This window comes from Acetobacter conturbans, from assembly GCF_011516755.1.
In the GTDB taxonomy this organism is placed as follows: Bacteria; Pseudomonadota; Alphaproteobacteria; order Acetobacterales; family Acetobacteraceae; genus Acetobacter; species Acetobacter conturbans.
Map to the genome: position 1 here is coordinate 57,672 of NZ_WOSY01000001.1, position 113,683 is coordinate 171,354.

Genomic DNA, 113,683 nt, shown 5'->3' on the forward strand with positions numbered 1-113,683 from the left:
AGCACTTCATCCGCCGCGTTCACAACCGCAGCATTTTTGCCAGTCCGCAGGTGATTGTCTGTGTTCCTTCGGGTTCGACGGCGGTTGAGCGGCGTGCGATTCAGGAGAGTGCCGAGAGCGCCGGGGCGCGTCGTGTGTTCCTGATCGAGGAGCCGATGGCGGCGGCGATCGGTGCGGGTCTTCCGGTGACGGAGCCTTCGGGCAGCATGATCGTGGACATTGGCGGTGGCACGACCGAGGTTGCGGTCATTTCGCTGGGTGGCATTGTCTATGCGCGTTCGGTGCGTGTCGGCGGTGACAAGATGGATGAGGCGATCATCTCCTACATCCGCCGCATGCACAGCCTTCTGATTGGCGAGAGTTCGGCGGAGCGGATCAAGATGTCGATCGGCTCTGCGATGATGCCGTCGGACGATCCGAATGATTTCGGGCCTCTTCAGCATGTGAAGGGTCGTGATCTGATCACGGGTGCGCCGCGCGAGGTTATTGTGTCGCAGGCGCAGATTGCGGACAGTCTGGCCGAGCCGATCATGCAGATCATCGAGGCGGTGAAGCTGACTCTGGAGAACACGCCTCCGGAGCTGGCGGCGGACATTGTGGACAAGGGCATTGTGCTGACGGGTGGCGGGGCGCTGCTGCATCGTCTGGACGAAGTTCTGCGGATTGCGACGGGTCTGCCGGTGACGGTCGGGGAAGATCCGCTGTCCTGCGTGGCGCTTGGCACGGGGCGTGCGCTTGAGGAAATGAAGCGTCTGCGCAATGTGCTGACGACAATGTACTAACGAAAAATAACCCTGCAAGAGCTGCAACTTTTTGCCTATATACCAGAAGAAGCCGCGGGCCTTATGAGGCTGGCGAAATAGACTGGGGACGAGGCCCCCGGGAAATTGGGGGTTTTCTTGTTGGGTGGTTACGGGGTGAGATCTGGCCGGCATCCCCGGGGCGGGCTGCTGGCGGATAAGGGCTGGCGGGTTCGGGGGTCGTTGATGCTGCGATCGGTGCGGACCTGATGATTCCTGTTTCCATTCAGCTCAGGCAGGCTCTGGACCGGCTTCTGCTTCCGGCGATGCTGCTTCTGTCGATTGCGGTGATGCTGCTTGGCTGGGCGAACCAGCGTTTCACGACGACGGCGCGGATGGCGACGGCGGATGTTCTGTCGCCGCTGTGGTCGCTGGTGGCGCTTCCCGGCACCGAGATTTCCGCGACTTTTTCCGAGTTACGCAGCATTGGGCATCTGGCGCGTGAGAATGCGCGTCTGCGGTCCGAGAACGAGACGTTGCGCGGCTGGTATGATGTTGCGGTTTCGCTGACGCAGGAGAATGCGTCCCTCAAGGAAAACCTGCACTGGATTCCGGACCCCCTGCCCTCTTTTGTGACGGGTCGGGTTGTTGGTGATGTGGGTGGTCTTTATTCCCATGCCGTTCTGCTCAATGCGGGACCGTCGAGTGGTGTGCATGTTGGTGACGTGGCGCTGGCGGCGGATGGTTTTGTTGGTCGCGTGACGGAGACGGGCGTTCATTCGGCGCGGATTCTGCTGATTGACGATGTGGCGAGCCGCATTCCGGTTTTACTTGAAGCGAGCCATGGAACGGCCATCATGACGGGCGACAACAGCACGATGCCGCGTCTGATGTTTTATGCGCAGGACAATCATCCTGTTGAGGGCGAGCGTGTTGTGACGTCCGGGCAGGCTGATCTGTTGCCTGCGGGTCTGCCCATCGGGGTGGTTCACTATCTGCATGCGGGGACGCCTGTTGTTGTGCCGTATGCCCGACTGGATCATCTGAAGATCCTGCGGGTGTTCAATTTCGACACGGGGGCCATCGAGTCGCCGGATGCGCCGGGGCGTGTGCCTGTGACGGCGGCGCGGGCTCGCGGGGGCGAGGACCGCAAGGGCAATCCGCTGGACGGCATGACGTTGGGTGGTGTGATTGAAGGCAGTGTCGGGCGTTCGGGAGCTGCTTCGGATGGTCAGGGGCGGAGTCAGAGCCAGATTCCGGGCCAGATGCCGGGCCAGTCTTCTGGCGGCCAGACCTTCGGGCAACCTTCCGGGCAGACCCCGGGGCATGAGCAGGGCCACGAACAGGGACAGCATCAGGATGAGCCTGACGAGGGTGAAGAGGCGGATCATGGTGCGCAGGAGCGGTCTTCGCCAGCGGGAGGCGATGGCTCTTCCCGGACGCCCAAGGACCCGGAGCAGTCGGGGTCCATTGATGAACCGTCTTTCTCTGATCACGGGCTGTCGGGTCGCGGATGAAGGACGTCTTCATGTCACCTGAGCCGTTTTCCCACTGGCAGCCGGAGCAGCGTTCCTCTCCGGCGCTTGCGCAGCGGCTTGACCGGCTGGCCATGCGGCTTCTGCCGGGTGCGCTGACGGCTGTGGGCGTTGTGCTTCTGGCTGCGCCTTCGGGGATTCCGGGGGTATCGGCGTTGATTCCGGGCGTGACGATGGCGTCGGTGTTCTTTTGGTCGGTGTGGCGTCCGGCGTCGATGTCGGTGGGGATGGTGTTCTGTCTGGGGCTGTTGCTGGACCTGATTGGTTTTGCGCCGCTGGGGGTGGAAGCGTTTGTCTTTCTGCTGCTGCACGGGATTGCGGGGCACGCACGGTTCGGTTTCATGCGGCTCAACTTTCTGGCGCTCTGGATTGTCTTCGTGTTGCTTGAGGCCGGTGCCTGCTGGCTGGTGTGGTTTCTCGTGTCCGCCCTCTCCTTCCGGCTGATGCCGACGGCGCCGGTCATATTCGAGGGTATGCTGGCGGCCGGGCTGTATCCGCCTTTCGCGGCTGTGGGCACGTGGGCGCATCGGCGTCTCTCCAATCCGGAGCAGCATCTGTGATGGCGTTTGTGGTTTCTGCTCCGGTTTCTGTTTCAGCGTCTGTCTCAGTTTCCGGCCCTGTTTGTGTCGACCGCGCTTGTGTCGGCAGCCTTTGTTGCGCTGGCCTTCGGGTTGGCGGGCTGCGTTCGGGCGGTCTGTTTGCTGCTGTTGGCTGCTCTGGCGCTGGAGTGTGGGGCTGATGGTGTTCCGGCGTCGGAAAAAGGAGCGGCTGAACCGGCTGATGCCGGTGCAGGATCAGAAAGATCCGGGCAAGGGCGTGTTCACGCGGCGGGCGTTGCTGCTGATGGCGGTGCAGACGGCGGCGCTTGGGGAGCTTGGGCGTCGGCTTTATGATCTTCAGGTCAATAGTGGCGATCATTTTGCGAAGCTGGCGGACAAGAACCGGACCAGCAAGCGTCTGCTTGCGCCGCCGCGGGGTCTGATTGCCGATCGTTTCGGCACGATTGTTGCGGCGAACAAGACGAACTGGCGTGCTCTGCTTCTGGCGGAAGAGACGACGGACATTGACGGGACCATTGCGCGATTCACGCAGATTGTGCCGCTTGATGAGCGGGACCAGTCGCGTGTGGGGCGTGAGATCCGGCACAAGCGCAAGTTCGTTCCTGTGGTGCTGCGAGAGTTTCTGTCGTGGGATGACATGGCGCGGATCGAGCTGAACGCGCCGTCTCTGCCGGGTGTTCTGATTGATGTCGGCACGACGCGTTCCTATCCGTTCGGTCCGTTGCTGGCGCACACGGTTGGCTATGTTGCGCCGCCGAATGAGCAGGACGTGGCGCGATCGGGGCTTCTGGCGCTGCCGGGGATGCGCATTGGTCGTGCGGGCATCGAGCAGAACGAGGATGATGTTCTGCGTGGGCAGGCGGGCTCCGTGGAGATGGAGGTCAACGCGGTCGGGCGTGTCATTCGTGAGCTGGACCGCCGGGACGGCACGCCGGGGGATGAGCTGGCGCTGACTCTGGATGTTGGTTTGCAGCAGATGATCCAGAACCGGATCAGCGACATGGCGGCGTCATCGGTGGTGATGGACTGTCGCAATGGCGAGGTTCTGGCGATGTGCAGCACGCCGTCCTTTGATCCGTCGCTGTTCGACAGCGGTGTGAGCCGGGCGCAGTGGGCGGAGTGGACCAGCGACCAGCGGACGCCGCTGATCGACAAGACGGTTTCGGGTGTTTATCCGCCCGGTTCGACGTTCAAGCCTGCGGTGGCTATGGCGGCTCTGGATGCTGGTGCCATCACGCCGACGGACCGGTTTTTCTGTCCGGGTCATTTCGATCTGGGCGGGGCGCGGTTCCATTGCTGGGCGAAGCATGGTCATGGTTCGGTCGATCTGCATCTGGCGCTGAAATATTCCTGCGACGTGTATTTCTACGAGGTGGCGCGGCGTGTCGGGATGGAGAAGATTGCGGAGATTTCGCATGATCTCGGGCTGGGCACGGAGCTTGGGATTGAGTTGCCGCATCAGCGTGTGGGGCTGATTCCGACACCGGCCTGGCGGCAGAAGCACAAGCATCACTGGAATGGTGGCGACACGGTTGTGAGCGGCATTGGTCAGGGGTTTGTTCAGGTCACGCCGTTGCAGCTTGCGACCTATGCGTCACGCATTGCGACGGGTCGGAAGGTTGAGCCGCATCTGGTGCGGGGCGTGAATGGTGAGATTGGCGGGCAGGTCGATCCGCAGCACTGGCCTCAGCTTGCGATGAATGACAGCTATTTCGGGGCGATCCGTGCGGGCATGTTTGCTGTTGTGAACGAGGCTCACGGGACGGCTCCGAAGGCGCGGCTTCCCATTCCGGGTGTGATGATGGCGGGCAAGACGGGTTCGGCGCAGGTGCGGCGTGTGTCTCGGGCGATGCGTGAGAGTGGTCACTTCAACTCGGCGACGCTGCCGTGGGAGTTCCGGCCTCATGCGCTGTTCATCTGTTTCGCGCCGTATGACGATCCGCGTTATGCTGTGTCGGTGGTGATTGAGCATGGCAACACGGGTGCTGATGCGGCGGCGCCTCTGGCGCGGGACATCATGACGGACACGTTACGCCGCGACCCGGTCAATCACCGGACGGCGCCGGGCCAGACTGTGGCGGATGCCGGCTGACGGCGGCTCGTCTTTTCTTTATTTTCCCTGTTGTAACCTGACCCGGAGGAGGCTGCGTCTTGGACTCGCGGATGCCGATGAGGCGTTTTCGTAAGCGGCTGCTTCGGGCGGAGCCGAATTTCCGCATGCTGTCGAAGCTGTTGCGGGTGAGTTGGCTGTATGTGCTGCTGATCTGCGCGCTGGCGGGTGTCGGGTATATTGCGCTGTATTCGGCGGGCGGGGGTTCGGCGCATCCGTTTGCCGGGCCGCAGGCGGCGCGTTTCGGGTTTGGCGTTGTTCTGATGCTGACGGTTGCGATGTTGCCGCCGAAGGTTCTCGTGCGTTTGTCGGTTCCGCTTTACGGGGTGTCGCTACTGCTTCTGGTGCTGGTGTTGCGGGCGGGGCATGTCGGCAAGGGGGCTGAGCGGTGGATCATGCTGGGGGGCACGCAGGTTCAGCCTTCCGAGTATGCCAAGGTTGCTCTGGTTCTGATGCTGGCGACGTGGTTTGCGCGTGTGCCTTACTCCAAGATGGGCAATCCGCTGCGTTTGATCATTCCATGTGCGATGGTTCTGGTGCCTGTGGGTCTGGTTCTGAAGGAGCCGAATCTCGGCACGGCGGTGATCATCGGCGGGATTGGCGCGGCGATGTTTTTCGCGGCGGGGATGCGTCTGTGGCAGATCGCGCTTCTGGTCGTGCCGATGCCGCTCCTGCTGAAGGTGGCGTATGCGCATCTGCATGATTATCAGCGGGCGCGTATCACGACGTTCCTGCATCCGGAGAGTGATCCGCTTGGGGCGGGCTACAACATCATCCAGTCGAAGATTGCGCTGGGATCTGGTGGGATGTGGGGTCAGGGCTATCTGCATGGCACGCAGGGTCAGCTGAACTTTCTGCCGGAGAAGCAGACGGACTTCATCTTCACGACGATTGCGGAGGAATGGGGCTATGCGGGAGGCGTGCTTGTCCTTGGGCTGCTGCTGACGCTTATTCTGGGTGGGATGCTGATGTCGATCCGGAGCCGCAACCGGTTTGGCCGTCTTCTGGCGCTTGGGATTTCGGTGAATTTCTTTCTCTACTGCCTGGTGAACCTGTCGATGGTGATGGGGGCCATTCCGGTGGGAGGGGTGCCGTTGCCTCTGGTGTCCTATGGCGGCTCGGCGATGATCAATGTGATGCTGGGCTTCGGCCTGCTGATGTCGGTCTGGGTGCATCGGGATTCGCGTTTCGGTGAAGAGACGGACGAGGAAGAAGGCTGAGCAGGCTTCCCTGTCCGTGATGATGAGGGTTCTGAGGGCGTGACGGCATGTTTCTTCGACAACTGAATTACCTCGTCGCGCTTGACCAGTTTCGTCATTTTTCGCGCGCGGCGGAGCATTGCGGGGTGTCGCAGCCGGCTCTTTCGACGGCGATCCGCCAGCTTGAGCATGAGCTTGGTGTGACCATTGTGCGGCGTCGGCAGCGGATGCTGGGTCTGACGCCGGAGGGTGAGCGTGTTGTGGCCTGGGCGCGGCAGAGTCTGGCGGCGCTTGATGGGTTGAAGCAGGATGCGGGCTTTGCGCATGAGATTGCGGGGGGCCGTCTGACGGTTGGGGTCATGCCTCCGGCGATGCAGATTGCGTCGCTTCTGGTGGAGAGTTTGCGTGCGGGGATTCCGGCGTTACGGCTGGAAGTGACGGTGGCGACCAGTGCCGAGGTGTTGCGGGGTCTTGCAGAGCAGCAGTTCAATCTGGGGATTGTCTATCTCGATCAGTTGCCTGCGGCGGGTGATTTCGAGGCGCACCAGCTTTATGCGGAGCAGCATGTTCTGGTGGCGGCGCCGGGGATGGCGTTGCCCAGCGGGAAGCGGTGTTCGTGGGCGGCGGCGGCGGTTTTTCCGCTGTGTCTTCTGGACCGTTCGATGCGGAGCCGTCAGATCGTGGATTCCTGTTTCGAGGCGGCGAAGGTTCAGCCGGAGGTTCTCTATGAGACCAACGCGCTGGAGCTTCTGCATGCGGAACTTCGGACGGGGCGGCTTGCGTCCATTCTTCCTGTCGCGGCGCTTCCGGCGCGCAATGAGGGGCTGCCGCTCCAGTTGCGGCGTCTTGATCCCTCCCCTGTCGCCTCGGTTGGGCTTGTGCGGATGCGGCACCCGATGGAGAGCGGGCTGATGACGCGGTGCTGGGCTGTGGGCAAGGCGCTGGATCTGACGGCGGCGCTTGCGCTGTAGTGGCGCGATTATAAGCGCTGCTTATGACTTAATCATTAGAAAGACTTGGACCTTGATTGCGGGTCCGGCCAGCTTGCGCCGCCTGAGGGAGGCGGAAGAGCGCGATGAGGTCGGGAGCGTTGAGGGTGGCGGCCCGGGACTGGGGTCGCTTCCGGGACTGGAGTGGTTTCGGAGAGTGGGGCCGCTTCGAGCACTGGGCGTGGCTTCTCGCGCCTTCCGCGGCGAATGTCGGGTTTGCGGTCAGGACGTCCTGCGCGGCGATTTTCTCGCTTATGGTTGCGATGTGGATGGAGCTGGGCAGTCCGCAATGGGCGCCGCTGACGGTCTGGGTCGTGGCGACGACGTCACGTGGCGAGTCCATATCCAAATCCCGCTGGCGGCTGGTTGGCACGATTACTGGCTGTTGCGTGGGGGTTGCGCTGATTGCGGCGTTTCCCCAGCAGGCGGCTCTGTTCTTCCTTGCTTTGGCGGTGTGGACGGGGACCTGCTGCGGTCTTGCGACCTTTTTTGACGGATTTCGCAGCTATGGCTTTCTGGTGGCGGGGTTCACCACGGCCATTGTGGCGACGGATGGCATTCCGGACCCTGACGGCGCTTTTTCCGTTGCCATGGCGCGCGGGACCTACATCATTCTCGGCATTATCTGCGAAGCGGTGGCGACGGGGCTGTTCGCGCCCAATCTGGAGAAAGGCGCGCGTGAGCGGCTGGTGCAGCGGTTGCGGGATGTTTCGGCGCTGACGGCCAGCACGCTGGGGTCGTGGCAGCGGAGCACGCTGACGCCGGAGCCGGGGCATCGGGCGGAGAGCGAGTTGCTGGCGGCGATCATGGCGGCGGGCACGCGGATTGAGTTCGACGTGCTGGAGATGGGGCCTGCGGCGGGGCGAGCTGCCGATCACGCCCGTGCGGCGCTGGCCGCACTTCTGGCGGGAGTGGTGAGGATCAGGGCCGGGACGGAGTGGCCTGCGGTGGAGCGCGGTCTCGATGCGGGCCGGGCTCATATCGCGGCCATCGTCTCGCCGGTTGCGCATGACCGGTTCCGCTTTGCCTCCCGTTCCGTGCGGCAGGGGACGGAGGGTGTCAGGAACGGGTTGCGTTCGGCGGCTGGCATTGTCGTGGCATGGCTGCTCTGGGAGGTGACGGCGTGGCCGTCCGGCGTGACGTTTCTGTCTTATGTCGTGCTGGTTTACGGGCTTCTGGCGACGCGCGAGACACCGGCGCTGGCTTCGGGCGGGTTCACGCGCGGGGCGTTGTGGTGTGCGGCGGTGTCGGCTGTTTTCGTGATGCTGGTGGTTCCGGCCGTGACGTCACCGGAGGTTCTGGCGCTTGCTCTGATGGTTCCGATGGTGGTGGGCGGTCTGGCGGCGCGGACGCCTCGGCTGCTGAACCATGCCTTTTCCTTCAACATGTTTTTCCCGGTGCTGATCGGGCCGTCGAACATGGGACGTTATGACGAGGTGTCTTTTCTGAACGGGACCTCGGCGTTTCTGGGGGCGGTTTTCTTTGCCAGCATCATGTTCCGGGTGGTTCTGACGTTCCGGCCTGACGATCATCTGCGGCGGACGATTATCTGGGCGCGGCGGAGCCTGCGGGGTGTGGCGCAGGCCGGGAACCGGATGTCGGTGCAGGGCTGGTTGCTCATGCATGCGGACAGCATGGTGCGGACGGTGCGGACATCGCGTCATGTTCCGCAGGCTCTGCTGTTCGACAGTTTTGTGGAGCACATGGCGATCACGACTCTTGGGATGTGTGTGATCGAGGTGCGTGAGGCGGCGCGGGATCCGCATCTGTCGCCGTTGCTGGCGCGTCAGTTACGGGTATTTCTCCGGCTGTGGATGCGGGATCAGGCGCGGGCGGTGCGTCTGGTTCCGGTGCTGTTGCGGCATCTGGCGGGAACCGGGGCGGAGCGTGGCGATGTGGTGGTGGCGTTGCGTGGGATTGAGCGGATTATGAGTGGTGAGGCGTAGCGCGGGCGATTTGGCCGTGGTGGGGCTGGTTTGGCATTGAGACTGGCGGGTTCCGTCTCGGGGAAAATGGTCCTGAGATCGTTCGCCTTCGGCTCTTCCTCCAGCGGTGTGGGGGATGCGGGTTGGTGAAACTTCTCGTGCCGGGAATAAGGGTGCCCTTCAGCAGGCATATCACATCATGAAGCCGAAACGTATTGTTTTGCTCTTGGAAGATCAGGAATCGCTTGTCTTTGGTTCCGGTCAGGGCGTGGAGGGTGTTGCGATCTTTTCGGGGGCGCAGGCGCATGTCCTGAAGGGGCGGATTGCGGTAGAGCCTGCGGCCATTCCGAGCACCAGAGCGGTATAGATCAGGGTCATGTCGCGTTTGCTGAACAGGAGTTCCCATCCGGGGGTGAAGCGTTTTGGGGTCGCGCCGTAATCCGCGACGATTGCGACGGGGCCGAGGGCGGCGGTTGCGGCCAGAAACCGGCCGAAGGAGAGTTTTCCTGTTCCGAGGGCGGCTTCGTAGAGGGCGGCCCAGAAGACGATAGCGCCCGCGCTGGTCGCGAAGCCTGTGCCGGTGTGGACGAGGTCCGGTGTGGGGACGAGCGCGGCCTTGTCCCCTTTCAGCCAGTGGGCGGTGCAGTTCAGGCCGGGCCATGGGCTGCCGGTGCGTTTTGCTGACAGCATCATCAGGGCGGCGGTGGATGTGAGGGTGCCGCCGATGGCGGAGGCGGTCATGCGGGTGAGAAAGCGTGGTGTGGCGTGTGGGGTGGTCATGCGGGATATCTCCTTTGGGGAGCCTGCTGTCAGTAGAGGATCAGGCTTATCAGGCCACCGGTGATGACCATGGCTCCGAATATGGCGAGGACGATGCGGTGCCGGATGGTTCTGAGGCCGAGGAGGCGCATCAGCGGGTCGGGTTCTTCTGGGGAGCGGCTTGTGGGGATGGCGGCGAGGCGCGTTGTGCGATCCTTATCGGCGACGCGGACGGTGGCGAGCCAGACCTGACGGAAGAGGGAGATGTCTTCACGACGCCAGAGGGTTTTCGAGCGGATTTTCAGGGAGGGCGGTGCGCTGCGCAGGACGATGAGGGCGAGCATCATGCGGTTGCTGACCCCGAGTTCGCGTGCGGCTTCCTGCCGGTCGAGCAGTGATTTTTCGGGGAACAGGAATACGCTGTTGCCGTCGGTGTTCTGGAAAACGTCATTCATCGCTGTCTGTCCTGGCGGGTGGCTTGTTGCGGCGGGGAATGGGGGTGCAGGGCTCGGAATGTCTGGTGGGGGGTGATGGGCGTCGGCGGAGGTTGGTGGGGGCGGCGCTAGGATTCCTGCTTTTGAGAGGCTTGCATGGACATGGGTGTTCCCCGCTCCGGGCTATGGTTTGCGGAGGTGCAACGGTTGAGGGAGTGGTTTCGTTCCGGGGTGCGTGTCGGTGAGGGGCTGGTTTGCGTGGCGGGCGCGGGTGGGCTTCGGTGCGTGGGGAGCCGCTGGCATTGGTCGCGAAGGGTAGTTGTCGAAGGGGGATTATACCCTGTGCTCATGGGGGGCTTGCTGTTGGACGTTGTGAGGGGATCGACGGGCTCAAAAAGCGGATATTCCGTCATTCAAGAAAATCCAGACTGCTCTTACTGGGTGGCTTCTTTTTGGTGCACGCTAGATTTTTGGTATTTATTACGAATTGGTTCAGAGGCGTGTGTTTGTGCGCAATTTAATCATCAGTGAAAGCGTAATACATGCCCGTTACTGCACTCTGATCCATTAGTGCGGGGGTGTTTTGGCCCCTTTTCTCGGGTGGCGGCTTTCCATGCTTAAATTGCTGGAGTTTTTTGCGTCGTTTTGCTCGTCTGATTTGATCTCCACGGGCGGGAGATGCGGTGATGATATAAATGCCTGATCCTCGTTCTTCGGGTGGGTTCCTCCATGCGGAGGGGGCTTTTTCTTCACGTCCGGCGGGATCGAGTTCTGTTGCGGCGGCATTTATTGGGAAAAACGGCTCATAGGGGCGATATGAGAGGGGATTTCACCTCGTATCGCCTGTCGAGGGATATTACGGCCGTGTCTTCCTGCTGACCATTTTTGGTTTCATGTCAGATCGTGCAGTGCTTTTCCGAGAGGGGCACTTAATTGCCAGTCGGAGAACTGAACTTTCAGTCCTTCTCGCTCTGGTGTGCAGCACATGGGGCCGACCAGATAGGACTCTGCTTTTGGGAAGGGAGCCAGCCGGACAAGAGGCCATGTCTTTCCATCGGCGGAGACCTGAAGGCGCAGAATGCCATTATCAACAGTGGCGCGCATCCAGAAATCTTTTGGATCATCGCTATAGGGTGATGTGGCCCAGTCGGATTGCCCGTCTGTCAACACGCTGCTCAGCATGGCGCGGCCATCGGACAGTTCGATGCCGGCTTTCACCCAGTGGCTTTCGTCAATCCGGACCATAATTCCGGCCTGATCGTAAAGCTCTTCGTACTGGGCGCGAATTTTCAGTTGTGCGGTGAAGCGGGAGGGTGCGGGCATTCCGAAAAAATGGCCATTGTCTCGCGTGAAGCCGTAATATGTTTCACGCCAGAAATCCGATCCCTTATCGGTTGTCACTTCAAAGATGCCGTTCCTGATTTCGGCGGCATGCGGCGTGTTCAGCCAGCGTCCGCCTTGCCAGGGCCAAGCTGTTTCTGCGGAAGCGTGACCGTGAGGACCGACGCTTGCTGCGAGTGTGTCAGCCACGATTGTTCGTTTTATCATTCTATGGCGCTCCTTTTTCGACCCGGTCGCTTACTGTCAGCTTTCCAGGTCAATCAAGTCTTTTCCTTAGCCTGCCGTGAGAGGCTGTTTCAAAAGCTCTCTGCTGAGCGCAACTGCCTCTGAGAGTGTGTGCGACCGACGTGGGTTTTGAGCACAGAAGCGAAGTGAGCCGTGAGCGTCGGATCGCGGGAAACACGCGTCGGATCACCAGCAAAGAGCTTTTGAAGCAGCCTCTGAATAGCCGGTTCGGTCCTGTTGTCGTTTGGTGGCGGGCAGCTTTCTGGGTGCTGAACAGGTTCGTTTGCCATCTGCGATGGTCATAAAAAAAAGGAGGGCGAAACCGCCCTCCCCTCTTTTGCAACAGAGTGTGCAGGAATGGATGGATTAGAAATCCATGCCGTCCATGCCACCCATGCCGCCGCCACCCGGCATCTGGGGGGCCTTCTTTTCCGGACGCTCGGCGACCATCACTTCCGTCGTGATGAGCAGACCGGCGACGGATGCCGCGTCCTGCAGAGCCGTGCGAACGACCTTCATCGGATCGATGATACCAGCCTCGACGAGGTCCTTGTATTCACCGGCCTGTGCGTCGAAACCGAAGGTGTAGCTCGGGTTCTCGAGCACCTTGCCTGCGATGACGGCGCCGTCTTCACCTGCATTGTGCGCGATCTGACGCAGCGGAGCCTGAAGGGCCTTGCGAATGATTTCGCCGCCGACCTTCTGGTCTTCGTTGTGGTAGTGCAGGTGGCCGAGGGCCACGGATGCACGTGCCAGCGCGGTGCCACCACCCGGAACGATGCCTTCTTCGACAGCGGCGCGGGTTGCGTGCAGGGCGTCATCGACGCGATCCTTGCGCTCCTTCACCTCGATCTCGGTGGAACCACCGACGCGGATGACGGCGACGCCACCGGCGAGCTTCGCGAGACGCTCCTGCAGCTTCTCACGGTCGTAGTCCGAGGTTGTTTCCTCGACCTGCGCGCGGATCTGGGTGCAACGGCCCTTGATGTCGTCCTTGTTGCCTGCGCCTTCGACGATGGTGGTGTTCTCTTTCGAGATGTGCACCTTCTTCGCCGTTCCGAGCATTGGCAGCGTGACGTTTTCGAGCTTGATGCCGATGTCTTCGCTGATGACCTGACCACCGGTGAGGATGGCGATGTCTTCCAGCATGGCCTTACGACGATCACCGAAGCCCGGTGCCTTGACGGCAGCGATTTTCAGGCCGCCACGCAGCTTGTTGACGACGAGCGTGGCCAGAGCCTCGCCATCGACATCTTCTGCGATGATGACCAGCGGACGACCGGACTGCACGACGGACTCAAGCAGCGGGAGGATCGGCTGCAGGGAGGACAGCTTCTTCTCGTGGATGAGGATGTACGGGCTATCGAGATCAGCCGTCATCTTCTCTGCGTTGGTCACGAAGTACGGGGAGATGTAGCCGCGATCGAACTGCATGCCCTCGACGACGTCGAGTTCGGTCTGGATGCCCTTGGCTTCCTCGACCGTGATCACGCCCTCGGAGCCGACCTTCTGCATGGCGAGCGAGATCATCTCGCCGATCTCTTTCTCGCCATTGGCGGAGATCGTGCCGACCTGTGCGGTCTCGGCCGGAGAAGTCACCTTCTTGGTGTTCTTCTTCAGCTCTTCGACGACGGCGGTGACAGCCTTGTCGATGCCGCGCTTCAGGTCCATCGGGTTCATGCCAGCGGCAACAGCCTTGGCGCCTTCACGGACGATAGACTGAGCCAGCACGGTTGCCGTGGTGGTGCCGTCGCCAGCCGTGTCGTTGGTCTTCGACGCAACTTCACGCACCATCTGGGCGCCCATGTTTTCGAACCTGTCGGCAAGTTCGATTTCTTTTGCGACCGACACACCGTCTTTGGTGATACGGGGCGCGCCGAAGCTCTTTTCGAGCACGACGTTACGGCCTTTCGGGCCGAGGGTTACTTTTACGGCATCGGCAAGAATATCGACACCGCGCAGCATGCGCTGACGCGCTTCACCGCCGAACTTTACGTCCTTGGCAGCCATATTGAATTCTCCTTGAAAATGAAAACGGACTTCAAAGGGGGATCAGGAGCCGGTGATCAACCGGCGATCACGCCCATGATGTCGCTTTCCTTCATGATGAGCAGCTCTTCGCCACCGATCTTAACTTCGGTGCCGGACCATTTGCCGAACAGCACGCGGTCACCGGCCTTCACGTCGAGAGCCACGATCTGGCCCTGTTCGTTACGTGCGCCAGCGCCGACGGACACGATCTCGCCTTCCATCGGCTTTTCTTTCGCCGTGTCAGGAATGATGATGCCACCAACGGTCTTTTCTTCGCCAGTGAGGCGACGGACCACCACACGGTCGTGCAGGGGACGGAATTTCGTCATTATGGATTGCTCCACATTTCTATCTAGGGCGACGCCCTCGTTTATAAAGCAACGTCGCCGCGTGCCACGCGCTCTACGCCGCGGTGCGTTAGCACTCCCACCCCGGGAGTGCCACGTATGGAGATAGGTGTGCTCAGGGGGAGTGTCAAGGAGTAGCTGCGCTTTTACGCCACAACGAATATCTCTTTTACTGACAACACGTTTTCTTGATTTTAACGTTTTTCGTCATCAGAATTTCTTTTAAAACAGGCCGGCAGTGAGGGTGAGCCTCATCACAGGTTCGGGAGGTGGCCGGAGCTTATGGCGTTCTTCTCGTGATGATGGTCTCACAACGGCTGAAATTCTCCACCCGACGTCAGGCGGCGCTGCCCTGCTTCACCGTTATGGCTGGCTGGAGTGGGGGCTTTTTCGGGCTGGGATGCTGGTTTGGGTGTTCATGTGGGGAGCGTGCTGTCTCTTTTGGGCGGCGGACGCATGGTTCCGTGAGGGTTGGGTGTCGTGTCCGGCCCGGCGGCGCAGGTGTGCGGTGTGCGGTGTGCGGTGTGCGGTGTGCGGTGGAACCGCCGTCCGTATGGGCTGTGGGAGGGAACCCGGCTGGGCACGGGCGACGGCGGGATGTGTTTCACTTTCCCGTGAGGCTGATGCGGACGAGGATATAGGGACGTTCCTGCATGTCTTTTCCGTCGTGGAAGGCCGGGAGGCGTGACCACTGGCCGACGGTGAGGAACAGGCTGTCGAGCCTGTCGGTCGCCGGACTGGCGGGAGCGATGCTGTCGGGGGCGATGAGGCGGGGATCGTGCGCGACGAGGGTGAGCGTGCCGTCGGGCGCGCGGCGGGTTATGCCGTGGCGCTCTTCGTCGGCCATGTAGAGGCTGTCGTCGGGGCCGGTGAAGATGCCGTCCACGACGCCGACTTCGCCTTCGTCATGGATGGCCTTTCGGATGGTCGCATCGGTGGCTGCGGGATCGGCCAGCGTGGTGGTCGGGGCGCTGTAGAGGCGGCGCGAGGAAAAGGGCGACCAGTAGAGGCGGCTGGAATCGCGGCTGAGACCGATACCGTTGACGCCGCCCTGCGGCATGGCGGCGTGGTCTGGGTTGTAGCGGAAGAGTTTGCCGTCGAATTCCGTGACATGGCCGGGGGCGGCGCTGACGGTGGGGTCGTCGGCCAGCAGGCGGCGTGCTTCTCCGCTGGCGATATCCAGCGCGATCAGGGCCGGGTGCGTTGTCTGGGAGGTATCGGAGATGAAGGCCGTCCCTGCCCTGCCGTGGGTGAGATCGACGCGGATATCGTTGAGGTGGCTGTCGGGCCTGACGGCGGGGGCGGCGAAAGTGAAGCGGCGCAGGATGCGGTTGCTGGCGGGGTCGATCAGCAGGATGGCCGGGGTCTGCGGTTCGGTCTGGCCAGCGGTCGCGCCTTCGTCGATGACCCAGAGATGTCCGGCGGCATCGACGGTCATGCCGAGGGGGGATTTCATCAGCTTCTGGCTGGGGGCGTCCGGAAAGGGGGTCAATGTCGTTCCACCGTGCCAGATGGCGAGCACCGGACCGGGGTGGGTCTGGGCGCTGGTGGGGAACGAGAGGACGATGCGCCCGTCAGGCAGGCGGGCGATGCCGGAGGGCTGGGCGCTGGAGAAGCGGGCGACGACGGTGATGTTGCCGGATGGCGCGGCTCCGTGATCGACGCTGTCGGAGGCGTGGATGGGGGTGGTGCCCGCGAGGAGCAGGCCGGACAGGGCGAGCAGGCTGGCCGTCAGGCGAGCGTGTTTTGTCAGGGCGCGCGTGGGCGGCCGGTGAACTGGCATCCGATCGATCTCCCGGATTTCAGGGCTTCTGGAAAGGAGCGCACGAAGCGGGGGATTCGACCGGGTGCGCAGGTGATCTCAGATTTTCTGGAGGTTGGTTGCGGAGGACTTGCCGCGATCTTCGACCACGTCGAAGCTGAGGCGTTCGCCGTCGGCGAGACCCTGCCAGCCGACGGCCTGCACGGCGGTGATGTGCACGAAGACGTCCTTGTCGTCATCGTCAGGCTTGATGAAGCCGTAGCCTTTGGTGGTGTTGAACCATTTCACGGTCCCGGTCGGCATGGCGGACGTCCTTCTCAGATTCTGGTCATTCTGGGCGGGGCTTGGGATGCTCCGCCTGACAATATAAAGCGACGGGAGCACTCTCTTGTCGAGGAACATCTCCATGCAGATCACTCTTTATCACAATGCGCGGTGCAGCACTTCGCGGAATATCCTCGCACTTCTTCGGGAGCGCGGGCTGGATGTGACGATTATTGAGTATCTGAAGACGCCGCCTGACCGGGTGACATTGCAGGGGCTGGCGGAGGCCAGTGGCGTTGGGATTCGGGGGCTGCTGCGGGCGAAGGAGGCTCTGGCGGGTGAGTTGGGGCTGACTGCGCCGGATGTGTCGGAGGACCGCATTCTCGATGCGATGGTAGCGAATCCGGTGCTGCTGAACAGGCCGATTGTGGTGACGCCGCTTGGTGTCCGGCTGTGTCGTCCGCCTGCCTGTGTGGAAGAGGTGCTTCCGGCTGTCTGACGGCGGGAGGGCGGTCTCGGGTGCTGGGTGCTGGGTGCTGGGTGCTGGGTGCTGGGTGCTGGGTGCTGGGTGCTGGGTGCTGGGTGCTGGGTGCTGGGTGCTGGGTGCTGGGTGCTGGGTGCTGGGTGCGTCGGGCATCACAGTAGTTTAGGTGTCAAGAGGATGCTTTAATCGGCTTGGCTGGTGTCAGGATCGGCTTGATAAGCCGGGGGAAAGGCTGTTTCGAAAGTGCTCGGGTGGCGATTTGACGGGCGTTTTCCGTGCTCCGATGTTCACGGCCTGCATGGCTGTTTTACTTCAGTGCTCAGAAACCTACGCTGGTCGTGCGCCTTCTCCGGGGTGGTCGCGCTCAGCGGAGAGCTTTTAAAACCGACTCTTTTAGGTGTCTGGGTGGCCGAGATTTGGGCACCGGGATCAGTTTTGCCGGGCGTCAGGCGCGCCCGTGTCAGGTGCGTCCTGGCAAGTCTGGCTGGGCGTTTTTGTGGGCCGGGATCAAGGGCGTCGGGGCCAGTTTTTCCGTGTGTCAGGTAGGCTCAAGGAGAAGGGTAACGCCGTGTCAGCGTGCCTCTGGTCTGACCTGACGTAAGAGGCTGTTTTAAACAGCTCTCTGTGCGCGTTTTCCGTGCTCAGATGCTCACGGTCTGCACGACTGTTTTGCTTCAGTGCTCAAAAATCTACACGGAACGCGCACCGCCTCAGGCGTGGCCGCGCTCAGCGGAGAGCTTTGGAGACTGTCTCTCAGTCTCCCGGTTTTCAGCTTGGCAGGGACCAGTCGAGCCATGCCATGCCGACGATGAACACGGCGAGGCAGATATGGGAGACGATGAGGATGCGCGTCGTGACGACGGGCACTTCGGTTTTGGGGCGGCAACTGGCCATTGGTGATCCTTCCTGACGCCTTATGACGGCTCGGCGTGCGGCAGATGATGGTATGCGCGGTTGAAGTAGACAAGTGCGGGCACGGCGCCACCGAGCCTTACGGCGCGGACCTGTCCGAAGAGGACGCTGTGGGTTCCGACCTCGACGATGCGGTCGATCTGGCAGTCGAGGGAGGAGATGGCTTCTTCGAGGACGGGGGCGCCGGTGGCGAGTGTGGTCCAGTGTCCGGCGGCGAAGCGTTCGAGGTTTTCGAGCGGGCCTGCGAAGCGGTCCGAGAGGTGTTGCTGGCTGGAGGCGAGCACGTTCACGCACATGGGTGCGCCTTCCTGGAAGGCTGAGCGGACGCGACTCGCGCGTTTCAGGCAGACGAGGATGGTCGGGGGATCGTCGGTGACCGAGCAGACGGCGGACGCGGTGAACCCTGTGGGATTTTCGAGAGTTCCTGTTGTCACCACTGTTACGGCGGCGCCGAGGCGGGCCATTGCCTCTCTGAAAATTTGTCCGTCAACGCTCAAGCTGGTGTCCCTTCATCTCACGCGGTCGTGCTGTCCGTCCTTCATACTGTCTACTTGTTCGAGATTAAAAGAGGTGTGCCAAACGGATATAAACCGGGGATGAACACACCACCTCTCCGTGACCAAGGATTGTGCGCATGACGGAAAGCCAGCCTCCCATCCGCTCTGAGCGCCGGGGCCATATCGGCCGGATCACGCTCGACCGGCCTCGGCAACTGAACGCGATCGATATCGGGATGGCCCGGGCGATCATGTCGCTTCTGGAGACATGGCGCGACGACGATGACGTGCGGCGGATTGTGATCGATTCGGCGTCTGAGCGGGCGTTCTGCGCGGGGGGCGACATCAAGCGGCTGTATGGGCTGATCGGCACGGATGGTGCGGAGGTGGCCTATCGGAACATGGTGGTTCCTTATGAGGCGATGCTGGCTATTGCGCATTATCCGAAACCTGTCGTGACGCTGATGGACGGCATTGCGATGGGCGGCGGGATTGGGGTTGGCGCTCATGCGCGGCATCGGGTGGTGACGGAGCGTTCGGTGCTGGCGATGCCAGAGACCATCATCGGGCTGACGCCGGACGCGGGGGGCTCGTGGTTGCTGGCGCGTGCGCCGTCCGCTTCGGAGGGATTGCGTCATGCTCTGACGGGGCAGCGGATGTCGGGCGCGCAGGCGATGGCGATGGGATTTGCCGATCATCTGGTGTCGTCGGAGCGGCTGGGAGCGGTGCGGGAGGCGCTGGCGGCGTGTGAGGATGGCGAGGAAGAGGCGGTGCTGCGCGGGCTGGCTGAAATGGTTTCCGAGGATGTGGGGGCGTTGTTTCCGGCGGGATCGGCGGCGCTTTACGATATTGCCATTGCTGATCCGCATGAGGGTCTTCCGGAACTGCTGAAGCGTCTGGAAGCTGTTGCTGGGCGGCCGGGATATGAGTGGGCCGAAGCGGATCTGGAGATTTTGCGGCAGGTCTGTCCGTTCTCGCTGTGCGTCACATGGCGGGTGCAGCAGGAGCAGCGCCTGTCGTCACGGTCTCTGGACGAGGCGTTCGCGCTGGAAATGCGGGCGGTGCGATGTCTGGTTGCGCGGCCTGATTTCGCGGAGGGTGTTCGGGCGCGGGTGGTGGACAAGGACAATGCGCCGCGCTGGTCGCCTTCGGTGGTGGCGGAGGTTGATCCGGCGCTTGTGGAGCGTTGTCTTGCCTGACGGCTGTGGGTTTCCTGATTGGGGTTCAGACCTGATCGGTTCAGGCCAAATCGGTTCAGGCAGGGTGTGTCAGGGGCTGTTTACTGGCACTTTTTCACAGGTAATTTGCTGAACGAGAGCGGCCTGATGGCGTGCGACGGGTTGGGTTTTTGAGCATTTCGGTGGAGCGGCCATGCGGGCGGCGCGCATCGGAATGAAGAAAACGCGCATGGGATTGCCCACGGAGAGCTTTTGAAACGGTCTGTCAGTAGCTGTACTGGCTGGATGGCGGGGTATTGGAATACGGCTTGTTCAGGCGCACGGCGTTCTGTTCGGCGGTCAGGCCGGTGGGGCCTTCCGCGACGGAGCGGGCGACGTTGGGCATCAGGTCCGGGCGGCTCCAGCAATCCACGCCGCTCCATCCCTGCGTGCAGTAGGGCTGTGGCGGAGGAGGCGTTTCCGGCGGCGAGCACCAGCCGGTTCCGTTCATCAGTTCGGTGGTTGAACAGGAGCGGCCGGTCGCGAAGGAGCCGATCTGCGGCACCGAGCATCCGGCGAGCAGTGGAATGAGGCCAAGGGCAAGGAGGCGCGTGCTGTGCATGGCGGGTATCCTGCCGTGCACGGGTGAATAAAGCCTTACTTCGCGGGGATGGGCGTGGCCTGTGCATAACGGGTTTGCCGCCGGAGTGGCTCCCCGCTATTGTCCGGACATATTCAGGGGTCGCGGTTGCGCGCCGTTTGCCGGTTTTTGCTGGCGCGGGGTGTTGTGCGGCCTGTCTACAGGGAGAAACAGTTACCCGTGTCCGACGAGATTTTCAGGGAAGTGGACGAGGCCGTGCGGCTGGAGCGCCTGCGCCAGGCTGCCCGTCGATTCGCGGGTCTTGGCCTTGGGGCCATCATTCTTGTCTGCGCGGGCATTGGCGGCTGGGAGTATCGCGAGAGCCAGCGCGCGCGTGCGGATACGGCGCAGTCGGCGACCTATATCAAAGCGCTGCATGATCTGGGTTCGGATGCGTCGGTGGCGGGGCTTAGCGCGCCGCTGAATCCGGAACAGCAGAAGGCTGTTGCGGCGCTGATGGAGACGGGTCGGTCGGCGCGTCCCGATCTGGGGGCACTGGCGCGTCTGCGTGTGGCGTCTTCCGATGCGTCTCATGGCAGGCTGACCGATGCGCTCGCGATCTGGGAGGGCATTCGTCAGGATGCGCATGTTGCGCCGGTGCTGCGCAGCATGGCGTCGCTTCTGTGGTGCGAGTGGCAGCTCGACACAGGTGACATCGCCACGGTGCGTTCGCGTCTGTCTCTTCTGGCGAGTGAGAGCAAGCCTTTCGCGGCGCTGGCGAACGAACAGCTGGCGATGCTGGACATCCGGGCTGGCGATCTGAAGTCCGCGCGCGGGCGTCTGACGGGTCTGGCGCAGGACTACAATGCGCCGAGCGGTGTGCGGATGCGCGCGGGCGGCCTGCTCCAGACGCTGGACCAGCAGGGCTGAGGCCCGGACCAGAGACGAAGCCTTTTCACGTATTCCACGCTCCATCCTGCCCATCGAGAGTGCCTGCATGTTCCAGTCCCCGCTCAAAAGCCGCCGCAGCTTTCTTCGCAAACTGCTGACCGGGGCGGCCGTCGTGCCGCTCGGGGCCTGTCATCTGTTCGACGACGATAAGAAGCCTCTTCTCGTGGGGCATCGGGTGCCTGTGACGCCGTCTCATGGTGGTCTGGTGGTGACGAGGAGCAAGGACGCCCTTGCGACGCCGATCACGATTCCCGCGCCGCTTTCGACGACGGAGTGGCCGATCAGCGGGCGCATTCCGAGCCATATCGGGGCGAACTATGCGTGGGGCGGTCTGAAGCATCGCTGGAGTCATTCCATCGGGCACAGCACGTCCGAGCCTGATCTCCTTGCGTTCGCGGCGCTTGGCTCCAATGGGCAGGGTGTTTTGCAGGCGTCACCGGTCATTCATGACGGGCGCATTTTCACGCTGGACGCGGCGGGCGACGTGCGGGCTTTCACATGGCCTGGCATGGAGCATCGCTGGACGTTCAACCCCAAGCCGCACCGGATGCAGTCGAGCAATCTGGGTGGTGGTCTGGGTGTGGATGGCGACACGCTTTATATTGTGGACGGCATTGCGCAGACGGTGGCTGTCGAGGTTGCGACGGGCAAGGTGAAGTGGCGGGTGAATGTCGGCACGCCGGGCCGTTCGGCGCCGACGATCGAGAAGAACCGTGTGTTCTTCAGCACGCTTGACGATCGTCTTTTCGCGATCGATGCGACGAGCGGGCATCAGCTCTGGTCCTATGACGCCAGCATGTCGTCGACGGTGATGTTTGGCGCACCGGCTCCGGCTGTTGTGGACGGGGTGGTTCTGGCTGGTTTCGGTTCGGGTGATCTTGTGGCGCTTCGCGAGGAGAGTGGCGAGGTGGTCTGGAGCGACACGCTTGGGGCGGGCAATGGCCTGTCCTCGCCTGCGGATCTTGCGTGTGTGCGCAGTCTGCCGGTGATCCGGAACGGCACGGCTTATGCGATGAGTGTGGCGTCGTCGCTGGTGGCCTTCGACATGCGTTCGGGTCGTCGTCTTTGGGAGCGCACTGTGGCGGGTGCGAACCCGCTTCTGGTGGTTGAGGACTGGCTGTTTCTCATCACGCTGGACGGGCAGGTTTCGTGTCTTGACCGTCTGAGCGGCGATGTGCGCTGGATCACGCAGTTGCGTCAGTATCTCCGCGTGGATGCGAAGAAGGACGGCGTGGCGTGGACGGGTCCTGTTCTGGCGGGTGGCAAGCTGCTCTGCGTGAGCACGCTGCCGGAGAACGGCATCGTCACGCTGGACCCGCTCAATGGCAGGATTCTGTCGATTGACGCGCTCCCTGCCCCGACGACGGTCGAGCCTATTTTTTCCGATGGTCAGATGCTGATCATCGACAACCGGGGTGATCTCAATTCCTATGGCTGAACGTAATCGTCCCACGCGGGGGTCTGGCAGATCCGGCAAACGCGGACAGAAACATCCCCTGCGTCCGGAGTCCCCCCTGCCCGCTTCCGGCCTTCCGACCGTGGTGATTGCGGGACGGCCGAATGTCGGCAAATCGACGCTGTTCAACCGTCTGACGGGGCGTCGGAACGCGCTGGTGGCTGACATGCCGGGCGTGACGCGCGATCGCAAGGAAGGCGAGGCGCTGATGCGTGGCCGGACGGTGCGGATGATCGACACGGCGGGTCTGGAAGAGGCTGCGCCGGAGACGCTGTTCGGGCGCATGGGGAGTTCGTCGGCTCTGGCGGTTGAGCAGGCTGACGTTGTTCTGTTCTGTGTGGATGCGCGTGCGGGCATCACGCCTGCGGACAAGCATTTCGCTGTCTGGCTGCGCCGTCAGAACCGCAAGGTTTTGCTGGTGGCCAATAAGGCCGAGGGCAAGTCCGGCGCGGCGGCTGCCATGGAGGCGTTCTCGCTTGGTCTGGGGACGCCGATCGGGGTTTCCGCGGAGCATGGCGAGGGCATTGCCGATCTGATGACGGAGATTGTCGCGGCACTTCCGGCTTTGCCGCCTGCACCGGAGCCGGAAGAGGGCGAGCCTGTCATTGAAGAGGCGCCTCGCCGACGGGGGAAGAAAGAGGAAAAGCCTGTCACCTTTGCGTCTCTCGTGAGTGAAGAGGACGACGAAGAGGGTGTGCCGGAGGAGTTTGCGGACGCGGTTTTCATCGAGGATGAGGCGGCTGAACCGGGGCTTCTGAGGATTGCGTTTGTTGGCCGTCCGAATGCGGGCAAGTCCACGCTGATGAATCGCGTTCTTGGCGAGGAGCGGATGATTACCGGTCCGGAGCCGGGGCTGACGCGGGATTCCATTGCTGTTCTGGCGAAGGACGAGCAGGGCGAGGTTCAGCTTGTCGATACGGCCGGTCTGCGCAGGAAGGCGCGGATTGACGAGCATCTGGAGAAGATGTCGACGTCTGCGACCATTGAGGCACTGAAGCGGGCGGAGATTGTGGTTCTGGTTGTCGATGCGACGCTGGGTCTGCATGAGCAGGATCTTCAGATTGCGCGTCTGATCGAGCGTGAGGGTCGTGGCTGCGTTCTGGCGCTGAACAAGTGGGATGCTGTTGAGGATCGCGTGGCGACACGGCAGGCGATCTATGACCGGCTGGAGACGTCTCTGGCGCAGATGCGCGGGATTGAGGTTGTCTCGTTCTCGGCCAAGACGGGTGCGGGTGTGAACCGGCTTCTGCCTGCGGTGCGTCGCACGGCGGAGGTGTGGAACAGCCGTGTTCCGACGGGCGAGCTGAACCGGTGGTTCGACATGATGCTGGCGCGGCATACGTTGCCGCTGGTGCAGGGGCGTCGTCTGAAGCTGCGTTACATCACGCAGGTGAAGAGTCGTCCGCCGACCTTCGTGGTTTTCGGAACGCGTGCGGAGCAGTTGCCGGAGGATTACCGGCGCTATCTGGTGAATGGCCTGCGCGAGACGTTCAAGCTGAACGGCGTGCCGATCCGGTTGCAGTTGCGCGGGACGACGAACCCGTATGCGAACGAGCGCGACTGAGGGCGTTTACGGGTCGGCGTGGTGTGCATGTCGGCCCGGTCTTTTCGGGGTTTAAGGTTGCTGGGCCGGGGTTGGCGGCTCGGGACATTCATGGGGTGTTGAGGGCTACGGCGTGTCGGTGGGCCCGTCGAGGATCTTGGCGAAGACCTGTTTGACGCGACCGCTGCCGTAGGTGTCGCGCACATGCTTCAGGCCCCAGAAGGACGCCGCGCCGCGTGCGATATCGTTGGTGTAGAGGTGAGTGAGGCGGTCTACGAAGGCGTTGTCATCGGCGGCGACGAGGCGGGCGCGCATTCCCTCCGGCACGCCGGTTCTGTCCGCCACGGCGGGGCTCATGATGCACGGGACGCCCAGTGCGAGGGCGTGCAGAAGACCGGCATTCAGAGAGCGGGCATCGATATCCGATATGACGCAGAGCCGGGACAGGTTTAGCGCCTCATCGAGAGTGTCCTGACCGGGCAGGATTTCGACGTGCGGGCCGGACAGGGCGGCGAAGGCGGTGACCGGGCCTGCTGCGAGGATGCGGCAGGGGATATCGGGAAAGACGGCCCACACGCGCCGCATGATTCTGTTCACGAACCATCGGGCCTGTTCGGCTGAGATGCCGGTGCCCCCTGCCCCCGGCAGGATGATTCCGGTGCGGGTTCCGGTATCGCGGCCGGGCGTTGTCGTGCGGAACGGCTGCGGGAGGCTGAAGACGCGCGCGGTCGGGACGAGTTGCTTGAGTGTTGCGCCGTCGCTGGCTTCGGTGAGCAGGATGCTGTCGGTCTGGCTGGCGATGGCGCATTCGCGCAGGCGCATGACGAGGGCCTGCTGATGGAGTTCGGGGCGTTTTTCCTGTGTGGCGCGTTTGTCCAGCACGGGAAACAGCAGCCTGTCGGCGGCCATCATGATGTGGGCCTGTGGCTGATAATGGCGTGCGAGAGCGATGTAGAAACCTGCGACCTGTTCGCCATCGAGATAGATCACATCGAAGCTGTTCTGTTCTGAGCGAAGTTTGTCTTCGACGGAGAGCGGGGCATCGTTTTCCGGCTGCGTGATCGCGGGTGGGAAGACGGACAGGGAGAAGCCGAGGTCTTGCAGGGCGGTGAGGTGCGCAGGAAGGTTCGTGGTTTTTTCCTGCGTCTCGCTGTTCGGAAGGGTGAGGATGAGGGCTTGCCGCTGTGGTGGCGGGTCGATGGCCGGGGCATCTTTCTGGTTGAGTCTGTCGAGAAAGATGCGGAGTTCGGCGATGTGATCGGCGGCACTTTTTGCGGGGGGAAGCGCCGGGTTGTCCGAGGGGGCGGACGACTCTTTCGGGGGTGGTTCCGTGAGGATGGCGCTCTCTGATTTGCGGTTTTGCGTTTTGCGGAGAAAGTCACCGGCGCGGCGGGCGGTGCGCAGTTGCAGGGCTGCGAGCATCAGGCCCTCGGTGACGGGCTGGAAATGTTCCAGTGGCGCGATGGGAGGTCGATCGGGGCAGAGCGCACGGAAATCGGTGAGATTGTCGAAGATCTGCCGGTTACCGCCGCAGGACACTTCGACGGGCAGGTTTTCCGCGAAGATGATGTCCGGTGTTTCGAGTTCGATGCGGAAATATTCGGCGATGGCGCCTGTTGCGTCGGGTCTGATCGTCGCGCCGTTGATGAGCAGTTCGACGGGGACGAGCAGTGTGTCGACGAGCACGGTCTGTCGGGGGGTGAAGGCGACCTTGCCGCTCGGACACCCGCTGGCGAGTGCATCGGGTTCGAAGATGACGGCGGGTGAGGTTGTGGCGATGGGGCTGGTCTGGTGGCCGATCCAGAGGATGGGGCGGAGGGCGCCGGAGAGGGTGCGGAGGCTGTCGCCGGGGCTCAGCTTTTCTACGGGAATGGCGCCTCGCTCCGTTTCGATGCGGGTGCCCTGGAGGATGCGGCCCGGAATCGTGGCGGGGGATGAGACGATGATCCCGGTGCCGGAGGGCAGGCTGGGAGAGGCGCCGGAGCCTGTCATCCGCGCCCTGCCCTGCGGCTGTTCCTGCTGGTGTTTGGCCGTTTCATCGGGGGGATGGTTACGGGGGAATGATAAAGAAACGATTAGGTGGTTTGGGTCGCCTTTGTCGGAGTGCACAAGCGTCGGACGTTCGCATGCTGGTCGTGACTGGGGGCAAGCTGACGCTGTTCCTTGTATGGATTTGGAACAGGACTGCATGCGCTTCGAATGACCGGCATCACGGCCTTTGCAGTCTGTCTGATGGTCGCGGTCGAACAGAAACTATTGGCGCAATGATGGTGTTCTGGACTGAAGCATCTGTCCCCGGCAGATGAGAAGTGATCGGAAATTGTAGGGGATGCTCCTCTGCGGAACCAGCAATTGCAACATGATGTTGCAGGGGTAGCATGAAGAAAGCGAGACCACCTGCGGCGTCGGGTTCTGGTCCGGAAGAGGTGAGCGGCGAAGGGGCATATTTCGCAGGCAAATGAGCTCTCGCTGGCATGCAACGGCAAAGAGGCTCGAGAGATGACTGAAACCCGGCAGACTGATCCGCATGACGTGGAGGATCGTCCTCTTGCTGGTCATCCGCATCCGGACCGTCCGTTCCACTGGAAGCTTTATGCCTGCGAGATGGTGGCCACGGTGGTCCTGATGGTCTGCGGCATTGTCTCGGTCGCTCTTCTTACGACGCCGCTTACGCCTGTCGGGCGAGCCCTTGCGTCGCATCCTCTGCTGCAGACTGGGTTATGCGGCCTTTTCTTCGGTCTTTCGGGGACGGTTGCGGCCTTCACGCCTTTTGGCCGTGTCAGCGGCGCGCATCTGAGCCCATCCATTTCTCTGGCTTTCAGTCTGGCAGGACGTCTCAGCGCCATCGATTTCTGCGGTTATATGGCGGCTCAGATGACGGGTGCCTGCCTTGCGACATTCTTCCTTGCGGAACTGGGCAGGTTCTGGCCGTTCTGGGGAAGGATGGCGCACGTCTCTTCTTATGCTGCGACGGTGCCGTTCGATGGTGTTGCCATTCTGTGGCCGCTGGTGACGGAAACGCTGCTGACATTGTTTCTCGTTCTGATGGTGTGTCGTCTCGCGGCTCACCCTGGCCTGAAATGGCTTACGCCGTGGGCTGGCGGCCTGTATTTCCTGATTTGCAATCCGATTTCAGCCTGGCTGTCCGGCAACAGTTCCAATCTTGCCCGCAGTTTCGGTCCCGCGCTTTTCAGCGGCCAATGGGGCGGGTTCTGGATTTATGCGGCGGGTCCTTTTATCGGTGCATCGCTGGCCGTGTTGGTGCTCCGTTCCAACCTGCTGGGTCGTATTGATCTTGAGGAAGCGCGGCTGGTGAACTTCGGCCATCACGGTCGCATTCCTTCCCTGTGGCATGCTGGCCGCCGCCGGCCGGAGGGAGGAGACGGACGGGGTGTCCCGCCAGCGTCCTGAAGGAAACGAGTGGTTTCATCAGGCATGATGCGTTTTTCTGCCGGTCAGGGGTGTCGTCGCACCCGGTATCTTCCGCTTGTCATCTGCGAGGTTCGGGATGAAGGAACGGGTGTTCAGGCCGGGACTGGCCCAGCTTCATTTCCCAGCCACTCAATTGTAATCGGTGCGTCTACAGCTAACGCCTTGTGCACTGGGCATGCATCAGCCGCTGCCGTCGGTTTGCGTTTCTGCCGTTCATCAAAAACACCTGGCACCTGTACGGTCACGTCGATCCGGATAATGCGTCCCGGGGTGCCGCCCATTTCCTTGTCCACTATAACGCGCGCGCCCGGTATGGCGGTATCCATGGATCTCGCTGACAGTTCCATGATGGACAGAATGCATCCACCCAGTGAGGCCGACAACAGATCGGTTGGTGAAAATGTCTCGCCTGCACCACCCAATTCCTGAGGTGCATTTGCAATCACCACTGTACCGGTTGGCTCATGCTCCGCTCTGCACCGCAGGCCACCCTCATGAACCACCATCACACTGGCCATAGAACTCTTTCCGATCGATATTGTTTTAAGGGTAGCCCTCTCGTAACTGAGGTCGGAAAACAAGCCTGTGCACAAAGCTGGATTTCAGTTCTGTCGTATTGGAACCGGGCTTGGTCCGGGTATCGGGGATGTATTGGCCATTGAAATTTCTGAGCGCCACACAGATATCGTTGGCTGCAGAAAATGTATCCCGGGTGTCCGCTTTTCGGACCCGGAGAGTGCCCTCACCAGTCTTGTGCTGCGGCGCCTAGGGTTCGTAAGTCGCGTGCTACATCAAAGAGGGAACCGGAATCCGGTCGGGCCCAGATCGTTCTGGGCAGGGTCGGACCAGAACCGTGACACGTCCAGTGCCGAGGGCTCATACCCGCTTTTCTGATCGGAGCTTCATGCTCGCAATGTCCCGAAAGAGGGCATCTACTGACAGGCAGGTCAGGCCGAGAAAGCAGATGGACGGCGGCACAGTTAAAACAGGACGGAAAGCAGCCATTGCTTCAGGAGTCAGTTTGTCTTGCGGCCCTCAAAAGGAGCGAAAAATACACGGTCTGTGAAGTGGAGTTAATCCATGGCCGTATCGTCGATTGTTCCTATATTCTGCACGCCAGGGACGGTGCTGAGAGCGGCGATCAGATGGGATACCGGGCGTTTTCCTTTGACCTGCATCGACAGGGTCACCAGACGATCGTGCCTTTCGTTCCCCCGATCCTCTGGCCATGCAGTCCTTTCCTGATCGGCAGCGTCCTCTGTGGCCTCCTGATGGTCGTCATAATGGCCATTCTGATTAATCTGCACCTGATCAATGATGAAACGTAAGCGTGTGCAGGTCACCAGAATGAGACGGAGCACTCCCTGGCCGTCACGATAGGAAATCTCCATCCGGACGGCACTCCGACCACCCTGAGGAATGGCGCGTGTGATGAACGGGAACCCAAACATGATGATGAAGTAAGCCACGGTTGTCGCTATGGCGAGCATGGTGAGCCCTGCTCCGGCTGCCATACCAAGGGCTGCGGTCAACCAGACGGACGCTGCGGTAGTGAGTCCACGCACGACGTTTCGGCGCATGAAGATCAGTCCTGCACCGATGAACCCGATGCCGGAAACGACCTGTGCAGCCACACGTGAAGGGTCAAGAACGACCTTGTCGGCGGCGATGACATCATTAAAACCGTGTTTCGATACAAGCATGAAAAGTGCTGCGGACAATCCGACTAAAGAATATGTGCGCAAGCCTGCACTTTTCTGCCGATATTCTCTCTCAATCCCGATTAAGGCTGACAGTGAAAAGGCGATAAACAGATCAGAAATCTGCTGTAAGCCTGCTGTCATCACGAATGATTCTCCCTCATATTTTCCTGATAATTCGAAACGATACAGAGAGTTTACGCTTTGAGTAACCTTACGGTTTCAGCTCAGAGCTGCCCAAAGTATCCCGGTTTTAGTCAGACGCAATGTGTAAAATTGCAGGTGCGGCAGGTAAAGCGGCGGTCCGTATGGTCGTCGATTGCGAACGCGCCCGGGAAAGCCCGTCCGCGAAAGTGTCACGGTATCTGGGCGCATTATGTCCGTTTCCGGAGGTAAGACCGGATGAGAGGATCGGGAGCGTGTCGCAATCATCCTGATATCGGGCACGGTCGTATGTGGGAGATGGCGTGTGACATGCTGGTTCGCTAAGCTGTGGCTTATCTGTCTGTCACCGCCTGAAGGAAAGTTTCGCCATGTCGCGTCCGCCTGTTCCACCGTTTGACGCTGAAACGGCTGCTCTCAAGACCCGTATGGCCGAGGATGGCTGGAACAGTCAGGCGCCGGAGAAGGTGGCACTGGCCTATACCCCTGACAGTGTGTGGCGCAATCGGTCTGCGTTCATTCGGGGACGCGCGGAGATTGTTACGTTTCTTGAGCATAAATGGGCGCGTGAGCAGGACTATCGGCTTATCAAGGAGGTCTGGGCGTTTCGGGGCAACCGGATTGCCGTGCGGTTTGCCTATGAGTGGCGTGATGCGGGCGGTCAGTGGTTTCGGTCCTATGGCAATGAGAACTGGGAGTTTGACGAAGCAGGGCTGATGAGCGTGCGGCATGCGTCGATCAACGATCTGGCCATCGACGGGCGTGAGCGGCTGTTTCACTGGGATATGGGACGCCGTCCGGATGGGCATCCGGGGCTTTCCGAACTGGGGCTGTGAGGGCGGTCTGCCGGATGGGGTGACTGTCGGGGATGGCGTTGGATGAGGGACGTCGAAACTTTGCTTTTGCAGTAGGGGCTTGCGGACAGGCGGCATCACCCGGTTAAGTGGGGTCATGGTTTTCTGTGGTGTGAGGGGCTGTCTCCTTCGCACCGGTTCTGCGGAGATGTCTGGCCCATGCCTTCCACCACCCTGCTTCGGAATGCCCATGTTTTGACCATGGATGATGCCGGCACGGAACTTGCCGGCGGCTGGGTTCGTGTGCGCGGGGCTGTGATCGAGGCTGTGGGCGCGGCTTCTGATGATCCCGGTCCTGTTGATGAGAGCATTGATCTGGCGGGGCATGTGTTGCTGCCGGGTCTCGTCAACACGCATCATCATATGTATCAGACGCTCACGCGCGTGATTTCCGGTGCGCAGGATGCTTCCCTGTTTGGCTGGCTGAAGGCGCTTTATCCCATCTGGGCGCGACTGACACCGGAGATGATCCGGGTGTCGACGCGCACGGCGATGGCGGAGCTTCTACTTTCCGGCTGCACGACAAGCAGTGATCATCTCTATCTTTTTCCGAATGGGTCTTCTCTGGACGATCAGTTCGAGGCGGCGGCGGACATGGGGCTGCGCTTTCATGCTGCGCGCGGGGCGATGAGCGTAGGGGAGAGCAAGGGCGGGTTGCCGCCGGACTCTCTTGTCGAGGATGAAGCGGAAATCCTTCGCGATACACAGGCGAAAATTGAACGCTGGCATGATGCGTCGCGTTTTTCCATGCGTCGGGTTGTCGTGGCGCCCTGCTCGCCTTTCTCGGTCAGCACGGATCTGATGCGTGAGTCGGCTCTTCTCGCGCGGGCGACGGGGACCACGCTGCATACGCATCTTGCTGAAAATGACAGCGACGTTGCTTACAGTCGCTCGGTCTTCGGGTGCACGCCGGCGGAGTATGCCGAGGATCTTGGCTGGACGGGTCCGGATGTGTGGCATGCTCATTGCGTGAAGCTGGACGAGGCGGGGATTGCGCGTTTCGGGCGGACCCGCACGGGGGTGGCCCACTGTCCCTGCTCCAACATGCGGCTGGGTTCGGGGATTGCGCCGGTCACGCGGATGCGTGCGGCGGGTATTCGTGTGGGTCTGGGTGTGGATGGCTCGGCTTCGAACGACAGCAGTCACATGCTGGCGGAGGCCCGGCAGGCGATGCTTCTGTCCCGTGTCGGAACGGCCAGTGAGCCGGATGTGGAGAAGCGTCATTTCATGACGGCGCGGGAGGCGCTGGCGCTGGCCACGCGGGGTGGTGCGAAGACGCTGGGTCGGGACGATATCGGGGTTATCGCGCCCGGTTTTGCGGCCGATCTGGCGGCGTTCGACCTGCGTGGCGTGGATCATGCGGGGGCGCAGTCCGATCCGGTGGCGGCGCTTGTCTTCTGCACGCCGTCCCGTGCGGCGCTGACGATGGTTAATGGCAGGCAGTTGGTTCGGGATGGTCGGCTTCTTGGCTCTGACGAGCGCGGGCTTGCGGAGGTTCATAACCGGCTGGCGCGAGAGTTGCTTGTGTCGTGAGGGACTGGCGGGGCTGAGCGTGTGTCCGGGGCGGCGGTCGGGTTTTGTGGCGGAAGGTGGAGGCGGCCCTGTTTTCGGGGCGTTCGTCTTTGGTGGGGTTGTCCGGGATGTTTCCTGAGAGAACGGGCTGATTTTTGAGGTCGGTGGAGTGAGCCGACAGGGTGGAAGGGGCGTTTATTCTTCCATTTTGGTGCGATATCGTTCTGTTTCTGCCGGACCGGTCTTGTTTTCCGGGCGCCCTCTTTCCATGCTTCGCGCAAAAGAGAGCTGTACATATGAGCAATCAGGTCGTGGTCAGAGATCTTTGCGCGTCTGACGAAAGCGCATGGCGGGACTTATGGGCGGGTTACAATCGTTTTTATAAGGCTTCGGTGCCGCCGGAGGTGACGGTGCGCACATGGGAGCGGCTTCTCGATCCGGCTACGGCGCTGTTCTGTCGTGTTGCGGAACTTGATGGCCGGGTCATCGGGTTCAGCAACAGTGTTCTGCATGACGGGACGTGGGTGATTGGGAAAATCTGTTATCTGGAAGATCTGTTTGTCGATTCCGAGAGGCGCGGCAACGGCGTTGGGCGTGCGCTGATCGGGGATCTGGTGACGCTTGGACGGGAGCGCGGGTGGGCTCGGCTATACTGGCATACGGCTCGTGATAATCCGGCACGCGGGCTTTATGACAAGTTTATCGGTGCTGATGATTTCGTCCGATATCAGATGAGTCTGTAAGAGGCTGTTTCGAAAGCGCTCTGCTGGTGATCCGAAGTGTGGTTTCCACGCCCGGATGCTCATGGCCCGCAATGGCTGCTTTGCTTCAGTGCTCCAAAACACATGCTGGTCGGGGGCGCTCTCACTCAGCCGAGCGCTTTTGGAACAGCCTTCAGGTCAGGGCATGGGGTTCCGGAGGTGTCTGTTCTGATTCAGACGAGTGCCGCCTGAGCCTGTCCGAAGCGTGGGTCGAGCAGGAGATTTGTGCGGCCCAGTTCCGTCGAGACGATCATCAGGCATCCGATGGCCATGGTGACGCGGTCTCGTTCGAGGCCGGTCGAGGCGTGTTCGATACGTGTCAGTTCATCAAGCGCCTTATCGACGATGGCTTGCAGGCGCGTGGCGGAGGCTGCGGACGGGCCGAGGGTCCGGAACATGGTTTCCATGACATCCCGAGCGGACGCGGGTAGTCCCTCGTCTTTGATGAGGAGGCGGGCCTGCATGAGGTTTCTTCCCATTGTCATGGCTGAGAATGCACCTTTCAGCAGGCTATCCATGACGGAGGATGCGAGGCGACTGCCGTTGGCGATCAGCAGTTCCATGTTCTGGACGATGAATCCGACCCATATCGGTTCATCGACATGGCTATCCGCGCGGGCGATGCGATGGAGGGCGGTGATCACGCGTGAGCGGAACATGACGAGGAAGGATGGCAGGCTGAAGGGGAGGATGTGGCGGAAGATCAGCACGCCGAACCACAGTCCGGCCAGCAGGGCGAAGCTAGTGTTGAACCACTGGATTTCGTCTGTTCGGAAATGGTTTTCCGGTCCGATCATGTAGGGGAAGAAGTTCACGAAGGAGGCGGCGAGTGCTGCGGTGGCGGGATTGCGTGTTGCGAGGCCACCGATGACCATCGGGATTCCGACGGCGAGGCACAGCACGGGATAATCGGCGGTCAGTGGCAGGACCAGAAAAACGGGAATGATGGACAAAAGCACGGCCCAGACGGCGCCGTAGAGGAAGTTTTTGCTGGCGAGCACTGTATTGCTGAAGGATGCGAAGCGGGCGCAGATGACGGCGACGAACGTGACGAACAGCGCGCCGTATGACCATGCCGTGACTTCCCAGATGAGGGCTCCGATCAGCACGGCGGTGGCGGAGCGGATTCCGTTGGCGATGGTTGCGCGCCAGTCGGGTGGTCTTACCAGTCCGAAGCGCGCGGAGGCTCCGGCTTCGGCGGGGTCGCCTGCATAGCAGCCGAGGAGGCGGTGAAGTTCTTCCAGCAGGAGGGCGGTTCCCTGCAGGATGACCCTGTCTCTCAGGGCTGTGCCGGTGTCCCTGTTCTCGTCGGGACCGATGGTTGTGTCCACGCCGTTCTGGCAGCGGGAGAGCAGTTCCCTCACCTCCTGTCTCAGCTTTTCCAGGGCGTCCGTTTCCGTGAGGCCAGCGGGCAGGCGTTCGAGCAGGTCGGCTGTATCGCGCAGGACCGGCGTGGAAAATCCGTCTGGTATGGTGCCTGCGGCGGCCAGTCGGCTTCGCATTCCCACACCGCGAGAGGCGAAGCGTGTCACCTGCCCCAGTGTCGCGCTGGCGAAACGGACGACGGGTTCATTCGGGCCGGTTTCGATGGCGCTGAACTCCATCCGGTCGCTGAGGGCGAGGGTCAGCGAGAAGATTTCATGCAGGCTGCTTTCGGGGGGTGATTTTCGCAGCAGGATGTCGCGCACGACGTGTGCGGCCTGTGTGATGATCTGCTGCAACTGCGCCTGGATGGCGCGTTTTGCGCCTGTGGCGGCGTCTGGCACGAAGAGGGCTCCCACGGCCATTTCGCACACGACGCCGAGCAGGATGTATGTGCCGCGCGATACGGCGATGCTGAACACCTGATCCTGCGCATCGACGGAGGAAATGGCGACGATGGCGCAGGTATAGGCTGTCAGCACGAAGGCGTAGCTGCGGAAGTTGTGGACCAGAGTGCCGAGGGCGGTGCAGAGCCCGACCCATCCGGCGAGCAGGGGGAAGAACAACCATGGCTGTTGCGGGGTCATGGCCACGAGGGTCATGGCCGAGACCACTCCGGCGAGCGTCCCGACGACGCGCCACCGTCCCTTGGAGATACTTTCGCCACGGGTGCCCTGTGCGACGATCCATGCGGTCATTGCGGCCCATTGGGGCTGCCCGAGTTCCATCCCGAACGCGATGGCGAGCGCGAGCAGGGAGGCGCAGGTGGTTCGGAGTGAAAACCCCAGTGCGGCGAGGCGAGGAGCGAAAAGCCAGCGCAGGGAGGATGGGGAGATGGTCAGGGCGTTGAGGCAGCGTTGCAGGAGCGAAAGGGGAGAAGGTGACATTCTCGCACCTTGCCATGACGGCGTGTTTGCTGCCACCGGGGAAGTGAATGGTAGCGGGGAAAAGGGGTGGGATCAGGTTCTGTCCCTCATGGTCCGCCTTAACGGACGCCACACCTTAAACTGACGGACTGCGATGGCAGATGTCAGCCTTCCGTTAACCATACGCTTCTATTGTCGGCTCATGAGACTCGCCTGTTTTTAGGTAAAGCCATGAAGGTTGTCTGGTCGTCGCGCGCTGCGTTCACGGCATTGTCGAGTATCAGAACGTCGGCCTTTCGCGGTCGGCCGGAAATTGTATCAGGGGTTCAGATCATGATGATGCGCCAGATCCGGATCCTGTCTGCAAGACATGGCCGAAGCTGACATTCACCCGATAAAATCATCTGTATTCACGGAAACAGTATACGACAATGACCCGTAAACCTGCTCTTTCCCGAAAAACGAAAACATCCCCTCCTCTCCCCTCTGACGATGTGGGGATCATAATGCCTGCGGAAAAGAACGATCTTCCTCCTGATTTTGACTGTGAGTTTTACAAGGGGACGAATATCGACCTTGCTCAGTTGAATTTCAACGAGCGGGAACTGATCCAGCATTTCATCGCGTCAGGCGAGAAGGAAGGGAGAGCGGGCTCACCGGGCTGCCTGCGGGGAAATATTCTTCCGTATATCGAAAAAGAGAAAAGCATTCTGGAGATCGGGCCTTTTACGAACCCGATGATCAAGGGAGAGAATGTCAAATATTTTGATGTTCTGAGCACGCCTGATCTGGTCAGACGAGCGGAGCAGATTGGTTTTCCGCTGGTGAATGTCCCGCATATCGACTTTGTTTCGCCGACCGGCGATCTGGATGTCGTGGATGAAGTATTCAGTTGCGTGGTCAGCTCGCATAATATTGAACATCAGATTGATCTGGTCACGCATTTCAAGAAGATTGAAAAAATACTGGCCAAGGGTGGTCGCTATTACCTGATGATTCCCGACAAGCGTTTTTGCTTCGATCATTATGTGCCTGAGTCAAAGATCGACGATGTTCTGAGCGCGTATAATACGCAGAACAGGACACATACGGATGCGAATGTAATTATACATCGCTCTCTGACCACCCATAACGACACTGAACGGCACTGGAAGGGTGATCATGCCGATCCGGGGTTTGTTGAAGGGATGGCGGACCGGATTAGAAGCGCCGTGGCAGAGATTGCAAATTCTGAAAGCTCATACGTGGACGTTCACGCGTGGCAGTTCACGCCGTCCGGTTTCCGTTTGATTATGGATGCAATCAGTTCTCTCAATCTCACGCAGCTTCGGGCGGAGAGGATCTATAATACGCCTCGCGGTCGGAATGAATTTGTTGCTGTTTTATCGAAATAACGCTTTGTGGTGCCGTGAAACTGACCGATAGCAGTTCAATTCTGGCCCATGAAAGTACTGTGGCGTCAGTCTTTCAGGTCATCCGGTCAGATCCGGATGGGTCTATTAATGTGATCTGACGATTTCTGAGGAAGTTCGCATGGATGCTTTGGGCTTTATTTCGAATATTCTGCGAAAGCTGAGAGACTGACTGTTGGCTAGGAAACGGGTGTCCGCTTCTTCGATGGGTAGCCCCTATAGTATGAGATAATCGGGCGCTATCTGTCCGGTTTATGATGGGACAGATAGCGGGCGCGGTTATGCTGTCGCTGATACGTGCTCCCGGATGGCGGGCAAGTCTGGCTGCGTCATCCCGGTGCTTATATTGGGAGAGGTGAGAGAATCAGGTATCAGGATTGACTGTTTAGTCTTTACCGATCTGATCTCTGATGGCGGCTCCAAGTTCTCTTGTGCCTGCGGTTCCTCCGATATCCGGTGTTCGTGGGGTATCGGGGCGGTCGAGGACTGTTTCAATGGCTTTCATGATGAGTTTTGCGGCTTCCGGTTCACCCAGATGCTCCATCATCATGGAGGCGGCCCAGATCTGGCCGATTGGATTGGCGATGAACTGACCGGCGATATCTGGGGCTGAGCCATGAACAGGCTCGAACATGGAAGGATATTTCCGTTCCGGGTTGATGTTGGCTGAGGGTGCGACGGCGATTGTTCCTGTCACGCCCGGTCCGAGGTCTGACAGAATATCGCCGAAGAGATTGCTGCCGACCACGACATCGAAGCGTTCGGGGGACATGACGAAACGCGCGGCGAGAATGTCGATGTGATACTGATCTGTCCGGACTTCAGGGTAGTCTTTGCTGATATCTTCAAAACGGCTGTCCCAGTAGGGCATGGAATGGAACAGACCATTTGATTTTGTGGCGGATGTCACATGCGGTCGGCCGAGTTTCCGGGCATATTCGAATGCGTAACGCAGAATTCTGTCGGTGCCGTAGCGTGTGAATACGGCTGTCTGCATTGCCCCTTCGGAGGGGGTTCCTTCTCCGAAAACGCCGCCGATCTGGGAATATTCCCCTTCGCAGTTCTCACGCACGATCCAGAAATCAATATCGCCGGGCTTCTTGTTGGCGAGTGGACAGGGGATGCCGGGCAGCAGGCGAACCGGGCGGAGATTCACGTACTGATGAAACTCCCGGCGGATGGGAATCAGCAGGCCCCACAATGAGATATGATCGGGAACGGAAGGAAATCCGACGGCGCCGAGCAGGATGGAGTCATGCTGCGAGAGCTGGCTCATGCCGTCATCGGGCATCATTTTCCCTGTTTTGAGCCAGGTTTCGCAACTCCAGTCATAGTTACGAAACTTCATGCCGAAACCGCACACGTCTGCGGTTCTCTCAAGAACGCTGAGGGCCTCCGGCATCACTTCCGTGCCGATACCGTCTCCGGGGATGACGGCGATATCATAGGATTTCATAGGCGAGGTCTCTCCATTTCAGGCATGAAACAGCTTTATTTATCCGGCGACGTTACAGGGCCGTGGCGCAATTCCGGGCAAGCGTGTGCCAGTAGCGAACGCCACGGGGGATGATGGCGTCGTCAAAATCGTAGTCGGGGGCGTGGAGCCGGGCGGAGTCACCATTCCCGATCATGGCGTAGGCGCCTACTTTGCGTTCGAGCATGAAGCCGAAATCTTCCGAGGCCAGACTTGGCACGATATCCAGTTCCGGCACGGGGCCGCCCTCTTCTTCCATGAGCCTGAGCATGGCGGCGCGGGCGAGATCGGTGGCGTCCGGTGCATTGACGGTCACGGGATAGGGCTGGTGAAAATCCACTGAAATGGCTGCGCCGTGGGCTTCCGCGAGACCGGAGCAGAGGCGCGCCAGTCCGGCTTTCAGGTCATTGAGCACCTGCGGATCGAGTGCGCGCAGCGTGCCTGCCAGCGTGGCGGTCTGGGGCAGGATGTTATCTGTTGTGCCAGCCTCGAAAATGCAGAAGGACACGACGGCTGCCACCATCGGGTCTGTCCGGCGTGCGACAAGAAGTTGCGCTTCCTGCACCAGAGCCGCGCCTATTGTCAGGGGATCTGTTCCGAGATGCGGCTGGGCGGCGTGTGACCCTTTTCCGGTGATGACGATCCGGAAGCGCCACCCTCCGGCCATGATCGGTCCTGTGCGGACACCGAGACGGCCTGCTTCGAGACCGGGCCAGTTATGCAGCCCGAAGCAGAACTGTGTTGGAAAGCGCTCGAAGAGACCGTCCTCAATCATCACTTTCGCACCGGCGCCCCCTTCTTCAGCGGGCTGGAAGACGAAATGCACGATGCCGCGCTCCGGCGGCTGGGCGGCGAGGCTTTCCGCTGCGCCGAGAAGCATGACGGTGTGACCGTCGTGCCCGCAGGCGTGCATGACCCCTTCGTTGCGGGAGATCCATGAGGCGGTTCCCGTTTCCCGCACAGGGAGGGCGTCCATATCCGCACGGAGCATGATGGCTGGCCCCGAAAGGCCGGTGTCGAGAGTGGCGACCACGCCGGTTCCTGCGATGCCGGTATGGGGGGCGTAGCCGAGGGTTCTGAGGCGGGATGCGACGAGGGCGGCGGTGCGGTTTTCCTCGAAACGCAGTTCCGGGTGGGCGTGAAGATCGTGTCTCAGTTCTGTGAGAAACGGGATATCGCTCTGAACCGAAAGTGTCATCGGGCGCTCAGCCTGCGGCCATCAGCACGCTTTTGAGGCGCAGATTTGCTTCAAAAGCCTGACGCCCGAGATCTTTTCCGATCCCCGATCCGCCGTAGCCGCCGGTGGGAATGACGAAATCGGATGAGCGTCCGTAGCGGTTGATCCAGACCGTTCCGGCTTTCAGGGTTCGGATCGCGCGCATCACGCGGCTCATGCTTGCGGTGTGGACACCTGCGGCCAGTCCGTAGACGGGGTGCTGCGCCAGAGCGAAGGCTTCATCTTCCTCATCGAACACGCGGACGGACAGGACCGGTCCGAAGATTTCTTCCTGCCAGGCGGGGCACTCCGTATCGGAGACCGAGAGGATGCCGGGAGACAGGAAGGCACCCCCGTTTCCGCTGTCCATCCGTGCGCAGGTGGCGAGGCTTTCCGCCCCGGCGGCCTGGCTGTCGGAAACGATTTTCAGGATGCGATCGGCCTGGGTCGCGGAGATGATGGGGGACCATGCGGCCTCGCCGTTCCACGGGGCGAGCGCACGCGGACGGGTGCATCGTTCGATCAGCGCGTCGGTCAACTGGTCGGCGACGGAACGGTGCACGATCAGGCGGGAGCCGGTGACGCAGACCTGCCCGGCGTTACCCGTGAAGGCGCGGAAGATGCGGTCGGCGACGTCCTCTACGGAGGGGATGTCACCGAAGACGAGCTGCGGGCTTTTGCCGCCCAGTTCCAGTGTGACTGGTTTTGGTCCGCTTTCTGCGGCCGCTTTCATGACTGCGATGCCGGTGCGGGTTGATCCTGTGAAGCTCAGCTTGCCGATTTGCGGGTGGCGGCAGAGGGGGTCTCCCGTGAGCAGGCCTGTTCCCTGAACGACATTGAACAGGCCTGCCGGAAGGCCCGCCTCACAGGCGAGTTCTGCCAGTCGGACGACTGAGAAGGGCGTTATTTCGGAGGGCTTCAGGACCGATCCGTTGCCTGCGGCGAGGGCTGGCACGACTTTCCAGCTTGCCATGACCAGTGGAAAATTCCAGGGCGCGATTGCGCCGGTCACACCGTAGGGTTCGTGGATCGTCATTCCCAGCAGGTCTGAGGATGTTGCAGCGACTTCTCCGCCGGTTTTATCGCAACACTCGGCGAAGAACCTGATTCCTTCAGCGAGGAAAGGGATATCCCAGGCGAGTGTTTCCGCGATCGGGCGGGTTGAGGAGACAGTCTCCAGACGGGCCAGTTCCACTTTATGCTGGTCGACGAGGTCGGCCCAGCGCCGCAGCACGCGCGCCCGTTCACGCGGTGCGCAGGTGCTCCAGCCGCTTTCCTGCTGCACTTTTGCCGCCAGTCGAACGGCCTCGTCGACCAGTCCGGCTCCGGCTTCTGGGAGAGTGGCGATGAGCTGGCCGCTTCCGGGGCTGATGACGGCGATATCTTCTGCGCCTGTGACCAGTCTGCCGCCCAGAAAATGTCCGGATGGGAGCTTAATCTCTGTCGGGCTGAAGCTGATATCCGTCACAACACATTCTCCTGCGGCTGGTCGGAGGCCAGTCTATTTTCTTACGGGATCGTATCTTTTTCCCATTGTCCCGGTCAGCGCAAATGTAAAATGAGGTAAAAAGCGATTTGACGGACCCTTTGGTTGTTGCCGGGCAGAACGGCACAATCTGCTTTTACGTCTGATCATTCCGGTGACATATTCTCCCTACTTCCGCTCATAGCTCAGTGACCAGAACCACAGCGGACTGCAGAGCGCCATGACACCCGAGACTCTTGCCCGACTTGATCGCGCCCATCTCATTCACCCGGTTTCTTCATGGCGTGATCAGGAAGAACACGGACCACGTCTTCTCAGTTCCGGTCAGGGCGTATGGCTGACGGACATGCACGGCCATACACTGCTCGACGGGTTTGCCGGTCTGTGGTGCGTCAATGTCGGATATGGTCAGGACAGCGTTGTCAAAGCCGCCACCGAGCAGATGACAAAGCTGCCGTATGCGACCGGCTATTTCGGCTTTGCGAGTGAGCCGGCCATTACGCTTGCGGCCCGTCTGGCCGAGGTGACGCCTGGCGATCTGAACCGGGTTTTCTTTTCGCAGGGCGGTTCGGACGCGGTGGACAGTGCGCTCCGCTTCATCCGGTTCTACCAGCATGCGCGGGGCATGGCGGGCAAACGCCATGTTATCGGTCTGGCGCGTGGCTATCACGGCTGCACGTATGCGGGCGCTGGCCTGACGGCGCTTTCCGTGTTCCATCGGGATGCCGACGTGCCGCTGGCGTGGCAGCACCACATTCCGAGTCCTGACCCGTATCGTCATCCGGCGGGAGAGGATGGCTCTGCCATTATCGCTGCGTCTGTTGCGTCTCTGCGGGCGAAGGTTGCGGAGCTTGGTGGCCCGGAGCATGTGGCTGCGTTCTTCTGCGAGCCGGTTCAGGGTTCCGGCGGCATTGTTGTTCCTCCCCGTGGCTGGCTGACGGCCATGCGCGAAGCCTGCCGCGAGATGGACATTCTATTTGTCACGGACGAGGTCATCACCGGCTTCGGGCGCACGGGTCCGCTGTTCGCCTGTGAGCATGAAGGCGTGGTTCCGGACATGATGACGGTCGCGAAGGGTCTGACGTCCGGCTATGCGCCGATGGGCGCGGTGTTCATGAGTGAGACCATTTACAGCACGATCCGCGATGGCTCACCTCCGGGTGTTGCGATTGGTCATGGGCAGACTTACAGCGCGCATCCGGTCAGTGCCGCGATCGCGCTGGCTGTGCTGGATCTGTATCAGAACGGTGTTCTGGAAAACGGGGTGAAAGCCGGTGCGCATCTGGCGACGCGTCTGGCGGCGATGAAGGATCATCCGCTGGTTGGCGATGTTCGCTCGGCGGGGATGCTGGCGGGGATCGAACTGGTCACGGACAAGAAGAACAAAACAAAGCCTGCGGCTTCCCTTGGCATTTCGAAGAAGATGGCCAAAGCCGGCTATGAGCAGGGCGTTCTGTTCCGTGCCTTTGGCGATGACATTATCGGACTGGCGCCTCCCCTGACATGTTCCGTAGAAGAAACGGATCTTCTGTGCGATCGTATTGAGGGTGTTCTGAACACACTGATGAACGACAACGAGATTGTTGCCGCCATCGTCTGAACCGGAGACAACCGGGCGCGGCCTGAGGCACATGGCCGCGCTCCAACGCAAGCGAGGAGATTCCGGCGTCTATGACAGGACTTTTCAGACGTGTTGCTGAAACCGGGCGACCGGAAATTGCCATTACGGTGGATGGGCATGCGGTGACGGCGCTGGAGGGAGACACGATTCTCACAGCTCTTCTGGTTGCCGGGGACCGGCTGCGTTTCAACGAATTCGATAAAATGCCGCGGGCAGGCTTCTGTCTGATGGGAGCGTGTCAGGACTGCCGTGTGTGGACGGAGGACGGGCATGAACTCCGCGCCTGTTCGACGTCCGTGACACCGGGCCTGCGCATCGTCACAAAGGAAGTTCCATGGACGCGCCCGTAATCGTCATTATCGGTGCGGGTCCGGCTGGCACCCGTGCTGCGCAGACTGTGGCCTGTGCTGGTCTGCGTCCCATTGTTCTTGATGAAAATCAGCGGCAGGGCGGCCAGATTTATCGTCGTCAGCCTGAAAATTTCACGCGGCCCGCCACTAAGCTGTATGGCGCTTCGGCCGCCTCCGCGACGGCGCTGCATAACGATTTCGAGGCTTTGCGTCCGTCGATAGACTATCGTCCGGAAACGCAGGCATGGGGCGTTTCGGACGATCTGCTGCTGACCGAATGCAGGGGCCATGCGGATGCTCTCCGCTTTGATGGTCTCATCATTGCGTCCGGCGCGACGGACCGGATCATGCCCTGCCCCGGCTGGACATTGCCGGGTGTTTTCTCTCTCGGTGGCTCTCAGATCGCCCTCAAGGCACAGGCCTGCACGATTGGGCAGGCACCGGTGTTCATGGGCACGGGGCCGCTGCTTTATCTGGTGGCCTGGCAGTATTTGCAGGCCGGTGTGAAGCCGCGTGCGGTGCTCGACACGTCTTCGCTGACGACGCGGCTGCGTGGTCTCGGGGGGCTGCGGCGGCGACCTGCCGTTCTGGTGCAGGGCTTGCGCTACATGGCCGATCTGGCACGCGCGGGTGTGAGGCTTCGGTCCGGCATCCGGCCGGTGCGGATTGAAGCACGGCAGGACGGGGAGACGCCCTGTGCCGGGGCGGTGGTCTGGCAGGATGGGCGTGGACGCACGCATCGGACGGACTGCGATGCGGTTGGCATGGGCTATGGGCTTCGGTCCGAGACGCAGCTTGCCGATCTGCTGAAATGCGACTTTGCGTTTGATGCGTTATCGCGCCAGTGGCTGCCGGTGACGGACAGGGATGGCGCGACATCGCGGGCGGGCGTTTATCTTGCGGGCGATGGCGCGGGCATCCGGGGTGCGGATGCGGCTGAAAGTGCCGGGGCTCTGGCGGCATTGCGTTGTTTGCAGGACATGGGTCGTCCGGTGCTGGAGAGTGAGATGACCCGTCTTCGGGCGGCACTGGAGCCGATGAATGCGTTCCGGCATGGGCTTGAGACCGGCTTTCCGTGGCCCTGGCGGCATGCGGCGGCTCTGCCGGACGAGACGGTTGTCTGTCGCTGTGAAAACGTGACGGCCGGGGATATTCGCCGTGCCGCGGGGCCGCTGGACAGTCCGGAAATCAATCGTGCCAAGGCGTTTGTCCGCGTGGGCATGGGCCGGTGTCAGGGTCGCATGTGCGGGCTTGCCGGGGCGGAAATCCTTGCTGCGGCGAGAGGGATTGCGATTGAAGAGGCGGGGCGCATCCGTGGGGCTGCACCGATCAAACCGCTGCCTGCGAAAATCCGGGGTGTCGTGACATGAGTCTTTCCACAGAGATTGCAGGGCGTGCGGACGTCATTATTGCCGGGGGCGGCGTGATGGGTTCGGCTACGGCGTTCTTTGCGCGGCAGCTTGGTCTGTCGGTGATTCTGCTGGAGCGTGATCTCGTGGGCCAGTATGCCAGCGGGACCAATTTCGGGAATGTGCGGCGTCAGGGACGGTTTCTGCCGCAGCTTCCGCTTGCCAATCGCTCCCGCGAACTCTGGGGGCGTCTGCCTCAGCTGCTCGGGGAAGATGTCGAGTTTGTCGCTGGTGGTCATGTCCGCGTCTCCTTTAAGGAAGAGGACAGTCAGCGGCTGGAAAAATATGCTGAGGATTGCAAGCCTTATGGGCTGGATCTGGAGCTTTACAGCGGTCGCCGAGCATCTGAGCGCTTTCCGATGTTGTCGCCGGACGTGAATCTGGCGTCGTTCTCGCCTCTCGACGGGCATGCCAATCCGCGTCTTGCCGCGCCTGCTTTTGCCCGTGCGGCGCGCCGGGCCGGGGCGACGGTTCTGGAACGCACGGAAGTGCTGAACATCAGCAAGAATTCCGAGGATTTTGTTGTCGAAACCACGGGGGGGCAGCGTTTCGTGGCTCCTCAGCTCCAGATTTCGGTCGGCGCGTGGGCCCGCAAGGTTGCCGCATCTTTTGGCGAGGATCTGCCTCTGGTGGCCAGAGCGCCGCAAATGGCGGTCACGGAGCCGGTGCCTTATCGGATTTATCCGGTGATCGGCTATGCTTCATGGGTGGAGGAAGAGGGCGTCTATCTCCGGCAGGTCGAGCGTGGCAACATTGTGTTTGGCGGGGGACGCCGCAGCACGGTTGATCTGGTGGCCAAGCGCGCGCGGCTCGATCCGCTCAACACGTTGCGGCAGATGCCTCATATGGAGCGTCTTCTGCCTGATTTCGCCCGTCTGCGCATTATTCGTACATGGGCGGGCATTGAGAGCTACACGGATGACGATATTCCTGTGATGGGCGCGAGCCGTCTGGTGCCGGGTCTTTTTTATGCATTTGGCTTTTGTGGTGCTGGATTCCAGCTAGGGCCGGGCGTTGGCGCGACGATGGCTGATCTGCTGGCCACGGGACAGACGGAAATACCGCTGGCTCCGTTTAACATTGCCCGTTTTACTCCTGCTGCGGTGGCCTGAGCACGGCGACGGCGTGGATTTCATCTAACTCTTCTGTTTTTGTCTGCGGTTTTTCGGACAAAATTTTCTGCTGCCGCTTTCAGGTCATTCAAAACTCTCTGCTGTAAAAGCGAAAAAAGAAGTGGTATCCGCTTCCCTTAATATGTTGTCATATCGTAACATTAACCAGCACGGACAGGACAGATCATGACGACGTTCAGGCCGAAATACGTAACGTTTGACTGCTACGGCACCCTCACCCGCTTCCGCATGACGGACATGGCGCGGGAGCTTTATGCCGATGTTGTGCCTGCGGAAGGCATGGACCAGTTCTGCAAGGATTTCGCGGGCTATCGTCTGGACGAGGTGCTTGGCCCGTGGCAGCCCTATCGTTATGTCCTGCTCAACGCCATGGAGCGGACCTGCAAGAAATGGAACATTGCGTTCGATCCGGCTCTTGCGAACAGGTTCTATGAGGCGGTTCCCACCTGGGGTCCGTGGGACGATGTTCCGGCTGGTCTTTCCAAAGTTGCGAAAGAGGTGCCGCTGGTCATCCTTTCCAACGCGTCCAACAGCCAGATCCATTCCAACGTGGCGAAGCTCGGCGCTCCGGTTCATGCTGTTTTCACGGCTGAGGACGCGCAGGCCTACAAGCCGCACATGCGCGCTTTTGAATACATGCTGGACAATCTGGGCTGCGGTCCGGAGGACATTCTGCATGTGTCATCCTCGCTGCGCTACGACCTGATGACGGCGCACGATCTGGGCATCCGCAACAAGGTGTTCGTGGCACGCGGGCATGAGCCTTCGACGCCTTATTACGGCTACACCGAGATCAAGGATATTGGCGGTCTTCCGGGCGTTATCGGACTCTGATCCGCGACTGCCCCGGCAGGGTTCGCCTCGCTGAGCCCTGCCTTTTCTGGTCCTGTCGTTTCCAATGATCGGAGTCCGCGCATGCTGAGCCGCCGAGACATGATGAAACAGGGAGCGCTGCTTGTGGCAGCCGGTGGGGGTGCCCTCCGCTCATGTCCCGCACGGGCGGCGCAGCCGCTGCGCGGCGGCCATGTCCGGGTCGCCTCCACGACAGGATCGCTCAGCGACACGCTTGATCCGGCCCGTGAGTCGATGGCGACGGATTATATGCGGGGCGCCATGTTTTACGATGGTCTCGTCACGCTTGACGCGACCCTTGTGCCGCAACCGGCTCTTGCCGAGCGGATTGAAAGTGATGATTTCCGCACCTGGACGTTTCATCTCCGGCCCGGTGTGCAGTTTCATGACGGGGCCACGCTGACATCGGCGGATGTCGTGTATTCGCTACGTCGGCATCTTGATCCGCTGGTAGCTTCTCAGGTGCGGTTTCAGGCCAGGGCGATGCGGTCCGTCCGGGCGGATGGACCGCTCGGTGTCGTCATTGAACTCGATGCACCCAACATTTCGTTTCCGTCGGTTCTTGGTCTGAATAATTTCGCGATCATCCGCGATGGCACAAAGAATTTTGAAACGGCGAACGGGACTGGACCGTTCCGTTGCGCGGCGTTCCAGCCGGGCATTCGGTCTCTCGCCGTCCGCAATCCTGATTTCTGGAAGACCGACGGGGTCTGGATCGACAGTCTGGAACTGATTTCCATCAGCGATGACATGGCGCGTCACAATGCGCTTCTCTCGGGTGACGTGGACATCATCGCGGAGGTCAATCCCCGTCTGGTCGCATTGCTGCGGCAGCGGGGCATGGGAGTGATGGAAAGTCCGACCGGCACTTACACGGATCTGGCCATCCGGCAGGATATCGGTCCCGGCAAGAATCCGGAGTTCGTTCAGGCAATAAAGCATCTTTTCAATCGTGATCAGGTCGCGGATTCCGTCTGGCTCGGTTTCTGTCGGCTGGGGAACGATCAGCCGCTTCCACCCGAAGACCGTTACTACAATCATGATCTGCCGCAGACGGTGTTCGATCCTGATCGTGCAAAATGGCTTCTGAACAAAAACGGTTTTCTGAATCAGGAACTGCCGCCCCTGATCTGCTCGCCTGCGGCGAACGCGTCAGTCGATATTGCCGTCCTGCTACAGAACGAGGCCTCCCGGATCGGCATGAAGCTCGATGTCCGGCGGATGCCTGCGGATGGCTACTGGAGCCAGTCCTGGATGCATTTTCCGCTGGGATTCGGCAACGTCAATGCACGCGGGTCTGCTGACATGACGTTCTCACTGGCTTTTGCGTCCGCGGCTCCGTGGAATGAGTCCCACTGGCGCAGTTCGCGCTTCGATGAACTGCTGGCTCTCAGCCGTCGTGAAGCCGATGAAGCAAAGCGCAAGGCGATCTATTACGAGATGCAGACGCTGATTCATGACGGATCGGGGCTTTGCATTCCGAATTTCATTACCAGTCTGGATGGTTATCATCAGCGGATAAGGGGCCTGCGACCGCATCTGGGCGGCCATCTGATGGGCAATAATTTTTCGCGCTTTATCTGGGTCGATGAAAACGCGGGTGCGCGTGAGACGGAAAGCGCGCCGGCATGACCATGAACGCAGCCCTCATCCGCGCGCTCCTTCGTCTTGTCGGTGCCTCGCTGGTGTCGCTTGTTTTCGTGACCGTTGCGGTGTTTTTCATTACAGCCGTGCTGCCGGGAGATGTTGCGGACGCGCTTCTCGGGCAGGCGGCCACGCCGGATGCGGTCTCGGCCCTGCGTCATTCCCTCAATCTCGACAAGCCTGTTCTGGTCCGGTTCGTCATCTGGGTGACTGGCCTTCTGCATGGCGATTTCGGCGTCTCCCTTGTCAGCCACCGGCCGGTTCTGGCGATGGCGAGCGAGCGGCTGATCCATTCTCTCCTGCTTGCTGGTGTGACAGCACTTTTTGCCGTTCCGGTAGCGCTGCTGCTTGGCACGACGGCAGCGATCTTCCGCAACACCCTGTTCGACCGTGCTGTGTCCCTGCTCACGCTCTGCATTGTTTCCGTTCCCGAATTTCTGGTTGCGACCCTCGCTGTTTTCATTTTTTCCGTTCAGCTTCATCTGCTTCCCGCTCTGGCGAGCATCAGCGACATTCACTCCATCGGCAGCTTTCTGGCCTCGTTTTCCATGCCGGTGACAACGCTTGCCTGTGTGATCGTGGGCCAGATGTCGCGCATGACCCGCGCTGTCATGATTGATGCGCTTGGGTCATCCTGGGTGGAAATGGCGGTTCTGAAGGGAGCGTCGCCCGCGCATATCATCCTGCGCCATGTGATCCCGAACGTTATTGCTCCGCTGTTCAACGTCATTGCGCTCAGCCTGTCCTATCTGCTGGGCGGTGTGGTTATTGTTGAATCGGTGTTCCACTATCCGGGCATTGCCAGTCTGATGGTGGACTCGGTCGCTGCCCGCGACATCCCGCTGGTTCAGATCTGTGCGCTGATTTTCTGTGCGGCTTATCTCTTCCTCACCACACTGGCTGACATCGTCGCCCTTCTGTCCTCACAGCGGAGGCACGCCGCATGACTGTCGCTCCTTTCGCCCGACGGTGGGTTTCGGTGATCCCGCGCATTCCGGGTTCGCTGATCCTGTTCTGGCTTCTGCTCGCGCTTCTTGGTCCCGTACTCGCGCCTTTCGCACCGGGAGAGGTGGTGAGCCGAACGGTTTTCGCCCCGATCTCGGCGCATCATCTTCTGGGCACGGATTATCTGGGGCGTGACGTGCTGAGCCGACTTCTCTGTGGGACCGGCAGCACGGTTCTGCTCTGTGCCGCGACGACGGTTCTGGCCTGTACGGGGGGTGTTTTTCTGGGCATCATTGCAGCCCTGAAGCAGGGGCTGACCGACACGCTTCTGTCGCGTTTCATGGACGGGGTGATTTCCATTCCGTCGCTGCTGAGCGCTCTTGTTGCCGTGGCGGCGTTCGGCTCGTCCGTTCCGGTTCTGGTACTGGCGATGTCGCTCATTTACATGCCGGGTTCCTATCGCACCTGCCGGATGCTGGCTCTTTCCATTGTCCGTCGCGACTTCGTTCTCGCGGCCCAGATGCGTGGGGAAAAATCGGGCTATATTGTTCTGCGTGAGGTTCTGCCCAACATGACGGGTCCGGTCATGGCAGATGTCGGGCTGAGATTCATCTATGCCGTGCGTCTGCTGAGCAATCTGAGCTTTCTGGGTGTCGGGCTTCAGCCGCCGCTGACGGATCTGGGTTCGCTGACACGCGAAAATCTGCTGGGCCTCGTTTATGGCGCGCCTGCCGTTATTGCCCCTGCCCTGACGATCGCGGTGCTGACGGTCGGGCTGAATCTGGCGCTCGACAGCTACAAAGGGAAAGCAGGCTGATGATGGCGCGACACGGCATCATGCAGCCCCCTCCCCTGATTTCCGTACAGAATCTCCAGCTTACGGGACGGCGCGGCCGTGGTCTCGAGACGCCGATTGTCGATGGCGTGAGCTTTGACGTGGCGGAAAAGGAGATGCTTGCGCTGATTGGGGAGTCCGGCTCGGGCAAGACCAGCGTTGCGCTGGCCCTGATGGGCTATGCCCGCCGGGGCTGTCGCATCGCGGGTGGAAAAATCCGTGTTGCAGGCTACGACGTGACGGAGATGCCGCCTGCTGAACTACGGAGTTTCCGTGGCAAAACAATTGCCTATATCGCGCAGAACGCGGGGGCTGCCTTCAATCCGGCGTTGCCGCTGATGGATCAGGTGATCGAACCGGCGCTGCTTCATCACGTCATGCCGCGTCAGGTTGCGATCGAACGGGCGATCTTCCTGTTTGAACTGATGGCGCTTCCCTCTCCCGGCACCATCGGTGCGCGCTATTCGCATGAGCTTTCGGGAGGGCAGCTTCAGCGTCTTATGGCGGCGATGGCGCTGATCACGGGGCCGGAGGTGGTCATTTTCGATGAACCCACCACGGCGCTGGATGTGACGACCCAGATCGAGGTTCTGGAAGCCTTTCGCACGGTCAGGCGCGAAGAGGGGTTCACCGGGGTCTATGTCACGCACGATCTTGCGGTGGTGGCGCAGATGGCTGACCGGGCGGTAGTGCTGAAAAACGGTGTTGTGCAGGAAGAAGGGACGACGGAGCAGATCCTGAGTGCTCCCCGTCATGCCTACACGCAGGCTCTTCTGGCGGCCAATACGCCGCAGGTCAGAAATGCCCCGACGCAGGCTACGGATTCCGGGACCGTTGTTCCGGTTCTGGATGTTCGCGATCTCGTGGTGGGCTATGGGGGGACGGGTCCTGACGGGCGGCCTCGTCATACCATTCTCAGCGATGTGAGCCTGCCTGTCATGCCGGGCGAAACCATGGGTATCATTGGGGAGTCCGGCTGCGGCAAAAGCACGCTCATCCGCGCGATTGCGGGCATTCAGCCTTGGACGAGCGGCGGGATCACGTTTGAAGGGGAAGCACTGGCGCCACGGATCGAAGCGCGAAGCGCTGCCCAGCGGCGTCATCTTCAGCTTGTTGCCCAGAACGCAGACCTTGTTCTCAATCCTGCGATGTCTGTCGGCGACACGCTTCGCCGTGTTCTCACGTTCAATGGCGATGCTGCGAACGGTGCGGAGATCGGGCGTCTTCTGGACATGGTGCGGCTGCCGTCCGCGCTTGCCGATCGTTTTCCGCCGGAGCTTTCGGGGGGGCAGAAGCAGCGTGTCAATCTGGCGCGTGCGCTTGCGGCGCGTCCGCGGCTGGTGCTGTGCGACGAGATCACGGCCGCGCTCGACACGGTTGTTGCGGCGGCGATCCTCGACCTGATGATGGAACTGAAGCGTGAACTCGGCATTGCCTGGCTGTTTGTGACGCATGATCTGCATGCGCTTCGTTCGGTCTGCGATCGGGTCGCCGTGCTTTATGCGGGCCATCGGGTGGAGTTCACGCCGATTTCCGCGCTCGAAGAGGCGCCGCATCATCCTTATACGCGTCGACTGGAGAATTCCGTTCCGGAGATGCGCGCTGACTGGCTGACTGACGTCATCAGCCTGCGCGATCAGGGCTCTGAGCCCGTGCCGGCCCTCTCCTCTTCCCGTGGCGCCGGGTGCTGCTACGCCGCCCGCTGTCCGGTCAGAATTGCTATCTGCGAGGTTGCGACGCCGCCTGTCTGGCGCAGTCCCGCAGGCGCTCTGATCAGTTGCCACCTCACCTCGCAGGACCTGTCCTGACCCATCACATCCGGAGAATAATCATGACCCTTACACTGAACGATTCCTCTCTTTTCCGTCAGGCGGCTTTCATTGCCGGTCAGTGGCGGGATGCGACTGGCGACCAGCGCATCGACGTCGACAATCCGGCGGATGGCAGTCTGGTCGGCCAGGTTCCGGCCTGTTCGGCTCAGGACACGCAGGATGCGATTGAGGCGGCGCGCATCGCTCAGGTGGCGTGGCAGCGCACGACGGGATCCCAGCGCGGGACGGTGCTGATGGAATGGCACCGGCTTATTCTGGAAAATGTCGAGGATCTTGCGCTGATCATGACGGCGGAGCAGGGCAAGGTTCTGGCCGAAGCGCGGGGTGAAGTTCGGTATGCCGCGTCCTTCTTCAAATGGTATGCGGAGGAGGCCACGCGCGCGGAAGGCCAGGTTATGACAACGGCCGATCCGCACCGGCGTGTGCTGGTCCTGAAACAGCCTGTTGGTGTGACGGCTGCGATTACGCCGTGGAATTTCCCGCTCGCCATGATCACGCGCAAATGCGGGCCTGCCATTGCGGCGGGTTGCAGCATGGTGATCAAGCCGTCGGAGCTGACGCCCTTTTCCGCTCTGGCGCTGGCTGCTCTTGGCGAACGTGCCGGTATTCCGGCCGGGTTGCTCAGCGTTGTGACGGGCTGGCCTGCGGATGTGGGCAAGGTTCTGACGGACAGCCCGGTTGTGCGCAAACTGACGTTCACCGGTTCCACGGGCGTTGGAAAGATCCTGATTCGCCAGAGTGCCGATACGGTCAAGAAACTCAGTCTGGAACTGGGGGGCAATGCGCCTGTTCTGGTGTTTGACGATGCGCGTGTGGGTCTGGCTGCTGACGGCATCATGCAAAGCAAATTTCGCAATGCCGGGCAGACCTGTGTGTGTGCCAACCGTGTTCTGATTCAGGACGGCATCTGGGACCGGCTTCTGCCGGAGCTGGCTTCCCGTGTTGAGACTCTGCGTGTCGGGCATGGGATGGATCCGGACAGCACGGTCGGTCCTCTGATCAATGATGCGGCTGTGCAGAAAGTGCGGGGGCATGTTGAGGACGCGCTGGCGAAAGGCGCCCGTTATGTCGGTGCTCCGCTGCGCATTGAGGGGCGCTTTGTGTGGCCGGTTGTGCTGGCGGGGGTTACAACCGACATGCGGGTGGCTCACGAGGAGACGTTCGGCCCGGTTCTGCCGCTCTTTCGTTTCAAAACGGAAGAAGAGGCGGTCAGGATTGCCAATGACACGCCGTTTGGTCTGGCCAGTTATTTCTTCACTGATGACATCCGCCGAATCTGGCGTGTGGGGGAAGCGCTGGAATTCGGCATGATTGGCCACAACACGGGCTCGATTTCGATGGAAAGCGTTCCTTTCGGGGGTGTGAAGGAGTCTGGTCTGGGTCGGGAAGGAGGCCATGCGGGCATGGAAGAATTTCTGGAAATCAAAAGTCTGCATCTGGGCGGCCTTGACGTTTCCTGATCAGAACGTTTCGATTGTTCCTGGCTCAGCCTCGCGGGGAGGCTGAGCGCCCTCGCCCTTCGTTCCGGAGACAGATTTCCTCATGCAGCCCGCCCCCAAGCTGGACCGGATAGATCTGAAAATACTCACTCAGTTGCAACGCAACGGGCGTCTGACCAATGTCGAGCTGGCCAACCGTGTTGGTCTTTCGGCCAGTCCGTGCCTGATCCGCGTCAAGCGACTGGAGGCGGCCAAATATATCACCGGATATGGCGCGCAGATCGACGTCAGGAAAATCACCTCGGTTCTGACGGTTTTCACTGAGATCACGCTCTCCGATCACCGGCGGGACGATTTCTCACGGTTCGAGGCGCAGGTTCGCAAGCTGGATACGGTTGTCGAATGTCATCTCATCAGCGGTGGCTACGATTATCTGATGAAATTCATCACCCGCGATGTTGAGCATTATCAGACCATCATGGAAAACCTTCTCGATCTGAATATCGGCATTGAGAAATACTTCAGTTATATCGTTATCAAATCCCCGATTGTGAAACCGTCTCTTCTGATCGAGGATATCCTTTCGGAGAATGGGACTTGACCCAGACCTTTACCTACAAAGATCAGCAGGATACGCAGATCGGGTTCAGGCCCATGCATCCGGACGACCTTCATCAGGCGGTCCGGTTATCACAGGATCTGGCGTGGCCTCATCGGCAGGAAGACTGGTCGCAGATGCTTAGTCTGGGTCAGGGCACGGTCGCCACGACGCAGGACGGTGCCGTCATCGGGACGATCCTCTGGTGGGAATGGGGTGGAAAGGTTGCCAGTCTGGGGATGATTATCGTCAGTCCCGCGTGGCAGGGGCATGGCATCGGAAAACATCTCATGGCGCTCGCGCGTCAGGCGTTGCCCGGCTATACGCTTTATCTCAACGCCACGTCGGCCGGTGTGCCGCTCTACGAAAAATCAGGTTTCCGTTACACTGATGTTGTCGAACAGCATCAGGGCAATGTCGCCACCGTGCCTCTGCTCCCGTTGCCGGAAGGGTGCCGCATACGCCCCGCCGGGGCAGCTGATCTGGAGGCTCTCTGCGCTCTGGACGCCGCTGCGAAAAAAATGAACAGACAGCACCTGATAGAGGCTCTTCTTGCTGATGCACGCGGCATTGTTGTCGATTCAGAGAGTGGAATTCTGGGGTTTTCCTTCTGCCGGAAATTTGGGTGGGGACAGGTTGCCGGTCCGGTCATGGCCACGTCCGAAAATTTTGCTCTGGCGATGATCGCTTACTGGGCGGGGATCTGTGCCGGTCAGTTCCTGCGTGTGGATATGCCGCAGAATGATATGATCGCCACGGCTATCGACGAATGGGGGCTTCTCCGGGTCGGCACTGTTGTTTCGATGACCACCGATCCCGAGGATGTTGTGCCGCCGCTTCCGGGCGAAGCGGCCTGCTTTGCGTTATGCGGTCAGGCTTTCGGATAAAACGACGCTTCTCTTACTCTTTCTCCTTATGCGGACTTAAAGAATGTCATTCCTTCTGAAATCGACGAAAGAACGCGCGGATGTGTGGGGGGCTCTTTTCCGGAGTGAGCTACCGGATCTGCCCTTTCATGTCTGGCCAGAAACCGGGAACCCGGAGGATGTGCAATTCCTTGCGACATGGGAGCCACCGCCGGATCTGCTGACGACGTTTCCCAATCTTGAAGTGATTTTCTCGGTCGGCGCGGGTGTCGATCAGTTCGATATGACCCGGATTCCTGACCATGTGACGATCATTCGCATGATTGAGTCCGGTCTGACCGATGGCATGGTGGAATACGTCAACTGGGCGGTACTCACGCTTCATCGCGACATTCTCGCCTATGTCAGGCAGCAGCGGCAGCATGAGTGGAAGCCGGTTCATAACAAAATCGCGTCTCAGAGGCGGGTTGGTGTCATGGGCATGGGGACGCTTGGCTCCCCTGTTGCCAGTGCTCTGGCCGGAGCCGGTTTTCTCTGTAGCGGGTGGAGCCGTTCCCGCCATGAGGTGGAGGGGGTCACGTCCTATGCGGGCCCGGACGAACTGGATGCTTTCCTGGCGGCTTCGGAAATTCTGGTGTGTCTGCTGCCACTGACGGATGCAACGCGCGGTATTCTCAATGCCAGCCTGTTCTCCCGTCTGCCCAAGGGGGCACAGATCGTGAATGTGGCGCGTGGGGCGCATCTTGTCGTGCCGGACCTGATTGCCGCGCTCGACAGTGGCCAGCTCAGCGCCGCCATTCTGGATGTGACCAGTCCTGAGCCTCTACCTGCGGACAGTCCGTTATGGGATGATCAGCGTGTTCTGATCACGCCACATGTGGCCAGCGTCAGCCAGACGGAAACGGCCGGGCGCGTTCTTCTCGACACGGTGCGCCGTTATCTCGCGGGAGAACGCAATTTCCACTCTATGGTTGATCGCTCAAAAGGCTACTGAATTAATATGAGGTTTTCGGGCAGGAGGGCTCCCCCTGCCCGCTTCATCTGTGGGCGCACGACAGATGCGTGGGTCTGCTGTTATTCCTTCATTTCCTGCACAAAATCCTTGGCGCGGTAAAAGGCACCCACCAGCGGGAGGAAATGAGACGCCAGGCCATAACAGGGGATTTTCTGCCAGGCTCTGCCAGCCAGAGGATTGGTGTCTTTCATCCCTGCCATCGCTTCCGCCATGCGTTGTCCCATATAGACTGACATCTGGGTTCCATGGCCGCTGTAACCCATCGTGTAGAACACGCCGTTCCACTGTCCTGCGTGGGGCAGGCGATCGACGGTCATGTCGACATCCCCTCCCCAGCAATAGTCTATTTTTACGTCGGGAAGTTTCGGAAATGTGCGACGCATTGCAGCAAGGAGCATGTTTCCGCTGGCAATGTCTGTCGTGGTGCGTGAGCGGGAGAAGCTGGCTCGTCCGCCAAAGATAAGCCTGTGGTCGGCTGTGGCCCGGAAATAGTTGTGGATGTTCTGCATTGTCACGACATTGCGGCCGCCGGGCATGATCTGGCGCATGGCCGCTTCATCCATAGGCTCGGTCGCAACGATGAAACTTCCGACCGGCATGATCCGCTGGCGGAACCAGGAGGGGCTGTTTCGGCTGATTCCGGTGGCCATCAGCACCGATTTTGCGAGAATCTTCCCTTGTGGGGTCGTGACCTCAAAAGCGCTGCCTTTCCGCTTCATGCCGGTCATCGGCATGTTTTCAAAAATCTGGCCACCCGCACGCAGCACGGCATTTGCCAGCCCCACTCCGAAACGCCCCATATGCATCCGGGCGCTGTCCGGATAGAGCAGGCCGCTGCTGAACAGGTCTGATCCAAGTTCCTGCTGGACCTGCGCTCCGTCCAGAAGGCGGGCGGCCGGATCCGCTACGGTCGTCAGTCGGGCATAGTCTGTCGCAAGGGCCGTGGTATGAGCCTGCCGGTTTCCGACTTTCAGCTTGCCGCATCGTGCAAAATCACAATCGATGTCGTTTTCACGCGTGATGGTCTCAACGGCATCGACCGCGCTGTTAAACACTTTATACAGCCGTGTGGCCGTTTCCTCGCCCAACTTCGCGCAGGCGGCTGAAAAACTGCCTGCCAGTCCATTATTGACATGGCCGCCATTCCGGCCCGAGGCTTCACCGATGACGCGGTCCCGCTCCAGCACCGCGACGGACGCTCCGAGCTGCCGGAGACGAAGGGCGGCTGAGAGGCCACTGAATCCTCCTCCTACGATGACCGCGTCCACCTGTCCCGGCACTTCCGCCTGTGGCGTGCCTGTAAAGAGTGGAGCGGTATCGAGCCAGTAGGACGTGAGTTTCATAAGACGACTCCATAACCCTGTCAGGAGAGTGTGATGTGGCTGGCCTCTGCAAGGCTTAGTCCGGACGTCTCAGGCGCCCATCGCCACGAGATAACGGCACCTGCTGCCAGGATTGCACACGCTGCGAAAAGCGTTGTCCTGACACCATAATGCGCCACGCCGAGCGGAAGGAGAAATGTGCCAAGTGCGGCGCCCAGTCGGCTGGCCGAGGATGCGAAACCCACGGCTGTTCCACGGATTTCTGTCGGGAACAGTTCGTTGGGATAGACGAACTGTAGGCCGCTTCCTGCCGCTTCGACCGCTGAATAGATAATGAAGGCCACGACAACGAGCCAGCCGGCCTGACCGGGATATACGGCAATGAACAAAAGTGCAGCCGAGGCCAGTATGAATGAGCCGATCAGCAGGGTACGACGCCCCATGACGTTAATCAGGCCGAATGAGACCGGGAGGATACCCAGAAACGTGAAGCATGTAACCACGCATGCGGCCAGAAGGGGGTTGCTCATATGCATCTGCTCCAGGATCTGCGCCTGAAGAGTATGGATGGAAAATGCTGGTGCGCTCTGGAGAATCCAGAAAGCGCATATGAAAATCAGTGTACCCCGATATCGCGGTGAGAGGAGCATGGACAGGGCGTGGCCTGCACCGGCTCGGGTGTGATTTGTCTTCACGCCTTCGAAGGAGACGTCGGTATGCAGAAATGTTTTTACGATTTGCCGCGCTTCCGCGATCCGTCCGACACCTGCCAGCCACAGCGGTGATTCCGGCATTCCGGCGCGGCAGAGCAGGAGCAGGACGGACGGAACAAAGCTTGAGCCCAGCACCAGTCGCCAGTTTCCCGGATACCACGAGATCAGTACGTACCCCATCACGAAGCTCACGACGTAGCCGAGCCACCAGAAGGTGATGAGTCCGGCCAGTGCGGGCCCACGCCAGCGGCGGGGCATGAACTCCGTCACATAGGCGGTTGCGATCGGATAATCGGCACCGATGGCAATACCGATCAGGAATCGCCAGATGAGCAGGGACGTAAAGCTGTCGCTGAAAAACTGAGCTGCGGAAAAAGCCGCGAACATGATAATGTTGACGGTGTAGAGGAGTTTGCGACCAAAACGGTCGGAAATAATGCCGCCAGCCAGGCCGCCGACGAACACTCCCAGAAGCGAGGCGGCTCCGACAAGTCCTGTTGCATCCGCGCTCAGATGAAAATCGGCTACCAGCAAAGGCAGCACAATGCCGATGAGGCCGAGAATATAGCCATCACAAAATGGGCCGCCTCCTGCGATCAGTGCGAGGCGAAGATGGAAGGCGGAAGGGGGTATTTCGTCAGGGGTCCGGACTTCCATCCTTCTCCCTCCTCAGGACTGCAGCATCAGCAACGCGTCCTCATCTGCAAGATCGGCCAGTTCCTTCAGTGTCGAGAAATGATAATCGGGCGTGGTCAGGTTTTCGACGGCTATTGTTCCGCCGAAGCCTGCTGTGCCTTTGCGGCGTTCGATCCAGCACACGGTATAGCCAAGCTTTCGTGCAACCCCGATGTCATGATACTGGCTTTGTGCGACGTGAAGGATATCGTCTTTCAGAATGCCGTCCCGGCTCAGGCGTCCGCGTGCGAAGCCGAAGAACGCGGTATCCGGTTTTTCGCAAAGCGCATCATCGACAGTGATCGAGTCATGGAATGGCATGCCGAGCGTCTTCTCCATACCGGAGAAGGCCCAGCGCTGGGTATTGGTCATTGCCACTAGCGAGAAATGCTGACCCAGACGCTCCAGAGCTTCGACTGAGTCCGGAAAAGCCGGCCAGTCTTTTGCGGCAAGAACAAAAGCATCCGCGTAGGCTTCGCTTTCCGGGAGTCCGAACTGTGCGGCCAGAGTCTGATAAATCGGCTTTAGATCTTCCGGAAAAGGCAGTGTCGTGCCGCGTGCGCGCATTCCACGGTAGGCTGAAAGAAAGGCTTCACGGTCGATGTCTTTGCCGCAAAGCGTTTGCAAGGCACGGATCATTCCCGTTTCGAAGTCGATCAGAGTACCCACGACATCGAACGTCAGAGCTTTTGGAAATCTGGGCATTATAAATCTCCAGTTTAAAAAATCTCAGAAACCTGTTGAGAAAGAAAGCACCCCTGCGAAACCGCCGCCGACATAATACTGAGGGGCCGATGCGGCTACCGTGTGACCGTTCACTGTCATGGAACGGGCATTGGTTTTGATGCTGCTTGTGCCAGACAGATAACCATTATTTCCGATATTCAGCAGGTTGAGCTGAACCTGAGGATGCTTGGCGTAACCAAAGCTTTTGAAGCGATAACCAACATTGACGTTGAACGTCTCGTAACTCGGGATCGATTCATCGTTCATGAAGGTAGAATACTGTTTGCCGATATAATTCATGTTGAAGCCGCCAAACATCGATCCGTCATCATAATTCAGGCCAATAGCTGCGGTGAATGATGGCGTATTGACAGCCTGTTTTCCCTTTGTCGGCAGATAGACTGACGCGCCATCGGTAGCCACTGTCGGTAGATTGCTGTCAATCGTGGCGTGCTCATATTGCCCGGAGAAATAAGGGCTGAAATGATGCCAGCGCTTCAGTCCGACCTCGATCTGGGCGCCACGCATGGTCTGGCCGCCTGCATCAATCGACTCTGAAATCGGCAGTCCATTCTCATAGGTTGTTGTGCTAAGCTGACGATGTGTGAAATTGTAATTGAACAGGGCGACGTTGACATTGGCGAAGCCGCTGTGGCGGAAGCCGATTTCCTCACCAATAGCGAATTCAGGGCTGATGTCTGAGGCGTGCTTTGAGGACAACTGCCCCGTGGAGACGCTGTAACGATCGGCGTAGGTCATGATGGAGGCCGGCATACGGAAAGAGGCCGTGCCATTGATGTAGATCTGGTCATGCGGCGTGATTTTGTAGCTTGCCATGAACTGCGGCAGCGGTTCTGCGACACTCTGGCCGGTCGCATAGGTTACGCCTGGCACAAGGTTGGTCTCGGAACGCGTGACCATCACTTCCTTGAAGCCTGCGGTGACAGTCAGTTTGTCATGCAGGGCCTTGTAGGTGTCGTTTATGAAAAGTGCGTTTGTCTGCTGGATGAGATGAATATCGTATGTGCGCAGAACGCTGCCGTTTGCCGTCAGGATGGGATTGTTACCCCACATGCTTCCCACGTTGCCTTCAGCATTGACCGCCTGATAGCTCTGGGGTTCCGACTGATCGAAATATGAATACCAGGCGCCACCGGTCAGTGTGTTATGACCTTTTGTCCATGACATCACTGCATTTATGCCGGATAGGCGAGCTTATAAGTATCAATGGACGCGGCCACGATGCTGCTGCTCGTTCCCCCCACCTGCAGCGGGCCAGCGGGATCCGGACCGAGATAACTGCCATCGCGGCTCAGGGTTGAGCCACCGTTATCGTAGCCCCAAGAATAGGTGAAATAAGGCGTGATATCCAGTGACAATCCATGGTCAAACTTCAGTTTGACCGGGGCGCCGAAGATGAATTTCTTCATCCGGTTTTCTTCATATTTATAGTAATTCGCTGGCGTGCTGCCGAGCGGGGTATCGTTGTAATTGAAATTGACGCCGTACTGATCCCACTGCGATTTTGTAGGGGCTCTCAGATAATACTGCTGCGCATCATTATAGGTCATGATGAAAGAGGCTCTGTTGCCGCCCTGCCATTCCTTCAGAAGCTTCATGTCGACATGATAGCGTTTTGTCCCGCCGACCCCTCGCCATTCATCCGCTTCACGATGAGAGAAGGAAACAAACCCGCGAACACCGCTATGTCCCAGTTCGCCCGTATCAAGCCGGATAAAATGCCGGCGGAGACTGAATGAACCGTACGTCGCGTCGATCATGCCACCGAAATGGTGATCGGGATCTCGCATGGTTTCTGAAAGTTCTCCGCCAACAGCATTATAAAGCGGGGAACTGGTATCCGGGGAGCCCTGTGTCAGGCTCAGGGACTGAATGTTTTCGTTATCGGCTGCGGCTGACGTGTAAGGAAGGAGATAAACCGGCGCAGCGGCGGGAATACCTTCAAAAAGATAGCCAATTTCCTGCTGATTCATTCCGCGGACCGTCAGGCCCTGCTGATCGTCGTTGGTTCCAAGCGGGTCATTCCCGGCATAGACCACGCCCGGAAGGCTTGCCACGAGGGCGGCCACGTTGCTCGTCGGGCTCTGTTTTGCGATGTAATCGCGGCTCAGTCCGCTTCGTGATTTCGCGATGGTCTGGGGAGGCATCATGCCGCCGCCGGGGGTGGTGTTTGTCACACCACTCGGCAGAGCAACGTGCCCTTGCACTTTCACGGTTTCGTTACCGGACGCGATAAAGCTCTGCGGTGTTTTTTTCGGGGGAACCGCTTGCTTTGTCGCAGCATTCTGCGGGGCGGTTACCGCTGGGGACGTTTGCTTGCTGGCGGCCCCGGTATGGCGGGTTGCTGCTTCAGCCTTGCCAGAGACGCTGCTGGAAAAACCATACATTCCGGCCAGCGATGACACGGACATCAGCAGACGCAGGGATCGGGACACTCTGCGGGACGCGATACCCGACGGAAACGGCGCCGATGCGGAGCGCCACGCTACGAAAACATTATGATTGGTAGCCATGCCTATTCCTCCGGGACGGTCTCTGAGAGACTGAAGAGTGTAAAACGGCGTCTTTCTTGAGATGATTGTGAGCGGAACGGGACAGAGGAAAACTCCAATTTCGTTACGGATTCAGAATTTAATATCGTTTTTATATCGAAATAAAACAGACTGCGGTCTGAAATCGCGTTTCGGGTCAATTTCACACACAGGAGGAGGAATGTGCCTCAGGTGGCGCAGAGGACGTTCTGGAATGGCGCGCTACAAGTCAGGGTTTGATATATGTTTGATAATAGTTAGATCTTTACGATCTTATAGGAACGCACCACACGCGGAGGAAGAGGCTTCTTCTCAGGCCGGACGGAAAATCACAAACATTTTTCTAACAGCGCACTCACTGTCCCATGCCCACACAGCACCCCGACCGACGATAAAGACGTCACCCGCATTAAAAGTTCGACGTTCCCCTTCTTCACTGACAAAGGTTACACTTCCTTCGCAGAGAAACATCAATTCATAATGGGCATAGGGAACAGGACGCCGATAATAAGGTGTGGACGCCCATATTCCGCCGTAGAACTGTCCGTCAGCAGATCGCCATGCGATGCTGTTTTCGCAGTCTGGTGTCGGGCCGGTCAGATATTGTGCGGGCGGTGGAGAGGATGGGGACAGCGGGACATCTGTGTCAATTTTGATAATAGCCGGAGCAGCGGTTTCCGGACTCTGAACCTGCATTCTGATCAGCTTTGTGCCGACCGGTGCTTTCCAGTCGAACGTCGTTCCTGCTGTGATGATCAGCCCTTCATTTACACCCGTCTCGGTCCCGTTCAGTGACAGGGATCCAGCGAGAACAAAGAGAAATGTATCGGCTGGCAGGCGTTCGACAACCCCACTTCCGGCAGGCGCCAGGACGTCGACGGTGATACGTTCGTCAGGAAATGGAAGGGCATGCCGGGATGTCAGAAAATCTCCCGCAGGATCGGAAAATTTTTCTGCGAAATCTCTCAGGTCGATGACACTTCCAATATCTGCCACAGCCACAATATCCTTTTCTTCGACAGCAGAGCGCGACAGGTCGGTCGGTTCTCTACTGATACGTTCCGAGATCAGAATAATAATACAGATATCACATCGCGATGATGCCTTTTTTATCCTCGAACCACATTCTGACGGCTGACACCGGTCTGGATTCAGCATTTTCTACTGTGAGACCATGAAGGCTCAGGGCTATCTCTGCGCGACCTGCCGCAGAGCAAAGTTGCTGTGAATCCTGACCACGCCGGGCAGACGTGACAGTTCCTCTTTATGGATACGTTCAAAATCAGCGATATCTTTCGCTTCGATTCTGACCAGGTAATCCGCGCTGCCTGTCATCAGATAGCATTCGCGAATATCCGGGCACTTGCGAATATGCGTTTCAAATCTGCGGAGCATCTCTTCGGTCAGGCGCTCCAGGGTGATCTGAACGATGACGGTCATCATGTTGTGGGCGGAGCGCTCGTCGATAATGGCCCGATAGCCTCTGATGACTCCCTGCGCCTCGAGAATTTTAACACGCCGCAGACAGGCTGACGGCGACAGTCCCACGCGCTGCGCCAGATCAGCATTACTCATACGTCCGTCATGCTGTAGCAGGCGCAGAATCGCCTGCGTTACGCGATCGAAGGTCATACTGAAATATTTCTCCGAAATGCAGCATCATCATTCAGACATACCGCACAAATGTATATAAAATTCGAAACAACGGCAGGATATTTCGTTTCGAAATCATATAGAATTATCGTCTGACGAACAGCAGACGGATCAGCCTGATCATGAACGTCCTTACATCTGCCCCGGCATGGGCCGCCACCAGAGCCGGTGCGGTCCTGACGGTCAATCTCGATGCCATAGCTTCGAACTACCGGACTCTCCGCAAGATGTGCGGTGACACGGCATGCGCTGCCGTGGTCAAGGCTGACGCTTATGGGCTTGGCGCGGCGCAAGTCGCCCCGGCGCTGGAGCGGGCTGGCGCGCAAGAGTTTTTCGTGGCTCATGTGGATGAAGGAATTGAACTGCGGCGTTATATCACCCCCCTCTGCCGTATCACTGTCCTGCATGGTCCGCGGCCTGCTGCGACCCGCGATTGTGTCAGGCACAGTTTGCGCCCGGTCCTGAACAGTCCGGAACAGATTGAAGCGTGGCGACAGGAAGCGGTTCATCAGGGGCACCCGCTCGACGCCGTGATTCAGATTGATACCGGCATGTCCCGTTTTGGCCTTTCTCCGGCGCAGTTCCGCTCTCTGGCTGAGGAGCCTTCCCTACTGGCAGGCATTGATGTCTCTCTCCTTATGTCGCACCTTGCGTGTGCGGACGCTCCTCGGAACGAAGCGAACATCATGCAACGCCAGAGGATGCGTGATGCTTCTGCGCTGATGCCCGGACTCTCTGTCTCCCTTGCAGCATCTTCCGGTATTTTCCTTGGGTCTGACTATCATTTTTCGCTCGTTCGCCCAGGCGCCGCCCTTTACGGCATTGCCCCGAATGCGGAGCTTGCGGTCAATCCTCTCCTGCCTGTTCTGCGTCTGAGCGCCCGTGTTCTTCAGATTCGGACTATCGGAGCCGGAGAGGGCGCGGGCTATGGCCTGACGGACCGGGCACAAGTGCCGCGACGGGCGGCTGTGGTGGCAATCGGATATGCGGATGGGCTGACACGGCATGCGGCTGGAGAAGGGTGCGCCTGGTTTGGAAGCACGCGGCTGCCCATTCTGGGGCGTGTTTCCATGGACTCCGTCATCGTCGATATTTCCGATGTTCCGGAACAGGCGCTCACGCAGGACATGCTGGTCGATCTGATTGGTCCCCATTACGGCGTGGATGATGCGGCGCAGGCGGCTGGAACCATTGGCTACGAAGTTCTGACGTCCCTCGGGCGTCGTTTTCATCGGGACTACATCGCGTCCTGAAACCTTTGCTGAGAAAAACTTCATGAAAATTATTGTTCTCGGAGCCGGTGTCGTCGGCACGACGTCCGCCTGGTATCTTGCCCGTGCCGGTCATGATGTGACTGTCATTGACCGTCAGCCAGAGGCTGGTCTGGAAACCAGTTTTGCAAATGCCGGGCAGGTGTCTCCCGGCTATTCCTCACCCTGGGCCGGTCCGGGTGTGCCGCTGAAATCCATGAAGTGGCTGATGATGAAGTATCGGCCTTTCGTATTCTGGCCCTTACCTGATCCGCATCTCTGGAAATGGCTTTTGCAGATGCTGGAAAACTGCAACTCGGCTGCCTATGACCGCAACAAGGGCCGTATGGTTCGCCTTGCTGAATACAGTCGGGATGTCATGCGCGACCTGCGAGCGGAGACCGGCATCTCCTATGATGATCGCCAGCAGGGAACACTTCAGGTGTTTCGCAAGCAAAAACAGCTTGATGCGGCGGGGGGGGATATTGATGTTTTAAGACAATATAACGTGCCTTATGAAATTCTTGATGCGCAGGGTTGTCTGAAGGCAGAACCCGGCATGGCGGCGGCTGCTCACAAAATTGTCGGCGGCCTGCGTTTACCGGGCGATGAAACCGGCGATGCTTTCCTGTTCACGCAGCGGCTTGCGGAACTGGCGACGGCACAGAACGTGACGTTCATGTATGACACGACCATCCGTTCCCTGCAGATGGAGAACGGACGTATCACGGGTGTGCAGACAAACAGGGGGCTGCATACGGCGGATGCCTTCGTGCTGGCTCTTGGCAGCTACTCCCCTCCCCTGCTCCGTCCACTTGGTCTGAATCTACCGGTCTATCCTGTGAAGGGATATTCTCTGACGGCAAAGATTATGGATGAGGCCCGTGCGCCTGTGTCCACGGTGATGGATGAGACTTTCAAGATTGGCATTACCCGGCTGGGCGACCGCATCCGGATTGGTGGAACGGCCGAACTCGCAGGCTTCAGCACGCGTCTGCGGGCACCCCGGCGGGCGACGCTGGAACATTCCGCGACGGATCTGTTTCCTGGTGGCGGTGACATGGAGACGGGCACTTTCTGGACCGGACTGAGGCCGATGACGCCTGATGGCACGCCTGTCATCGGCCGGACTTCCATCGGCAATCTTTATCTCAATACAGGTCACGGGACACTGGGCTGGACCATGGCTTGCGGTTCAGCCCGTGTTCTTGCTGATATTATCTCGGGAAAGATGCCTGACATACCACATGAAGATCTTGCCATCTGCCGTTACGGATGAAGGTGCCGGACGCCTCGCCTGTCACGGGGCGTCCCTTGCGTGTCGTCAGTTGGGTGCGTTGGGATTTTTCAGGCGGCGGCCTTACGGCGTTAGGGATTATGCGACGATCAGTGGTCAGACATTTTCTTCCTGATTGTGAAGATCAGAGCGTGGCTTTGATTGGCTTTTCGCGGACATTCCCTGACTAGCACAGCCTGTGTCGGTGACAGGGGAAATGCGTGCAGACATGGGACCGAACGGATGCTGACGGGCGGCATGGGAACTTGTAGATAAATTCAGAGGCTGTTTCAAAAGTTGTCTGCTGAGTGAAAGCATTCTCGATCAGCATGTGTTTTTCAGCATTGAAGCGAAGCGGCCATGCGGGCTGTGAGCATTCGAATGCGGGAAATGCGTGTCGGATCGCCTAGCAGAGCGCTTTTGAAACAGTCTCTCATCACGCGCTGCCTGCGACCACTCCGAGAACGGGCGAGGCAGTGCGGAGGGAGGTGGCGGCTGACGGAATGGCTGTTACTTAACGGTAATATGAACTTTCAGTTTTTAGGGTCGTTTGCTGCGACAGATACTGATTATTTCATCATGGCTTGCGCCAGCGTCTCTCATGAGGAGAGAACAATGACCTCATCGCTGAAAACTGTCATCTTTATTACTGCTCTTCTGGCTCTGGCGGCCTGTGAGCATCATCGGCACGGGGAAGTCGATTACCGTCATCGTCACTGGAATGATGGTTCCAATGACTCTTCCCGTCCACCCCCGGATCGTGGATCAATTCCTTATCTTCCCTGAATTATTCTTCATGTTTACTTGTTGAATCCAATCCCTATGGTCGGAACGGTTCATTGCGGAGAGGTCTGTCCCGTGGCTCCCGGCCTAAGCGCCCTTTTGGAAATTCCTGTTCGGGACCGGAAGTCTCCGTGTGGCGCAGAGATGAAATATGAAACCGGCAGGAAACAGCCAATCTGGCGCTTAACGACCTTGCGGAAAGCTTGCGTTTGAAGGCCCCAGCAATTTCCAAAAGGGCTCTAAGGGGCTGTTTCAAAAGCTATCTACTGAATGAGAGCGCCCGTGAAGGCGTGCGCGACCGGCCTGTTGAGTAATGAAGGGAAGCGGCCATGTGGCTGTGAGCACCCGAGTGGGCACACCACGCTTAAGCTCGTCAGCAGAGAGCTTTTGAAACTGCCTCTAACAGGAATGGTAAAGCTTGCCTCAATTCACGGACTGACGCCGAAAGTGGAGCTGATGGTCGGCTGATGGTCGGCTGATGGTCGGCTGATGGTCGGCTGATGGTCGGCTGATGGTCGGCTGATGGTCGGCTGATGGTCGGCTGATGGTCGGCTGATGGTCGGCAACAGAGCAGAAGTGGACAAGGTTTGAAAAGGGAAAAGGCTGTGATTTTTTCCCTTTCTGCCTGATTGGCAGGAGACAATCGCGGGCATGTCATGCCGTGGTTTACATCCGTCCGGATCGGTTCCGGGGCGGCTCAGCACGGAGGTATTTCACCCCGATCACGATGCCGCTCAGGAAGATGAGGCACACCCCGCACAAGCAGGGGAACACGATCATCAGGCGTGCTGTCGGGGTTCGTAACCACGACAGGACATCCATGTCATGCAGGCCGTACACCATCCAGCGGGACTGTCTGGCCGGGCGATCGAACGCTGCGAGCACTTCACCGGAACAGGCATCCAGATAGAACAAGGTTCCATCTGTTGTTGAAAGGCGGAATACGGGAAAGGGGCGTTTGCGGAGTGGGCGATCGAAATAATACTGGTCCGGTTCTGTCAGAAGCAGGGCGGATTGGCCCAGTGCTTCCTTTGCGAGAGGAGCCGGGGACAGGCTGGCGTCCAGACGTTGCCGGTGCCGGTCCCGTGCGGTGACGGCCAGAAAAATTCGTCCGTTCAGAAGCACGCTACGCACGTCCGTCCAGTCGGCAGGGCTGGCCCGCAGGACACGGTCGAGGACGGCGAACACCTCCCTGCCCGTCATGCTTCCCGTCACATGCAGGGGTGCGAGGGTCTCTTTCCGGCTTTCGAATGCGCCCCCGGGATTCATCGTCAGAAAACCTGTCGCGATCCATGACAGGGCGAGCAGGCCGAAGACCAGACCGCCAAGATGATGCACGAGATGCCAGCGGTGATAGTGGGAGAATGGCCAGCGTTTTCGTAGGCGCAGGAGGCCGACGACCAGTCCTGTCACCGTGAGGAACATGCCCGTGCCGGACAGGATGATGACGGTCCATTTCCACGCAGGAGGGTGGCGGCGCAGCGCGGCGGGATAAAGCCAGTGCGGGATTGCGCCGACCCATGCCCATGCGCGGCTGGTCGTGTCGGTCGCCTGTGTCACGTCGCCAGTCAGGGGGGAGACGTAAACGACGAGGTGTCGGGGGCCGGGAAAGCGAAACCGTTCGAAGCCGCCCATTCTTCCGGGTGTGTCCAGAACCCACTGGTCATCCGTTGTCGTGCCTTCGAAGGCACGACGCTCCTGCACGCCGACGGCTGCAGCGTAGGCCTGTGCGCTGGCGCCTGCATCTTCTGGCGCTATTCCGCCGCGTTGTCCTGTCCGCAGATCGACTGCGAAGGGTGCGCCCGCAACAGGCACGAGGGTAAGGACCGGCGCCTCGCCTGTCATGCCGAGGCGGAAAGACTGGAAGCGTTCTTCAGGCTCGGTGAGGGCGGCGATCGGGGGTAACTGTGCGGGCAGATGCAGGGGGCCGTGCACTCCCTGCCCTGCTGCCGGGTCGGGAATGGGCCAGGGCCGCCACAGCATCACCATGCCGGACAGGCACCATGAAGTCATGAGTAGTCCGATGCCGATGCCCAGCCAGCGATGGGTGACATAAAGCGTGCGCAGCAGCCGTTTGCGAAGGCCGCTGCGTGCCGGTGGCGTCACGGACGGCGGGGAGACACTTCAAGCACCCGTTCGGCCATGGGGCCGTAGACAAGGCCGAGAGACGCCCAGAGCACGAGTTGCATGCCGATGGAGGCCTCGCGGAACCGCCACAGCACGGAGGCCGGGAAGTTGGAGGGGACTTCGTTGATATTCGGCAGGAAGGACGACAGGCCGGCTGTCAGCACGATAAAGATCGCGACACCCGCAAGACCGGCATTCCATGCGCCGAGGCGTCCGCTGGTCTGGCGCGCCACCAGAAGACCGATCACTGCGGAGCAGAAGGACAGGCCCAGCATGGTGAAATAGGAGGCGGTGCGCAGGCTGATGGTCTCCGGCAGGCCGATGGCGGGCGGGTTGGGCGGATATTTAAGATCCGGCACCAGCACGGTCACGACGAAACAGGCTGCTGCCAGCCAGAGGGCCAGCGAACGGGCTGGCAGTCGGGACACACGACCGTAGACGACACCGAACAGCACGGCGAACAATCCGCCATAGGCTGCGCCGTACATCACCATGGCCGTGAGCAGGCCCCAGGTGGCCTGCACGGCCCGGCTCACCATTTCCGGTTCCGGCGCTTCGTGCGCCAGAGCGGCCTGGTGAGCTTCGTAGGCAATGGACAGGTTCACCTGCGATTCGCCGAACGCGCGCGCGAACAGGAAAGCGAGGAGTGCGGCGAAGATCCCGGCGAACATGCCCCGGGATAACAGGCGACCCATCATGGTCTCAGGCTCCCTTTAGTGGCACGGGAAGCCGAGGAGATGCCGTCCGTCATGGACGAATTCATGCACCATGTGACCGGAGACGAGGGATGTCGCGCCCTGCTCGGCGCCCACGAAATAGAGCAGCATGGCGAACAGGAGCGTGCCGAGAATGGCCCAGGGCACGAGGGCCTTCAGCGGAATGGGAGCGGCTGCGGAAATGGGATGGAGAGTGGTTGTGGTCATGAAGAGAACTCCTTTCGGGCGGCAGGCTATCAGAAACCGGCCTGAACGCTGATGGAAAAAGAACGGGGTGCTCCGAGCAGAACCTGATCGGGGTAGCTTGTATCCGCCCACTGGATGAAATGCTTGTTGCCTATATTGTCGATGCGACCATACATCGTCACGCCTTTATAGGCATGCCATGCGGCGAAGACATTCACGAGAGCATAATCCTTGAGGGTCAGCGTGTTGGCGTAATCGCCCTTTCGGGACGAAACGTATCTCATGCCCGCGCCGAGATCGAGGGGGAGGCCCTGCACACGGGACCAGATCGCCCACAGGTTGGCGGTGACGGCGGGGACATCCGGGACCTGATTGCCTGAAGCATCGACGGACGCGCTGGGGTGGAAGGAGCCATAGCGCGAATAGGTGTAAGCCACGTTGCCGGAGAGGCTCCAGTGGCGGTTGAGGATGAGGTCGCCCTGCCATTCCAGTCCGCGCGATTTCTGTGCACCTGCCGTGGCGACGCTATCCGGTCCGGTTGCGACGAGCATGCGGGTGCGCCGGATATCGTAGAATGCCAGTGTCGTGGTGAAGCGGCCTTCCCATGTGCTGGCCTTGATGCCGATTTCACCCTGTCTTGAGTGGCTGAGGCGGGTGAATTGGCCGCGATTGGCAAGGAACAGATTGGAGCCCGGCGGGTCCTCGCCTGTCGTGTAGACGCCATACACGCTGACGTTCTTTGTGATGTCGAAGACGGGGCCGATGCGGAAGTTGTCGGGGTTATAGTGCCCCTTGAAGCTGGTTGCCGCGTTGAAACTGCCATTCTGGTTGAAATTCTGCCGGTTCAGCGACAGCCAGTCATATCGGAAACCGCCGACGAGGCGCAGGTTGTCGCGGATGGTCAGCACATCTTCCATAAACAGGCCGGCCTGCACCATGGTCGTGGGGGATTTCATGAAGGGATATTCCCCGGCGAAATCACCCAGATCCGTCTTTCCGGGACTGGCCAGCGAGACGCTGTCGGCATAGTCCGCGGATGGGAAGCCGCGATTGCGGATAAAGCGGAGATAGTAGGCGTCGCCACCGAGGATGAAGCGGTTTTTCATGCCGAGGAGCGTGGAATCGAACCGGGCGTAGAGGCTGTCACCGACCTGATGCTGGTTCTGGAAAACGTAGAACCGGTCACGCGCGATCCGTCCGGGGGCGATGGCGTTGCCGCTGGCGTCGACATTGCCGGAGCCGCCGATATAGCTGAGGCTTTCGGCGTTATTCCACAAGCGCTTCGAATAGATGAAGTAGCTGCTGTTGTGGATGAGGATGTTTGGCGTGGCCAGCCATTCAAGGTGCAGTGTTGGCGTGGCGTTGACTGAACTCGCCTGTGCCTGTCTCACATTATAATAACGCCACATCGAGGCTTTGGTGATGCCCAGTCCCTGCGTGGAACTGAGCAGTCCGCCGACACGGCCTGCGGTCTGCGACAAATTGACCAGCGGGGTGCCGTAATAGGTGGACAGGCGATCGGTCAGATAATCCATGCTCAGCCGGGCTGTGAATCTGTCCGTGGGCTTCCACAGGAGGGTTGTGGTGAAATCGTTCGAGTGTGGATCGGCTCCCTTGACGTAACCGTCCGACGATGTGCGGCTGAAATCCGTGCGCAGCGCGAGTGTTCGGGTGATGGGCACCGAGCCGCCGACCCCGGCGTTCCATGTGTTGAAGCTGCCATAGGACATCAGGGCATTGGCGTGCGGGGCATCGAAGGCGGGATCACGGGTGCGCATGTCCTCGGTGCCTCCGACGGCCCCCTGTCCGTACAGGACGGAGGACGGGCCTTTGAGGATCTGCACACTTTCCAGATTGAAGCTGTTCTGCGGGCGGTTCACCATTGTGGTGGGGCCGAAATAGATGCCGTCACGCAAGACGAGGATCTGGTTGCCGCTGAAGCCACGCATCAGCAGTTGCGCGGGACTGCCGGGGGAGCCGCCGGATGTCACGCCGGGGGCGCTGTCCGCTGCGTCCTCGGCCTGAGCATAGCCGCGCTGCATCATCAGGTCGTGGGAGATGACGTTGATGGTGGCGGGGGAATGCTGGATGGACAGGCCGAGCTTGCCGCCGATGGCCGGTGTCGCCCTGAGTGCCGGGGTCTTGCCGTAAGAGGTCACCTCTTCGGGCGCGTGTTTCCAGACGGTGGATATTTTCTTCTCGGGTGGTGCTTTCCGGGGCTGCGATTTTGCCTTTCCGGTCTGGATCGCAGCGGCACAGACGGAAGAGACGCAACTGAAACTGATGACCAGCAGGCCAAGGGTGCGGGGGATGCGACGCACGGCGATTGCTCCGACAGGGCGTCACCGCGGTGGAAACGATGGAGCATCGCTTCGCTTCCGACACACCCCGTTCGGCAGCTCCGTCCGTGACTTTCACGCTATGGCAGGTCTCCTGGCTTGCCGGTCGTCAGCGTGCCGGAAGCCTTCCCATCCTCTTGGAGAGGACAGTGGCGTCTGTTCCGACAGCCTCGCGGCATACAGTTGCGGGGGCAGCACCGGCCTTGCACCGGCTTCCCTCTTAGCTTTCCGCGTGATGAACACACGAAAAGAACCATGGCTGGGGTCTCTAGACAGGAAGCGACGGAGTGTTGTCAACAGAAACGAACAGTTTCCGGCGACTGGTTAGGGGGTTCCTGTTAAGGGCGTGCGGGCATGAGGTGCGCGCAGCATAAGGCGGGCGTGGCGGCCTTCAGGTCAGGCGCAGCCGCCAGTGGCCGTGACGGGTGAGCATGAAGTGCGAACCGCTTTCGATATCGAGGCGGGTGGCCGTTTCCGGAGGGCAGCCGAGCACCGATAGGACCAAAGCCCGCATCACCGCTGGTCCGGCCATGATGACTGCGCTGGGCTGATGTTCGGGCAGGCCGTAAAACCATGTCTTTACGCGCTCAAAAAACTGGATCCGGCTCTCTCCTCCGGGGGGAACAAAGGCGATATCCCGTGTCAGGGACAGAAGTTCTTCGGGAGAGAGGGATTTGAGGGAGCGCCCTTCCCAGAGTCCGAAATCCTGCCCTCTCAATGCGGCGACACCACGGACCAGTGCCGGATATTGCTTCGGGAGTTCATGAGCGAGGGTGTCCGCACACAATATGACCGTGCCGGAGGGGATGTTCCACTCAACTGAATCGGGCATTTCCACGCACGAGGTCATGACGCCTTTCTTCGCGGCGGCCCCGACAGCGAGAGTAAAGCAGGTCAGAGTCAACGACATGAAGATGGTCCTCTCTGTGTGGGGTAGATCATCATGGTTCCTGTTCCTGCATGGGCTTTTTCATGAAGTGAGGCTGGGCCGTGAGGGACAGGGTTTTGTGGAAAAGATTCCCCTTCTGGGGGGCTGGTTTTAGAGGGCCTTTCAAAACCATGTTTTGAGGGCTCTGACTCAGATAAGCGAGCCTGCGATCGGTTGTGAAAGCGCTCTAAACCCAGCCGCGTTCTCGTCCGTTGCGCTGCCTGTCGCAGCGTTCGCCCCATGCGACGACGAGCATGATGACGGTGACGCAGAGGGCTTCCGTAGCGCGGGTGAGGTGGAAGCCTACGGGGATGAGGGCGAGGAGAGCGGCGGTTCCGATCAGGTGTGACAGGGGGGTGAAGCCGGAGGCGATGCGTTTGTAGAGGATGCTGCCCAGCAGGTAGAGCGCCGGGCCGCAGGTTGCGGTGAGGATGAAGGCCATGCTGCCTTCCTCGCCTGGCTCTTCCATCAGCATGTCCGCGCCGACGGCGGTGACGATGATACCTGCGATGAGTATGGCGTGGAGGTAGTGAATGAATGCGCCGATGCGTCCGGGGTCTTCGGAGCGGGTGATGGTGCGGGTGGCGTCTTCTCCCGAGGTGCCGAAATAGAGCCACCACATGGCGAGTGTGGTGAGGAAGCAGGTGAACAGCACGAAGAGACGGCTGGGTGTCCAGTCGTGGGCTTCAGCCATGGAGAGGCCGGTGGCCATGATGGTTTCACCGAGGGCGACGATGACGAAGAGCTGGCAGCGCTCGACGAGATGCGCGCCCTCGATGGTCCAGTCGGAGCGGGAATCCGATTGGCCGAGGCCGGGAAAGGCATAGCCGAACATGGGGGAAACGTATTCGCAGAGGGCTGCGATGCACCACAGGGCGGCGCGTTTGTGCGGGTCTTCAACGAGCCCGCCACTGATCCAGAACACGGCGGAGACGAGCATCCATGCGAGTATGCGGCGATAGTTGGGAGCCAGCGGGTCATCAGGTGGCAGCCATGCGACCACGAAGGCGCTTCGTCCGACCTGCATGGCGACGAAGCAGAGCGCGAAGGACAGGCCGTGTTCGGCGAAGGAGTCCGGGATGGCCGCGCCGATGAGGAGCGCGAGGAGCATGGTGGCGAACAGCACGCCGCGTACGGCGGGGAGCGCGGGGTTGAACCAGTTGGTGAACCAGCCGGTATATTGCCAGCCGAGCCAGACGGCGAGCCACAGGACGCCGGTCTGGAAGGCTCCGAAAGGCGTGAGGTGGTGCAGCAGGCCGTGGCTGAGCTGGGTGATGGCGAAGACATAGACCAGATCGAAGAACAGTTCTTCGTTGGTGACACGGGCGTGATGTCCGTCGCGCGGGCGGAGCAGCGGGTGCGGGTCTGGTCTGTCTGCTGTCATGGGCCGTCCGTATGCTGGACCGGAAGCATGATACCTCCGGCCCGGTTCTGATTACTTCGTTGTATAGCCACCATTCACCAGAATCGTCTGTCCTGTCATCCACCAGCCTTCGGAAACCATGAAGCGGATATAGGGGGCGATGTCCTCGATCCCGGTCAGGCCGGTCTTGCTGAAGGGTGAAAGGGCGGCGGCTGTCTTGTGATAGGCGACGGCTTCCGGGGCTTCCTGCCCGTAGAAGAACGGTGTGTCCATCGGGCCGGGACCGATGGCGTTGACGGAGATTCCACGTGCGCCGAATTCCTTGGATGCGGCGCGGGTGATGTGTTCCACGGCGGCCTTGGAGCCTGCGTAGGTGGAATAGAACGGCGTATAGGCTCCGAGCAGCGACGTGACGATGGTGACCAGCTTGCCGTTGTCGTTCAGGTGTTTTCCGGCTTCCTTGATGAAGAAGAAGGCGGCCTTGCTGTTGATGGCGAACATGCTGTCGAACTCGTCCTCGGACGTTTCGAGGATGGGTTTTTTCAGCACTTTGCCGACGGTGTTGATGGCGATATCGGGGCGTCCGACGGCGGCGGTGGCGTCCGTGAACAGCTTTGTGTTGGCGGCGGCAGTGGTCAGGTCGGCCTGAAAGGCTGCGGCCTTAACGCCCTTGTCCCTGAGTTCGGCGATGAGGGTTTCGGCGTCCTGCCGGGAGGCCTCGCTGTTATAGTGGATGGCGATGGCGGTGACGCCGTGGGCGGCGAGGTCACGGGCGATGAGGCCGCCGAGGTTCTTGGCGCCCCCAGCGATGAGGACGGTTTTGCCTTTGAGGGAATGGTCGGTCATGGGCGTGACTCCTTTTGATCTGTTGCCACTCTAACGTTCGTGTTCCGGCGAAAAATCACTTGATTTTAGACAACACTGATCAAGAATGACGAACAATTGGAGGGCGGCATGGACCGGATCGATCTGTTTCGTGTGTTCATGCGTGTGGTGGAGACGGAGAGTTTCTCGCGGGCGGCGGCGTCGCTGAACCTGCCGCGCTCCACTGTATCGACGGCGGTGCGGCAGCTTGAGGCGCGGGTGGGGGCACGGTTGCTGGCGCGCACGACGCGCAGTGTGACGCCGACGGTGGATGGCAGGGCGTTTTATGAGCATGTGTCGCCGCTGGTTGCGGATGTGGAGGAAACGGAGGGGTTGTTCCGCCGGGATCGGGAAGCGCCGCGCGGGGTATTGCGGGTGGACATGCCGGGGCGGATCGGACGGCTGATTGTCGCCCCTGCCCTGCCCGGTTTTCTGGAGCGTTATCCGGGAATTGAGGTGGTGCTTGGGGTGACGGACCGGGCGACGAATCTGGTGGAGGACGGGATCGACTGTGCGTTGCGGGTTGGGCCGCTGGCGGATTCCAGTCTGATCGCGCGGCGTCTGATGGATCTGGAGGTCATCAATGTTGCGAGTCCGGCCTATCTGGCGGCGCAGGGCGTGCCGCGAGGGCCGGAGGATCTGCCGCATCACCGGGCGGTTCGGTATGCCTCGCCAGCGACGGGCCGGATCGAGGAATGGGAGTGGATGCAGCGCGGCGAGGTACGGGGGTGCCGGATGGGGGCGCGGGTGACGGTGAACAGTGCGGAGGCTCTGATTGCGTGTTGTCTGGCAGGACTGGGGATGATTCAGGTGCCTGCGTATGACGTGCGGCGGGATCTGGCGGGGGGCGCGCTTGTCGAGGTGATGCCGGAGTGGCGTGCGGAGGCTTTGCCGCTGACGGTGCTTTATCCCGAGCGTCGGCATGTTTCGGCGCGGTTGCGGGTATTTGTGGAGTGGCTGGTGGCGGTTCTGGAGCGGGAGATGCGGGTGTGAGGCTGGTTTTCCCCAGTCCTGTTCAAACCATTTTTAAGACAGGCGCCGCAATTTCTTGTTAATTACTTTTGCATACTGTAACGGGATCATTACACACAAGGTCCTTTCAATGTCTTCCCGGAAATCAGCTTTTATTCTCACGAACACCGATCATGGTACGATGATCGTGAACCGATATGACTATCATGCAAACAATGGGCAATATTACGGGGTTGGCTACAACCTTCTCGAAAGAGGGTCGTTCGACAAGGTTGATGTGATCCTGCTGAAGCAGATTCTGGATTTCCGGCGCGAACAGCATGGCGATGGTGTGATTGCCATTGATGGTGGCGCCAATATCGGGGTGCACACGCTTGAGTGGGCCCGCCACATGAATGGCTGGGGCTATGTCATCAGTGTTGAGGCGCAGGAGCGGATTTTCTATGCGCTTGCCGGCAATGTCGCGCTCAATAACTGCTTCAATGCGCGTGTGATCAATGCGGCGTTGTCGGACAGCGAGGGCAGCATCAGCATTCCGGTTCCCGATTACAGGGCACCTGCCAGTTTCGGCAGTCTGGAACTGAAAGAATCAGATCACAACGAAGATATCGGGCAGCCTGTCGATTATCGCGCCGAAGCGCTGACGGATGTTGCCTCGCTGACGATTGATTCCTTTGGTCTGCCGCGTCTCGATCTGATCAAGATTGATGTCGAGGGGATGGAGATCGAGGTTCTGGAGGGCGCACGGGAGAGTCTCCGCACATTGCGTCCAGTGATCTTCATTGAATATATCAAGGTCGGCAAGGAGACGCTGACGAGCTACTTCGCGGGCATTGATTATATCGTGATGGAAGCGGGCATTAACATCATTGCCGTTCACAAGGATGATCCGCTGGCGGAGATTCTGAGTAATATCGCGAAAAAGTAATTTCTGGCCGATGTTTTTCAGGATTTCCTGTTTTTATAGGTGAAGAATACTGAAAAACATCTTTCTTATGTTTCACGATTTTTTCTGGTTTTTTTAGAATAAATCGTGAATTTCATCTATCAGGCGTGCCGGGAAGAGACGAATCTCCTCCCGCTCCGCCGGATGCCGATGAAATCTCATCTCCGCGTTGCCCCCCTTTTCAGGCGATCGTTTCAAAAGCCTCGACATGCCACGAAGCAGGTTCGGCGGCAGCGGCCTTGTACCATTCTTCGATGAGGGGATGGGCACGCACGGCTTTTGCGTAGGCCGTTGCTTTTGGGGACAGCGCGACACCGTAACTCAGGAAACGGACCACGACGGGTGCAAAGGCAACGTCGGCGTTGGTGAAGACTGGGCCGAACAGATAGGCGCCATGATCACCGAAGCAGTCGCGCGCTTCTGTCCACAGGGCGTCGATCCGGGCGATGTCCTTTTCCGCTGCTTCGGGCGTGCCTGCTGCGAGGGGTCGGTTTTCACGTCCCAGATTCATGGGCATTGCGGCCCTTACACCCTGAAAACCTGCGTGCATTTCGGCGGTGACAGAGCGCGCGAAACCGCGTGCCACGGGATCGGTGGGCCAGAGGGCCGGTTCGATTTCCGCGCAATATTCCCCGATGGCGAGACTGTCCCAGATGCGCACGTTCCAGTGTTCGAGATAGGGCACCTTGCCGCTGGGTGAGAGGGCGGCGATGCGTGTGGCGCTGTCTGTCTGCCGCAGGGGGATGACTTCTTCGGTGACGTCGAGTCCGGCGAGGCGGACGGAGAGCCAGCCACGCAGGGACCAGGAGGAGTAGCGTTTTGTTCCGAGAACGAGGCGACCTTCGGACATGGGACAGGGCTCCGGCATCATGATGTGGTGGGGAGCTTATCGGAAGAGGCGTGCCGTTGGGAGTGGGCAGGTGCTAGCGTGCCCGGGTGGTGAGAAAAAGGCGTGCAAAAGAAAAAGCCGGTCCCGCTTTGGGACCGGCTTTTTCCGAGACGGACAAGGTGGATACCGCCGAGAGTGACCCGGCGGTATCCGTTGTCGTCAGCAGGTTTTGACGAAGCAGTTTGCCCAGTCGTTGGCAGGTGCCACCGTCGTGGTGCCACAGCCTGCGCCCCAGGAACCGCCCCACACACTGGCCGTTGAACCGGTCGTGCATGTCGGGCTCGTCGGGAAGCAGGAGGTGCTGCCCCAGCTGCTTGCGCCGCCACAATAGTCGTTGCTCATATCCTGCCAGATATTGCTTCCACAATTGCTGCCAGACGTCGAACCGGACGTGTGGGTCGGCGTGCAGCTGCTGGAGGTGCTGCCAGACGTGCTGGACGAACCGTTCGGCGTGCAGCCGTTGTTCCACCAAGAGTTGCCATTGTCACAGCTGTTGCCGGACGTGGAACCCGAGGTCGAGCCGGACGTGGAGCCGCTCGTGCTGCCACCGGAACCATGCGGTTCACACCAGTCCCACCACCAGCTGCCATTGTCACAGCTACCGCCGGACGTGGCGCCCGAGGTCGAACCCGACGTGGAGCCGCTTGTGCTGCCGGAGGTGCTGCCAGACGTGCCGCTGCCGGAACCGTGCGGCGCACAGCCGTTGTCCCACCACCAGCTACCATTGTCACAGCTTCCGCCGGACGTGGCGCCCGAGGTCGAACCGGACGTGGAGCCGCTCGTGCTGCCGGAGGTGCTGCCAGACGTACCGCTGCCGGAACCATGCGGCGCACAGCCGTTGTCCCACCACCAGTTGTCGTTACCGTTGCAGCTTCCGCCGCCGGACGTGGAGCCCGAGGTCGAACCCGACGTGGAGCCGCTCGTGCTGCCGGAGGTGCTGCCAGACGTGCCGCTGCCGGAACCGTGCGGCGCACAGCCGTTGTTCCACCACCAGCTGTCGTTACCACTGCAGCTTCCGCCGGACGTGGAGCCCGAGGTTGAACCTGACGTGGAGCCGCTTGTGCTGCCAGACGCGCCGCTGCCGGACGTGTGGGAGTGGCCGTGATCCCACCACCAGTCGCCGTTGTTGTCACAGCTGCCGCCGCCGGAAGTCGAGCCTGACGTGGAACCGGAGGTCGAGCCGCTCGTGCTGCCTGAGGTGCCGCTGCCGGACGTGCCGGAGTTATGGTGACCGTGGTGATCCCAGCCGTTGCCGTGATGATCACAGCTGCCGCCGGACGTCGAACCGCTGGTGTTGCTGCCGCCGGAGGACGTGTTGCTGCCACCCGAGCCGTCGCCACCGGAGGACGTGCCACCGGATGTACCACCTGAAGACGTGTTGCCGCCGGATGTTCCGCCGGAAGACGTGCCGCCCGAGGAGGTGTTGCCGCCACAGTTACAGTCGCTGCCGCTGACGCTGTCCCACGGAAGGACTGTGCCTGCGGTGGTCAGGGAGCTGTCAGCGATGATGTAATCGCCGGCTGCGTCCTTGACGACTTCGAGCGTGCCTGGCGTGTAGCCCGTCACCGTGTTGACGTCGTCGAGAGTGATGGTCTTGGAGCCGGCGTCGATGACGAGGCTGTAGGAACCGTCACTATTGGCGACGTAGCTGGCGGACGTGACTGTCAGGCCGCTGTCGGCGCTGATGGCAAACTCGGTGTTCGCGGAGACGCCTTCGAACGCGGTGGTGACGGTCGTGCTTTCGCCGCTCATCACGAACATGTTCTGTGTCGTCGGATCGAACGTGACGGTGCCGCCTGTCAGCGTGCCCTTTGTGTAGAGGGTGCTGCCGTCCGTGATCGTCACGTTCATCGCGTTATCGATGCCAACAGGATTGGCGTCGGAACCGAGCGTGGCGTGGACGAGGTTGAGCGTGCCGCTGCCGGAGAGGGTGCCGGAGGTGATCGTCGTGGCTTCGCTGTTTTCGATCGTCAGCGTGCCACTGATTTCGTTGATCCCGAGATCGACGGGCGCGGGGGTATCAACCACCAGCGAGCCGTTCTCATAGATCTGCATTGCCGTGGCGGTGAACACCGGGGTGGTGACGCCTGTGGCGTTGCATGCCGTGATGGTCAGGGTGCCGTTTACACCGATTGTCAGGCTGGGAACGGCCGTGGTGTAGGGGCTGCTCAGAACCGCTGAGACGGACGCATCGGTGGAAGCAAATCCTCCGATCATGACATCTTGGTAATCGGTGGGGATCACTCCGCCGGACCAGTTGGACGCATCCAAGAAGTCGGTAGAGGTTGTTCCCGTAAAGGTATCCGTTGCCATATGGGCAGAACTCCAGGAATTTTGGCAGAAGCCTTGTTCGTCCGGCTGCGGACACAATCTCTGCCCGCGGAGGACGGACAAATGGTTAACAAATCATCAGCAACCGAAGCCAGTTCTGTCTTTCCTAACATTGCGACAATAATATGTTAACCTATTCGAAACATAAATTAATTAGATCTGCTTATCCGTATTTTGAATGATTAATGTCTCGGGGATCGCCGGTTTTCTCATCTTTTGGGTGAAAATCCCGTTTTGTATGCCCCGCCTCATCGTATGAAAATTGTTACAATTATCACGAAGAAGTGAACAAGTTTACGGAGATTTTATCCGCCGGGAGAGGGCTGTTTTTGCCATCCGATTGAAAAAGCGGATTCTATTCTCATTTCCGAATCATCGTGATCGCTTGCTTTGTCTCATTTTTTCAGCAAATTACTTAAAATGACATCGCGGTGTCTGGTTTGAGTCGGATCATGGCAAAACATTTTCTCAGTTTTGCAAACCCGATGCTAACGGGAAAATCAGGTGCGACCGGGAAGCATTGTAACAGAAACACGTTCATTTTCGTTTCAAGGCTTCTTTAATCACACGCAGTCACAATAGAGGAAACGCCGGGCTGGATATGCGTCCGTCCTGACTGAAAAGCCGGCGTTCTCACAAATATCTGGTCATCGGAAGGTTTGAATGGACGGGGGAATGATGGCGTCGCAAGGCGCTACGGCCGAGCGTGACAGGAGGGAGTGGCTCAGCATTATCGAGAGTGCTGATCCCGCGATGCGTGCCCAGCTCGAACAGGTTGTTGTGCAACACGGCGAGCAGTGCATCGCACGGTTTTACGAGGTCTTGCTGGCCAATCCCGATGCGGAGCAGTTCATTTCGGTGGAGACCATCCGGGAGCGGCTGCATGATGCCCTGACCAACTGGCTGGTTTTTCTCTTCCCCCGGACGCTTCCGGATGTTGACCGGCTCATTGCCCTGCAACAGCGCATTGGGATGGTCCATGCGCGCATGAGGATTCCCATGCGTCTCATCCTTCAGGGGGTGCGGGCGCTGAAGGATGAACTGCGTGTGCATCTCTTCAAGGTGGCGATGAGTCGTGACGAGCTTCTGGCGGTCATGAACTATGTGATGGGGATGATCGACTTCGCCATTGAGGTCATGGGGCAGGAGTTCGAGCAGGACTACACACGGGAGATTGAGTCGGACGAAGCGTGTCGTCTGGTCACGCTGGGGCAGGACATTGCGGTCGAGAAGGAGACGCAGCGGGCGGCCCTGCTGGACTGGGGACACAAGGTTCTTCTGGCCATCTGCTGTGCCATCCCTCCGCCGCTGCCGCTTCTGGAGCGTTCCGGCTTCGGTCTGTGGCTCAATCACAAGGCCAGCCTGCTGTTTTCGGGCATGCCGGGACTGACGGCGGTGAGACGGATCATTCGCCGGATTGATGACGAGATTCTGCCCTCTCTTGAAGAGCAGATGCCCGTGCCGCCGGCGAAGATTCAGGAATTGCAGCAGGCTCTGGAGGAGATCCGCTTCCTGATGGACGACATGTTCACGGAAAATGCGCTGATCGAAGGGGGGCGCGATCCCCTCACCTCCACGCTCAGCCGTCGGTTTCTGCCGACGATCCTGGCACGCGAGGTCACCCACGCGCTTCGCAGGCATATGTCGTTCTGCGTCCTGCTTCTGGACGTCGATCATTTCAAGCTGGTCAACGACAAGTATGGCCATTCGCATGGGGATACGGTTCTGCGGAATGTGTCCGAGATCATGTCCGGGGTATGTCGCCCGAGCGATTTCGTATTCCGCTATGGGGGTGAGGAATTTCTTGTCGCTCTTGTCGAGATGGATGGGGAAAGTGGCTTGGCGACAGCGGAGCGCATCCGTCAGGCTGTCTGCGCAGAACCCCTTCTGCAACAGGGACAGGTGACGGTGTCGATTGGTGTGGCGGCGTTCGATGGCCATCCGGATTATGAGCATCTGGTGCGGCGGGCGGATGCGGCTCTCTATCGGGCCAAAAGAGAGGGGCGGAACCGCTGCATTCTCGGTACCGCGCTGGACTGACAGCCGCAGGTCGGAGGCGTCCTCTCTCTTATATATCACCGTCACATGAAGCGGAGGTCTCTTGGTCTTCCGGCGGGAGTGAGGCACAACGGCGTCACGTGCGCTGGGCGCACCCTGTAAAGGAGACGGATGTGCGGACGACGGTTGCCGATGTGCAGAAGATGAAACGGGCTGGCGAGCGGATTGCCATGGTCACCGTCTATGACTGCGCCTCGACGCTCATCGCGGAACGCGCAGGCGTTCCGATTTTGCTGGTTGGTGACTCTCTCGGGATGGTCATGCTTGGGCATGACACGACGCTGCCGGTGACGGTGGACGACATGGAGCGTCATGCCGGTGCTGTCATGCGGGTGAGCAGGCAGGCGCTGGTCGTGGCGGACCTGCCCTTCCTGAGTTATGCGACGGTGGAAGACGCCATCGGTTCCGCGCGCCGCCTGATGCAGAACACGGGCGTTCAGGCCCTGAAGCTTGAGGGTGGTGAGTCGATCGTGCCGCAGGTGCGTCGTCTGGTTGAACAGGGGGTGCCGGTCATGGGGCATCTCGGCCTGACGCCACAGTCGCAACACCAGATCGGCTTACGTGTTCAGGCGCGAGGTGCGGCTGAAGCCCGCAAGCTGCTGGAGGATGCGCTGGCTCTTGAGGCTGCCGGCGCGTTCGCGCTGGTGCTGGAGGTTGTGCCTGCCCCGCTGGCGGAGGCCATTTCCCGGCGTGTCGGGATTCCGGTGATCGGGATTGGTGCTGGCGTCGGGTGTGATGGGCAGGTGCAGGTCTGGCACGATCTGCTGGGGTTGTTTGAGGGCCGTCCGCCGCGTCATGCGAAACAGTATGCGCAGGTTGGGGCGATCATGGAGCAGGCGTTGCGCTCTTATGTGGACGATGTGAAGTCGGGCGCCTTTCCGACGGAGGCACAGAGCGCGACGATGGACGCGGCGGAGTTGCAGGCGGCGCTGGCTGCTGTGGCTTCCGGTCAGGAGAACGGATGATGCAGGTGCTGTCTTCGATCGCTGCTGTACGGGAGGCCCGCGCTGCCGTTGGCGCGACACTTGGTTTCGTACCGACGATGGGCTTTCTGCATGAAGGTCATCTGAGTCTTGTCCGGCGGGCGAAAACGGAATGTGGTGCTGTTGCTGTCAGCATCTTCATCAATCCGACCCAGTTTGCGCCGGGTGAGGATCTCGACCGTTATCCGCGCGCGCTTGAGCGGGATCTGGATCTGTTGCGCGGTGCGGGAGCAGCCTTTGTGTTCACGCCACAGGCGGCCGAGATGTATCCGCCGGGTTTTGCGACGAGCATTGATGTTGGTCCTGTCGCCAGACCTCTGGAGGGCGCAGTCCGTCCGGGGCATTTTTCCGGTGTGGCGACGGTGGTGACGAAGCTGTTCAATATCGTGCAGCCCACGCGGGCCTATTTTGGCCAGAAGGACGGCCAGCAGTGTGCGGTGATCCGGCGTCTGGTCACGGATCTGAACATGCCGCTTGAGGTGATGGTCTGCGACACGGTCAGAAGCGAGAGCGGGCTGGCTTTGTCCAGTCGCAACTCCTATCTCGGCGCGGAAGAGCGGGAACGCGCGGTTTTGCTGCATGAGAGTTTGCGGGCGGCGCAGGCGCGCGTGGCTGCGGGTGAGCGGGATGCGTCTGTGGTGCGTGAGGTGGTGCGGAGTGTTCTCGCACGGGAGCCTGCGTTTGCCGTGGATTATGTGAGCGTGGCCGATCCGCTGGAACTGAATGAACTGGAGTGGATCGGGGACGAGGCGCTGGTGTCTCTTGCTGTGCGCGTGGGCGCGACACGCCTGATCGACAACATGGTTGTGCGTCCGGGAATGAACTGAATCCGGGCTTGCGGGGCGGGGTTGTAGTAGTCCCTGCCCTGCTCCCGCGTTCCGGTCCGGTTCAGGCGTCTTCCAGCAAGGTTTCGATGCGGCGGCGAACCCTGATTCCGGCGGCGTCTGTTGTGAAATTAGGTTCGGGCTGTGTTTCGGCTTCTTCGAGATGTGGCTCTATGGCTTCGAGAACGCGGATATCCTCATCAATTACGAGGAAGTTCCGCTCGGCGAGGATATCTGTGTATTCCTTGCTATCGGTCGCGAAATCCCTTGTTGCGGCAATGAAGTAATGCGTTGTCGTTTCTGTTTCCGGCGTGATGCCGTGCAGGAAATTCATGCAGCCGCTCAGGGCTACGTGCGTACCGTCTTCCCTACAGGAAAATGTTTCGGTCCCGACGGTGTTGATCAGGGAAACGCCATAGAGTTCCGAGCGATATTCGACCTGCATGAATTGTCCCAGAGAAGGAAACAGGCTGAGCATGCCGTCTTCCGTCTGGCGGCAGGGAGATGCGTGACGAAAGGCGAGATAGTCCGGCTGATCGGTAATCGCGAGATCGGCCGGGTTACGATCGGACGCGCAGCGGGTTCCCAGTGAATGGGTATGGGTAAAGCTGATGTGGGATTCATCGAAAAGATTTTCGAGGATGATCTGCGCGCGCGCGCGAACGTGGCGATAACCGAAGCCGAAGATGAGGGTGCTTTCTGCGCTCAGTTTCAGCGGTTTGATATCGGGAAGCAGGCTCATGTCCGCTTCCGAGGCGTTGCCTTCCCATATCCAGATGAAGGGTGCGGTTTCCGCTGTGGCGAAAGCTGTCAGATGCATTGTATCGGGGACATGTTTCTGAAATGGCAGGCTGGTACAGTGGCCTGCTCCGCTAAATGTCGCGCCATGATAGGGGCAGACGATCTGGTCGTTTTCGTCGATGCAGGCGGAAGCGAGCGGCATGCGACGATGCGGGCACAGCGCGGAGACGGCGGAGATGTGTCCGTTACGCAGGCGGCGCAGGATGATGGTGTGGCCGAGAAGTTTTCGCTGGAGCGGGGTTGTTTCGATTTCGTGTGACCATGCGGCGACGTACCATTGATTGCGCGGCCACGGTTTTCCGGTTTTATGAAATGGGTAATGCGCCACAGGGTAATCCTTCTGTTCTGAAATAGGTATTTCCTGAAAGAGATCGGGTGGCGTGCGTGTAGGCAGCCCCCGTCTTCCTCTCAGGCCGCGTTGCTGTCCTGCACGGGCATTGTTTCTCCCTGAAAAAACGTCAGGAGGCAGTAGCGGCGTCCGCGGGTCACGGGGGTGGCTTCGTGCAGGAGCGATGCGGAAAAAATCAACCCGGCACCGGTCTCTGGCCTGTAACGATGATCGTTATATTCAGGGAACTCCAGAAATCCGCCTTCGAATTCTTCGGTATTGAGATTGATGGACAGGGCGAACTGACGGAAGGCTGTGGCGGCTGCATTATTGTCCCTGTGGCGACGGAAATATCCGCCCGTATCGTCGTAACGGGCGATCAGGAGCCTGTCCGCGTAACGGGCCTCGAACTGAAAGGCTTTTTTCATCTCGGGGATGCAGCGGGCGATCAGGGCGCTGGTGACGGCAGCAGCAAGATCGCTTGCAGCGGGGATGACGAAATCGTTGCGTTTTTTCTTGCTTTCATCAATCCGGTGAATGGGTTTGCCGTCTGGTCCGGTGCTGGCCATGCCGCCCGTCCGGTGGGAGGAGCGTTCGAACTCTTCGATGAGGAAACGGCAGAAATCGTGAGTGAAGATCCCAGGGATGGGTAGAAGGGGCGCGGGCAGCAGAATGTCGCGTGCGGGCTCGCGGAGCAGGCCGGCCACAGTTTTTTCGGCTTCGGACACGCTTTCAGACGGCTGATGAGGATCAATGACGGCGATCACGGTCTGCCGCCGGTCAACGACAAGGATGGCCGGGGTGGTGTCCTGAGCCGGGAAAGAAGAGAGATCAGGGCAGAAGACTATGGTTATCCCGGGCATTCGGAGAGCGAGAAACTCCAGGACGCAGGGGCTGTGGGCACCGACGAGCAGCAGGATGTCGGTATCGTGACGGGAAAAGCGTTCCTGTGCTTCCGAGAACGCCTCCATCAGTGACGCACTGGCGGCAGAAGGAAGATTGCCGGTGACGAGAAGGACCGCAGGCCGTCCGGCCTGTGCCTCTGATGAGTAGAACTGATTAGCCTGCGTCATTCCGCACCAGAAAGGGGCGTGATCATCAGCCAGCATTTTCTTAATCCTGCACTGCGTATCTTTGCAGGGACACTAGGTTTCCACGGTTTATGGAAAATAAACGGAGCGACATCTGTTACATTAAAAGAAATTACGTTACGAATACTGTCATCAGGCAGATCAGCTGCATAACAACAGCATACAAAACAGACATCCTGTTTCTGGAAGAGTAATCCGGATGGAGTAACTGTGCCGCGCTGGGCAGCAGACCCGGACGTGTGATGGACCTGCTATCGGTGGAGAGATCACGTGCGGAAAGAGGAACTGTTTGAGACCGGAAAGCTGGTGTCCGTGGGCGATACGGGCCTGTTCGTTGCCGAGGCGGGCAATCCGGATGGCTCCCCGATTGTGCTGCTGCACGGAGGGTTACGCAATCGGCGCGATTTCATCCCCCTTGCGCGCCATCTGGTGCCGATTACCGACTGATCGCGTTTGATACGCGGGGGCATGGACGATCTGCGATCGGGACGACTCCCCTGACATATCGTCAGCTTCAGGATGATTGCGCGGCGGTTCTTGCGTCTCTGGGACTGCTTACCGGGATTATCGGGCATAGCGACGGAGGCATTGTCACCCTGCGTCTGGCTGCTTCTCTGGCGGTGCAGCCGGAGTTTGTGGTTGCAGTCGGGGCGCACTGGCAGCTCCCCGAGGATGATCGGGCCCGGAAGCTTTACCGAAGCCTTCCGCTTGCGCAGTAGCGGGGCATGTTTGGCGCGGACATCGCCACTTACAATGTGGAAAATCCGGCTCCTGATTTTGGACGGCTGTTCGGGGCGGCGACCGCGATGTGGCTGGGTCATGGTCCGGATGCCTATCCCGGCTCTTCCGTGCGGGGCATTCGGTGCCCGCTTCTGGTTGTGCATGGCGACGATGACACTCTTGTTTCCCGTCAGCAGGGCTATGATCTGACCGCTCAGGTGACGGGGGGGGCGTCTGCTCAATCTGCCGTTTGGCGCGCATACGCTGCTGGAAGACGCGCCGGAGCGGGTTCTGCCTTTCCTGCGTGCGTTCATGGGTCGGGTTGCCGAGGACAGAAAAGCGGCCGGGACGTCGTCCGTGGCGTGATGCTCTGTGCGACGGGATAGGCAGTGGAGGTCGTGAGGGTTCAGGAAAGATGAACCCTTTGTGACATCATTGAACGGGCGCGGGATTTTGCGCACATTGCCTTGTGAGTCCGCAAACTTCACCGGACAGGGAACACGGCATGTTGCAGATCAACCGGCGCGCTTTTCTTTCTCTGACAGCGGGTCTGGCGCTGACCGGAGCCACGGGTGCGCGGGCGGGGGTGCCGAACCGGCCTCCGATGCTGGCGCATGAGCCGTTCACTTTCCTGTTCATCACCGACACGCATCTCCAGCCTGAACTGAATGCGCGGAGCGGCTGTCACATGGCGTTCGTCAAGGCGCGTGCGATCCCGGCTGATTTTGCGATTCAGGGGGGCGATCATGTTTTCGATGCACTGGGGGTGAATGCCGGGCGTGCTTCGATGCTGATGGGCCTGTATAAGCGGACCGCCGACGATCTGACTCTGCCGGTGCATCATACGATCGGCAACCATGACTGTTTCGGCGTCTATACGAAAAGTGGGGCGCAGCCGACGGACCCTCTTTATGGGAAAAAATATTTCGAGGACAATTTCGGCCAACTTTATTACTCATTCGACCACAAGGGCGTGCATATCGTGGTTCTGGACTCGATCGGGATCACGGAAGATCGTGGGTATGAGGGGCGGATCGACGCGGTTCAGATTGGCTGGCTGGCGAAGGATCTCGCGGCGCAACCGGCGGGCATGCCGATCCTTGTTGTCACGCACATTCCGCTTGTGACGGCGGTGGGGGATTATGCCGCCCCGCAGGCCGTGCCGCCGAAACATCATGTCATAAGCGTTGCCAATGCGTATGACGTTCTGCCGCTGTTCGACAGTTACAATATCATTGGCGTGTTACAGGGGCACACGCACATCGTGGAGCGGATTGACTGGCATGGGGTGCCTTACATCACCTGTGGTGCGGTCAGCGGCAACTGGTGGCACGGCACGCGCTATGGGACGCCGGAAGGGTTCATGGTGGTGGATATTGCTGATGGAGTTCTGAAAACACGTTATGAAACGTATGGTTTTCAGAGTATTGATCCTCACAATACCTGATGAGTCCGGTTTGAGGTTTTTTGGTGAAGGGGGAGTTCCTCGGTTCGAGGTGCTCTTCCCTTTCCCGACAGGAAAGACGGTGACCGGTCTTCTGTGAAGATGACTGGCGAAAAACGGTCATTTGTTCTTTCAGAATGCAAGAACTCCTCACCTTTCGCGGCGTTATCATGATCTGACCATGTGCTGCGCAGGGACCCGACAGGATGTTTTTGAAGAGTTCTCGCGTACAGAGCTGCGATCGGGCAGTTGAAGACCTTGTTTCATCGTCATTTTTCCATCGGCCCCGGATTGTTGCCATTCCGGCCTGCAATGAAGAAGAGCATATCGTGCCATGTCTTCTTGCTCTGGCGGATCAGGGGAAATACAGACCAGACAAAGTTGTTGTTTGGATCAATAATACTGACGATTCCACTGTTGAACGGGCTTCTGCAGTCCGGGGAGAATTGCCTTTCCTGCTGGAGATTGTGGAGGTGAGGTATGCTCCGGCCTCTGCTCATGCGGGTCGTGCCCGGCATGACGCGATGGCACATGCGGCCCGTCATGCCCCGCACGATGCGTTGCTGTTCACGACGGACGCGGATGGCGAGGTTGCTCGGGACTGGATGCGCTGCACGCTGGAGGCGTTTACCCGTTACGACGTGGCTGCTGTTTTCGGCCGGGCGCTTCTCCTGCCCGGTGAGGCTGGGAAGATCCCGCCTCATCTGCATGAAGATGAGGCGGCGGAGCAGGTCTATGGCGCTTTGCTGGATCAGATCGGGAGCCTGATCGATCCTGATCCGCATGATCCCTGGCCACGCCACACGGAACATTCAGGGGCCAGCATTGCCGTCACCTATGAGGCGTGGGCGCGGGTTGGCGGGATTCCGTTCGTGGCGTCCGGTGAAGACCGGGCGTTTTACACGGCGTTGCGTCTGGCAGAACTTCCTGTGCGTCATGCGCCCGAGGTGAAGGTGTATGTTTCGGCGCGGCTGGTTGGTCGGGCGGCTGGCGGCATGGCTGAGACGATCGCCCGGCGCATTCTCAGGCAGGATGAGTATGTGGACGATGTGCTTGAGGCGGTCTCCACGCGCCTTCTGCGCATTCGGCGTGCTGCCGGCAGGCAACGAAAGGGTGTTACGGGGAGGCCGGTGCTCCCTGCCCTGCCCGATGCGCCGGTGCGTATCCCGCGACAATCGTTGCCGTTGCACCACCGGCGGGCGCAGCGTGTTCTCGATTTTCTGAAACAGCGTGTTGGTGAAACGCCTGTTACGGCAGGACGCGGATCAGGCGATCGATGCGATAGGATGCAGACTGTTCCGTATGATCCACTTTCCAGTGATTTTCACGGCAGTTCTGACTGAACAGGTTCGCCGCCTGTTCGCCGGTGCAGGGCGTGTCGGTCGGGCCGGTCCAGTTTACGAGAAGGATGGTCCCGTTCGGAGGCAGGCTTTGCATGGCTTTGTGAGCGAGGCAGCGGATATCGTGAGGCGCCAGAAAATAGAGCAGTTCCGAAATGATCATCAGATCGCAGCCAGTGGCGGTGGATGTGGGGTAATGTTCCGGCAGGAACGCTTCGACAAACGTGATGTTTGGCAGGTCCGCGCAGCGACGTCCGGCCATCGTGAGGGCTGTGGGGGACGCATCGACGGCAAGGAGGCGGGTGCAGAGGGGGGACAGCGCCTGCGTCGTGACGCCGATGGCGCATCCCAGTTCCACGGCGAAGCGGATGGGATGAGGCGGCATGCAGGCCAGCAGGCGCGCGCGTTTCTGGTGTTCGTAGGGGCTGTCTTCGAAGTTCCACGGATCTGCTGTCGTCTGGAACAGGGTTTCGAAGACCTCCGGGGTCCATGTTTTCCCGCTCATGACGCTATGAAGATTTCATAAGGCAGGAGGATCTTGTTCAGAAGATCTTCTGGCAGCACGAACCCTGTCGGATCGTCATGGATCATGAGTCCTCTCTGGCTGTGATGGGCGTTCACCGCAGCGCGTTTCGCGGCGAGGTGGCTGGTGATATCAAGCCGCGCTCCTTGAGGGGGTGGTTCCTCGATGTCGGTGTCTGGCGGCAGGGTCAGCCCCCACACGGGATAGGCGAGGATTTTCAGATTGGGGTGCCGGGATTTCAGTGCCTGCCCCATCAGCCAGACGGCTTCATGGTCGCAATGGGGATCGTGCCGCCATGAGACCAGAACATTAGTGCAGTTATAATCCCTGATGAGGATGGAAAGTTTTTCCACTGCATCACTGAAGGCCGGTCCTGTCGTTGGCACGGCAGTATCGCGCAGGCCGAGGAATTTGAGGCGTTCTGGTGGAAGTTTCAGTCGGGCCATGGCTTCGCGGGCTTCGTGCTGGCGCTGTCGGGCGAGGCGCTGGGGTGGCCATGTGCGCGATCGCGGGTGCGAGCCTGAGCCGTCCGAGACGATGACGACCACGGGGGGACGGCCGCGCTGCACGGCTTCGGCGATGAAGCCCCCGCAGCCGAGGCTTTCATCGTCGGGATGGGGGGCTGCGATCAGGGTCGTGCCGGGGGCGATATCATCCAGGTCACGCAGGGGGAAATTTCTGAACGCTTCGAGAACATCGCTGATTTTCATGTCTCATCCTCCGGCCAGGGGTGGTCGGTGAACCAGTGCGCTGCTTCTGTCAGCGTTTCATCGGGTGCGGGCTGGCGCAGGTAGGTGGCGAGGTCGCGCATAACCTGTTCAACCGCCTGCCCGCGCACGAAGGCCGAAAGTCCCAGACCGCGCTGGACAAGGGGGATCAGTTCCAGTGCAGCCTGTTCCACGGCGATGCGGGCGAGATTGACGATGGCGGCGATATCACCGGGAGAGAGGTGGGTTGAGCAGACAGCTCGGGCGGCCCGACAGACCCACATGGAGGCAGTTTCACGCAGGATGAGGGCGTTTCCGATGCGGACCTGCTGGTGGAGGTTGTCGTCGCGTTTCCTGTTGCGGAGTTCGGTAAGCATGAGATCTGTGAGGCGATCCATTCCGCCGAGCGCCACGGCGGAACCGCGCCATGCTCCGGCGGAAAATTCGGGTTGCCGGAGGTAATCGCCTGACTGGCCCACGATGTTTTCGGGGTGGATGACAAGACCGGTGAAGTCGTACGCCCCGGTGCCGCTGGCTGTCATGCCTGTCAGCTTTCCCGGTCCGGCGGTGATTCTGACAGGGTCGTTCGTGGGGACGAGGGCCATGATCGTCTGATCCTGAGCCGTGCGGGCGGTGATCAGGGCGAGTCCGACTTCATGGACGGCGCTGGAAAAACCTTTTTTTCCTGTCAGGCGATATCCCGTATTGGTGGGGGTGATCGTTACGGGTGTGTTGCCGTCTGTCACCCAGATGCCTGCCAGCGTGCCGCGTTTCACAGCTGAGGCAAGCAGGGTGCGTTGCGGGTGTGCTCCGTAAAGCGCGACCAGCCGGAGGACGTTCACATGCCCTTCCAGACAGCGGCCCATGGAGAGGCTCAGGCAACCCGTGAGGCGCAGCATTTCCATCAGGCCGTAGGGGTGGGAGCAGAGACCGAGGCCGCCATCTTCGACGGGGAGTGGTGCGGTCAGTGCGCCCAGTTCAGTGAGATGCTGGAGGAGGCTGGAAGGGAAGAGGCTTTCGTCACTGACAGACGACGACGGACCTTCAGACGCGGCCAGATGGGTCAGAGCACGGCGGAATGTGGCGATGTCGCGTGACTGAGCGACGGCGTCTGAGTCTGTCACTCGCTGCGTAGCCTCCCGTTCTGCAAGTCGCCGTGCCGACCATGCGTGCGCGACCATGCGTGCGGTTGACGGTCTTGTTGTGAAGAACGCGGCACGGGCTGCTCGGTTGCGGCGGCAAGGTTCGGGCAGGTATCGCGGCCTCGCATCAGCACCTTCAATGTCTGGGGGCGGATTGTTTGCGGTGCCCAGCGAGGAACGTCGATGTTGCGTTCTCCTGCGGGGCGGGAAGCGGACCTGATGACTGCGCTTCGGCGCGCACGTGCCGAGAGGCTGGCGGATGTTGGGAGGAAATGTCCGGGCTGATTGGGCTTGCTGCCGTTCTGGCCTGTCTGGTCTGTGGGCAAGGCGCAGGAGGGGTGGCAGGAAGAGCGGGGCCGGTCGCCCCGCTTGTCCGGCAGAGGTGTTTATATGATCAGGGTTTCCTGATCTGGGTGAGTTCCATCACGCCAGCGGCGCGGCCTGAGCCCAGACGCCAGATCTGGTGGGCGAGCGCCATCAGCACGGGGCCGACGAACAGGCCGCACAGGCCCCATGATTCCAGCCCGCCGAGGATGCCGAGCAGCACCCAGACGAATGGCAGGCGGATGGAGCCGCCGATGAGGACGGGCCGGATGAAGTGATCGGCCAGGAACATGATGATGAGGCCGAAGGTGGCGACGGCGATCCCTGCGCCGAGGCTGCCTTTGATCATGATGAGCAGGGCGCAGAGCACGACGGCGAAACCGCCGACCATCGGGATCATGGAAGCGAGTGCGGTGAAGAGGGTGAGGAGCAGCGGCTGGGGGGCTCCGGCGATCAGGTAGGCGACACCCAGAAGGGCGCCCTCCCCCAGTCCGACCAGCACGAGGCCGGCCATGGCGCCGCGCACTGCGCCGACGACCTGATGCTGGGCCATGCGGCCGCGCGGTCCGAACAGGCGCTCGGTCAGCAGGTTGAGGCGGTCGATGACTTCGTTGCCGCTGCGGAGGAGGAAGAACAGGATCAGCAGGGCAAAGCAGAGGATGACCACGGTGTTGGCCACGCCGTGTCCGACATGCTCGACGGTGGTGAGGGCTTCTTCCGGGCGCAGCTTGTGGACGAGGGCTTCCATGCCGTTCGGATTGGAAAGGTTGGCCTGCCACCAGTTTTCGATCTGCGCTTTTCCCCACGGCAGTCGCGACAGCCATGCCGGTTCGGGGATGCCTGTTTCTCCGGCTTCCCGGAGCCATTTCGCACCGTCCTGAGCTTCACTCGCGGCGGCGCCGATGAGAAAGGCGGAGGGGATGACGAAGATCATTGCGATCCCGGCGACGATGGTTCCCGGCAGGATCAGGGCTGCGTGTTTCGGGGACCATTTGCCGGCGAGCCACTGCATGATGGGCCAGCAGACGATGGCGAGCACGCCGCCCCAGATCAGGGACAGGCGGAAGCGACCCAGCGTGAAGATGGCAAGGGCTGCGATAGCGAGGGCGAGCGCACCCTGTGCCCAGTACTGGAAGCGGGTCCGGCGGGTGGGTAGCGGCGCGGAGAGGTCCGCTTCGGTCTGCGGGAGGCAGGACGCCGTGGATGCCGGGTCGGAAGAGAAAGTCATGAAGAGTCCCTGCTGGTCGGTCTGTTATGTCTTTGATGGAGAGGCATTTTTCGTATCTGCTGAAAACAGCTGGCCCAGCCCGATCAGCAGCGAACGCGGCTTGACGCCGAGCGTTTCAATCATGGGAATGATATCGAAGTTCTTGTCCTCGAGAAGACGGCGGATTTCATCGGGTCCGATGGCGGGGAAACCGGGGACGTGCCGCAGGACGGAAGCGGCGGCGATCAGCGCGCGTGCAGGAACGGGAATTACCGGGCGGGGCGCAAGGCCTGCTGCGCGGGCCACGAGCAGGACGAAATCCCGGTATGTGACGGGAGTGGCTCCGGCGATGACGAGGCTGTGCGGGCCGTTCCAGTCGTGGTCGAGGGCGGCGATGATGCTGGCGGTGACATCATTCTGATGGATGGGCTGCACCAGCGAGGTGCCGCCTCCGGGAAGCGGGATCAGTGGCAGGCGGCGCAGGAGTGCGGCGAGGCGCTGGACGTTGTTCTCCCCCTGCGCGCCATAGATCATGGTTGGGTGCAGGATGACCCCGTTGCGTCCCGAGGCGAGCAGGGCCTGTTCGCCGTGAAGAACGCCATTGCCGTGGCTATCGGGCCAGTGGGTGAATTTACGTGTGCTCCCGAGGCAGACGAGCCGGGCGGTTTCTGGTGCGGCCCGGATGAGGGCGGGAATGTTACGGGCGTGGGCGGTGCAGACGATGGTCTTGGCGTCCGCGAGGGCCGTGGCAAGCGGGGCGGAAGGGCCAGTCAGGTCGGCGATGCGGGGTGGGTGCAGGAGCGGGCCGGATGACGACCCTTTATCGGTGGCAAGGCTGGTTTCGTAGCGTGTCCGGTCGCGCACCACGGGGATGACGGGGCGGCCCCGTGCGAGGAGGGCACGACGGAGGGCGGTGCCGGAGCGGCCACTGGCTCCGATGATGTGGACGGGCTCGCTCATGGCGAAGCCCTACTGCTTGCCTCCGGGGGGTGCTGGCGGCGGGGCCGGGGCGAGGATGGAGGGGTCTTCGGGTTCGTCGGTGGTCATGTTGGGATCAGGCATGGCCGGAGGGGGTGCCGTGCGATCCTTGGAGGGGGCCTGCACCGTCAGGCCGAGCGTTGTTGCGACTTCCGGGTGTGCGGGCAGGAGCGCAAGGGTGGCGAGTGCGGGCAACGGCAGGGGCTGGGGCGGCGCGAGCATGGCGGTGAGCGGGCCTGCGTCCGGGTTGGCGAGGTAATCGGACAGTTGTGCACCGGCGCTGTCGGGGGCGGTGCCCGGAGGCGTGAGGGAGCGACGCAGGAGCATGACGTAGGCGTCCGGGTCCATGCCCTGACTGATGGCGGCGCTGTTCATGATGTGGGAGACAAGGCCGCCATCGCTCCATGTCAGGTCGAGATGGGCGAGCTGGGGCTGCGGCATCTGTCCGGTGGGGGCGGCGAGGTTCACGAGATCGGCGGCGATGTCGAGGCGGCCCCAGTCGGGGGCCTTGATGTCGAGCTGGGTGATGTGGGCGACATCGGCACTGAAATCGACCAGTGCGTTGAGAACCACGTTGCCGGCGAACTTAGTGTAGCCGAGGGATTTGACGAGGATGCCCTGCGGTCCGTTGGGCCAGACGCGGAAATGGCTCAGGCTTTCGGTGACGCGGCTCTTCTGGCCTGTCGTGTCGATATGGGCGTGGGCGGTTTCGATGGCGAACAGCGGCGCGATACTGCTGCCGGGGCCACCCGTTTCGCCCTGCAGTTTCACGTCCTGCGCCATGATGGACTGGTTGCCTTCGTGAAACAGGATCCCCTGCCCGTTCAGCGCTCCCTGCATGGCGGCGGCGAGGTCGGAGCCGTCTGACACCAGCTTGCCGACCAGCAGGTCACGGCTTGGGTGATCTGCCGTCTGGAGTTCGAGCTTGCCGACTGTCAGGCGAGAGAGGCGTCCGAGGCCGTACTGGTCGAGGATGAAAGAGGCGGCGCGGGCGGAGGTTCTGTTGTCGGCGGAGACGACGGTCGCGTCGGTCAGTTCGCCGTGATCCATGGTCAGCGCGGCAATCTGGTCCTGACCGGGAGGTGGCAGGAGCAGTCCGTCGAGGGAGAGTCTCTTTGCGTGCATCTCGCCTGCCGGGCCGGTGATGTGCAGCGTGTGGGCGAGCACATGGTCGAAATGCAGGGGGTTATGTTCGACGGAGAGAGAGGCATCCGGGGGATTGCCGTCGGTGGTGCTGGTGGGGCCGACGGACGCGCCGATCAGTTCGATCATGGCGGCGGAGACGGTTCCGTCCGGGTCTTTCAGCACGACGTCGGTCAGCCGCGCGCCATGGGTTGTGGGGAGCGCGATGGCTTTTCCCCATGTGAACTCCACGCCTGCCGGCAGGTGAGCCCTAGCGTCTTCAAGTGCCTCGATCAGCTCGTGATTGGCCTTTCGGTGGACCCAGATCCAGCCCGCGGCTCCGAGTCCGACGACCGCGACGGTGGACAGGGCGGCGATGGTGCGGCGGGTGTTCTGAGGGATCATGGCCAGTGCTGAACTCTGCGGTCTGTTTCTGTTCTCCTTCCATATCAGGATGTTGCTGCAAGGGCATCAGGAAAAGCTCCGGGCTGCAAATGGGGGCGATCGTGGCCTGAAATGTCACGGTATTATGTTACCGCTATGGAAAGTTTCTTTAAAACAGAAGGAGAATCGTAATTCGTTATTTTTAGTGTGCGATCGTGCTTGACGCGGAGGCCCTGTTTGCGCATAAGGCGCCACCCGAACCGCTCAAGATTTCTGGACGGACATATAAACAATGAAAACCACCCGCTCGCTTAAGCCCGCGGAAGTGACGAAGAACTGGATCCTGATCGACGCCGAAGGGCTCGTTCTTGGCCGTCTCGCCACACTGATTGCGACGCGTCTTCGCGGCAAGCACAAGCCGCAGTTCACTCCGCATGTCGATTGCGGCGACCATGTCGTCGTCGTCAACGCGGAGAAGGTCAAGCTCACTGGCAACAAGGTTGACCAGAAGCTTTTCCATTACCACACCGGTTATGCTGGTGGCATCAAGCAGCGCACGATCACGCAGCGTCTGACCGGCAAGCATCCTGGCGATGTTGTCGAAAAAGCCGTTGAGCGCATGATCACGCGTGGCCCGCTGCAGCGCGCCCAGATGCGCAATCTGCACGTCTATGCCGGTACCGAGCACCCGCATGATGGTCAGCAGCCGGTGAAGCTTGATGTCGCGGCGATGAACCGCAAGAACACCGCAGTTGCGAAGAGTGGGGTCTGATCGCTATGTCTGAAACGATTGAACGCACAGGCACTCTCGCCGATCTGCAGGGCGTTGCTCTGGAGACGGCTTCTTCGGACGCGCCTGTATATGAAGTAAAGCGTGATGCGCAGGGTCGTTCCTACGCTACGGGTCGCCGTAAGGAATCCGTTGCACGTGTATGGATCAAGCCGGGCAGTGGCGAGATCACGGTCAATGGCCGTCCGATCGGCACCTACTTTGCCCGTCCGGTTCTGCGCATGCTGCTGACGCAGCCGTTCCTTGTGACGGATCGCTACAACCAGTTCGACGTCGTTTGCACGGTTGTCGGCGGTGGCCTTTCCGGTCAGGCTGGCGCTGTCCGTCACGGCCTCAGCCGTGCGCTGACGCATTACGAGCCGGGCCTCCGCGGCATTCTGAAGGCAGCCGGGTTCCTGACCCGTGACTCCCGTCAGGTTGAGCGTAAGAAATATGGTCGGGCCAAGGCTCGCCGTTCCTTCCAGTTCAGCAAGCGCTGATCTGGAAAACGTTTTCCGCCTTATGCGGGAGCGGGTTTTAGAAGCCGTCGGCCTTTGGGCTGGCGGCTTTTTCTTTGTCTGGAGGGAAACGGTGTGAGCGGCAGGCGACGGGAAACATTCGATGCCATCGTGATCGGTGCGGGTGCGGCGGGGCTGATGACGGCGCTCACCGCGGGGCAGCGGGGCGCACGGGTTCTTGTGCTCGACCACAATGACGAGGCGGGGAAAAAGATCCTGATCTCGGGTGGTGGGCGGTGCAATTTCACCAACAGGCATGTCGCGCCCGACCGTTTTCTGTCGACCAACCGGCATTTCGTCCGCTCGGCGCTGGCCCGCTACACGCCGATGGATTTTCTGGTGCTTGTTGAGAAGCACCGGATTGCTTGGCATGAAAAAACGCTGGGTCAGCTGTTCTGCGATGGCTCGGCGCGACAGATCCTCGCCATGCTGCTCGACGAGTGCGCGGCGGTGGGCGTGACAGTGCGACTGAATGAGAAAGTGCAGGATGTGCGGCGGCCGGATCTCTATGAGATCATGACGGATCGCGAGGTGTTCGAGGCTCCGTCTCTGGTCATCGCGTGTGGCGGTCTTTCCATTCCCAAGCTGGGCGCGACGGGTCTGGCGCATCGTCTGGCGGGGCAGTTCGGCGTGCCGGTTATCTCCCCTGCCCCCGGTCTTGTGCCGTTTCAGGCGGGGGATGCCGATCTGGAGTGGATGACGGGACTGTCGGGTGTGTCCCTGCCGGTGCGGGTACGATGCGGGAAGGTCGCGTTCGAGGAGGCGCTGCTCTTCACGCATCGAGGACTTTCAGGACCGGCCATCCTGCAGATTTCATCATACTGGAAAGCGGGCGAGCCGGTGCTGATCGACCTGTTGCCAGGTCAGGACGGACTGGCGCTCCTCAAGGGGATGCGGACTGCGCGTCCGAAGGCTCATGCGACGTCTATCCTCTCGGAGTGGTTGCCTCGGCGACTGGCGGAGGTTCTCGGACCACGCCTGCTGGGTGACAAGGCGGCTGCGGACTGGCCGGACCGGCTGTTGCGTCCGGCGGCGGAGGCTCTCCAAAACTGGCGTTTCCTGCCATCGGGGACAGAGGGCTATGCCAAGGCGGAGGTGACGGTTGGCGGCATCGACACGCGCGCGCTTTCGTCGCAAACGATGATGGCGGCTTCCGTACTGGGATTTTACGCGGTTGGTGAAGCGGTGGATGTCACCGGCTGGCTTGGCGGGTATAATTTCCACTGGGCCTGGGCGAGCGGTCATGCGGCTGGCCTTGCTCTGGCGACAAGATAAAGTACGGTCTGCCTGTCTGAGACCGGACGTTGTGTTTCCGGACTTTAATCCGATTGCGAGGTAATCCTTATGGAGAAATCAGCTTTTCACCAGTTCATGCGTTCTCGGGCGAAAGTTGTTCTGCTGGGTCTGGCGGCGGCCGGGTTGGCTGCCTGCACCGGGCAGGCTGGCACGCCCATCGCTCCGGGGACCTATCCGCCGGGCACCCCGCTGGGGGGCACCTGCAAGGCGGGGATCTATACCTGCCAGCTTCCGCTTGCCTCGCCAGTAGGTGCGCCGTGCAGTTGTCCGGGACTGGGCGCTGCCTCTTACGGGCAGGTCTATCTCAAATAATGGATTGCCGTCCGGGGTAACGCGTGGCATGGCCGGATTTGCTTTCCGGACACACAGGCGTTACCCGTTCGGCAGCTTTGAAGCAGGCAGGTTCGCAGGTTCACGACGTCTGCCTGTCGTCTGACAAGAGAGAGACCTCATCGCATGAGCTTCAGCGACGACACCTACCGCCCTTCCCGCCCGTCCGCCGGTGGTGGCCGAGGCTCTGGCGGGCTGGCCCTTGCCCGTCTGGGGGTGTGGTCCGTGCTCTATTTCCTGTTCTACATGGCACAGCAGGTGGCCGAGCTTCTGGCGCCGCTTCTGCTCATCGCGGGGATTGGCTGGGAAGCCCTGCCTCATGTGGTGAATGCCGTGTCATCCAGCGCCGGGCATGTGGATGCGCAGGCGCACGATGTGATGGCGCATGTGGCGGATGCCATTCCGCATGAGATCATGTTCGGCTCGCATCTGCTGACGCCGTCCGGTCTGATTTTCGATGGGATTCTGCTGATGGCGGTGGCCGCGCTGGGCGCGACACTTTCCGCTGTTGCCGCCCGCTCGATGTAATAACAGCCCGCGTTCGGGTTGGGTCTGACAAACAGGAAGAGGTGCCTGCTGCTCTCTTCCGTCTCTCACCTCCGCCAAAGGTCGCGGACCTTTGGAAGCCGGGCTATTTATCGATAGAGACGAGAGTTAAGAGGCCTGTAGTCCCTTCCGGGTTTGGGTAGAGCCTCGACTGCTTTTGTGACGGACCATCTTTTATGCAGGTGGGTATATAAGATACCAGATCTGGTTTGGATCACGGCGTTGAGGCAGAAGCAGTTTCTCCTGCCGGTTATGACTGATTTTCAACGGCCATACCTGCCGGAAGCGGGTATGGCCGTTGCGTTTTTCAGGGCGTCTTTTGGTCTCAGAGCAGGCTGAGAGCGGGCCAGATATGGCTGAGCGCGCTGAACCAGTGCACGCAGGCTCCCAGCCCGATCACGGCGCAGACACCGCTGGCAATCCAGGCTTTTTTCCAGAACTGCTGGCTTTCGATGACGGCCCCTGTCTTACCCGGCACGCGGGAGGGGGACCGACTGAGGATATCGCTGCGTAGTCGGCTGGAAATATCGATGGCGGGGGTGACATGGCGAGCGGCTTCCTCCTCCCCCACGATAGCGGGGACAGGTGCTGCTGGCATGTCCTGCTGAGTTGCCGGAGCCTCCTCCTCCGTGGGCTTGGCTTTTTCTTCGGAGTGGACAGCCCAGATCGGCTCATGATCGCTCTCGCCGTCGTCGAGTTCGGTTTCCGCCGACTCTATGGCCCGATCCCACGCAGGCACCCACGGCCCGCCTGAGGCCTCGTCAGGATCCGTATCGTGTGGGAAGGCGGAGTCCTCGTGACCGGTGCGATGCGGGGGCGTGCCCTGAGCATCCACCTCAGGGTTCCGGTTGCGCGTCGCGCGGATGCGTCCGATGACCTCGTCAAATCTGTCATCCGGGATGCCGTTGACATCTTGAGGTTCGGCATTGCCTTCCTGATGATCCGCTTCATGATGCGGGGAACGCGCCCAGGGGACGTCAGCGCCACCTTCAAGATGCTCCTCGGATTCATGCAGTGACTCAAAGTCCAGATGATCCAGCTCTTCCGTCTCTCCGGCGAGACCTTCGTGCACGGAGACGTTGTCGGCCTGCCATTCGGTCTGGCCGAAATGACTGTCGAGGTCTTTCTCGTCCCATATATAGGAGGAAGAGGGCGCCTCACTCTCCGGGCTTTCCGGCTGGTGAGGAGGCTGTGCGCCCTTTTGCGGCGTGATCTCGGTGGTGTCGGCGGCACCGATGGTACCGGGCAGATCAAGAAAGCTGAAAGGTTTTTCGTCGTGCTCGTCCTGTGCCGGTCCGGGTGCTTCGTAGCGCCGGGTCGGAGCGGGAGGGACTGCGGGGGTGGGCTCAGGCGTCGGTGCTGGTTCTGGCTCGCGAGGCGCTTCGTGAAAAGCGCTGTCCTCGTCGGAAATCCGGAAAGGAACTTCAATCGGCTTTGGGGTTTCGTCGAGAAAGGACGTGAACGGTTCGTGCGCCGTGTCTTCAGGAGGCTGTGTGAGGTGCGTGGGTGATGCAGGAACGACCGCCTCTTCGGGGTGTTCGTCCTCATGAAACGCTTCAGCAGGTTCCGGCTCGTGAGCGGCCAGCGGCTCTGAAGGTTTTTCGATGGACGGCGAGGAGACCGGAACTGGTTCGGCGACAGCGGGTTCTGCTGCGGCTGGTTCGGCGGGAGTCTGGGCCTGTGGCTGCTCTTCGGTGATTACCGCTGCGGGCGGGCGGGTTTCGGCTGCCTCTACTGGGAGCGCGGATGCTGGCTCCGGCTGCGGGGCGGCAATCACGTCCGCAGGCGCGGGATCTTCCTTTGCCGGAGGTGTTTCAGGGATCGTCGGCGCGAACGAGGCCTGCGGGTCTGGCGCTATGGGGCGGCTTTCGGCGACGGCCTCGGGCTGGTCCGGCGACGGCGCTGCTGGCTCGGGAGTTACCGCAGGCTCGGCAGGCGCAGCGGGGGGAACTGATGTTTCTTCGGATTTCAGAGCGACAGGAGGAGCCGCAGTCTCGACGGCGGGTTCCCGAATCGCCTGCACGAGCCAGCTTTCGCCGCAGCTCGCGCATTTGAGCGTCCTGTCTTTCGACAAGTAAGACGCAGGCACGTTATATTTGATGCCACAGGACGGGCAAACAATCAGCATCCGGGTTCCTCTCTTGCGCCGCGGCGTCCCTACATTCCGCGACGCGCACTCTCCTGACCGGCAGTATGCCAGATAATCGGTTCCTAATTTCTAAACAGGATCACGCCCGTGTGAAAGAGAGTGGTTTGTTCTCATCAGAAGCATGCGCCCGTGATCGACAGCCTCCGGCTCTCCGCGTTATGCTGGTCCGTGTTTTCCGCTATGAATTTCCTCTCTTATCTTTTTGCCCGATCGGGAGTGTGCGCTGAATGATCCGGCTCCGTGACGTCACATGGCACCATGGCGCCATGCCGGAGGATGGGCAGGCGACTCTCAGGAACATCAGCTTCACCGTGCCGCAGGGTGGCTTTCGCTGGCTGCTGGGGCCTTCGGGCGCGGGCAAGTCCACGCTGCTGCGACTGCTGCATCTGGAAGCGCTGCCGCGCTCGGGCGAGATGGACCTTTTGGGCACCGACATCGGGCCACGGGTGAAGCGTTCGGCTCTTGCGCGGTTGCGACAGCGAATCGGACTGGTGCCGCAGGACTACCGCCTGATGCCCACGCTCTCCGTGGCCGACAATGTTGCGCTGCCGCTTCGTTTGCAGCGACGGATGGAAGCGGAGGTGGCGCAGGAGGTCGATGCCATTCTCGACTGGCTGGGGCTGAGCAGTCGGAGGAACGCGCGGCCGGTCACGCTGTCGGGCGGCGAGCAGCAGAGGACGGCAATCGCACGAGCGGTGGTTGTGCGTCCGGGACTGCTGCTTGCGGATGAGCCGACCAATGCGCTGGAGGACAGCCAGGCCGAGCGTGTCATCCGCATGATGCGGGAGCTTGCCGATCTTGGAACGACGATCATCGTGGCGACGCACAACGATACGCTGGTGCGGCGGTTTCCGGCGCCTGCGCTGCATCTCCGGCAGGGACGGCTGACAGTCGATGAATAAGGGGCGGCGTATTCGCGACGGGCTGGCGCTGGCCCGTGCGTTGCCGGACCGGAGTCTGGTGACGATGGTGGCGGCCATGAGCCTGCTGGCATCACTGACCTTCACGGGTGCGGTGGGCGCGCGGTCCCTGTCCGACCGCTGGGCGAAGGGGGCGGCGAACCTTGTCACCGTGCAGGTGCCTGATCCGGACAAGGCGACCTCCGCTGCCGGGCGTGGAGCCTCGGCGGCCACGCGCGTGCAGGCGGTGCTCGCCAATCTGGAAGCGGCTCCTGCCGTGATGCGGGCGCATCGCCTGGACGGGGCGGAACTCGACCGCCTGCTGCGACCGTGGATCGGGGATGTCGGCACGGCGGCGCTTCCCCTCCCCGCCGTGATCGAGGTGGATCTTGCGCCCGGGCAGACGCTACCGGACCCGCTGATTTCGACGCTGAAAACGGAAGCGCCCGGCACGCTGATCGAGAAAAACGATGACTGGCGCGCGCAGCTTCATGCGATTGCCGACAGCCTGCTGTGGTGCGCCGGGCTGGCGACTCTTCTGGTCGGGGTGATCGGCGCGGCGGTGATCGGCATGGCGACGCGGCTCGGGCTGGGGGCGCGGCGGGAGAGCGTCACCATCCTGCATGAACTCGGAGCTTCGGACGGCTATGTCGCGGGTCGGTTCGGGCGACGGGTAGCGGGGCTGTCACTGGTGGGCGGACTTGTGGGCACGCTGGTTTCCCTGCCGCCGATTGCCGTGCTGGCGCGGCTGATGGCACCGCTTGCCGGGGGCGGTTCTGCAGAAATGGGAAACATGCATGGCTGGTGGGGATTTTTCACTGAATCTCTGTCTTCCCTGATGCAGGGCAGCGCGCCGCAGGCGTTGCTGATCGGGTTGGGCTGCATTCCGCTGGTAGTGACGCTGATTGGCTGGGTGACGGCGCAGGTGATCGTGCGTGTGTGGTTGCGTCGGCTTCCATGACGGGGACTCCGGCACGACGGATGGTTTCATGGTGGCGTCTTTTCCGGCTTTGTCTGGCGAGCGCGTGTCTGCTGCTGGTCACTGGGTTCGGGCTGTTTGTTCGGAGCGCCTTGCAGGCTCCTGAACTGCCGCCTGTTTCGGATGGCATTGTGGCGCTGACAGGGGGCAACGGGCGAGTCGAGACGTCCCTTTCCCTGCTGGAAGAAGGACGTGGACGGCTGCTGCTGGTGTCGGGGGTCGATCCGCATGTCGCGCTGAAGGATCTTGCGCCGGGATTGTCCGCCGAGATGGCATCGCGGGTTACGCTGGGGCGCGAGGCGACCTCGACGGCGGGGAACGCGGCGGAGACGAAGCGCTGGGTACGGGCGAACAGCATCCGCAGCCTGATCGTTGTAACGGCCGGTTATCATATGTGGCGAGCGGAACTAGAAATTTCACGGAGCATTCCGGGCGTTAACCTGCGCCCCTATCCGGTTCAGCCCCCTGCCCTCAAGCGTCGGTTCACGCGGGGAACCTGGCAGTTGCTGGGGCGTGAATATGGAAAGTTCCTGCTGGTGTGCATCGCTCCGGTGCGAGTGTTCCGGCACACTGTGGATGCGTCGTGAAGGCAGGCTTCTCTGGCTGCTGAGGAGGTTTACTGAGAAGTGACGCGCCTCAGTTTTCAGGAGCTTACGGAGCATGACACAGTCTTCGGCAAGCTCTGCGGTGTGCTCGCTTATCATCACGGTGACGTGAGGCTGTTAGAAAAACCGTAGTTATTGACAGGTATCAATGGTTTCCTGCGCGGCGAAGACATAGTTTGCCATGATTTTCACATCATCAGGAAACAGTCCGATGACCGACCTTCCCTGGCTCAGTTCGAAACCCGAAGCGCTGGAGCCCATTCGCGGAGGGCGTGGCGCGAGCATTCTCGGGCCGCGCAATCTTCCCCGTGAACGCGAGGTTCCCGATCTGCTCGCCTCGCCTGATACGGATGCGGGGACCATTCCCAATCTGAAGTTTTCCTATGCGGACGCCCGCAACCGGCTGGGTTCCGGTGGGTGGGCTCGCGAGATCACCATTCGCGAACTGCCTGCGGCCACGACGCTTGCGGGTGTGAACATGCGGCTCAAGGCCGGTGGTTATCGCGAACTGCATTATCACAAGGAAGCCGAGTGGGGCTTCATGATTGCAGGCAAGGCGCGCGTCACCGCCATCGATACGGAAGGGCGTCCGTTCGTGGACGATGTCGAGGCGGGAGACATCTGGAACTTTCCTGCTGGTATTCCCCATTCCATTCAGGGGCTTGGCGACGAAGGCTGTGAATTCCTTCTTGTCTTTGATGATGCGAACTTTTCCGAGAACGAGACCTTTCTCATCAGCGACTGGTTCGCTCATACGCCGCGCCATATCCTCGCCAAGAATTTTGGCGTGCCTGAATCCGCTTTTGCCAATCTCCCGACGGATGTTGAGAAAACCCGCTGGATTTTCAACGGCACGGAACCCACCGTGGCCAAGGAAGATGCGATCCGGTGTCCGCAGGGCCCGTCTCCGATCCGCTACACGCACCGCTTCCTGCAACAGGAGCCTGCCAAAGCTGCTGGTGGCACCGTCCGTGTTGTTGATTCCCGCAACTTCCCGGCGGCTTCGACCATTGCGGCGGCCATCAATGTCGTGGAGCCGGGGCGGATGCGTGAGCTGCACTGGCATCCGAACAATGACGAGTGGCAGTATTTCGTTCGTGGCCGTGCGCGCATGACGGTTTTCGCATCCGGCGGCAAGGCGCGGACGTTTGATTACTGTGCGGGCGATGTCGGCTATGTGCCGCTGGGCATGGGGCATTATCTGGAAAACATCGGCGATGAACCGATGGTGTTCCTTGAAGCCTTCAGGAGCGATCACTTCGCGGACTTCTCCGCCAATCAGTGGCTTGGTCTTTCGCCGCGTCAGATGGTGAAGGAGCATCTCAATCTGGACGACGAGACGCTGTCGAAACTGCGCCAGGACAAGCCTCTCATCGTCTGATGACGCCTGTTGTCCACTCGGCCCTGCGTGTCACCGCGCTGGGGCTTATCGCCGGATATGTCGATGCCGTGGGGTATGTTGAACTCCACGGCATTTTCAGTGCCGCCATGACGGGGAATTCGACCACGTTCGGCGTTGCGCTTGCAGAGGGGAACTGGGGGCGCGTGGGGGCGGTCGGCATGGTGCTTGGCCTGTTTTTCGGCGGTGCTCTTGCCGCCAGTCTTCTGCGCCGGTCCCTGCGCGCTTACCGTCATGAATGGCTATGGATGGCTGCGCTGCTGATCATTGCCCAGTTCGTGCACTGGTCGCATGGTACTCACACCAGTTCACGGGTGGAGACGCTTCTGCTGACCGTCGCCATGGCCATGCAGGGCGAAGTGCTTTCCCGCTTCTCCGGTATTTCCGTCCAGACGATTGTCGTGACCAACAACATCATCAAATTTGCTGACAACATTGTTGATTTTCTGTGGAAGATGAAAGACGGAAAACTTGCTTTCCCTCTCACTGCGGCTCTGCCCGGTCTGGGCTGGATGAGCTGTATTGTCGGGGCTTTTCTGTCCGTTCTGATGCGCCATGCAACGTCCGGCTTTTTCCTGTTTCCGGTGCCGATCCTTGTGGCGCTCTGTTTTCTCAATCCTCCTGAACTGGAAAAGGACTGAGAGGCTAATTCAAAAGCTCTCCGCCGCGGGTGCGTGCAACCGGTGTGGGTTTTTGAAGAACACGGACGCGAAACACTCATGGGGACCGTGGGCATCGGAGTGTGGAAAACGAGCGGCGGAGCGCCCACAGAGAGCGTCTGAAACAGCCTCGGAGAGAGGCGGTTTGTCCGGCGCGAATGTGAAATTCGGGAAAGCCGTTTTCTGTCTTGTCAGAAACCCAGAAGCGCGGCGGTGAAAGTTTCCTGCACCACGCTGAGGGGAAGGCGATCCGCGCGAAAGACCGTCGCCACATGGCGGATGATTGCCGTGGTAGAGGTCAGAGTCTGGCCTTCCTGCCACAACAAGGTGCTGTCGAGAGTGTCGCGGTCGATGTTCAGGTCTGCGACGACGCGCCCGAACGGGATGGACGAGGTCTCAAGCCGATGGTTCATCTCAGTGGTGAGGCGCGATGGGGCATACCAGTTGTCAGCGCGGGCGACTTCGAGAGTGCCGCAGCAGAGGACGACCTGTCGGTGCTGAAGGGGTTCGTCGGACGGGAATATGCTGCTGGCGACTGCCGGGATTGGTGGTGGTGGCGGGTGGTCGAGGCGCACGGTGAGACGGACCGGTGCTTTCGCCAGCCCTTGGTTTTCGCACCATGTTTCCATGGCGAGGGTGGCGCTTGAGGTGTCGAGAAGTGCTGTGTTGAGGCGGGCAATCCGCTCGCTGAGGGAAGGCATCATACGGCTTCCATCACTTTCCGTCTGAGCCGGAAACGACTCTTGCTGGCGGGCAGGGGCAGACCGCCCCACATGTCTTTCACTGCTTCCGCGACGACGACGCCGCCACAGGCGGGCAGCACGGCGCGCCCTGCCCTTTCGATGACGTCACTGACCCGGGATGCGCGGTGGAGTGGCGAAAAGGGTGGTGGATAGAGGGCGGTTTCACAGGTTTCGACATGGAACATGGACTGGCGGAGGTGCTCACGGAGTTGTCGCTGCGAGAAGGGCGTGCCCTGCCCGAAGGGGGTTGTGTCGCTGTGCGCCCATATGCCGCGCCGGTTCGGCACGATGAGGATGAGCTTGCCGTCGTCGCGGAGGACTTTCCAGACGGCGCGAAGCAGATCGCGGCTGGCCTGTGTGGTTTCCAGCGCGTGGACCATGAGGATACGGTCGAAGCAGAGGTCGGGAAATGGCAGCTTAGCACCATCGACGAGACATTCCGGAATGGGAGAGCGACTGTTCGGGTGTGCTGGAGGCGGGTCGAGTCGGGCGGCCACAGCGAAGGCGGTCTGCCGTTCCCACAGCGGCAGAAAAGGGGTGGTGTAGCCCAGCCCGAGGAGGGTCTGGCCTGTGAGGTCGGGCCATGAGGTGGTCAGACGACGGGCCAGCAGCCGGACGGTACCTGCGCCTGTGGGGGCCTCGTAAAAAACGTCTGCGGAACGAACTTCATCCTGCATGAAGCGTACAGTATCATGAAATACGCCCGCGCATCACTGACGGAGTTTCCTCCATGCCGATTACCGTTCTTTGCATTCCTGTCCTCTCCGACAATTACGTCTGGATGCTGACGGATGAGGACACGGGATGCGTCGCGGTGGTGGATCCCGGCGAATGCGCGCCGGTTCGGGCGGCGATTGAGGCGCATGGGGGACGGCTGGACCTCATTCTGCTGACTCATCATCACGCCGATCATACGGGGGGCGCGGAGACCCTGCGGGATCGGTACGGCGCGAAACTGGTGGGGGCGGCTGCCGATGCGGGGCGGTTGCCGCCGCTGGACATGGCGCTCAGGCCGGGTGACCGGGTGGCGATTGGGGACAGTCTTGGGGTGGTGATGAGTACTCCGGGGCATACGCTGGGTCATATCGCTTATTATTTCGATGCACCGCCGTCGCTTTTCTGTGGCGACACGCTGTTCAGCCTTGGATGCGGGCGGCTGTTCGAAGGCACGTCGGAGCAGATGTATGCCAGCCTGCATGAGTTCGATGCTCTGCCGGCGGAGACGCAGGTGTATTGCGGCCATGAATATACGGAATCGAACGCCCGCTTCGCGCTTGCGGTCGATCCGGAGAATGAGGCGCTGAAGAAACGGTCCGAGGAGGTTACGGCGCTACGGGCGAAGGGGCTGCCGACCGTGCCCTCCACTCTGGCCTCCGAACGAGCGTGCAATCCGTTCATGCTGGCGGCGGATGCCGGGGAGCTTGGGCGGTTACGGCGGGAGAAGGATCACGCGCGCTGAGGGGATGATTTTTCTTATTTGAGAGGGGGGGCAAGCCATTCTAAAGAAGCTGAATGATTGCCCGATTTTTTCTTCCTTATGGCTGCTTTCTCAGTCGCGCCGCTTACGCCATCCAGCAGAGCCTGACGAACCTCGGTATTCGTCTCACGCCTCCGGATCATCTGCCTGGGATAGCAGTGACCCCGGATCTGTATCTGGTTATGGGATTACTCACTCTTTGCGCTGTTTGCGAAGCGTGGTTGTTCATGTTCGCTGTTCTGGCATTGCGGCGTCCCGTGGTGCTTTGTTTCGGTGCAGGTTTTCTACTGATGCCGGGACTTCTCGCCCTGTCAGGCGTAGCGGGTCCTGTAAATCCGCAGCCTGCCGAAATTGTTCTGGGCAATGGCGCAATAGACATCCCCGGCTATGCCACGCTGGCCGTCATGGCGTTTGCGGGAGGATGGTCTCTGACCGTTCTGGCTGCCGATGTTCTGAAACTTACTCAGAAATCTTTCGATCTTTTTAAACATGTCTGGATTGCCATGGGGCTGTCCGCCGGGTTGTTTTTTATAGCCAGCGTCAGTGCCGAAAGCATAAGAGCCGATTATCAGGAAACCCAGAACACTGTTCGCCAGAGCAGCGGCTGGCTGATGCAGCAACTCGTTCATTATTCAGACTGGTGTGAAAAAGAGGGCAGGATGCACCAGGCTTCCTGTGTCTGGGCCAGCCGCACGCACGAGGTTCTTCTGGAACAAAGCCAAAGTGATTTACGGTATTTCGTGACGTTTTCTCCGGAAACGCTTGCCGGTTATTATGGCTCTTTTCGCAGGGACGCTACGCCGGATACGGAGGCTGCCATTCGCAGGGAAATCGGGGAGTATAATACGCGATTGTGCCCGGTCGTTGCTCTTGGCGGCGATATGCAGCAATACACAATCTCGGAAAAATGTGAGGCTCCTCCGGCAGGGTTCTGCGGATATGCTTTCAAGTATGGTGGCACGGACGATCCGGATCGGCTTCTGCGGCCCGTTGCGGTAGCGACCGAATGTGTTTTCCCCACTCTCCTGACCTTGCGTGACCATGCGGCATCCATCCAGCGCAGCACATCCAGCAATGAATTCAAAATGGCGTTTTATCTGGCCGTTGCGTTCCTGTCGGGCATCAAGCTTGCGGGGAGCACGTTCAAGTCGCTTTCAATCGACAAGACCAAGGCACCTGATGCTGGCTGGCTCTTTCTGGCCATTTGCCGGTCAGCAACGTGTCTGCGGGGCAAAACACCTCTCGCAGGACGCGACATCGTCATGCTGATTTTTTGTATTCTCCCTTTTATTTTCACGGTCTTTTTCCTATTCAAACCGCTGGTTTTTCTGGGACTGCCTCCGCTTCCCCACTGACTGATATACGGGATATCTATTTTATCCCGGCGGCATTCAGGGAATTTTCCGCGACGTGATGCTGCCACTCCATTGGGTCAGCGGGGCGAGTGGCATCGCGCCGAGGCTCCATGCACCTTCACGCAACCGCAGGGGAAGGCTGATGGTGGTTTCTGGTGTGGACAGATCATTGATGTTGCTGCCCCCGTTTTCAGTCGGAGGGAGGGCGGTATGACCTCCGGTGCGTGCAACATCGCCGATGCGCCCGAGCAGGATGGCAATCTGTCCGATTTCCGGTGAGATGCTGCCTGAAGCTGCCATCTTGCGAACGGCGCGGTCCATTCCCCGCAGGGTGAGGTCAAACTCTCCGACAGGATCGTTCTGCCATGTGAGTTTCCCTGTAAGCGCCAGCGCGGCCGGGCCGAGATGGGCCTCGCCAAGATGCAGGGTTGTGACCGGCGTGGCTGTCTGCCTCTGCGTTTCGGGAAAGCCGGAGGTGGAGAGAGCGATCCTGATCGTATCGAGCGTGTTGCCGAGACCGGGGATGGATTGAGGCAGGCCAAGGCGGTCGATCGTGGTGTCGGTGGTCAGCAGGGGCTGAATGGTGGTGCGGGCGGCTTGCCAGCGGGCGACGGTGGTGAGGCTGTGCACGTCCAGCGTGAAGGGGGTTGGGATGTTGACCGAAGGCAGTGTGTCGATCTCGACGTGGGCGGCTGGGATGGTCAGCGCGGCCTCTGTTTCCCCGCTGGTTGGGTGGACGGCGAGTGTGATGCCGTTGCCGGTGAGGCGCAGGGCGAGGTCCGGCACGGGGCCACGCGCCAGAAGCAGGGCGTGGGTGCTGCCGAAAGTTGCGGTGGTTCGCGAAGAAAAATGGGAGATGGACAGGGTGACGACGTTGCAGCCGTAGCTCAGGCGCGTGGCGCCTAGGGGACCGGAGAGGCGGAGATCGGAGAGCGTCATCCGGGATGCGAGCAGCGCGGCATGGGGGGTGGCGCGGCTCCATGTGAGGGTCCAGCCCTGTCGAGCGAGTGCGGTCTGTTCGGTTTGCAGCGCCGTGAGCAGGGCGAGGTTTTCGCTGTGAATTCCGAGGGCGACTCCCCCGCCGGAGAGGAGGAGACTCGCGATGCCGATGAGGGCTGCCTTCCATCGCATCCTGTGTCTCCTAAATTTCTTTCGCGCCAGATTTCGGCTCTCGTACAGCGCCTCCGTTCTGAGAGGCAAATAACGGGGAGGACAGGAGAAAATTCTGGCTGACCGAGGGGACAGCAGATTCAGTTACACAGATTTATCCACAGCATGATCTCTGAGTCGTCCACCTTTTCTTCAACAAGTTTGAATCGCGGCCTGCCCGGACACGGCGACTGCGGAAAAAGGCTGGAGCTGTTCGAAAAAACCGCAGAAACACGTGGATCAAGAGAAATAATTACCGTTTTGTAAAATTATTCCCTTGACTTGGAAGAACCCCCGGAACGGCCACGTTTTTCAGAATAAAGACTGAGAGTCGAAAGAGCGCGCGGTTTATCCCACAGAGTTATCCACAGGGGTGGAGGATAACAGCGGAATGACGGTGTTTTCCCGAATGGGACTAAGGTTGGTGCGGGTCAGGTCAGCAGCAGGGGATGCGCGTTCCGCCATGAGGTTTCGATAGCCCGGAGCATCTCTCCGCCGCGTCCTTTGCCGTCGCCTGCGGCTTCAACCGGATCGCAGATGATTATGGAGATGGTCCCTGCCCTTTTGAGGAAGCCGTGACCGGGCCAGCACAGGCCGGAATTGGTGACCACGGGATAGACGGGCAGACCGGCGTGGCGTGCCATTGCGACGATTCCCGGCTTGAGCGGCGCGGTCTCACCGAAGGGCAGGCGGGTGCCTTCGGGGAAGATGATTATCTGGCGGCCTTCGGCGACGGCGGTTTCCGTGCTTTTCAGCAGGGCGCGCATGGCTTTGGTGCCGCCAGTACGTTCGACGGGGATCATGCCGGTGAGTTTCAGCATGGGGCCGACAAGCGGCACCTTCAGCAGTTCTTCCTTCATGACGTAGGTGGGCCGAGGCACGAGGCTCATCCAGACCAGCGTGTCGAAGGCCGACTGGTGCTGGGAGGCGATGATGAATGGCCTGTCCATCGGCAGTTTTTCCAGCCCTTCGATCCGGGTGTGGATGCCGCAGAGCGTGCGGGCGCCGGCGAGACAGCACCGTGTCCAGAGTTTCGCGTAGGCCAGGGCGTATTGCCGCAGGAAGAGGCGGATGGGGATGGCCGCCACGCCCATCAGGGTGGAGATGACGACGATGTAGATACGGAACAGGGCTGAACCGATCACTCTCATGGGCATGGCCTCCCGGATGGACCTGTTGGGTATGAACTGGTTGGTGGTGGATCTGGCGGGCGTTTCCGACGGAGTTATGCCGTTCGGACAGCGGCGGATGGAGACCAGAAAAGGGCGGCAGGCGCAACCCGATCGGCAGGGTGGTGATGATGGCACTTGATTCCGGCGCGTCGACGGGCCAAGAACGGCACTATGTCACTCCTCGGCTCTCTCAAATTCGTCCTTTCCCGCCCGCATCGCGAGGCCTATCCGTTTCTCGGCGCATCAGGCGCTGTGGCGGTGGCGACGCATTATCTCGGGCGGCGGCTGAACTGCCCTGTCGTCAAGGGCGTCAGCACGGCGAGCGGCCTGTTCTTCGGGTTCTGCCTGTATTTCTTCCGCGATCCGCAGCGTGTCGCACCGCCGCGTGAGGGTCTGGTTCTGGCTCCTGCGGACGGACGCGTTGTGTCGATCGAGAAGATCGCGCCGCCTGTCGAGCTGGGCATGGGCGAGACTCCGGTCTGGCGCGTGGCGACGTTCCTGTCGGTTCTGAATGTGCATGTGAACCGCATGCCGGTCGCCGGAACGGTGACACGCATTGTTTATCACGAGGGCAAGTTCCTCAATGCCAGCCTCGACAAGGCTTCGACCGACAATGAGCGCAATGCGCTGAGCGTGACGCTGCCGGATGGCCGCATGGTCGCCGTGGTGCAGATCGCCGGACTTATAGCGCGCCGCATCGTCTGCTCCGTAAAGGAAGGCGACCGTCTGGAAGCGGGCGAGCGGTTCGGTCTGATCCGCTTCGGTTCACGCACGGACGTGTATCTGCCGCCGGGTATTGAGCCGCTGGTGGCGGTCGGTCAGACCATGATCGGGGGCGAAACTGTCGTGGCTGAACTTGCCTCCTGAGTCGGCCTGCTTCCGTCCCTGTCCCGTGACGCCGGAGCGTTTTCTTCATGGCTGAAATGACCACCAGACGCAGACGGCGTCTTCGCGGCGGACGTTCTGCGCGCACGCGGGTTCGTGGTCCGTCGTTCAACCGGCTGGTACCGAATCTGCTGACCATGCTGGGCCTGTGCAGTGGGCTGATGGGGATGCGTTTCGCGCTGGACGGGCGCTTCCATCATGCCGCCATCGCGCTGCTGGTGTCGGCTGTGATTGACGGTCTGGACGGACGGATTGCTCGCCTTCTGCGCGGCTCGACGCGGTTTGGGGCGGAGTTCGACAGTCTCTCGGACTTTCTGTGCTTCGGCGTTGCGCCGTCTTTCGTGCTTTATCTCTGGGCGCTCAAGGATGTGGGGCGATATTCGTTTCTGCCGTGCAGCCTGTTTACGGTTTGCATGGCGCTGCGTCTGGCCCGCTTCAACGCCAGCCTCGACGGTGTCGAGGAGCGGCCGAAATATGCCAGCAACTTCTTCACCGGGGTCCCCGCACCTGCTGGCGCAGGACTGGCGCTGTTTCCGCTGTTTCTCGGTCTTGAGGCTGAAAAACTGGGCTATTCCGGCCTTTACGAGGCGACCCGCCTGCCCTGGCTGCCGATCCTGACTCTGACGGGAACGGCGTTCCTGCTGGTCTCCACGCTGCCTGTGTGGTCGTTCAAGAACTTCAAGGTCCCGGCAAAATACGTGCTGCCGATGATGCTTGGGATGGGTGCCTGTGTGGTGGCGCTTGTGGCCGATCCGTGGGCTGTTCTGGCGGCGATGGGCGTAGGGTATGTCGCGTTGCTGCCGGTCAGCCGGCTCAGCTTCAAGCGGCTGCGTAGTGCGGCGGAAGCGTTGCAGGAAGACGAGGATGAGCCTGAGCAAGTGCATGAGTCACGCGCCTGATCTCCTGATGGCTTCGGACGGATCTGACGGTTTCTGATAAAAATCTGTCGCCTGTTCTTAATCATGCTTGTTTCTTGATAGAGTTTTTCATTGCGATACCGATCTTATATTTACGGGATGCAGTTTCTACCCTAGCGTCCGGTACAGGCTATCGTCCGCACGTGTGAAGCCGCCACGAGATACCGGGTTGGAACATGAAGACACCGCTTGCAAAGGGCGCATTGTCTGCGGGCGTGAGTCGGGTTCCTTTCCCCGGCCTCGACAGACATCTGTACGGCGTGCTGCTGATTGCTGCCGCGACGGTGATGTGGAGTACGGCGGGTCTGTTCGTCCGCGCTCTCGATATGGACACATGGTCGTTGGTTGCCTGGCGGTCGCTCTTTGCGGCTGTGTCGCTGACAGGCACGGCGGTGCTGCTTCGTGGACGCACTTTACTGCGGTTCTCCCGAAGCATTGGTCCGGGTGGTCTGGCCTCGATCCCGGCCATGGTGGCTGCGATGTTCAGCTATATCGCGGCTCTCAACATGACGAGCGTTGCCAATGTCATGGTGATTTATGCCACCGTTCCTTTCGTCGCGATGATTTTGGCTTTTCTGCTGTTGCGTGAAAAACCGACCCGCCGCGCCGTGA

106 protein-coding genes and 1 riboswitch (2 of these 107 only partly in view) are annotated in these 113,683 nt (G+C 60.4%); of the genes, 60 read left to right on the forward strand and 46 right to left on the reverse strand.

Translation table 11 applies throughout. From position 1 onward, the window contains the following. The 7 genes from GOB81_RS00255 to GOB81_RS00285 all read left to right on the forward strand — a co-directional run. On the forward strand, window positions 1-782 hold the 3' portion of the coding sequence (locus GOB81_RS00255) for a rod shape-determining protein (protein WP_173568377.1). The gene continues 268 nt to the left of window position 1, outside the view; 782 of the gene's 1,050 nt are visible here — the last part of the coding sequence; its start codon lies off the left edge, out of view; the stop codon is at window positions 780-782. Window positions 783-1,009: 227 nt separating this feature from the next. After that, entirely contained in the window at window positions 1,010-2,257 is a 1,248-nt protein-coding gene (gene mreC / locus GOB81_RS00260) for a rod shape-determining protein MreC (RefSeq protein ID WP_242009948.1), read from the forward strand. A gap of 11 nt (window positions 2,258-2,268) precedes the next feature. After that, complete coding sequence (gene mreD / locus GOB81_RS00265) at window positions 2,269-2,835, forward strand: rod shape-determining protein MreD (RefSeq protein WP_173568378.1); 567 nt, start codon at window positions 2,269-2,271, stop codon at window positions 2,833-2,835. Window positions 2,836-3,013: 178 nt separating this feature from the next. Next, complete coding sequence (gene mrdA / locus GOB81_RS00270) at window positions 3,014-4,927, forward strand: penicillin-binding protein 2 (RefSeq protein ID WP_173568379.1); 1,914 nt, start codon at window positions 3,014-3,016, stop codon at window positions 4,925-4,927. Window positions 4,928-4,998: 71 nt separating this feature from the next. Then, the gene (rodA, locus tag GOB81_RS00275) at window positions 4,999-6,165 is read left to right on the forward strand and encodes a rod shape-determining protein RodA (RefSeq protein ID WP_173568380.1); all 1,167 of its coding nucleotides are present in this window, start codon (window positions 4,999-5,001) and stop codon (window positions 6,163-6,165) included. A gap of 47 nt (window positions 6,166-6,212) precedes the next feature. Next, window positions 6,213-7,115, forward strand: coding sequence for a LysR family transcriptional regulator (locus GOB81_RS00280; protein ID WP_173568381.1), 903 nt, complete (start codon window positions 6,213-6,215; stop codon window positions 7,113-7,115). Between the two features lie 104 nt (window positions 7,116-7,219). Further along, window positions 7,220-9,079: an FUSC family protein gene (locus GOB81_RS00285; protein WP_173568382.1), complete on the forward strand. Its 1,860-nt coding sequence runs from the start codon at window positions 7,220-7,222 to the stop codon at window positions 9,077-9,079. A 240-nt stretch (window positions 9,080-9,319) separates the two neighbouring features. On the opposite strand, the gene GOB81_RS00290 is transcribed toward GOB81_RS00285, so the two are convergent. From GOB81_RS00290 to GOB81_RS00320, 7 genes are all read right to left on the reverse strand, one after another. Continuing rightward, window positions 9,320-9,838 (reverse strand): hypothetical protein, encoded by a 519-nt coding sequence (locus GOB81_RS00290; RefSeq protein ID WP_242009949.1) that lies wholly within the window; start codon window positions 9,836-9,838, stop codon window positions 9,320-9,322. Between the two features lie 29 nt (window positions 9,839-9,867). Continuing rightward, window positions 9,868-10,272 (reverse strand): hypothetical protein, encoded by a 405-nt coding sequence (locus GOB81_RS00295; protein ID WP_173568383.1) that lies wholly within the window; start codon window positions 10,270-10,272, stop codon window positions 9,868-9,870. 870 nt (window positions 10,273-11,142) lie between these two features. Next, entirely contained in the window at window positions 11,143-11,799 is a 657-nt protein-coding gene (locus tag GOB81_RS00300) for a DUF1349 domain-containing protein (RefSeq protein ID WP_173568384.1), read from the reverse strand. Between the two features lie 384 nt (window positions 11,800-12,183). Continuing rightward, window positions 12,184-13,827, reverse strand: a complete 1,644-nt coding sequence (gene groL, locus GOB81_RS00305) for a chaperonin GroEL (protein ID WP_173568385.1) — start codon at window positions 13,825-13,827, stop codon at window positions 12,184-12,186. Window positions 13,828-13,883: 56 nt separating this feature from the next. Further along, the gene (locus GOB81_RS00310) at window positions 13,884-14,177 is read right to left on the reverse strand and encodes a co-chaperone GroES (RefSeq protein WP_173568386.1); all 294 of its coding nucleotides are present in this window, start codon (window positions 14,175-14,177) and stop codon (window positions 13,884-13,886) included. A 622-nt stretch (window positions 14,178-14,799) separates the two neighbouring features. Beyond that, complete coding sequence (locus GOB81_RS00315; RefSeq protein ID WP_173568387.1) at window positions 14,800-15,978, reverse strand: SMP-30/gluconolactonase/LRE family protein; 1,179 nt, start codon at window positions 15,976-15,978, stop codon at window positions 14,800-14,802. A gap of 78 nt (window positions 15,979-16,056) precedes the next feature. Further along, window positions 16,057-16,260, reverse strand: coding sequence for a cold-shock protein (locus tag GOB81_RS00320; protein ID WP_173568388.1), 204 nt, complete (start codon window positions 16,258-16,260; stop codon window positions 16,057-16,059). A gap of 103 nt (window positions 16,261-16,363) precedes the next feature. Here GOB81_RS00320 and arsC point away from each other — a divergent pair, with 103 nt between their 5' ends. Then, window positions 16,364-16,720: an arsenate reductase (glutaredoxin) gene (gene arsC, locus GOB81_RS00325; RefSeq protein WP_173568389.1), complete on the forward strand. Its 357-nt coding sequence runs from the start codon at window positions 16,364-16,366 to the stop codon at window positions 16,718-16,720. A 753-nt stretch (window positions 16,721-17,473) separates the two neighbouring features. Here arsC and GOB81_RS17865 read toward each other — a convergent pair. Beyond that, entirely contained in the window at window positions 17,474-17,599 is a 126-nt protein-coding gene (locus GOB81_RS17865; RefSeq protein WP_277876849.1) for a hypothetical protein, read from the reverse strand. Between the two features lie 20 nt (window positions 17,600-17,619). After that, the gene (locus tag GOB81_RS00330; RefSeq protein ID WP_173568693.1) at window positions 17,620-18,081 is read right to left on the reverse strand and encodes a flavin reductase; all 462 of its coding nucleotides are present in this window, start codon (window positions 18,079-18,081) and stop codon (window positions 17,620-17,622) included. A gap of 170 nt (window positions 18,082-18,251) precedes the next feature. Here GOB81_RS00330 and GOB81_RS00335 point away from each other — a divergent pair, with 170 nt between their 5' ends. Then, window positions 18,252-19,313, forward strand: a complete 1,062-nt coding sequence (locus GOB81_RS00335; RefSeq protein WP_173568390.1) for an enoyl-CoA hydratase/isomerase family protein — start codon at window positions 18,252-18,254, stop codon at window positions 19,311-19,313. A gap of 244 nt (window positions 19,314-19,557) precedes the next feature. On the opposite strand, the gene GOB81_RS00340 is transcribed toward GOB81_RS00335, so the two are convergent. Then, window positions 19,558-19,893, reverse strand: a complete 336-nt coding sequence (locus tag GOB81_RS00340; RefSeq protein ID WP_173568391.1) for a hypothetical protein — start codon at window positions 19,891-19,893, stop codon at window positions 19,558-19,560. Window positions 19,894-20,091: 198 nt separating this feature from the next. Here GOB81_RS00340 and GOB81_RS00345 point away from each other — a divergent pair, with 198 nt between their 5' ends. The 3 genes from GOB81_RS00345 to der all read left to right on the forward strand — a co-directional run bounded on the left by GOB81_RS00345 (window position 20,092) and on the right by der (window position 23,822). After that, window positions 20,092-20,781 carry a hypothetical protein gene (locus GOB81_RS00345; RefSeq protein ID WP_173568392.1) on the forward strand — a complete coding sequence of 230 codons (690 nt, stop codon included), beginning with the start codon at window positions 20,092-20,094 and terminating at the stop codon, window positions 20,779-20,781. Between the two features lie 67 nt (window positions 20,782-20,848). Next, complete coding sequence (locus GOB81_RS00350; protein ID WP_173568393.1) at window positions 20,849-22,240, forward strand: PQQ-binding-like beta-propeller repeat protein; 1,392 nt, start codon at window positions 20,849-20,851, stop codon at window positions 22,238-22,240. Window positions 22,241-22,298: 58 nt separating this feature from the next. Beyond that, window positions 22,299-23,822, forward strand: coding sequence for a ribosome biogenesis GTPase Der (gene der / locus GOB81_RS00355; protein ID WP_242009975.1), 1,524 nt, complete (start codon window positions 22,299-22,301; stop codon window positions 23,820-23,822). 105 nt (window positions 23,823-23,927) lie between these two features. Here der and GOB81_RS00360 read toward each other — a convergent pair whose 3' ends face one another. After that, entirely contained in the window at window positions 23,928-25,793 is a 1,866-nt protein-coding gene (locus GOB81_RS00360; RefSeq protein ID WP_173568395.1) for a Hint domain-containing protein, read from the reverse strand. A 507-nt stretch (window positions 25,794-26,300) separates the two neighbouring features. Between GOB81_RS00360 and GOB81_RS00365 the strand changes: the two genes are divergently transcribed. Beyond that, a complete protein-coding gene (locus GOB81_RS00365; RefSeq protein ID WP_173568396.1) occupies window positions 26,301-27,212 on the forward strand; it encodes an MIP/aquaporin family protein in 912 nt (303 codons plus the stop codon). 113 nt (window positions 27,213-27,325) lie between these two features. Here GOB81_RS00365 and GOB81_RS00370 read toward each other — a convergent pair whose 3' ends face one another. Together GOB81_RS00370 and GOB81_RS00375 are read right to left on the reverse strand one after the other, a co-directional pair. Beyond that, entirely contained in the window at window positions 27,326-27,751 is a 426-nt protein-coding gene (locus GOB81_RS00370) for an OsmC family protein (RefSeq protein ID WP_173568397.1), read from the reverse strand. 555 nt (window positions 27,752-28,306) lie between these two features. Continuing rightward, window positions 28,307-29,077: an MgtC/SapB family protein gene (locus GOB81_RS00375; RefSeq protein ID WP_173568694.1), complete on the reverse strand. Its 771-nt coding sequence runs from the start codon at window positions 29,075-29,077 to the stop codon at window positions 28,307-28,309. Between the two features lie 389 nt (window positions 29,078-29,466). On the opposite strand from GOB81_RS00375, the gene GOB81_RS00380 reads away from it, so the two are divergent. The 3 genes from GOB81_RS00380 to GOB81_RS00390 all read left to right on the forward strand — a co-directional run bounded on the left by GOB81_RS00380 (window position 29,467) and on the right by GOB81_RS00390 (window position 32,204). Further along, window positions 29,467-29,931 (forward strand): nuclear transport factor 2 family protein, encoded by a 465-nt coding sequence (locus GOB81_RS00380; RefSeq protein ID WP_173568398.1) that lies wholly within the window; start codon window positions 29,467-29,469, stop codon window positions 29,929-29,931. Between the two features lie 177 nt (window positions 29,932-30,108). Then, window positions 30,109-31,482 (forward strand): 8-oxoguanine deaminase, encoded by a 1,374-nt coding sequence (locus GOB81_RS00385; protein WP_173568399.1) that lies wholly within the window; start codon window positions 30,109-30,111, stop codon window positions 31,480-31,482. 275 nt (window positions 31,483-31,757) lie between these two features. Beyond that, window positions 31,758-32,204 (forward strand): GNAT family N-acetyltransferase, encoded by a 447-nt coding sequence (locus tag GOB81_RS00390; protein ID WP_173568400.1) that lies wholly within the window; start codon window positions 31,758-31,760, stop codon window positions 32,202-32,204. A gap of 191 nt (window positions 32,205-32,395) precedes the next feature. Here GOB81_RS00390 and GOB81_RS00395 read toward each other — a convergent pair whose 3' ends face one another. After that, window positions 32,396-34,531, reverse strand: a complete 2,136-nt coding sequence (locus GOB81_RS00395; RefSeq protein ID WP_173568401.1) for an FUSC family protein — start codon at window positions 34,529-34,531, stop codon at window positions 32,396-32,398. Window positions 34,532-35,016: 485 nt separating this feature from the next. Here GOB81_RS00395 and GOB81_RS00400 point away from each other — a divergent pair, with 485 nt between their 5' ends. After that, on the forward strand, window positions 35,017-35,904 hold the full coding sequence (locus GOB81_RS00400; RefSeq protein WP_173568402.1) for a methyltransferase domain-containing protein: 888 nt from the start codon (window positions 35,017-35,019) through the stop codon (window positions 35,902-35,904). 403 nt (window positions 35,905-36,307) lie between these two features. On the opposite strand, the gene GOB81_RS00405 is transcribed toward GOB81_RS00400, so the two are convergent. From GOB81_RS00405 to GOB81_RS00415, 3 genes are read right to left on the reverse strand one after another with little or no spacing between them, the layout of a single operon-like run. Then, window positions 36,308-37,378 carry a tartrate dehydrogenase gene (locus GOB81_RS00405; RefSeq protein WP_173568403.1) on the reverse strand — a complete coding sequence of 357 codons (1,071 nt, stop codon included), beginning with the start codon at window positions 37,376-37,378 and terminating at the stop codon, window positions 36,308-36,310. A gap of 52 nt (window positions 37,379-37,430) precedes the next feature. Continuing rightward, window positions 37,431-38,594 (reverse strand): amidohydrolase, encoded by a 1,164-nt coding sequence (locus GOB81_RS00410; RefSeq protein ID WP_173568404.1) that lies wholly within the window; start codon window positions 38,592-38,594, stop codon window positions 37,431-37,433. A 7-nt stretch (window positions 38,595-38,601) separates the two neighbouring features. Beyond that, window positions 38,602-40,080: an aldehyde dehydrogenase family protein gene (locus GOB81_RS00415; protein WP_173568405.1), complete on the reverse strand. Its 1,479-nt coding sequence runs from the start codon at window positions 40,078-40,080 to the stop codon at window positions 38,602-38,604. 238 nt (window positions 40,081-40,318) lie between these two features. On the opposite strand from GOB81_RS00415, the gene GOB81_RS00420 reads away from it, so the two are divergent. From GOB81_RS00420 to GOB81_RS00480, 13 genes are all read left to right on the forward strand, one after another. Next, the gene (locus GOB81_RS00420) at window positions 40,319-41,698 is read left to right on the forward strand and encodes an aminotransferase class III-fold pyridoxal phosphate-dependent enzyme (RefSeq protein ID WP_173568406.1); all 1,380 of its coding nucleotides are present in this window, start codon (window positions 40,319-40,321) and stop codon (window positions 41,696-41,698) included. A 71-nt stretch (window positions 41,699-41,769) separates the two neighbouring features. After that, window positions 41,770-42,069 (forward strand): (2Fe-2S)-binding protein, encoded by a 300-nt coding sequence (locus tag GOB81_RS00425; RefSeq protein WP_146891284.1) that lies wholly within the window; start codon window positions 41,770-41,772, stop codon window positions 42,067-42,069. Then, window positions 42,054-43,439 (forward strand): FAD/NAD(P)-dependent oxidoreductase, encoded by a 1,386-nt coding sequence (locus tag GOB81_RS00430; RefSeq protein WP_173568407.1) that lies wholly within the window; start codon window positions 42,054-42,056, stop codon window positions 43,437-43,439. Before GOB81_RS00425 ends, GOB81_RS00430 begins: the two co-directional genes overlap by 16 nt. Next, complete coding sequence (locus tag GOB81_RS00435) at window positions 43,436-44,590, forward strand: NAD(P)/FAD-dependent oxidoreductase (RefSeq protein ID WP_173568408.1); 1,155 nt, start codon at window positions 43,436-43,438, stop codon at window positions 44,588-44,590. The genes GOB81_RS00430 and GOB81_RS00435 overlap by 4 nt, the downstream gene beginning before the upstream one ends. Window positions 44,591-44,776: 186 nt before the next feature. Next, the gene (locus tag GOB81_RS00440) at window positions 44,777-45,445 is read left to right on the forward strand and encodes a haloacid dehalogenase type II (RefSeq protein ID WP_173568409.1); all 669 of its coding nucleotides are present in this window, start codon (window positions 44,777-44,779) and stop codon (window positions 45,443-45,445) included. An 81-nt stretch (window positions 45,446-45,526) separates the two neighbouring features. Continuing rightward, a complete protein-coding gene (locus tag GOB81_RS00445; RefSeq protein WP_173568410.1) occupies window positions 45,527-47,095 on the forward strand; it encodes an ABC transporter substrate-binding protein in 1,569 nt (522 codons plus the stop codon). After that, a complete protein-coding gene (locus tag GOB81_RS00450) occupies window positions 47,092-48,054 on the forward strand; it encodes an ABC transporter permease (RefSeq protein WP_242009950.1) in 963 nt (320 codons plus the stop codon). The genes GOB81_RS00445 and GOB81_RS00450 overlap by 4 nt, the downstream gene beginning before the upstream one ends. Then, entirely contained in the window at window positions 48,051-48,869 is an 819-nt protein-coding gene (locus GOB81_RS00455) for an ABC transporter permease (protein ID WP_173568411.1), read from the forward strand. Before GOB81_RS00450 ends, GOB81_RS00455 begins: the two co-directional genes overlap by 4 nt. Then, window positions 48,869-50,695: an ABC transporter ATP-binding protein gene (locus tag GOB81_RS00460; RefSeq protein ID WP_242009951.1), complete on the forward strand. Its 1,827-nt coding sequence runs from the start codon at window positions 48,869-48,871 to the stop codon at window positions 50,693-50,695. The genes GOB81_RS00455 and GOB81_RS00460 overlap by 1 nt, the downstream gene beginning before the upstream one ends. Before the next feature lie 23 nt (window positions 50,696-50,718). Then, complete coding sequence (locus GOB81_RS00465) at window positions 50,719-52,179, forward strand: NAD-dependent succinate-semialdehyde dehydrogenase (RefSeq protein WP_173568412.1); 1,461 nt, start codon at window positions 50,719-50,721, stop codon at window positions 52,177-52,179. 82 nt (window positions 52,180-52,261) lie between these two features. Further along, a complete protein-coding gene (locus tag GOB81_RS00470; RefSeq protein ID WP_173568413.1) occupies window positions 52,262-52,759 on the forward strand; it encodes an Lrp/AsnC family transcriptional regulator in 498 nt (165 codons plus the stop codon). Further along, a complete protein-coding gene (locus GOB81_RS00475) occupies window positions 52,756-53,643 on the forward strand; it encodes a GNAT family N-acetyltransferase (protein ID WP_173568414.1) in 888 nt (295 codons plus the stop codon). Before GOB81_RS00470 ends, GOB81_RS00475 begins: the two co-directional genes overlap by 4 nt. Window positions 53,644-53,686: 43 nt before the next feature. Then, on the forward strand, window positions 53,687-54,616 hold the full coding sequence (locus tag GOB81_RS00480; protein WP_173568415.1) for a 2-hydroxyacid dehydrogenase: 930 nt from the start codon (window positions 53,687-53,689) through the stop codon (window positions 54,614-54,616). An 80-nt stretch (window positions 54,617-54,696) separates the two neighbouring features. Here GOB81_RS00480 and GOB81_RS00485 read toward each other — a convergent pair whose 3' ends face one another. From GOB81_RS00485 to GOB81_RS00510, 7 genes are all read right to left on the reverse strand, one after another. Further along, a complete protein-coding gene (locus tag GOB81_RS00485; protein WP_173568416.1) occupies window positions 54,697-55,980 on the reverse strand; it encodes an NAD(P)/FAD-dependent oxidoreductase in 1,284 nt (427 codons plus the stop codon). Between the two features lie 20 nt (window positions 55,981-56,000). Continuing rightward, complete coding sequence (locus GOB81_RS00490; protein ID WP_173568417.1) at window positions 56,001-57,329, reverse strand: MFS transporter; 1,329 nt, start codon at window positions 57,327-57,329, stop codon at window positions 56,001-56,003. A gap of 12 nt (window positions 57,330-57,341) precedes the next feature. After that, window positions 57,342-58,052, reverse strand: a complete 711-nt coding sequence (locus GOB81_RS00495; RefSeq protein ID WP_173568418.1) for an HAD-IA family hydrolase — start codon at window positions 58,050-58,052, stop codon at window positions 57,342-57,344. 24 nt (window positions 58,053-58,076) lie between these two features. Further along, window positions 58,077-59,261, reverse strand: a complete 1,185-nt coding sequence (locus tag GOB81_RS17580; RefSeq protein ID WP_242009952.1) for a TonB-dependent receptor domain-containing protein — start codon at window positions 59,259-59,261, stop codon at window positions 58,077-58,079. Between the two features lie 8 nt (window positions 59,262-59,269). Then, window positions 59,270-60,607 (reverse strand): TonB-dependent receptor plug domain-containing protein, encoded by a 1,338-nt coding sequence (locus tag GOB81_RS17585; protein ID WP_242009953.1) that lies wholly within the window; start codon window positions 60,605-60,607, stop codon window positions 59,270-59,272. Window positions 60,608-60,937: 330 nt separating this feature from the next. Further along, entirely contained in the window at window positions 60,938-61,621 is a 684-nt protein-coding gene (locus GOB81_RS17940; protein WP_173568419.1) for a cupin domain-containing protein, read from the reverse strand. A gap of 192 nt (window positions 61,622-61,813) precedes the next feature. After that, complete coding sequence (locus GOB81_RS00510; protein WP_173568420.1) at window positions 61,814-62,257, reverse strand: Lrp/AsnC family transcriptional regulator; 444 nt, start codon at window positions 62,255-62,257, stop codon at window positions 61,814-61,816. A 143-nt stretch (window positions 62,258-62,400) separates the two neighbouring features. On the opposite strand from GOB81_RS00510, the gene alr reads away from it, so the two are divergent. The 3 genes from alr to GOB81_RS00525 all read left to right on the forward strand — a co-directional run bounded on the left by alr (window position 62,401) and on the right by GOB81_RS00525 (window position 65,590). After that, window positions 62,401-63,531 (forward strand): alanine racemase, encoded by a 1,131-nt coding sequence (gene alr / locus GOB81_RS00515; RefSeq protein ID WP_173568421.1) that lies wholly within the window; start codon window positions 62,401-62,403, stop codon window positions 63,529-63,531. Window positions 63,532-63,553: 22 nt separating this feature from the next. Then, window positions 63,554-64,807, forward strand: coding sequence for a D-amino acid dehydrogenase (locus GOB81_RS00520; RefSeq protein WP_173568422.1), 1,254 nt, complete (start codon window positions 63,554-63,556; stop codon window positions 64,805-64,807). Window positions 64,808-65,419: 612 nt separating this feature from the next. After that, window positions 65,420-65,590, forward strand: coding sequence for a hypothetical protein (locus GOB81_RS00525; protein WP_173568423.1), 171 nt, complete (start codon window positions 65,420-65,422; stop codon window positions 65,588-65,590). 663 nt (window positions 65,591-66,253) lie between these two features. On the opposite strand, the gene GOB81_RS00530 is transcribed toward GOB81_RS00525, so the two are convergent. The 7 genes from GOB81_RS00530 to GOB81_RS00560 form a co-directional block, all read right to left on the reverse strand. Next, complete coding sequence (locus GOB81_RS00530) at window positions 66,254-67,693, reverse strand: PepSY domain-containing protein (protein ID WP_173568424.1); 1,440 nt, start codon at window positions 67,691-67,693, stop codon at window positions 66,254-66,256. Then, window positions 67,690-68,412, reverse strand: coding sequence for a CbtA family protein (locus tag GOB81_RS00535; RefSeq protein WP_173568425.1), 723 nt, complete (start codon window positions 68,410-68,412; stop codon window positions 67,690-67,692). Before GOB81_RS00535 ends, GOB81_RS00530 begins: the two co-directional genes overlap by 4 nt. A 15-nt stretch (window positions 68,413-68,427) precedes the next feature. Beyond that, a complete protein-coding gene (locus tag GOB81_RS00540) occupies window positions 68,428-68,637 on the reverse strand; it encodes a CbtB domain-containing protein (RefSeq protein ID WP_173568426.1) in 210 nt (69 codons plus the stop codon). Window positions 68,638-68,666: 29 nt separating this feature from the next. Further along, the gene (locus tag GOB81_RS00545; protein WP_173568427.1) at window positions 68,667-70,937 is read right to left on the reverse strand and encodes a TonB-dependent receptor domain-containing protein; all 2,271 of its coding nucleotides are present in this window, start codon (window positions 70,935-70,937) and stop codon (window positions 68,667-68,669) included. An 85-nt stretch (window positions 70,938-71,022) separates the two neighbouring features. After that, window positions 71,023-71,228, reverse strand: a riboswitch (cobalamin riboswitch). 118 nt (window positions 71,229-71,346) lie between these two features. Beyond that, complete coding sequence (locus tag GOB81_RS00550) at window positions 71,347-71,865, reverse strand: histidine phosphatase family protein (RefSeq protein ID WP_173568428.1); 519 nt, start codon at window positions 71,863-71,865, stop codon at window positions 71,347-71,349. A 205-nt stretch (window positions 71,866-72,070) separates the two neighbouring features. Beyond that, window positions 72,071-73,267 (reverse strand): low temperature requirement protein A, encoded by a 1,197-nt coding sequence (locus tag GOB81_RS00555; RefSeq protein ID WP_173568429.1) that lies wholly within the window; start codon window positions 73,265-73,267, stop codon window positions 72,071-72,073. Between the two features lie 51 nt (window positions 73,268-73,318). Next, window positions 73,319-74,092, reverse strand: coding sequence for an SDR family oxidoreductase (locus GOB81_RS00560; protein WP_173568430.1), 774 nt, complete (start codon window positions 74,090-74,092; stop codon window positions 73,319-73,321). A 108-nt stretch (window positions 74,093-74,200) separates the two neighbouring features. Between GOB81_RS00560 and GOB81_RS00565 the strand changes: the two genes are divergently transcribed. Next, window positions 74,201-75,103, forward strand: a complete 903-nt coding sequence (locus tag GOB81_RS00565) for a LysR family transcriptional regulator (RefSeq protein WP_173568431.1) — start codon at window positions 74,201-74,203, stop codon at window positions 75,101-75,103. 160 nt (window positions 75,104-75,263) lie between these two features. Further along, window positions 75,264-76,010 carry an FkbM family methyltransferase gene (locus tag GOB81_RS00570; RefSeq protein ID WP_242009954.1) on the forward strand — a complete coding sequence of 249 codons (747 nt, stop codon included), beginning with the start codon at window positions 75,264-75,266 and terminating at the stop codon, window positions 76,008-76,010. Between the two features lie 199 nt (window positions 76,011-76,209). Here GOB81_RS00570 and GOB81_RS00575 read toward each other — a convergent pair whose 3' ends face one another. Beyond that, window positions 76,210-76,878, reverse strand: coding sequence for a glutathione S-transferase family protein (locus tag GOB81_RS00575; RefSeq protein ID WP_173568433.1), 669 nt, complete (start codon window positions 76,876-76,878; stop codon window positions 76,210-76,212). Between the two features lie 198 nt (window positions 76,879-77,076). Next, on the reverse strand, window positions 77,077-79,230 hold the full coding sequence (locus GOB81_RS00580; RefSeq protein WP_173568434.1) for a hypothetical protein: 2,154 nt from the start codon (window positions 79,228-79,230) through the stop codon (window positions 77,077-77,079). 681 nt (window positions 79,231-79,911) lie between these two features. On the opposite strand from GOB81_RS00580, the gene GOB81_RS00585 reads away from it, so the two are divergent. From GOB81_RS00585 to panC, 3 genes are all read left to right on the forward strand, one after another. Beyond that, window positions 79,912-81,288 (forward strand): GGDEF domain-containing protein, encoded by a 1,377-nt coding sequence (locus GOB81_RS00585; RefSeq protein ID WP_173568435.1) that lies wholly within the window; start codon window positions 79,912-79,914, stop codon window positions 81,286-81,288. Window positions 81,289-81,419: 131 nt separating this feature from the next. Further along, window positions 81,420-82,271 carry a 3-methyl-2-oxobutanoate hydroxymethyltransferase gene (gene panB / locus GOB81_RS00590; protein WP_173568436.1) on the forward strand — a complete coding sequence of 284 codons (852 nt, stop codon included), beginning with the start codon at window positions 81,420-81,422 and terminating at the stop codon, window positions 82,269-82,271. Further along, window positions 82,268-83,116, forward strand: coding sequence for a pantoate--beta-alanine ligase (panC, locus tag GOB81_RS00595; protein ID WP_242009955.1), 849 nt, complete (start codon window positions 82,268-82,270; stop codon window positions 83,114-83,116). The genes panB and panC overlap by 4 nt, the downstream gene beginning before the upstream one ends. Window positions 83,117-83,177: 61 nt before the next feature. Here panC and GOB81_RS00600 read toward each other — a convergent pair whose 3' ends face one another. Together GOB81_RS00600 and GOB81_RS00605 are read right to left on the reverse strand one after the other, a co-directional pair. Continuing rightward, window positions 83,178-84,242: a Rieske 2Fe-2S domain-containing protein gene (locus tag GOB81_RS00600; protein WP_173568437.1), complete on the reverse strand. Its 1,065-nt coding sequence runs from the start codon at window positions 84,240-84,242 to the stop codon at window positions 83,178-83,180. Between the two features lie 80 nt (window positions 84,243-84,322). Next, window positions 84,323-85,351 carry a 2OG-Fe(II) oxygenase family protein gene (locus GOB81_RS00605; protein ID WP_173568438.1) on the reverse strand — a complete coding sequence of 343 codons (1,029 nt, stop codon included), beginning with the start codon at window positions 85,349-85,351 and terminating at the stop codon, window positions 84,323-84,325. A 252-nt stretch (window positions 85,352-85,603) separates the two neighbouring features. Here GOB81_RS00605 and GOB81_RS17595 point away from each other — a divergent pair, with 252 nt between their 5' ends. From GOB81_RS17595 to GOB81_RS00620, 5 genes are all read left to right on the forward strand, one after another. Continuing rightward, a complete protein-coding gene (locus tag GOB81_RS17595; RefSeq protein WP_242009956.1) occupies window positions 85,604-85,780 on the forward strand; it encodes an alpha/beta fold hydrolase in 177 nt (58 codons plus the stop codon). Further along, window positions 85,780-86,052 (forward strand): alpha/beta fold hydrolase, encoded by a 273-nt coding sequence (locus tag GOB81_RS17600; protein ID WP_338421290.1) that lies wholly within the window; start codon window positions 85,780-85,782, stop codon window positions 86,050-86,052. Before GOB81_RS17595 ends, GOB81_RS17600 begins: the two co-directional genes overlap by 1 nt. A gap of 6 nt (window positions 86,053-86,058) precedes the next feature. Then, on the forward strand, window positions 86,059-86,439 hold the full coding sequence (locus GOB81_RS17605) for a hypothetical protein (RefSeq protein WP_242009957.1): 381 nt from the start codon (window positions 86,059-86,061) through the stop codon (window positions 86,437-86,439). 119 nt (window positions 86,440-86,558) lie between these two features. Beyond that, the gene (locus GOB81_RS00615; protein WP_173568439.1) at window positions 86,559-87,500 is read left to right on the forward strand and encodes a metallophosphoesterase family protein; all 942 of its coding nucleotides are present in this window, start codon (window positions 86,559-86,561) and stop codon (window positions 87,498-87,500) included. 203 nt (window positions 87,501-87,703) lie between these two features. Next, complete coding sequence (locus GOB81_RS00620; protein WP_173568440.1) at window positions 87,704-88,840, forward strand: glycosyltransferase; 1,137 nt, start codon at window positions 87,704-87,706, stop codon at window positions 88,838-88,840. Here GOB81_RS00620 and GOB81_RS00625 read toward each other — a convergent pair. From GOB81_RS00625 to GOB81_RS00650, 6 genes are all read right to left on the reverse strand, one after another. Further along, window positions 88,746-89,342, reverse strand: coding sequence for a class I SAM-dependent DNA methyltransferase (locus tag GOB81_RS00625; RefSeq protein WP_173568441.1), 597 nt, complete (start codon window positions 89,340-89,342; stop codon window positions 88,746-88,748). The two genes, GOB81_RS00620 and GOB81_RS00625, sit on opposite strands and share 95 nt — an antisense overlap. After that, on the reverse strand, window positions 89,339-90,070 hold the full coding sequence (locus GOB81_RS00630; protein WP_173568442.1) for a PIG-L deacetylase family protein: 732 nt from the start codon (window positions 90,068-90,070) through the stop codon (window positions 89,339-89,341). The genes GOB81_RS00625 and GOB81_RS00630 overlap by 4 nt, the downstream gene beginning before the upstream one ends. After that, window positions 90,067-91,191 (reverse strand): acyl-CoA dehydrogenase, encoded by a 1,125-nt coding sequence (locus tag GOB81_RS00635; RefSeq protein WP_408736886.1) that lies wholly within the window; start codon window positions 91,189-91,191, stop codon window positions 90,067-90,069. The genes GOB81_RS00630 and GOB81_RS00635 overlap by 4 nt, the downstream gene beginning before the upstream one ends. 412 nt (window positions 91,192-91,603) lie before the next feature. Further along, complete coding sequence (locus GOB81_RS00640; protein ID WP_173568443.1) at window positions 91,604-92,761, reverse strand: AI-2E family transporter; 1,158 nt, start codon at window positions 92,759-92,761, stop codon at window positions 91,604-91,606. A gap of 24 nt (window positions 92,762-92,785) precedes the next feature. Further along, window positions 92,786-93,700, reverse strand: a complete 915-nt coding sequence (locus tag GOB81_RS00645) for an SDR family oxidoreductase (RefSeq protein ID WP_173568444.1) — start codon at window positions 93,698-93,700, stop codon at window positions 92,786-92,788. A gap of 9 nt (window positions 93,701-93,709) precedes the next feature. Then, on the reverse strand, window positions 93,710-95,245 hold the full coding sequence (locus GOB81_RS00650; protein WP_173568445.1) for a 3-demethylubiquinone-9 3-methyltransferase: 1,536 nt from the start codon (window positions 95,243-95,245) through the stop codon (window positions 93,710-93,712). Here GOB81_RS00650 and GOB81_RS00655 point away from each other — a divergent pair. The 6 genes from GOB81_RS00655 to GOB81_RS00680 all read left to right on the forward strand — a co-directional run bounded on the left by GOB81_RS00655 (window position 95,244) and on the right by GOB81_RS00680 (window position 98,665). Continuing rightward, window positions 95,244-95,447 (forward strand): hypothetical protein, encoded by a 204-nt coding sequence (locus GOB81_RS00655; protein ID WP_173568446.1) that lies wholly within the window; start codon window positions 95,244-95,246, stop codon window positions 95,445-95,447. The genes GOB81_RS00650 and GOB81_RS00655 overlap by 2 nt on opposite strands. Window positions 95,448-95,516: 69 nt before the next feature. After that, window positions 95,517-95,996 carry a 50S ribosomal protein L13 gene (rplM, locus tag GOB81_RS00660; protein WP_173568447.1) on the forward strand — a complete coding sequence of 160 codons (480 nt, stop codon included), beginning with the start codon at window positions 95,517-95,519 and terminating at the stop codon, window positions 95,994-95,996. Between the two features lie 5 nt (window positions 95,997-96,001). Continuing rightward, a complete protein-coding gene (rpsI, locus tag GOB81_RS00665; RefSeq protein WP_173568448.1) occupies window positions 96,002-96,493 on the forward strand; it encodes a 30S ribosomal protein S9 in 492 nt (163 codons plus the stop codon). 93 nt (window positions 96,494-96,586) lie between these two features. Then, entirely contained in the window at window positions 96,587-97,786 is a 1,200-nt protein-coding gene (locus GOB81_RS00670; RefSeq protein ID WP_173568449.1) for an aminoacetone oxidase family FAD-binding enzyme, read from the forward strand. Window positions 97,787-97,855: 69 nt separating this feature from the next. Beyond that, entirely contained in the window at window positions 97,856-98,119 is a 264-nt protein-coding gene (locus GOB81_RS00675) for a hypothetical protein (RefSeq protein WP_242009958.1), read from the forward strand. 144 nt (window positions 98,120-98,263) lie between these two features. Beyond that, window positions 98,264-98,665, forward strand: a complete 402-nt coding sequence (locus GOB81_RS00680) for a hypothetical protein (RefSeq protein WP_173568450.1) — start codon at window positions 98,264-98,266, stop codon at window positions 98,663-98,665. 343 nt (window positions 98,666-99,008) lie between these two features. On the opposite strand, the gene GOB81_RS00685 is transcribed toward GOB81_RS00680, so the two are convergent. Continuing rightward, the gene (locus GOB81_RS00685; RefSeq protein WP_173568451.1) at window positions 99,009-100,811 is read right to left on the reverse strand and encodes a zinc-ribbon domain-containing protein; all 1,803 of its coding nucleotides are present in this window, start codon (window positions 100,809-100,811) and stop codon (window positions 99,009-99,011) included. A gap of 248 nt (window positions 100,812-101,059) precedes the next feature. On the opposite strand from GOB81_RS00685, the gene GOB81_RS00690 reads away from it, so the two are divergent. The 5 genes from GOB81_RS00690 to GOB81_RS00710 all read left to right on the forward strand — a co-directional run bounded on the left by GOB81_RS00690 (window position 101,060) and on the right by GOB81_RS00710 (window position 105,355). Beyond that, the gene (locus GOB81_RS00690) at window positions 101,060-101,734 is read left to right on the forward strand and encodes a cell division ATP-binding protein FtsE (RefSeq protein WP_173568452.1); all 675 of its coding nucleotides are present in this window, start codon (window positions 101,060-101,062) and stop codon (window positions 101,732-101,734) included. Then, the gene (locus tag GOB81_RS00695) at window positions 101,727-102,692 is read left to right on the forward strand and encodes a cell division protein FtsX (RefSeq protein ID WP_173568453.1); all 966 of its coding nucleotides are present in this window, start codon (window positions 101,727-101,729) and stop codon (window positions 102,690-102,692) included. The genes GOB81_RS00690 and GOB81_RS00695 overlap by 8 nt, the downstream gene beginning before the upstream one ends. Then, the gene (locus tag GOB81_RS00700; RefSeq protein WP_173568454.1) at window positions 102,689-103,297 is read left to right on the forward strand and encodes a YdcF family protein; all 609 of its coding nucleotides are present in this window, start codon (window positions 102,689-102,691) and stop codon (window positions 103,295-103,297) included. Before GOB81_RS00695 ends, GOB81_RS00700 begins: the two co-directional genes overlap by 4 nt. A 229-nt stretch (window positions 103,298-103,526) precedes the next feature. After that, on the forward strand, window positions 103,527-104,696 hold the full coding sequence (locus GOB81_RS00705) for an oxalate decarboxylase family bicupin (RefSeq protein ID WP_173568455.1): 1,170 nt from the start codon (window positions 103,527-103,529) through the stop codon (window positions 104,694-104,696). Then, window positions 104,696-105,355: a YoaK family protein gene (locus tag GOB81_RS00710; protein ID WP_173568456.1), complete on the forward strand. Its 660-nt coding sequence runs from the start codon at window positions 104,696-104,698 to the stop codon at window positions 105,353-105,355. The genes GOB81_RS00705 and GOB81_RS00710 overlap by 1 nt, the downstream gene beginning before the upstream one ends. 209 nt (window positions 105,356-105,564) lie before the next feature. Here GOB81_RS00710 and GOB81_RS00715 read toward each other — a convergent pair whose 3' ends face one another. Further along, window positions 105,565-106,077: a hypothetical protein gene (locus tag GOB81_RS00715; protein WP_173568457.1), complete on the reverse strand. Its 513-nt coding sequence runs from the start codon at window positions 106,075-106,077 to the stop codon at window positions 105,565-105,567. Beyond that, window positions 106,074-106,793, reverse strand: a complete 720-nt coding sequence (locus GOB81_RS00720; protein WP_173568458.1) for a methyltransferase domain-containing protein — start codon at window positions 106,791-106,793, stop codon at window positions 106,074-106,076. The genes GOB81_RS00715 and GOB81_RS00720 overlap by 4 nt, the downstream gene beginning before the upstream one ends. Before the next feature lie 53 nt (window positions 106,794-106,846). Here GOB81_RS00720 and gloB point away from each other — a divergent pair, with 53 nt between their 5' ends. Both gloB and GOB81_RS00730 read left to right on the forward strand, forming a co-directional pair. Continuing rightward, the gene (gene gloB, locus GOB81_RS00725; protein WP_173568459.1) at window positions 106,847-107,575 is read left to right on the forward strand and encodes a hydroxyacylglutathione hydrolase; all 729 of its coding nucleotides are present in this window, start codon (window positions 106,847-106,849) and stop codon (window positions 107,573-107,575) included. Window positions 107,576-107,628: 53 nt separating this feature from the next. Beyond that, on the forward strand, window positions 107,629-108,948 hold the full coding sequence (locus GOB81_RS00730) for a hypothetical protein (RefSeq protein ID WP_173568460.1): 1,320 nt from the start codon (window positions 107,629-107,631) through the stop codon (window positions 108,946-108,948). Between the two features lie 36 nt (window positions 108,949-108,984). On the opposite strand, the gene GOB81_RS00735 is transcribed toward GOB81_RS00730, so the two are convergent. Together GOB81_RS00735 and GOB81_RS00740 are read right to left on the reverse strand one after the other, a co-directional pair. After that, window positions 108,985-110,079, reverse strand: a complete 1,095-nt coding sequence (locus tag GOB81_RS00735; protein ID WP_173568461.1) for a DUF2125 domain-containing protein — start codon at window positions 110,077-110,079, stop codon at window positions 108,985-108,987. A gap of 449 nt (window positions 110,080-110,528) precedes the next feature. Further along, window positions 110,529-111,248: a lysophospholipid acyltransferase family protein gene (locus GOB81_RS00740; RefSeq protein WP_173568462.1), complete on the reverse strand. Its 720-nt coding sequence runs from the start codon at window positions 111,246-111,248 to the stop codon at window positions 110,529-110,531. Here GOB81_RS00740 and GOB81_RS00745 point away from each other — a divergent pair. From GOB81_RS00745 to GOB81_RS00760, 4 genes are all read left to right on the forward strand, one after another. Beyond that, a complete protein-coding gene (locus GOB81_RS00745) occupies window positions 111,247-111,408 on the forward strand; it encodes a hypothetical protein (RefSeq protein WP_173568463.1) in 162 nt (53 codons plus the stop codon). The two genes, GOB81_RS00740 and GOB81_RS00745, sit on opposite strands and share 2 nt — an antisense overlap. Next, entirely contained in the window at window positions 111,408-112,136 is a 729-nt protein-coding gene (locus GOB81_RS00750; protein WP_338421291.1) for a phosphatidylserine decarboxylase, read from the forward strand. The genes GOB81_RS00745 and GOB81_RS00750 overlap by 1 nt, the downstream gene beginning before the upstream one ends. 47 nt (window positions 112,137-112,183) lie before the next feature. Then, complete coding sequence (locus GOB81_RS00755; protein WP_173568465.1) at window positions 112,184-113,053, forward strand: CDP-alcohol phosphatidyltransferase family protein; 870 nt, start codon at window positions 112,184-112,186, stop codon at window positions 113,051-113,053. A gap of 194 nt (window positions 113,054-113,247) precedes the next feature. Then, window positions 113,248-113,683, forward strand: the start of a protein-coding gene (locus tag GOB81_RS00760) for a DMT family transporter (protein ID WP_173568466.1). The gene runs 518 nt beyond the window's last position; the window shows 436 of its 954 coding nt (coding positions 1-436); it begins with the start codon at window positions 113,248-113,250; the stop codon falls past the right edge of the window.

Excerpts from the sequence above, each read along its gene's own strand:
- mreC (WP_242009948.1), top strand. The coding sequence starts at position 1,010 with ATGATTCCTGTTTCCATTCAGCTCAGGCAGGCTCTGGACCGGCTTCTG.
- mreD (WP_173568378.1), top strand. The coding sequence starts at position 2,269 with ATGTCACCTGAGCCGTTTTCCCACTGGCAGCCGGAGCAGCGTTCCTCT.
- mrdA (WP_173568379.1), top strand. The coding sequence starts at position 3,014 with ATGGTGTTCCGGCGTCGGAAAAAGGAGCGGCTGAACCGGCTGATGCCG.
- rodA (WP_173568380.1), top strand. The coding sequence starts at position 4,999 with ATGCCGATGAGGCGTTTTCGTAAGCGGCTGCTTCGGGCGGAGCCGAAT.
- GOB81_RS00280 (WP_173568381.1), top strand. The coding sequence starts at position 6,213 with ATGTTTCTTCGACAACTGAATTACCTCGTCGCGCTTGACCAGTTTCGT.
- GOB81_RS00285 (WP_173568382.1), top strand. The coding sequence starts at position 7,220 with ATGAGGTCGGGAGCGTTGAGGGTGGCGGCCCGGGACTGGGGTCGCTTC.
- GOB81_RS00290 (WP_242009949.1), bottom strand. The coding sequence starts at position 9,838 with ATGACCACCCCACACGCCACACCACGCTTTCTCACCCGCATGACCGCC.
- GOB81_RS00295 (WP_173568383.1), bottom strand. The coding sequence starts at position 10,272 with ATGAATGACGTTTTCCAGAACACCGACGGCAACAGCGTATTCCTGTTC.
- GOB81_RS00300 (WP_173568384.1), bottom strand. The coding sequence starts at position 11,799 with ATGATAAAACGAACAATCGTGGCTGACACACTCGCAGCAAGCGTCGGT.
- groL (WP_173568385.1), bottom strand. The coding sequence starts at position 13,827 with ATGGCTGCCAAGGACGTAAAGTTCGGCGGTGAAGCGCGTCAGCGCATG.
- GOB81_RS00310 (WP_173568386.1), bottom strand. The coding sequence starts at position 14,177 with ATGACGAAATTCCGTCCCCTGCACGACCGTGTGGTGGTCCGTCGCCTC.
- GOB81_RS00315 (WP_173568387.1), bottom strand. The coding sequence starts at position 15,978 with ATGCCAGTTCACCGGCCGCCCACGCGCGCCCTGACAAAACACGCTCGC.
- GOB81_RS00320 (WP_173568388.1), bottom strand. The coding sequence starts at position 16,260 with ATGCCGACCGGGACCGTGAAATGGTTCAACACCACCAAAGGCTACGGC.
- arsC (WP_173568389.1), top strand. The coding sequence starts at position 16,364 with ATGCAGATCACTCTTTATCACAATGCGCGGTGCAGCACTTCGCGGAAT.
- GOB81_RS17865 (WP_277876849.1), bottom strand. The coding sequence starts at position 17,599 with ATGGCCAGTTGCCGCCCCAAAACCGAAGTGCCCGTCGTCACGACGCGC.
- GOB81_RS00330 (WP_173568693.1), bottom strand. The coding sequence starts at position 18,081 with ATGGCCCGCCTCGGCGCCGCCGTAACAGTGGTGACAACAGGAACTCTC.
- GOB81_RS00335 (WP_173568390.1), top strand. The coding sequence starts at position 18,252 with ATGACGGAAAGCCAGCCTCCCATCCGCTCTGAGCGCCGGGGCCATATC.
- GOB81_RS00340 (WP_173568391.1), bottom strand. The coding sequence starts at position 19,893 with ATGCACAGCACGCGCCTCCTTGCCCTTGGCCTCATTCCACTGCTCGCC.
- GOB81_RS00350 (WP_173568393.1), top strand. The coding sequence starts at position 20,849 with ATGTTCCAGTCCCCGCTCAAAAGCCGCCGCAGCTTTCTTCGCAAACTG.
- GOB81_RS00360 (WP_173568395.1), bottom strand. The coding sequence starts at position 25,793 with ATGACAGGCTCCGGCGCCTCTCCCAGCCTGCCCTCCGGCACCGGGATC.
- GOB81_RS00365 (WP_173568396.1), top strand. The coding sequence starts at position 26,301 with ATGACTGAAACCCGGCAGACTGATCCGCATGACGTGGAGGATCGTCCT.
- GOB81_RS00370 (WP_173568397.1), bottom strand. The coding sequence starts at position 27,751 with ATGGCCAGTGTGATGGTGGTTCATGAGGGTGGCCTGCGGTGCAGAGCG.
- GOB81_RS00375 (WP_173568694.1), bottom strand. The coding sequence starts at position 29,077 with ATGACAGCAGGCTTACAGCAGATTTCTGATCTGTTTATCGCCTTTTCA.
- GOB81_RS00380 (WP_173568398.1), top strand. The coding sequence starts at position 29,467 with ATGTCGCGTCCGCCTGTTCCACCGTTTGACGCTGAAACGGCTGCTCTC.
- GOB81_RS00385 (WP_173568399.1), top strand. The coding sequence starts at position 30,109 with ATGCCTTCCACCACCCTGCTTCGGAATGCCCATGTTTTGACCATGGAT.
- GOB81_RS00390 (WP_173568400.1), top strand. The coding sequence starts at position 31,758 with ATGAGCAATCAGGTCGTGGTCAGAGATCTTTGCGCGTCTGACGAAAGC.
- GOB81_RS00395 (WP_173568401.1), bottom strand. The coding sequence starts at position 34,531 with ATGTCACCTTCTCCCCTTTCGCTCCTGCAACGCTGCCTCAACGCCCTG.
- GOB81_RS00400 (WP_173568402.1), top strand. The coding sequence starts at position 35,017 with ATGCCTGCGGAAAAGAACGATCTTCCTCCTGATTTTGACTGTGAGTTT.
- GOB81_RS00405 (WP_173568403.1), bottom strand. The coding sequence starts at position 37,378 with ATGAAATCCTATGATATCGCCGTCATCCCCGGAGACGGTATCGGCACG.
- GOB81_RS00410 (WP_173568404.1), bottom strand. The coding sequence starts at position 38,594 with ATGACACTTTCGGTTCAGAGCGATATCCCGTTTCTCACAGAACTGAGA.
- GOB81_RS00420 (WP_173568406.1), top strand. The coding sequence starts at position 40,319 with ATGACACCCGAGACTCTTGCCCGACTTGATCGCGCCCATCTCATTCAC.
- GOB81_RS00425 (WP_146891284.1), top strand. The coding sequence starts at position 41,770 with ATGACAGGACTTTTCAGACGTGTTGCTGAAACCGGGCGACCGGAAATT.
- GOB81_RS00430 (WP_173568407.1), top strand. The coding sequence starts at position 42,054 with ATGGACGCGCCCGTAATCGTCATTATCGGTGCGGGTCCGGCTGGCACC.
- GOB81_RS00435 (WP_173568408.1), top strand. The coding sequence starts at position 43,436 with ATGAGTCTTTCCACAGAGATTGCAGGGCGTGCGGACGTCATTATTGCC.
- GOB81_RS00440 (WP_173568409.1), top strand. The coding sequence starts at position 44,777 with ATGACGACGTTCAGGCCGAAATACGTAACGTTTGACTGCTACGGCACC.
- GOB81_RS00445 (WP_173568410.1), top strand. The coding sequence starts at position 45,527 with ATGCTGAGCCGCCGAGACATGATGAAACAGGGAGCGCTGCTTGTGGCA.
- GOB81_RS00450 (WP_242009950.1), top strand. The coding sequence starts at position 47,092 with ATGACCATGAACGCAGCCCTCATCCGCGCGCTCCTTCGTCTTGTCGGT.
- GOB81_RS00455 (WP_173568411.1), top strand. The coding sequence starts at position 48,051 with ATGACTGTCGCTCCTTTCGCCCGACGGTGGGTTTCGGTGATCCCGCGC.
- GOB81_RS00460 (WP_242009951.1), top strand. The coding sequence starts at position 48,869 with ATGATGGCGCGACACGGCATCATGCAGCCCCCTCCCCTGATTTCCGTA.
- GOB81_RS00465 (WP_173568412.1), top strand. The coding sequence starts at position 50,719 with ATGACCCTTACACTGAACGATTCCTCTCTTTTCCGTCAGGCGGCTTTC.
- GOB81_RS00470 (WP_173568413.1), top strand. The coding sequence starts at position 52,262 with ATGCAGCCCGCCCCCAAGCTGGACCGGATAGATCTGAAAATACTCACT.
- GOB81_RS00480 (WP_173568415.1), top strand. The coding sequence starts at position 53,687 with ATGTCATTCCTTCTGAAATCGACGAAAGAACGCGCGGATGTGTGGGGG.
- GOB81_RS00485 (WP_173568416.1), bottom strand. The coding sequence starts at position 55,980 with ATGAAACTCACGTCCTACTGGCTCGATACCGCTCCACTCTTTACAGGC.
- GOB81_RS00490 (WP_173568417.1), bottom strand. The coding sequence starts at position 57,329 with ATGGAAGTCCGGACCCCTGACGAAATACCCCCTTCCGCCTTCCATCTT.
- GOB81_RS00495 (WP_173568418.1), bottom strand. The coding sequence starts at position 58,052 with ATGCCCAGATTTCCAAAAGCTCTGACGTTCGATGTCGTGGGTACTCTG.
- GOB81_RS17580 (WP_242009952.1), bottom strand. The coding sequence starts at position 59,261 with ATGTCATGGACAAAAGGTCATAACACACTGACCGGTGGCGCCTGGTAT.
- GOB81_RS17585 (WP_242009953.1), bottom strand. The coding sequence starts at position 60,607 with ATGGCTACCAATCATAATGTTTTCGTAGCGTGGCGCTCCGCATCGGCG.
- GOB81_RS00510 (WP_173568420.1), bottom strand. The coding sequence starts at position 62,257 with ATGACCTTCGATCGCGTAACGCAGGCGATTCTGCGCCTGCTACAGCAT.
- alr (WP_173568421.1), top strand. The coding sequence starts at position 62,401 with ATGAACGTCCTTACATCTGCCCCGGCATGGGCCGCCACCAGAGCCGGT.
- GOB81_RS00520 (WP_173568422.1), top strand. The coding sequence starts at position 63,554 with ATGAAAATTATTGTTCTCGGAGCCGGTGTCGTCGGCACGACGTCCGCC.
- GOB81_RS00525 (WP_173568423.1), top strand. The coding sequence starts at position 65,420 with ATGACCTCATCGCTGAAAACTGTCATCTTTATTACTGCTCTTCTGGCT.
- GOB81_RS00535 (WP_173568425.1), bottom strand. The coding sequence starts at position 68,412 with ATGATGGGTCGCCTGTTATCCCGGGGCATGTTCGCCGGGATCTTCGCC.
- GOB81_RS00540 (WP_173568426.1), bottom strand. The coding sequence starts at position 68,637 with ATGACCACAACCACTCTCCATCCCATTTCCGCAGCCGCTCCCATTCCG.
- GOB81_RS00550 (WP_173568428.1), bottom strand. The coding sequence starts at position 71,865 with ATGTCGTTGACTCTGACCTGCTTTACTCTCGCTGTCGGGGCCGCCGCG.
- GOB81_RS00555 (WP_173568429.1), bottom strand. The coding sequence starts at position 73,267 with ATGACAGCAGACAGACCAGACCCGCACCCGCTGCTCCGCCCGCGCGAC.
- GOB81_RS00560 (WP_173568430.1), bottom strand. The coding sequence starts at position 74,092 with ATGACCGACCATTCCCTCAAAGGCAAAACCGTCCTCATCGCTGGGGGC.
- GOB81_RS00565 (WP_173568431.1), top strand. The coding sequence starts at position 74,201 with ATGGACCGGATCGATCTGTTTCGTGTGTTCATGCGTGTGGTGGAGACG.
- GOB81_RS00570 (WP_242009954.1), top strand. The coding sequence starts at position 75,264 with ATGATCGTGAACCGATATGACTATCATGCAAACAATGGGCAATATTAC.
- GOB81_RS00575 (WP_173568433.1), bottom strand. The coding sequence starts at position 76,878 with ATGTCCGAAGGTCGCCTCGTTCTCGGAACAAAACGCTACTCCTCCTGG.
- GOB81_RS00580 (WP_173568434.1), bottom strand. The coding sequence starts at position 79,230 with ATGGCAACGGATACCTTTACGGGAACAACCTCTACCGACTTCTTGGAT.
- GOB81_RS00585 (WP_173568435.1), top strand. The coding sequence starts at position 79,912 with ATGGACGGGGGAATGATGGCGTCGCAAGGCGCTACGGCCGAGCGTGAC.
- panC (WP_242009955.1), top strand. The coding sequence starts at position 82,268 with ATGATGCAGGTGCTGTCTTCGATCGCTGCTGTACGGGAGGCCCGCGCT.
- GOB81_RS00605 (WP_173568438.1), bottom strand. The coding sequence starts at position 85,351 with ATGCTGGCTGATGATCACGCCCCTTTCTGGTGCGGAATGACGCAGGCT.
- GOB81_RS17605 (WP_242009957.1), top strand. The coding sequence starts at position 86,059 with ATGTTTGGCGCGGACATCGCCACTTACAATGTGGAAAATCCGGCTCCT.
- GOB81_RS00615 (WP_173568439.1), top strand. The coding sequence starts at position 86,559 with ATGTTGCAGATCAACCGGCGCGCTTTTCTTTCTCTGACAGCGGGTCTG.
- GOB81_RS00620 (WP_173568440.1), top strand. The coding sequence starts at position 87,704 with ATGTTTTTGAAGAGTTCTCGCGTACAGAGCTGCGATCGGGCAGTTGAA.
- GOB81_RS00625 (WP_173568441.1), bottom strand. The coding sequence starts at position 89,342 with ATGAGCGGGAAAACATGGACCCCGGAGGTCTTCGAAACCCTGTTCCAG.
- GOB81_RS00630 (WP_173568442.1), bottom strand. The coding sequence starts at position 90,070 with ATGAAAATCAGCGATGTTCTCGAAGCGTTCAGAAATTTCCCCCTGCGT.
- GOB81_RS00640 (WP_173568443.1), bottom strand. The coding sequence starts at position 92,761 with ATGACTTTCTCTTCCGACCCGGCATCCACGGCGTCCTGCCTCCCGCAG.
- GOB81_RS00645 (WP_173568444.1), bottom strand. The coding sequence starts at position 93,700 with ATGAGCGAGCCCGTCCACATCATCGGAGCCAGTGGCCGCTCCGGCACC.
- GOB81_RS00655 (WP_173568446.1), top strand. The coding sequence starts at position 95,244 with ATGGCCAGTGCTGAACTCTGCGGTCTGTTTCTGTTCTCCTTCCATATC.
- GOB81_RS00650 (WP_173568445.1), bottom strand. The coding sequence starts at position 95,245 with ATGATCCCTCAGAACACCCGCCGCACCATCGCCGCCCTGTCCACCGTC.
- rplM (WP_173568447.1), top strand. The coding sequence starts at position 95,517 with ATGAAAACCACCCGCTCGCTTAAGCCCGCGGAAGTGACGAAGAACTGG.
- rpsI (WP_173568448.1), top strand. The coding sequence starts at position 96,002 with ATGTCTGAAACGATTGAACGCACAGGCACTCTCGCCGATCTGCAGGGC.
- GOB81_RS00675 (WP_242009958.1), top strand. The coding sequence starts at position 97,856 with ATGGAGAAATCAGCTTTTCACCAGTTCATGCGTTCTCGGGCGAAAGTT.
- GOB81_RS00680 (WP_173568450.1), top strand. The coding sequence starts at position 98,264 with ATGAGCTTCAGCGACGACACCTACCGCCCTTCCCGCCCGTCCGCCGGT.
- GOB81_RS00685 (WP_173568451.1), bottom strand. The coding sequence starts at position 100,811 with ATGCTGATTGTTTGCCCGTCCTGTGGCATCAAATATAACGTGCCTGCG.
- GOB81_RS00690 (WP_173568452.1), top strand. The coding sequence starts at position 101,060 with ATGATCCGGCTCCGTGACGTCACATGGCACCATGGCGCCATGCCGGAG.
- GOB81_RS00695 (WP_173568453.1), top strand. The coding sequence starts at position 101,727 with ATGAATAAGGGGCGGCGTATTCGCGACGGGCTGGCGCTGGCCCGTGCG.
- GOB81_RS00700 (WP_173568454.1), top strand. The coding sequence starts at position 102,689 with ATGACGGGGACTCCGGCACGACGGATGGTTTCATGGTGGCGTCTTTTC.
- GOB81_RS00705 (WP_173568455.1), top strand. The coding sequence starts at position 103,527 with ATGACCGACCTTCCCTGGCTCAGTTCGAAACCCGAAGCGCTGGAGCCC.
- GOB81_RS00710 (WP_173568456.1), top strand. The coding sequence starts at position 104,696 with ATGACGCCTGTTGTCCACTCGGCCCTGCGTGTCACCGCGCTGGGGCTT.
- GOB81_RS00715 (WP_173568457.1), bottom strand. The coding sequence starts at position 106,077 with ATGATGCCTTCCCTCAGCGAGCGGATTGCCCGCCTCAACACAGCACTT.
- GOB81_RS00720 (WP_173568458.1), bottom strand. The coding sequence starts at position 106,793 with ATGCAGGATGAAGTTCGTTCCGCAGACGTTTTTTACGAGGCCCCCACA.
- gloB (WP_173568459.1), top strand. The coding sequence starts at position 106,847 with ATGCCGATTACCGTTCTTTGCATTCCTGTCCTCTCCGACAATTACGTC.
- GOB81_RS00730 (WP_173568460.1), top strand. The coding sequence starts at position 107,629 with ATGATTGCCCGATTTTTTCTTCCTTATGGCTGCTTTCTCAGTCGCGCC.
- GOB81_RS00735 (WP_173568461.1), bottom strand. The coding sequence starts at position 110,079 with ATGCGATGGAAGGCAGCCCTCATCGGCATCGCGAGTCTCCTCCTCTCC.
- GOB81_RS00745 (WP_173568463.1), top strand. The coding sequence starts at position 111,247 with ATGGGCATGGCCTCCCGGATGGACCTGTTGGGTATGAACTGGTTGGTG.
- GOB81_RS00740 (WP_173568462.1), bottom strand. The coding sequence starts at position 111,248 with ATGAGAGTGATCGGTTCAGCCCTGTTCCGTATCTACATCGTCGTCATC.
- GOB81_RS00755 (WP_173568465.1), top strand. The coding sequence starts at position 112,184 with ATGGCTGAAATGACCACCAGACGCAGACGGCGTCTTCGCGGCGGACGT.